The following is a 111,649-nucleotide window of genomic DNA, read 5'->3' on the forward strand; positions in this document are numbered from 1 at the left end:
TGGACGTCCGGGTTGCGGACCAGGGTGCGGAACAGCGGCAGCGTGGTGTCGATGCCGTCGATCACGAACTCGTCCAGCGCCCGGCGCAGGCGCATCAGGCACTCGTTGCGGGTGCGCCCGTGCACGATCAGCTTGCCGATCAGCGAGTCGTAATGCGGCGGGATCCGGTAGCCTTGGAACGCCGCGGAATCGACCCGGACCCCGAGGCCGCCGGGGGTGTGATAATGGGTGATCTGGCCCGGGGACGGCCGGAAGGTCTCCGGGTGCTCGGCGTTGATCCGGCACTCGATGGCGTGACCCTCGACCTTGATGTCGGATTGCGACACCGAGAGCGGGCCGCCCGAGGCGACCTGGATCTGCTCGATCACCAAATCGATCCCGGTGATCATCTCGGTGACCGGATGCTCGACCTGGATGCGGGTGTTCATCTCGATGAAGTAGAACCGGCCGTCCTCGTACAGGAACTCGACCGTGCCGGCGCCGAGATAGCCCAGCTCCTTCATCGCGTTGGCGCAGATGCCGCCGATCTCGGCGCGCATCGACTCGTTGAGCGCGGGCGAACCGCCTTCCTCCCAGACCTTCTGGTGGCGGCGCTGCAGCGAGCAATCGCGCTCGGCCAGATGGACCGCGCCGCCCCGGCCGTCGCCCAGAACCTGCACCTCGATGTGCCGGGGCTTCTCCAGGTACTTTTCCAGGTAGACCGCGTCGTCGCCGAACGCCGCCTTGGCCTCGGAGCGGGCCATGCCGAGCGCCTGCTCCAGTTCGGCCTCCGAGCGGGCGACCTTCATGCCGCGCCCGCCGCCGCCGGCCGCCGCCTTGACCAGGACGGGGTAGCCGATCCCGGCCGCGATCCGCTTGGCCTCGTCGGCATCCTCGACGCCGCCCTCGGAACCCGGCACGCACGGGATGCCGAGCTTCACGGCGGTGCGCTTGGCCTCGATCTTGTCGCCCATGGTGCGGATGTGCTGCGCCTTGGGGCCGATGAAGCCGATCTGGTGGTGTGCCAGCACCTCGGCGAACCGGGCGTTCTCGGACAGGAAGCCGTAGCCCGGATGCACCGCGTCCGCCCCGGTGATCTCGCAAGCCGCGATGATCGACGGGATGTTGAGGTAGCTGTCCCGGGCGGCGGGCGGCCCGATGCAGACGCTCTCGTCGGCCAGCCGGACGTGCATGGCGTCCGCGTCGGCGGTGGAATGGACCGCCACGGTGGCGATCCCGAGTTCCTTCGCCGCCCGCAGGATGCGCAGGGCGATCTCGCCGCGGTTCGCGATCAGGATCTTGTCGAACATCGAACCCTTAGAGCGTCCAGGCGATCCGACGGGACCGCGCAGGATGATCTATCCTCTTGTTGCGCGCCGTTTTCCAGGCCTGACGTGACGGTCGACGTGGCGGAAGACGCCCGACATCGCCTGCACGGGACTCATCGCCGCCTGCTCGTAGCACGCGACCCGAACGGCGAAGCGAACGGGCCGCCCCGCGCGTCGATCAGGCGATGACCAGCAGGGCCTCGCCGAACTCGACCGGCTGGCCATCCTCGACGAAGATCGCCGTCACCGTGCCGGCGCGGGGCGCCACGATCTCGTTGAAAGTCTTCATCGCCTCGATGAGGAGCAGCTTGTCGCCGACCTCGACCTTCGAGCCGATATCGATGAACGCCTTGGCCTCAGGCGAAGGACGCAGGTAGGCGGTCCCGACCATCGGCGACGGCACCGAGCCGGGATGCGTCCGGGCCGGCTCGGCCGGGGCGAGGGCCCCCGTCGGCGGCGCCACGGGCGGCGCGGCGGCCGCGACAGGCGCGGGCGCCGCCACCTGGACGGTGACGGGCTCAAGCCGCCGCACGACGCGGATCCGCAGGTCACCCTTCTCGACCTCGATCTCGGACAGGCCGGTCTCGGTGACGAGGTTGGCGAGTTCGCGGACGAGCTCGGAATCGATGGGATCGTTCTTGGGCATCCGGCCTTCTTCGTATCGCGCCGCGGCGGTCGGTTCATCCGGCATGCGCGCTGGCACTCGATCACAGCCTCATGGCTGGCGGCTCTTAGACGAAGGCGGCCTGGCGCGACAAGGCCGCGCAGTCCGCCATCCGCCGGTGGGAAGCTCCGGCCTGACGCCTCAGCAGGAGGCGTGGCCGCACTGGCGGACATCCGCGATGGTCTTGCGGATGGGGTCGACCCCGACGGCGCCCGGAATCACCTCGTCGCCGATGATGAAGGCCGGCGTGCCCGACAGGCCCAGCCGGTCGCCCAGGCCGCGATTCTCGCTCAACGCGGCCTTCACCTCGGGGGAGGCCATGTCCTTCTGCAGCTTGACCGTGTCGGCGCCCAGATCCTTGGCGACCTGGATCGCCCGGGCGCCGTTCACCCGGCCCTTGGTCTCGAGCAGCTTCTGGTGGAATTCGAACAGCTTGTCGCCCTTGAGCTGCTGGCGCACCGCGACCGCGACCTGGCTCGCTTCGAGGGATTCCGGGCCGAGCACCGGGAAGTCCTTGATCACCACCCGCAGCTTCGGGTCCGTCTTGATCAGGGTCTGCACGTCGATCAGCGCCTTGCGGCAATAACCGCAATTGTAGTCGAAGAACTCGACGAGCGTGACGTCGCCGGTGGGATTGCCGGCAACGACGTCGTGCGGGCCGTTGATGAGCGCCTCGCGGGCCTCCTTGAGGGCCGCACTCTGGGCGAGGCGCTGCGTCTCCGCCTGCTGCTTCTCGGCCTCGGCCAGCGCCTCCTGCAGCACCTCCGGGTGCTTGATCAGGTAGTCCTTGACGATCGCCTCGATGCCGGCGCGCTGCGCGTCCGTGAACGAGGCGGATGCCGGAGCGGTGGATTGCGTGGCGTCCTGCGCCGAAGCCGGGACGGCGGCGAGGCCGAGCGCCAGGGCCAGCGCGGGCAGGGAGCGGTTGAAGAGCATGGATCCTCGCTTGCGCGGCAAGCCGGCCCGCGCGTGGCGCGAGCGGTAGAGGGTGGGTTAGGCGTTTTCGCGGCGCCGGGTCAAATCACGATCCCGGCCGGGAGATCCCGCCCGCTGCGCGTCATCCGGTTCGTCATGCCCAAGCTGTTCCGCGCCTTCTGGCTGCGCCCGCACCTGCTCTGCGCGATCCTGGTGGCGGTCGCCACCGCCCTGCTGGTGCCGGGCCTCGATCCGGGGATGCGGTTGCTCGTCGGCTGGTGCGCCGGCGTGATCGTCCATGCCGGCCTGGTCATACGGCGGGCCACCGGCCAGACCCATGACGCCATGCGGCGTGAGGCCGCCCGGCTCGACGACAGCGCCGGGGTGATCACCGTCTTCGCCCTGCTGGCGGCAGCCGCGAGCCTCGGCTCGGTGGCGGTGTTGGTGGTCGGCGGCCGCATCGCCGGACCCGGCGAGCGCTACGCCCTGGCGCTCGCCGGGACGAGCCTGCTCTGCACCTGGGTCTTCGTGCAGATGATCTTCACGGTCCACTACGCGCACGTCTATTACGGCACAGGGGACGAAGCCGGCGCCGAGCGCGGCGGGCTGGACTTCCACGGCGAGACCGAGCCGGACTTCTGGGATTTCCTGTACTTCACCGTGACCATCGGGGCTGCGGCTGCGACCTCCGACACCAATCTCACCAGCAAGAGGATGCGCCGGATCGCGACCGCGCAAACGGTCGGCGCCTACCTGTTCAACACCGGCATCCTGGCGCTGGTGGTCAACATGGCTGCGGGCTTCGCGCCGCACTGACACCGGTTGAGGGCAGGGCCGTCAGGGGGTAACCCCGAGCACCGCACCGCCTCCGCCCTCGCGCCCCGTCAGGAAAGCATGATCCCGATCTCCCGGCGGGCCGCCGCCGTCCAGCCGTTCCTCGCCATGGACGTCATGGCCGCGGCCGCCGCCAAGGCCCGGCGCGGCGACGACGTGGTGCGCATGGAGGTGGGCCAGCCCTCCGCGCCGGCGCCGCGGGCGGTGATCGCGGCGGCGCAGGCGGCGCTCGCCACCGGCCGCGTGCCCTACACCGAGGCGCTCGGCCTGCCGGCCCTGCGCGAGCGGATCGCCCGGGACTATGCCGAGCGCCACGGCGTCGCGGTGAGCCCGGAGCGGGTGGTGATCACCACCGGCTCGTCGGCCGGATTCGTACTCGCCTTCATGAGCCTGTTCGATGCCGGCTCCCGGGTGGCGGTACCGCAGCCCGGCTACCCGGCCTATCGCAGCATCCTAGCCGCCCTCGACCTCGTGCCGGCCCCGATGGTGCTGCGCGCCGAGGACCGGTTCGCCCCCACGGCCGCGCTCCTGCGCGAGACCCATGCCCGCGCGTCGCTGGCCGGCGCCCTAGTGATGAGCCCGGCCAACCCCTCCGGCACGGTGATCACGCAAGACGCGTTGCGCGACCTCTGCGCGGCCACTCGCGAGCTGGGCCTGCCGCTGATCTCCGACGAGATCTATCACGGCCTCAGCTACGGCGTGCCGACCGTCACCGCCCTGCAATTCGATTCCGACGCGGTGGTGATCAACTCGTTCTCGAAATACCACTGCATGACCGGCTGGCGGGTCGGCTGGATGGTGGTGCCGGAGGTCCTGGTCCGCCCGATCGAGCGGCTGGCGCAAAACCTCTACATCTCGGCGCCTTACCTCTCGCAGGTCGGCGCGCTCGCCGCGCTGGACGCCGCAGACGAACTCGACGCGGTGCGCGACGGCTACGCCCGCAACCGGGCGATCCTCCTCGACGCGCTGCCCGGCTTCGGCCTCGGGCGCGTGCACCCGGCCGACGGCGCCTTCTACCTCTACGCGGACGTGGCGAATCTCACGAACGAAGCCACCGGTTTCTGCCGGCGCATGCTCGACGAAGCCAACGTCGCGGCGACCCCAGGGCTCGATTTCGATCCGGATCTCGGCCACCACCACGTCCGGTTTTCGTTCGCCGGCTCCGAGGCGGAATGCCGGGAGGCGGTGGCGCGGTTAAGGACCTGGCTGCGCTGACCCCCTAGGCGGCCTCCACCGGCACCAGGGCGCGGACCGCCTCGGCCAGATCCGAAAAATGCTCGATCACCCGGTCGGGCCCGAGTTCGGTCACCGGCACGTCGGTGTAGCCGAAGGTCACCGCCACCACCGGGATGCCGGCGGCCTTGGCGGTGTCGATGTCGGTGCGCGAATCGCCGACCATTACGGCCCGGGCCGGGTCGCCCCCGGCGCGTTCGATCGTGCCGGTGAGGTGGCTCGGATCGGGCTTGTAGGCCGGGAAGGTGTCGCGCCCGCAGATCGCCGCGAAGCGGTGACCGATCCCGAGCAGGCGCAGCAGCTCCACCGACTGGCCCTCGAACTTGTTGGTGCAGACCGCCAGCCGGAACCCCGCCGCCTCCAGCGTGTCCAGCGCCTCCACCACGCCGGGATAAAGGTGCGACGTGTCGGCTAGGTGTTTTCCGTAATGGGCGATGAAGGCCTCGAACAGCCGCTCGTGGTCTTCCGCCGTGAGCGCGCGGCCCTCCGCTTCGAAGCCCCGCCGGATCAGCGCCTTGGCGCCGGCTCCGATCAGGCCGCGGGCCTGGGACAGGGGCAGCTCGGCCAGGCCTTCGCGCTTCATCAGCACGTTGAGCGTGCCGATCAGGTCACCCGCGGTCTCGGCCAGGGTCCCGTCCAGGTCGAACACGGCGATCGGCGGACGAGCGGTCGATTCGGGCGGCATCGGGTCGAACTCCAGCTGGGATACGGCCTCGCTAAAGCCGGCCGGCGTCGGCGGCAAGGCGACGCGGCGCCCCACACTCGCCCGAAAGCCCAGCGAAAGGCGGAGCGCGTCAGCTCCCGGATCCCGCGATGAAACCGTCCCTGCCCCTGCTTGCCACCTGCCTTGCACTCGCCAGCGTGCCGGCCGCCGCGACCTCGTTCGAATTCGTGCCCGCGCCGCAGACCGACCTGAACCGGATGTACCGAGTCGACAAGGTCACCGGCGAGGTGACCTCCTGCCAGTACGGGCTGCAGGAATCGGCCGGCGGCATCGGCCAAACCGTGTGCTTCGGCCCCGGGGAGGGCGCCGGCGCACAGGCGCCCTCGGAATACGGCTTGGTCGCCAGCCGCCACACCCGCGAGGCCGGCGTGTTCCGGGTCAATTACCGGACCGGCGAGATGAGCATCTGCTTCGTGCTGGTGAAGAAGGAGCAGGTGGTCTGCACCCAGCAGGCCAAGCCCGGCGCCGAGGGCGCATCGGACGCACCGCTGACCGGGCCCGCACCCGGCCGGGCCGGGGCCAGCGCCACGCCCGCACAGGGCGGCCGCTTTTGAAGCCAGCAGCTCCGCGGAGCCGTTCCGGTCCGCCCTGCGGCATGCTAGGGGCCGCGCGACCGACCCAGGAAGCCCGGCTGCTCCGCATGCGCGACATCTCGTTCCACCCCGCCGACCGGGCGCCCCCGCGGTGAGCGGACCGGACCTGCGCCGGGCGGCGGCGGCGCGCGCCCTCGACCTGGTCGAGCCCGGCATGCGGCTGGGCCTCGGCACCGGCTCGACCGCGGCGGCCTTCGTGGCCCTGCTCGGCGAACGCGTCCGCGACGGGCTCGACATCGTCGGCGTGCCGACCTCGGAGGCGACGCGGGTGCAGGCCGAGGGCCTCGGCATCCGCCTCGCGACGCTCGACGAGCAGCCCGAGCTCGACTTGACCATCGACGGCGCCGACGAGGTGGACGACCAGCTGCGCCTGATCAAGGGCGGCGGCGCCGCGCTGCTGCGGGAGAAGATCGTCGCCTGCGCCAGCCGCCGCATGGTGGTGATCGCCGACGCGGCCAAGCACGTCGCCCGGCTCGGCGCCTTCCCGCTGCCGATCGAGGTGAACCTGTTCGGCCTCACCGCCACGCACGGCGCGGTCGAGGCGGCTATCGCCCGGGTCGGCTGTACCGGCCCGGTGCGGCTACGCCGCGATCCGGCCGGCAAGCCGCTCCTCACCGATGGCGGCCATTACATCCTCGACGCCCATCTCGGCGCCATCCCGGATCCAGACGCCCTCGGGGCCGCCCTCTGGTCGGTGCCGGGCGTCGTCGAGCACGGCCTGTTCCTCGGCATCGCCGACGCCGCGATCCTGGCGGCGGACCGCGACGGCCAGGCCGAGGTCACCATTCTCGGCAGCTTGGTCTGAAGCGCCAAACCCTTTCGCAGGAACATTCAGCATGTCCCGACGCCTCAAAGCCGCGCTCGGCCTCGCGCTCGCCGCGGCCACGATTCTCCCGCATGCGGCTTCGGCCCAGGCGAACAAGCCGGCCCCGGCCAAGCCGGCGGCGCAGCCGAACACGCCGGCCGCCGCGACGCCGACCTACACGGCGAGCCACCTCGCCCTCGCCCGCGAGGTGATGCTCAGCTCCGGCATCGCCCGCTCGTTCGATTCGGTCCTGCCGGCCTTCGCAGACCAGATCCGGAAGCAGACGGTGACGCGGCCCGAACTCGCCAAGGATCTCGACGAGGTCCTGACCGCCCTCCAGCCCGAGATGGAGCTGCAGAAGCAGCGCATGATCGACATCGCCGCCCGCACCTACGCGGCGAAATTCCCGGAGCCCGAGCTGAAGGAGATCGCGACCTTCTTCCGCTCGCCGGCCGGCAAGCACTACGTCGAGGCCCAGCCGCAGCTCCTCGACGAGATGGTGCAGGAAATGCAGGACTGGACGCAGGAAGTGTCCGAGTACGTCATGGTCCGGGTGCGGGCCGAGATGGGCAAGCGCGGCCACCAGATGCAGTGAGAGGGGCGCGGGTGGTCGTGAGGTCGTTTTCGGCTCCGACTGCCCCACCCATGCCATCATCCCGAGTCGACGGAGCGAAGCGGAGCCCTCGTGGGAGCCCTCCAGGGATCCCGTAGCCGACTCGAGGGCTCCCACGAGGCTCGCTGAGCTGACACCTCGAATCACGTAAGCCGGGACGCGCCCCCTCTCCTGTGCGGGAAGAGGTCGGGATGAGGGATCGGGGTTTTCCGGAGAGGGCGCATCCCTCACCCGGTCCCTCTCCCGTACGGGAGAGGGGACCAGCGTCACGACCGGAGATGTGTGATCGTCTCCGCCGCAGGATGGGGATGCTTTGGACATCCGATGCCGTTGAATCCCAGGCCGGCGATCACGCTCGGTCAGACACGTTCCGCGCGGACGACCGACCGCCTCTACGCGGCGGGGGCGGCCCTGCTCGCCGTCCTGCCGCTGGCGATGGTGCTCGCCAACCGGTCGAGCCCGGCCGTCCTCGGCCTCGCAGCGTTAGCTTTCTTCGCCGGGCGCTGGGTCGAAGATCCTCGCGCGCTGCGAGCCTGCCTCCTCATCCCTCTCAGCAAGCCGCTCGGCGTCGCGGCGCTCGCCTTCCTGGGATGGTGCCTCGTCTCCTTCGCCTGGGCGCCGTTCCCGGGCTCGTCGCTGAAGGTGCTCGGCGAATTCTTGCCGACCCTGGCCGCCGCCTACCTGATCACCTGCCTCGCCCCCGGGCGGATCCCGGCCTTCGCGCCCCGCCTCGGTGCGGCCGCGATTGTGCTGGCAGGCCTCGTCATCGCGGTCGACCTCGCTTCGGACCTCGCCCTCGAACGGGCGCTCGGACGCCGGGTCGCCGCCTTCGTGCACAATCGCCCGGCGCTGACGCTGGACCTCCTTGCCGGCCCCGTCGCTCTGGTGCTGTGGCGCGCCCGCTCCCGGAGCCTCGCCGTGGCCGGCCTCGTCTTCGCGGCTTTCGGCGTGCTGCGCTCGATCAGCGGCGCCGCTCAGCTGGGACTTCTCGCCGGGGCCGGGCTGTTCGGCCTGGCCCGGCTGCTGCCGATGCGGGTCGGGATCGCGCTTGCCGGCCTCGGGCTCGGCCTTGCCGTCGCACTCGCCCCCGTGGAGGGCGACCTGCTCGCCCGGGTCATGCCGGAGGCCGCGCATGAGCGCCTGGTGCAATCCTCCTCCCGGGCCCGAGTCGCCATCGCCCGCAGCTTCGGCGCGGCCGTGGCGGCCGATCCGTGGCGCGGGGCGGGATTCGGCACCAGCGCGCGCTTCGCAGAGGCTCCCGTGGCCGGGGCGGTCGCGCCCGAGATGCGGGTCCTCCTCGGAGTCGGCCACCCGCATAACAGCTTCCTGCAGGTCTGGGCCGAACTGGGATTGCCCGGTGCGCTCCTGGCCGCGCTAGTCCTGATGCTGATGCTCGGCCGCATCGCCGGGATGCGGCAGCCCGACCGCGCCGCGGCACTGGGTCTCGTCGCCTGCGCGGCTGCCATCGCGTTCGTCGAGCACAATGGCTGGGCGGCGTGGTGGACGGCCGGGCTCGGCGCTGCCATCACGTGGATGCGCGAAGCCACTTGGATGCGTGAGGCGGCGACGTCCCGCACGGATACGAGACGCGAGATGGACGGCCCCGCATGAGCGCTTTCGACGTCGACCTCTTCGTCATCGGCGCCGGCTCCGGGGGCGTCCGGGCCGCCCGGATCGCGGCCGGCTACGGCGCCAAGGTCATGCTGGCCGAGGAGTACCGGGTTGGCGGCACCTGCGTGATCCGCGGCTGCGTGCCCAAGAAGCTGATGGTCTATGCCGGCCGCTTCGCCGACGAGTTCGAGGATGCCGCGGGCTTCGGCTGGACGGTCGAGCGCCCGCGCTTCGACTGGAGCGTCCTCAAGCGGCGCCGCGACGCAGAGGTGACCCGGCTCGAAGGGATCTACGACACCAACCTGCTGCGCGCCGGCGTCGAGATCGTGCCCGAGCGCGCGGTGATCGAGGACCCGCACACGATCCGCCTGATCGGTTCGGACAGGACGGTGCGGGCCGAGAGGATCCTGGTCGCGGTCGGCGCCCATCCGGTGAAGGAGCCGGCGGTGCCGGGGATCGAGCTGGCAATCACCTCGAATGAGGTGTTCGAGCTGGAAGACTTGCCCGAGCGCATCCTCGTGATCGGCGGCGGCTACATCGCGGTGGAGTTCGCCGGCGTCTTCGCAGCGCTCGGCAGCCGAACGACCCTGCTCCACCGGGGCGACCGGCTGCTGCGCGGCTTCGACGACGAGGTCCGCGACGCCCTCGCCGAGGCCTATCGCCAGCGCATGGACCTGCGGCTCGGCCGTACGCTGATCCGGATCGACCGGCGCGATGCCGGCCTGTGCGCGCAGCTCGACGACGGCACCGAGATCCTGGTCGATCAGGTGCTGGTGGCCACCGGCCGGCGCCCGAACGTCGCCGGGCTCGGCCTGGAGAAGGTCGGGATCGAGACCGACGCCGCCGGCGCGATCCCGGTGGATGCCTATTCACAGACTGCAATCCCGTCGATCTACGCGGTGGGCGACGTCACCAACCGCGCCAACCTGACCCCCGTGGCGATCCGGGAGGGCCATGCCTTCGCTGACACGGTCTACGGCGGCAAGCCGTCCTGCGTCGATCACCGGCTGATCCCGACCGCGGTGTTCTCGACCCCCGAGATCGGCATCGTCGGCCATACCGAGGCCGCCGCCCGGGAGATCTACGGCAAGATCGACGTCTACAAGGCGCGCTTCCGGCCCATGAAGGCGACGCTCTCGGGCCGCGAGGAGCGGATCCTCATGAAGGTGCTGGTCGATTGCGCCAGCGACCGGGTGGTGGGCGTCCACATCTTCGGCCACGATGCCGGCGAGGTGATCCAGGCCATCGGCATCGCCGTCACCATGGGCGCCACCAAGGCCGATTTCGACCGCACCATCGCGGTCCATCCCACCGCCGCCGAGGAGCTCGTCACCATGCGGGTGCCGGAGGTGACCAAGCATCCGGTCGGCGTCGGGTAAGTTCCCCGCGTCGCGGGGTCTCGACGCGGTGCGCGGCCGAGCCATATCAGGGTCATGGGCAAGCAGGACGCAGGCAAGGGCAATCGCGAGGACGACGCGCACGCGCGCCGTCAGGCGATCATCGACGGCCTCCTGGCCGACGCCCTTCGGCCGGCCTTCAGCTATCGGGTACCGAGCCACGACGCGCTGCCCGCCGATATCCGCCGGGCGATCGACCGGCTGCTCGCCAAGGCCGAGACTCAGCGCAGCCGCTGCCTGACCTACGACGACCTCGAGGAGGCGCTTCCGCCGCGGGACGTCTCCGCGGAGGATCTGGAGGCGATCTTCTGGATCCTGGCCGAGCACGGGATCGAGGTCGAGGACGGCGAAGCCTGATCGAGCGCGGGCCGTAGGCAGTCGCCTTGATGCATCCGCGAACGTGGCGGTTGCCTTTTCGACACTCATTGACGCCGCAGGCTAAACCACCCCGTCATTCCGTGGCGCCGCAGGCGAGCCCGGAATCTCGAACCGCCGACGGCGCAAGATCTTGCTCCACCTCTGTTTCTCGCTCCCGGGCTCTGCTGTGCGGCCCCGGGATGACGGAGCGAAATCTTTGGGCTCGGAGAAACCCCAATCCCGTCGGGGCTCGGATTTTCTGATTGGATCGCGGGACGCCCGAACCACCCGCTGCAAGCGCATCACCCGATCGCCCGCGCCCCAACTCTGCTTCAGGCTCCTGCCAGCCCTCAGGAATCCGCCCCTCGCATGCGTTCGGGAACCCCTCTATAAGCCGCGCTTCGCGCGTCATGCGCGATCGCACGAAGGACGTGCGCGGAGAGAGGTCATGGCCGAGCGTTGGACACCGAAGAACTGGCGGAACCTGCCGATCCAGCAGGTCCCCGCCTATCCGGATTCGGCGGCGCTGCAGGCGGTCGAGACCCAGATCGCGAGCTTTCCCCCGCTGGTTTTCGCCGGTGAGGCGCGCAAGCTAAAGACGGCGCTCGGGCGCGTCGCGGCGGGCGAGGCCTTCCTTCTCCAGGGCGGCGACTGCGCCGAGAGCTTCGACGAGCATTCGGCCGACAACATCCGCGACTTCTTCCGGGTGTTCCTGCAGATGGCGATGGTGCTGACCTTCGCGGGCGGCTCGCCCGTGGTGAAGGTCGGGCGCATCGCCGGGCAGTTCGCCAAGCCGCGCTCCTCGCCCACCGAGACCCTCGATGGCGTGAGCCTGCCGAGCTACCGGGGCGACATCGTCAACGGCATCGGCTTCACGGAGGAGGCCCGCACGCCGGATCCGCGCCGTCAGGTCGAGGCCTACCGGCAATCGGCCGCGACCCTGAACCTGCTGCGCGCCTTCGCCACCGGCGGCTACGCCAACCTGGAGAACGCGCATCGCTGGATGCTGGGCTTCGTGAAGGATTCGCCGCAATCCTCGCGCTACCAGGATGTCGCCGGTCGCATGACCGACGCGCTCGATTTCATGCGGGCGATCGGCATCAATCCGGAGACCCATCCGGAGGTGCGGACCACCGACTTCTACACCAGCCACGAGGCCCTGCTGCTCGGCTACGAGGAGGCGCTGACCCGCATCGACTCGACCACGGGCGATTGGTACGCGACCTCCGGGCACATGCTGTGGATCGGCGACCGCACCCGGCAGCCGGACCATGCCCATGTCGAATATGCCCGCGGGATCAAGAACCCGATCGGCCTGAAATGCGGTCCGTCCATGCAGGCGGACGGCCTGATCCGGCTGGTCGATCAGCTCAACCCGGAGAACGAGCCCGGCCGGCTCAGCCTGATCTGCCGGTTCGGCGCCGACAAGGTCGGCGACCACCTGCCGGCCCTGATCCGGGCGGTCGAGCGGGAAGGGCGGACGGTGGTCTGGATCTGCGACCCGATGCACGGCAACACCGTCGCGGCGGGCCGCTACAAGACCCGGCCTTTCGACCGGGTGATGCAGGAGATCGAGGGCTTCTTCGGCGTCCACCGGGCCGAGGGCACGTTCGCGGGCGGCATCCATCTGGAGATGACCGGCAAGGACGTGACCGAATGCACCGGCGGCGCCCGGGCGCTCACCGCCGACGACCTGCAGGATCGCTACCACACCTACTGCGACCCGCGCCTCAACGCCGAGCAGGCGCTGGAGGTGGCGTTCCGCACGGCCGAGCTGGTCAAGGCAGAGCGCAGCCACATCGAGCGCCCGCGCCTCGACGCGGCCGAGTAAGGCGCTTGCCTATCCCTCCCCCCCGCGGCGGGGGAGGGATGCTTTCAGGCGATCGCCCGGGCGGCACCGTTCCAACGCTGGATGACCTCGCCCACCTGGGAGACCGGAACCGGGCGGCTGATCAGGTAGCCCTGGATCTCGTCGCAGCCCTCTGCGCGCAGATGCGCGAGCTGCGCTTCGGTCTCCACGCCCTCGGCGGTGGTGGTCATGCCGAGGCTGGAGCCCAGCCCGATCACCGCCCGGACGATGAAGTCGGTCCCGTCCTTCACGCACAGGTCGCGCACGAAGGACTGGTCGATCTTGATCTTGTCGAACGGGAAGCTGCGCAGGTAGCTCAGCGACGAGTAGCCGGTGCCGAAATCGTCCATCGAGACCCGAACACCGAGCGCCTTCAGGCTGTGCAGGATCGCGGTGGTCGCGCCGGGATTGGCGACCAGCACCGATTCGGTGATCTCCAGCTCCAGGCGGCGGCCGGGCAGGCCGGTCCGGCGCAGGGCCTCGCGCACTGCGGTGACGAGGCTCGCCGAGGTGAACTGCACCGCCGAAACGTTGACCGCCACCTTGAGCCCATCCGGCCAGCGGGCGGCCTCCTCGCAGGCCCGGCGCAGGACCCATTCGCCGAGCGGGACGATCAGGCCCAGTTCCTCGGCGATCGGGATGAATTCGGCGGGCGAGACGAAGCCGCGGGTCGGGTGATCCCAGCGCAGCAGCGCCTCGAAACCGCAGATCCGGTCCGTGTCGAGGCTGTAGATCGGCTGGTAATAGACCTCGAACGCCTCGCGGATCAGCGCGTCGCGCAGGTCGCGCTCCAGCAGCCGCCGGGCCTGGAGGCGGGCATCCATCTCGGGCTCGAAGAACCGGAACGAGCCCCGGGCCTCGGTCTTCCCGCGGTCTAGGGCGACCTCGGCATTCTTCAGGAGCTTCTCGCAGCTGGCCCCGTCGCTCGGTGCCAGGGTGATGCCGATGGTCAGCCCGACGCTAATCTCGTGGTTGCTCAAGATGTAGGGCGCGCTCAGCACCTCGATGATCCGGCGGGCCAGGATCGCGGCCTCCTCCGGGCGATCGACGCCGCGCTGGACGACGATGAACTCGTCCGCACCGAGCCGGGCGACGCAGTCGATCTCGCGCACGCAGGCGGTGAGCCGCTCGCCGACCGCCGCAAGCAGCTCGTCGCCGACCCCATGCCCGAGCGTCTCGTTGACCGGGCGGAAGTCGTCGAGGTCGATCGCGAAGACGGCGAAGCCCGAATCGCGCCCGGCCTGCGCCACCGCCATCTCGATCTGCTGGCCGAGCGCTTCACGATTCGGCAGGCCCGTCACCGTGTCGTGGTGCGCCAGGAAGGCGATGCGGGCCTCGGCGCGGCGGCGCTCCGTGACGTCCTCGTAGGTCGCCACGAATCCGCCATCGGCAGTCTCGCGGCGGTCGATCGAGACGGTGCGGCCGTTGGCGAGTTCTTGGAATTGCGTGTGCCAGGTGCCGCCGCGATGCGCTTCGTGCTCCTGGTGGAGGAGGGCAGCGAGGTCGCTGCCGGGATGGTTGCCGGCCACGAGGCTCGCCCGCATCACGTCCTGCGCCGACATCCCCGGAACGATCGTCCCGGCGGCCAGGCCGTAGATCTCGCTGTAGCGCCGGTTCACCACCATCAGGCGATGCTGTGCGTCGTAGAGGCAGAGGCCCTGGGACATGTTGTCCAGCGCCGCGTCGAGCCGCAGGTTGGTCTCGGTCAGCCGGTCCTCCTGCTCCTTGAGCAGGCTGATATCGCTGCACACGGCCACGAAGCCGCCCGACTGGGTGGCGCTCCGGCTCACCCGCAGCCAGCGCCCGTCCGCCAGCCGGATGTCGCCGTCGCGGGCGAGCGCCCGGAAGCACTCGTCGAGGGATTGCGAGCCGGTACCGGAACCGTCCTCGGAATCCGACGGACAGATGCCGGCCAGGATCGCGGCCTCGAGCCCGTCGAAGAAGCGCAGCGCCTGGGCGTTGGCGAGCGCGATGCACCCCACGGCGTCGACCACCACCACGCCTTCGCGGGAGGTCTGCAGCGCGTCCGTCACCAGGGCCTCGGCGACCCGTCGCTGGCTGACCTCACGCTGCATCATCGCCTGGATGTTGTCGCGCATCACCGCCATCGAGCGGAGCAGGCTGCCGAGCTCGTCCCGGCCGCCGGCCGGGATCCGGTCGTCGAGGCGTCCGCTGGCGATCCGCTCGGCGGCCGCCGAGGCATCGGCGAGGGGGCCGGTGATCCGGCGGTTGAGCAGCCAAGCGATCAGCGCGCAGGCGAACACCGCAAGCCCCGCCGCGATGGCGTTGACGTGGATCTCCCGGGCCACCAGCGTCCGGGCGGCCTGCCGGAAGGTGAAGCCGTCGCCCGCCGTATAGTTGACCAACAGGTCGATCTGGTTGTCGACCGCGCTGGCATACTGGTCCAGCGCGTCCCAGCGCTCGGGGCGGGCGGTGGCCGGGTCGAGGCCGCGGCGCATCTCCTCCCAGGCAGCCACCGCTGCCTGGACGGCGCCCGCGGTGCGCACCGACCGGTCCGATTGCGAGCGCTCGACGGCGATGGTCAAGTCTTCGGCGAGCGTGGTCGAGAGATCGGCAATCTCGGCATCGAGCTTGGCCGCCTGGGCGGAGTCGCGGACATGAGTCCGGCGCGCGAAGGCGCTGCGCATCTTTGCGAAATCCGCCGCGGTCGCCCGGGCGTAATTGATCGACATCAGCGACTCGTCATAAGTGCGATTGACGAGCGCCCCGACATGCGAGATCGCCACCACGGCATAGAGCCCGAGCGCCCCCGACAGCAGGCTCATGCCCAGGAACGCGACGAAGATCCGACCGCGGATCGTCGCCGAAAGGCCGGTGATGCCGCGCACAAAGCGCATCAGACCCGAAGGCGGCCGCTCATCCGTCGCTCTCTCGGGGTCTCGCATCGCACCGCGCCGTGTGACAGGTGCCATGAACCGTAATTGCCACATGTTAAGAGCCGATTAGCCGGGGCCATTATCGGTTCGTCTTATGGATAATCGTTTTGACCCGTTCCTGGTCTCGCAAACAGCCCAACTCCGCGGAACGTGAGGGTTTTCGAAAATGATTTCTCAATAAAGTCTCAGGTAGATTGCCTCGATCAGCCCGAGGAATGCCATGGCCCCCGCTGCGCCGAGTATGCCCGTCCCGCTCCGCTGGAAATCGGCCATGCCGGCGGCCATCGCTCTGGCCCTCGGCCTGGTCTGCGGCCTGATCCTGGTGGGCGACCTGGAAGCCTCCGGATTGCTGGTGTCCCAGAAGGGCCGCGCGTTCCAGCCGGGGAATATCGCCCTCAGCCGGGGCGAGACGGTGATGTTCGTCAACGACGACAGCGATTTGCTGCACCACGTCTTCGTGGAATCCGACACGTTCAGCTTCGATTCCGGGGATCAGGAACCAGGCAGCCGCACGCCGGTCACCTTCACCGAGCGCGGCACCTTTCAGGTGCTCTGCGGCATCCACCCGAAGATGAAGCTCGTGGTGCGGGTGAACTGATACCGGTTCGACGGGTCGGGCAGGCCATCGACCTCCGATCCCACGCCGTCATTGCGCGCGCAGCGACGAGGCGAGCGAAAAAGTTCTTCACCCCACGCATCCCGGGGTGCTGCGAGGCAGCCCAAGGATGAAAAAGGTTGGTCGGTGGAGAGGGCGCCGAGAGACCTCTCCTGCGGCCTCAACCGATCACCGCTCCGCGGCTCGGATCGGCTTGGTCTGCGGTGCCGGCTTCACGCGCTCGATCGTCTGGCCGTCGCGCAGCTCCGGGGGCGGGCTGAAGATGATGTGGCTGTCGGCCGCCAGACCGGATTCGAGTTCGAGAATCCGCCCGAGATCGCGCCGCACCTTGATCGTCCGCCAGGTCACCCGGTCGTCCTCGCCGACTTCCGCGACCTGGAAGCCGTTGCGGTTGAAGACGGTCGCCTCGGCCGGAACCGAGACGCTCTCCTCGGTGCGCGGGATCTTCAGCGTCACGGTGGCGTAGAGCCCGGCCCGAAGCGCCCGGTCGGGGTTGGGCACGTCCACCTGCGTGGTCAGGGTCCGCGAGGCGGCGTTCAACGCCACCGAGCTGCGCTCGACGAAGCCGCCGAACCGGCGACCCGGGATCTGCGGGACGCTGATCTCGGCTTGGACGCCCGGCTTGACGCCCACGGCATCGTTCTGCGGCACGTTCACGGTGATGCGCAGGACGCTGTCCTGGTCCATGCTGAGGAGCGGCGTGCCGCCGTTGTCGGCTCTGACCAGATCGCCCACATCGACGTTGCGGGTCGTGACCACGCCGTCGAACGGCGCGACAACCCGCTCGAACGCCGTGAGCGCCTTCAGGCGGTCGACCACGGCTTCCTGCGACGTGATGTTGGCGGTGGCGACCTTCACGCCCGCCTCGGCGGCCGCCAGGGTCGCGGCCTGCGAGAGCACGCCTGCCTGCGACGTGTCGGCGTTCTGGCGCGAGGCCCAGCCCTGGACGGCCAGGGTCGAGGTGCGGTTGTTGGTGAGATTGGCGAGGTTGACGTTGGCCCGGGCCTGCTCGACCTGCGCCTGAGCCTGTAGCAGCTGCGCCTTCAGCTGGCCGACTTGAGCCTCGGCCTGCGAGAGCTGCTGGTCGAGGTCCGGCGCCGCGATGCGCAGGAGCAGGTCGCCGGCCTTGACCCGGGAGCCGATATCCACCCGCCGTTCGGCGATGTAGCCGGTGGCACGGGCGGCGATCGCGGCGGTCGTGAAGGCCTGTGTCTCGCCCGGCAGCATCAGGTCGAGGGGGCCGTTCGCCCGCTCCGCCACGACGGTGCGCACCTGGGGCACCAGGGTCTTGATCCGCTCCAGGGTCGCGGTCGCCTCGACGTCCCGCTGCCAGTGGTTGTAGGCGCCGTAACCCAGCAATCCGAGAGCGGTGAGACCCACGAGGACGAACGGGCCCTTGCCGGGCGGCGGCGGGATGTCCTTGGTGCCCGTCTGCACCGCGTCTTGAGCCTTCATCGTTCGGCTCTCCGCCGCGAATACCGCCTACTCTTGTCACGGTAGCGGCCGAAGACCGCGACGAATAGAGCGAGGCTTCGCCGCATCTCGACTATCGCGCGACCGGCCCTTCCAGGCGCAGGCGCCGGCTGAGCCGCTTGTGCAGGTGGACCATCAGGGCGATGCCGAACAGCGGCGTCAGCAGGTTGAGGATCGGCACCACCATCAGGGCCGACATCAGGCAGCCGGCGCCGAGCGTCCGGACCGCGTAGGCCTTGCGCATCTCGGCGGCCTCCGGGAGCGGCCGGAACCGGGCCGCCGCCATCTCGAAATATTCCCGCGCCAGCAGGTAGGCGTTGGCGCCGAAGAACGCCACGATCCCGATGACCGGCACGAAGAAGATCACCAGGGCCGCCAGGTTGACCAGCAGCGTCACACCCGCGAAGCGCACCGCATAGAAGAGCGCGGTGCCGAGCGGCATCGGGCGGCCCGGGGGATCGTTCGGGAAGTCCGTGCGCTCGACGATCGCGGCGGCATCGTCGAGGAAGAACCCGGCCACCAGGATCGATATCGCCGGCATGAGGTAGGCCAGAACCACGAACAGGCCGAACCCCGCGAGGTAGTAGGCGAGGTTGTCGAGGATCGGGTACTGGGCGGAGATGTGGTGGCTCGCCTGGAACGCCTGGACGAGGCGGGTCAGGCCGAACCAGAGCAGGACCAGGAGCCCGAGTGTCAGGCTCAGGGATTTCCACAGGATCGCCCGCAGGGGCGGGGAGAAGGTCTGGCGCAAAGCCGCCGCGGCGGACTCGACGATCATCGGGCGGGGTTTCCGGCTTGAGCGCTTGCCGCCGATGAGACACCGGTTCGGCGCGAAGGAGCGCGAGACCTCGGGGACGCGGCGCCGGAAGCGGCGCGGCAGCGTTGTGAAGCGGTGTGGCGACCGGCGCAAGGCCAGGCACGGCCGCACCGGAGCGAGCGGACAGGAGCGCGCGTGCAGGATTCCAGGGTGAAGGCCTCGACTTCATCGCATGCTGAGGTCCGCTCCGCGGACCCGCCGCGGGCACCGGATTACCGGCCGCGCCTGGCGCCGCCGCCCGCGGATCCGGAAGTGCTGGTGATCGGTGCCGGCGCCGCCGGCATCGGGGCCGCGCGGACCCTGGTGGAGCGGGGCGTGCGTGTCGCCGTTCTGGAGGCCCGCGACCGGATCGGCGGCCGGGCCTTCACGGTTTCGATTCGCGGCCACGCCCTCGACCTCGGGGCCCACTGGCTCCATGCCGGGCCGATCAACCCGCTGGTCGCGTTGGGCCGGACGCGCGGAGAGCGCCTGAAGCTGGCTCCCCAGGAGAGCCACGTCTGGGTCGACCGCCGCCGGGGTCGCCCCGACGAGATCCGGGCCAACGCCAGGGCCTTCGACCGGGCCGACCAGGCCATGACCCGCGGCGCGGCGCAGCCGGGGCCAGACCGTCCGGCCGAGACCGCGCTTCCACCGGGGCTCGGCCCCTGGGGCACCCGCGTCGCGCAGGTCCACGGGCTGGTCTCGGGCCGGGCGCTCGATGAGGTCTCGCTGCACGATTTCCCGAGCCTCGAATACAGCGAGAACTTTTTTCTGGCCGGGGGCTACGGCAGCTACCTCGCACGGCTCACCAACGACCTGCCGATCGCGCTCGCGAGCCCCGTCACGCGCATCGACTGGTCAGACCGGCAGGTGCGCGTGGAGACGGGCGATGGAACCACGTACCGGGCCCGGGCTGTGATCGTGACGGTGCCGGTCATGGTGTTGCGCGACGGCCCGGCCTTCTCGCCGCCGCTGCCGAACGCGGTCCGGGCGGCGATCGACGGCTTCTCGACCGGGATCTACGAGCACGCGGTCCTGCACTGGCCGTCGAGCCCGTTCCGGGGCCGGGACCGGTTGGCGGCGATCCACGGCACGCGACCGTCGCCGGCCGGCCTGCTCACCCGGATCGACGACACGCCGTTCCATTACTACGAACTCGACGTGCATGAGGCGGAGGCGCTCGATGCGGCCGGCTCGGGCCCCGACGGGGTGCGCCGCCATGTCCGGGCGGTGCTCGCCGAGCAGTTCGGCCGGGCGCGGCTGCGCGACCTGACCATCCCGGCGGTGAGCGCATGGCGGCACGATCCCTGGTCCCGCGGCTCCTGGGCGGTGGTGCCCCCCGGCCACGCGCCGGCCCGGGCGTTCCTGCGCGCGCCCCTCGCCGACACCGTCTGGTTCGCCGGCGAGGCGCTGTCGCGGCTGCAATGGGGCACCGTGGGCGGCGCCTACGAGGAGGGCACCCGCGCCGCCGCGGCTGCCGCCGAGCGTATCCGCGCGGGCACAGGCTGAGGCGCGCGCGCACCGCCCGCGGCCGCGCGGCTTGCCGGAGCCCAGCGGGACGGGCATCCCGCTCAAGCTCGGGACATGGCGGAGGCGCGCGTGGATTGGATAGAGGCGATCGGCTACCTCGGTACCGCGCTGACCATCTCGGCCTCGGCGATGAGCACCATGATCCCGCTGCGGATCATCTCGCTCTGCGCCAGCTGCGCGGTGATCACCTACGGGATCCTGATCGGCAGCATGCCGGTGGTGCTCACCGAGGCGATCCAGATCCCGTTCAACGCCTACCGCCTCTGGCAGATGATGCGGCTGGTGCGCGACGTCGAGACCGCGGCCGACGGCAACCTCTCCCTCGAATGGCTGCGCCCGTTCGGGTCGCAGCGCCCATTCGGAATCGGCGAGGTGGTGTTCCGCAAGGGCGAGGAGGCCGGCGAGATGTACTACGTCGAGAGCGGCGCCTTCCGGATCCCGGAGGTCGGGATCGAAGTGCGCAAGGGCGGCATCGTCGGCGAGCTCGGGCTGCTCGCGCCCGGCAACACCCGCACCGCCTCGCTGGTCTGCATCGAGGCCGGCAACGCGCTCTGCGTGTCGTATTCCGACGTGAAGCAGCTCTATTACCAGAACCCGGAATTCGGATTCTACTTCCTCAAGCTCACCAGCGAGCGGCTGTTCCAGAGCGTGCAGAGCAAGACCTCACCGCAGTCCTTGGCGGCGGAAAGTGATTTGCTATGATCCACAGCTGGAATCGCTTCGACCGAAAACACCGCACCTTGTCTTTCCGGGGCTCGCCGAAGGCGAGAACCCGGAACCCATAACCGCCGAGGATGCCGAAACTAGGCGCTGTCGGCTTCGGTTTGGAAATGAAACCGATCAGGCAGATCTGCCGTGGCGTATCACGTCTACCTGCTCGCCAGCCGAAAGCACGGCACCCTTTACGTCGGCGTCACCAACAATCTCGCCCGCCGCGTCCACGAGCATCAGACCGCGGCAAGTCCTGGCTTCACGTCAACCTACGGCGTGACGCGGCTGGTCTGGTATGAATCCTACACTTACATCTTGGAGGCGATCGACCGGGAGAAGGCGCTCAAGAAATGGCGCCGTGACTGGAAGATCCGGTTGATCGAGGATTTTAACCCGGACTGGTCGGACCTCTACCCGACTTTGAGCGGCTGGACCGCATCATAGGCAGACGCGCTCGTCCGGCCGCGTTGGCGGCTATGGGTTCCGGGTTCCGCTGCGCGGCCCCGGAAAGACAAAGGCGGTGTTTCCGAATGTACGCTCAGAGCATGCTCGGCAGGATGCGGTCCGGCGGCCGGTGGCCGTCCATGAAGGTCTTGATGTTGATGATGACCTTCTCGCCCATGTCGGTGCGGCTCTCGTAGGTCGCCGAGCCCATATGCGGCAGCAGCACGACCTTGCCCTGGCGGGCGAGCTTCACCAGGCGCGGGCTCACCGCCGGCTCCTGCTCGAACACGTCGAGGCCGGCCGCCGAGACGTCGCCGGCCTCGATCAGCCGGGCGAGCGCGTTCTCGTCGATCACCTCGCCGCGGGCGGTGTTCACGACGATCGCCTCGGGCTTCAGCAGCTTGAGCCGCCGGGCCGAGAGCAGGTGATAGGTCGCCGGGGTGTGCGGGCAGTTCACCGACACGATGTCGACCCGGGCGAGCATCTGGTCGAGGGATTCCCAGTAGGTCGCGTCGAGCGCGCTCTCGATCGCGGCCGGGACCCGGCGGCGGTTGTGGTAGTGGACTTGCAGGCCGAAGGCGCGGGCGCGCTTGGCCAGCGCCTGGCCGATCCGGCCCATGCCGACGATGCCGAGCCGCTTGCCGGTGATGCGCCGCCCGAGCATCCAGGTCGGCGACCACCCCGTGGTCCAGTCGTCGTCCGGGATGATCCGCGCGCCCTCGGTCACCCGGCGGGCCACCGCGAGGATCAGCGCCATCGTCATGTCGGCGGTGTCCTCGGTCAGGACGCCCGGCGTGTTGGTGACCGTGATGCCGCGCTCCAGGGCGGCGGCCACGTCGATGTGATCGACGCCGTTGCCGAAATTGGCGATCAACCGCAGGTTGGGGCCGGCCTGGGCCAGCAACCCGGCATCGATCTCGTCGGTGACGGTCGGCACCAGCACGTCGGCCTCGCCCAGCGCCGCCGCGAGGGCGTCGGCCGGCATCGCGGCATCGTCGTGACTGAGGCGAACGTCGAACAACTCGCGCATCCGCGTCTCGACGGCATCCGGCAGGCGCCGCGTCACGACCACCAGCGGCTTGCGCTTCGACACGTCTCTCTCCCCGTCAGCCTCGCGGCCGTGTTGGCGATCCCCGCCCGGCGGCCCCGTTCCGGACAATCCGTGGCAAGCGTCCGTTAACCGAACTCGGCCAGACAGGTCGGGTGCGAGGCACCGGTCCCGGAGCCTGTTCCGACCCATCGGCCTCTCTACCAGAGGTGGGCTGGAACACAATCGGATGCCGGCGGGATCCGCGCATCGGCGGGCCGTCCCGTCGATATCCTGCGCCCGTCGGGACGCGTCCCGAACGGGACTTGCCGGTTCGAGAGATCTTGCCGGTTCGTAGGATGAATCATCAACCGACCGCGCGGATCGGCCCGAGGCGGTTCCGTACGGCACCACGACCCGGGAAAGGGAGAAGACCATGCGCGCGTCACGCCTGAGCTTCGCCGTCGCGGCGCTCCTGCTGGCCGGCCTCGCCCCGTCCGCCGCGGCCCCGCCGGTCGCAACGCCCGAGACCGGCCTCGGCCCCGTGACCAAGCTGCCGCTGCCGCGCTATGCCAGCCTGAAGACCGATCGCGTCAACCTGCGCGAGGGTCCCTCCAAGGATCACCGCACCCTGTGGGTGTTCCAGCGGGCCGGCCTGCCGGTGGAGATCGTCGGCGAGTTCGAGACCTGGCGGCGGATCCGCGATTCGGAGGGGACGGAGGGCTGGGTCCTGCACTCGCTGCTCTCTGGGCGCCGGACCGCCATCGTCAATGCCGGGCCCGACAAGGGCGCCGAGAAGGCCGCGATCTCGCTACGCGCTAAAGCGGACGAGGGCGCGGCGGACGAGGCGCGGCTCCAGACCGGCGTGATCGGCAACGTGAAGACTTGCAGCAGCGGCTGGTGCCGAATGATTGTGACCCTGCCGAACCGCCGGGACGTGGACGGCTACATCCGCCAGAACCGCCTCTGGGGCGTGTATCCGAACGAAGTGGTGGAGTAGGTTTTTCGGTTTTTCGGTTTTTCGGGAGGGGCGCCCGGCAACGCCGTTCGGCTTGATCCGCCGAGCCCATCTGCGCCGCGCCTCCCACCCACCTCTTCATCTGAAGTGGCGGCGCGCAGCGTCGCCCTCGAAGGAGCCCTCCAGAACCCGCGCACGGCCTGGAGTCCTCCTTCGAGGCCTCCGCTACGCTCCGTCGCCTCAGGATGAGGGAGAGGGGGTGGAATGTCGGTGCGTGATACGGTCTGCTGCGGCTCGGTTGAGGACCGGCCGGCGATCGCCTTCGCGAAGCGCGGCTTAGGCCTCGTCCCGTGCCCGCGCTGAGATGCTCATACCCAGCTCATGCAGCCCGTGACGCGCCGCTTCTCCCGTGCGGGCGAGGGTTGGGGTGAGGGGACAGGTCTCTCCGGAAAGTTCGCATCCCTCTACCTGTCCCTATCTCGAACGGGAGAGGGGACCCGCGACTCTTCCGGCCAGAACCGAACCGCAACAAAAAAGCCGCCCGAAACCGGGCGGCTCGACGTCAGGGCAAGCGGCTGAAGCCGCCCCGAAAGAACTCAGCTCTGGCGGCGGGAAGCCGGGCGGCTGCGACGCAGGCGGACGATCACCTCGACCCCGGCGATCTCCATGCCTTCGGGGGCCTCGGGGAGGGAATCGACCGTGATGCCGCAATCCGGCATGTCGATCACCTGATTCTCGTCCTCGAGATAGAAGTGGTGGTGCTCGCTCGGGTTCGTGTCGAAATAGGCCTTCGAACCGTCGAGTGCGAGTTGGCGGAGGAGACCGGCCTCGGTGAACTGATGCAGCGTGTTGTAGACGGTGGCCAGCGAGACCGGCACCTTGGCGCGCATGGCTTCGTCGTACAGCATTTCGGCGGTCAGGTGCCGGTCGCCGCGGCCGAACAGGAGCCAGCCCAGGGACAGACGCTGACGGGTCGGCCGCAGGCCGGCCCTGCGCAGACGGTCGCGCAGATCGGACAGCGGACAGCCGCGACGCGGCATGCCGTTGGCTTCCAGCTGGGGGGCGGGGACCCGGCCGTTGAGGATCGCCTGTAGGGGCAGCAGTTCGGACATTTCGGGACTGAACGCTCGACGAGGACCCTGAAGGAATGGGATTCGTCATACTATACGGAAGTGGACATGCGGTCGCAACCCGAGCCGGCTCACACACCCACCGAAGGCGTTGACGGCTTTGAAGGTGCTGCGCCCCGTGCTAACCCGCGCGCCGAACGACCGGGCGCCTGTCGCGTATCGTGTGTCCGCCCGCCAAGACAATCCAGAGGAAACAGCGACCTTCATGCCGCAAGACGCCGAGACGCCAGACCAGGCCGCGAGCCGCAAGTCGCACTATTCCTATGAGGATCTACTGGCCTGCGGGCGCGGCGAACTCTTCGGCGCCGGGAATGCGCAGCTGCCGCTGCCGCCGATGCTGATGTTCGACCGGATCACCAGTATCGGCCAGGAGGGCGGCGCCCACGGCAAGGGCCACGTCACCGCCGAACTCGACATCCGCCCCGACCTCTGGTTCTTCCCCTGCCACTTCCAGGGCGACCCGGTCATGCCGGGCTGCCTGGGGCTCGACGCCCTATGGCAGATGCTCGGCTTCCATCTGGGCTGGCTCGGCTCCCCCGGCCGCGGCCGGGCGCTCGGCGTCGGCGAGGTGAAGCTCGCCGGTCAGGTGCTGCCGTCGATGAAGAAGGTCGTCTACAACGTGGACGTCAAGCGGGTCCGCCAGGGCAAGCTGGTGCTGGGCATCGGCGACGGCTGGCTCGAGGCCGACGGTGCGCGGGTCTACCAGGTCCAGGACATGCGGGTCGGCCTGTTCCAGAGCTGATCGAGCCGCGGTCCGGGGGCGTCTTTCGCATCGCGGCGGCAACGCCCGGCGCCCTCGGCAGTTGAGATTATGTCCGCGTCACCTTAGCTGACCGGGACGCGGCCCGGGCGACCGATGCCGCGACGGAGGAATCGTCACGACCATGCGCCGCGTCGTCATCACCGGGATGGGCATCGTCTCATCCATCGGCAACACCACGCAGGAGGTGCTCACCTCCTTGCGCGAGGCACGCTCGGGCATCGCGCGCGACGCGAGCTACGCCGAGCACAATTTCCGCAGCCAGGTTTCCGGCAAGCCCAGCCTCGATCCCGAGGGCGTGGTCGACCGGCGCGCCATGCGATTCCACGGCGGCGGCTCCGCCTGGAACCATGTCGCGATGGATCAGGCGATCCGCGACGCCGGCCTGGAGCAGGCCGAGATCTCGCACGAGCGCACCGGCATCATCATGGGCTCCGGCGGTCCCTCGACCCGGATCATCGTCGATGCCGCCGCGATCACCCGCGACAAGGGCCCGAAGCGGATCGGTCCGTTCGCGGTCCCGAAGGCGATGTCCTCGACCGCCTCGGCGACACTGGCGACCTGGTTCAAGATTCGCGGCGTGAACTATTCGATCTCATCGGCCTGCGCGACGTCCAACCACTGCATCGGCAACGCCGCCGAGATCATCCAGGGTGGCCGGCAGGACATCATCTTCGCCGGCGGCTGCGAGGACCTCGACTGGACGCTGTCGTCCCTGTTCGACGCCATGGGCGCCATGTCGTCGAAGTACAACGACACCCCGGCCCGGGCTTCGCGCGCCTACGACGCCAACCGGGACGGCTTCGTCATCGCCGGGGGCGCGGGGGTGCTGGTTCTCGAGGAACTCGAGCACGCCAAGGCCCGCGGCGCGCGGATCTACGGCGAAGTCGCCGGCTACGGCGCCACCTCGGATGGGCACGACATGGTCGCCCCCTCGGGAGAGGGCGCGGTGCGCTGCATGCGTCAGGCGATGGAAGGCCTGAAGGGTGCCCGGATCGACTACATCAACCCGCACGCGACCTCGACGCCGGTCGGCGACGACAAGGAAATCGAGGCGATCCGGGAGGTGTTCGGCCACGGGGAGGATTGCCCGCCGATCTCGGCGACCAAGTCGCTGACCGGCCACTCGCTCGGCGCCACCGGCGTGCAGGAGGCGATCTACAGCCTGCTGATGATGGAGAACGGCTTCATCTGCGAGAGCGCCCATATCGACACGATCGATCCGGCCTTCGCCGACATGCCGATCCTGCGCCAGCGCCGGGACGAGGCCAAGCTGGGCCACGTCCTGACTAATTCGTTCGGCTTCGGCGGCACCAACGCCACGCTGGTGCTGAAGCACGTGGACGCTTGACTGTCTCTTTTCGGAACCACCGCGACGGGGGCGGCGTTGACCGTCCGTTGAATGGGGTGGTGACGATGGGTACGTTCCTGATCGGAGCACTGAGCGGCCTGATGATCGCAGGCTTCGCGGCGATCTACGCCAAGCAGGCGCTCATCGAGGAAGCCCGCTCTCATACGGACGGGTATTTCTAGGCCGTCTTTCCACCCCACGATGAACGCCCCGCCCGCCGGCGGGGCTTTTTTTTGCCCGATGCGGAGGTCGGTGCGGTTTGGATCGCGCGGCAAGCCGCGTTAAGGCACCTTCGTCGCGATCCGGACAATCGCATCGCGACCCGTCGCCGGTCCTCGGCGGCGGCGTGCTCGTACGGAATGTGAGTCGGCATGACAGGTTTGATGGCGGGCAAGCGCGGCCTGATCATGGGCGTCGCCAACGATCACTCGATCGCCTGGGGCATCGCCCGGACCCTCCACGCCCACGGCGCCCGCCTGGCCTTCACGTATCAAGGCGAGGCACTGGGCCGGCGCGTCGCGCCGCTGGCGGCGCGGCTCGATTCCGATATCGTCATGCCCTGTGACGTGGAAGACCTTGCCTCGGTGGATTCCACCTTCGCGGCCCTCGACGAGCGCTTCGACGGCGAACTCGATTTCGTCGTCCACGCCATCGGCTTCTCCGACAAGGCGCAGCTCAAGGGCCGCTACGTCGACGTCACCACCCGCGAGAACTTCGCCCGGACCCTGACGATCTCGTGCTTCTCGTTCACCGAGATCGCTCAGCGCGCGGCCAAGCGCATGAAGACCGGCGGCTCTCTGCTGACCCTCACCTACGGTGGCTCGACCCGGGTGATGCCGAACTACAACGTGATGGGCGTGGCCAAGGCCGCGCTGGAGGCCTCGGTACGCTACCTGGCGAGCGATCTCGGCCCGGACGGGATCCGGGTCAACGCGCTCTCGGCCGGCCCGATGCGGACGCTGGCCGGTGCCGGCATCGCCGACGCCCGCCTGATGTTCAACCACCAGGCAGCCCATGCTCCGCTGCGCCGCACCGTCAGCCTCGACGATGTGGGCGGCTCCGCCCTCTACCTGCTGTCGCCGCTCTCGGGCGGCGTCACCGGCGAGGTCCATTTCGTGGATGCCGGCTTCAACATCATTTCGATGCCGCGCCCCGACGTGCTCCAGGCCCAGGACGCGGCCGGCGTCGTCGGCGACGCCTGAACCGAGAGCCGGCTACTCCTCGGGGACCCGCCCAGGCGGCACCGGTCCACGGCCGCGCGAACGCTCGCCCCGGACCGATTGACGTTGTCGCTCGATCCGGACCTCGTCGGGGCTCGGAGGCGCCGACGGGTAATTCGAAGCGAACGGGTTCGGCGGCGCAGACCGCGAAGAACCGCCGAAGAGGGAGTCGAAAAAGCCCTCCTCGGCGTGGACATTCGTCGAAGCAACGAGGAGGCCGAGGGCCAGGATCGGTCGAAGCGTCGTCATCATGGGCCGCCCATAGCTCGACTTTCCGGCGGATCGGAGGCCGGTCGGGAACCCGGCGGCGCGCGATGTGTTCGCGCTCAACGAATCCAAGCGCGTACAGGAGTCGAGATGTCCGAGGTTACCTATCGCATCGTCGAGCACGATGGCGGCTTCGCCTACAAGGTCGGCGACGTGTTCTCCGAGACCTTTCCGAGCCGCGAGGAGGCGCTTCAGGCAGCCCAGGCCGCCGCCGCCGAGCAGCAGGTTCCCGGTTCCACAGAGGGCATCCGCTACCAGGACAAGGCCGGCAGCTGGCACGACGAGACCGCGCAGGGGAGCGACCGCCCCCGCGCCAAGGTCGTCGACTAGGCCGATCCGGCGGATCGACGGGCAGTACCATGGCGCGCGCGAGGGCCATGACGCGGGGGGCGGGGCATAAGGCCCCGCCGAAGCCGGAGGCGTCTCCGAAGGGGGCGAGACCCAAAGGCGCGCGCCGCACCACCCCGTCGCCCGAGACGCTGGCTGCCCTCGGGCCGGATCGTCTCATCGGTCTCATCCTGGGCGAGACCGCGCGCAACCCCACCTTCAAGAAGCTGGTCACCGCGGCGCTCGCCGCCCTGCAGGGGCCGGATGCCGTCGCCGCGATGATCGACCGGCGTCTGACCGCACTGGAATCTGCGCAGGGCTACATCGACTGGCAGAAGCGCAGGGCCTTCGCGGCCGATCTCAACACCACCGTGACCGTCATCGTCGACGAGCTGCGCCCCCTCGATGCCGGCGCCGCCCTGGAACGGCTCCGACGGTTCCTGGACGGCGCCGACGCCGTGCTGAACCGGGTCGACGACAGCACCGGTGCCGTGCAGGGCGTCTACGAGCGAGCCAGCGACGCCTTCGTGGAGACAGCAGCCAACCTGCCGCCAGCCGCGGCCGCGCAACTCGCTACCAGCCTCGTCGGCCCATTCACGACCGACCCGTTCGGTCCCCTGGGTACTCTGCTCCGCGAGATGACCCCGACCCTCGACGAGGACGCCCTTTCGGAAATCGATGCTGCCCTCGCGGAGGCAGCTTCCGGGATGGCGAAGGGCGGCGAAGCGCGGAACGAGGCTGCATACCGCCGAATCGCCGCCCGCGGCCAGATCCTGCGCCTGCGCCAGGTGATCGCCGACCGGCGCAACGACACCGATGCCTTCATTGCCATCGAGACGGAGATCGCTTCGGGTGGTGAGGACCGCGTGTCGATCGCGCGGCGGCTGCTCTCTGCCGGCCGCCTCGAGGAGGCCCTGGACTGGATCCGGCGCAAGCGGGAGAAGGGTCCGCGCATCGTGACGCGGGCCGACCTGATCGCCGGCTACGATCCGCGTGGTCCGGAGCGCGAGCGGCAGGCGCTGGAGATCGACATCCTCGACGCGCTGGGCCGGAGCGATGCGGCGCAAGACCTGCGCTGGGCTCTCTTCGAGCGCGACCTCGATGTCCCGATGCTGCGCGCCTACCTGGCCAAGCTCCCGGATTTCGAGGACGAGGAAGCGCTCCTGAAAGCGTTGGATCACGCGGAAGCCTTCGCCAATCCGCACAGGGCCCTCGCCTTCATGGTAACTTGGCCGGATCTCGCCCGGGCCGCCGCGCTGGTCGAGAGGAACCGAAAGGTCTGGCAGGGCGAGCACTACTCCGTGCTGGCCCCGGCCGCGGACGCGTTGGTCCAGGATCATCCGCTGGCGGCCACGATTCTGTATCGGCGGCTGCTCGACGGCATCCTCGAGGCCGGCCGGAGCGCCGCGTACACGCACGGTGCCCGCTACCTATTGGAACTCGACGGCCTCGCCGAGCGCCTCGATGCGGGTTCAATCAGCCCGGCACCGGCCGCCTACCGGGACGCGCTGCGACGTGATCACGGCCGCAAGCACGCCTTCTGGGGTTTGCTCAGGGATTGAGCGGCTCCGGTTGACCAACGCGAGCGTCGCGATAGCCCGACAACGCAGGATCTTCAGTCGTTTCGCCATCATGCCGAGAACGGGATGGCAGCCCGCTATGGCGCGTCCGACACTTCGATGGCATCGACCCGGTCGGGATAGAACGCCACGTGGCCCGCGATCTCCGCCACCGCCGGAAACGGCGCGTCATAGCTCCACACCGCCTCGGGTCGCCGCGTGCCGTCGACCACGAGGTCGAAGTAGCGGGCATCGCCCTTGCAGGGGCAGTGGCTGGTGCGTGAAGTGGGCACGAAATGGTCCGCCCGGATGTCGGCCCGGGGGATGTAAAACACCGCTTCGTAGCTGGATTCCTTCAGGCGCAGGGCCTGACGCGTGTCGGCGACGGGTACGCTCGCCACGAGAACGCGCACCCGGCGCGCCTCCGCCGTGATCGTGATCGGATGGTCGGCGCTCGGGCTTTTCATGGCGTTCTTCCGGGTTCAGGCTTCAGTTCGACGGTACCGAGGGCGTCGGCCAGGCGTGATTTGGCGGTGCCGGGCCGAAGCGGCTTCTGCTGGCTCTCGTGCGGCACCCAGCCCGACAGCCACAGCACCTCGAAGGTCGCCCGCACGCGCCCGTCCGGGTCGGAGAAGCGCTCGGCGTAGGCCTCCGCGGTGCGCACCAGGGTCGTCCGGCGCAGGGGCGTGCGCCGGCGCTCGGTGAGCACGTTGGTCATGCCCATCGCCCGCAAATCCCGCATCAACCCGAACGCGTCGGCATAGCGCACCGTCAGGGTGTCGGTGTCGGCCACCGGCAGGGCGAAACCCGCCCGCTGCATGAGGGCCCCGGCCTCGCGAACCGCCGCGAACGGCGCCACCCGCGGGCTGATCCCGCCCTCGATCTCGCTCTCGGCCTGGGCGAAGCTCTGGCGCAGCTCGGTGAGGGTGGCGCCGCCCAGCAGGCACCCGAGGAACAGGCCGTCGGGCCGCAGCGCCCGGCGCAGCTGGATCAGCGTGCCGGGCAGGTCGTTGACGGCCTGAAGCGCCAGCAGCGAGACCGCGAGGTCGAGGCTTCCGGCCGCCAGGGGCAGCAATTCCGGATCGCCGACGATCATCAGGTTCTTCCCGCCCGGTGCGGGCAGGGCTGCCAAGCGGAGATGCGCGGCCTCAGGGTAGCGCGCGGCAAGTGTCGGCGCGGCACCGCCCCCCGGCGTCGCGAGGTCCAGTACCGTCGCGAAATTGCGCAGCACCGCCCCGAGGCGATCGTCCATGTCCTCGACGACGCGGTCGAGCAGGAAGCCGGCATAGCCGTTCCGCTCGGCTCGAGCGAGGCGCGTGCGGGCGAGGGCGGTGTCGAACAGGGCGGCAGGGGAATCCATGGCGAACCAGATGGCGCTTTCGAACCCATCCTGCCAGCATCCTCGAAGACGCCTGTGAAGCCGGTCGATCGCCGTCACACACAGAGCCGTGAGGCGGGCTAACGTGGTGGAACGACTCGGCGGGGTCGCCGTTCCTGCTGCGACTGGCCGCAAGGCCGAGATTCGTTATGGAGTGCAGGTCATGAAGCGCATCCTCGTCGGAGCCGCAATGGCGCTGGCCACCCTCACCGCCGCGGGCGGCGCCGAGGCGAAGGGCTGCATCAAGGGCGCGATCGTCGGCGGCATCGCCGGCCACTATGCCGGCCATCACGGCCTGATGGGTGCCGCCGCCGGCTGCGCCATCGGTCGCCATCGGGCGAACGCCAAGGCCCGGGAGATGGACCAGCAGGTCGATCAGCGGGGCGCGCGTCCCGTCTCGGCCCGCTAGCACCCGTTTGCGACCCGAATGACGGCTCTCAAGGCCGTCGCATCGGCCCTGCGCGGCTTGCCGCGCGGGGTCGTTTCGCTGATCTACCCGCCGACCTGCGCCGGCTGCGGCGCCGCCACGGCCGATCCCGGAGCCCTGTGTCCGGCCTGCTGGACCGGCCTGCGGCTGATCGAGGAGCCTCTCTGTCCGCGCTTCGGCACGCCGTTCGCGGTGGATCTCGGCGTTGGGCCTCTGCTTTCCCCCCGCGCCATCGCGGAACCGCCGGTCTTCGGACGTGCGCGCGCCGTCGCGCTCTACGACGATGTCGCCCGCCGCCTCGTCCACCGGCTGAAATACGAGGATCGCCTCGACCTGTCCGGCGTGATGGGCCGGATGATGTCTGCGAGCGGCCGGGCCCTGATCGCCGAGGCGGATTGCGTCGTCCCGGTGCCGCTGCACCGTTGGCGGCTCTGGCGTCGCCGCTTCAATCAGGCCGCCCTTCTGGGCCGGGTGATCGCCCGGGGCGCCGGCCTTCCGTTCGAGCCGTCCGCACTCGTCCGCGTGCGGGCGACCCGCTCGCAGGTCGGCCTGAGCCGGCCGGCCCGCGCCGAGAACCTCAGCGGTGCCTTCCGGGTGGACGCCGCCCAGGCGCACCGGATCCGCGGCCGGAAGATCCTGTTGATCGACGACGTCATGACGACCGGGGCGACCTGCAATGCCGCGTCCCGTGCGCTGCTGCGCGGCGGGGCGGCATCCGTGGACGTGCTGACCTTCGCGCTGGTCGGCGACACGGCCGGCTGAGGCCGTTCAGGCGGTGGCTCGCTCGCGGTGCGGGAAGCTCACCGCCAGGGTGAAGTCGAACGCCTCCGCGATGGTCTCGTGCCAGAGCGAGAACGGCGTCGGCCGGGCGAGATGAAGCGCGCCCTCGGTCTCGGTCCCGGCGCGCTGCAGCGCTGCGCCCTGCTTGGCCGCCAGCCGCAGCATCGGCCCGTTCCCGGACAGGCAGCGGACGTGCAGGTCGGCCACGCCGCGATGGCGGGCGGCGCGGGCGATCCGGGCGAACAGGGACGCGCCGATGCCCTGGCGGCGGAAGGCGCGCTCCACCGCGAAGGCGGCTTCCGCCCGCGGGCCGAGACCGTAGGGGGAGGCCCCGATGGCCATCGGCCGCAGCTCGGCCAAGCCGCGCAGCTCTCCCTCCACGAAGGCGCCATACATCACGCCGTCGGCGGTAAGCGCCTGCGCGGCATAGGCCCGCACGCCGGCTTTGCTGACATTGCCCATGAAGCGATTCGCGCGCGCCTCCGGATCGAGGCGCAGGAAGTAGTCGAGGACCGCATCGCGGTCGGCCGGCCATAGGCGCCGGACCGTGTGGGCCGACACGGCGAGGTGTCGAACGGCCATGGTGGGTCTCCGGTCTGTGCGCGTTGTCGCGCAAGTTGGTCCGGACGTTCCTCCCGAAGGACGAGGCTGATCTCGCATCCCCAAGCTCGTTGTGCAATGCAGCAAAATGACTGAGCCCGTTGGCGGGAGACCTGCCATGCGCCGGCTTTCTGGAACGGGTCGGCACGCCGTGTTCCAGGTTGCCTCGGTCCGCGGGCTTGATTCGCGTCGAGCTTGCACGGCACAGGGTTGCGGCCCCGGCGGGAACGGTCGACCGGGGGCGGGGGTGCCGGTCCGGCGCCGTATCGCGTTTCAGGGGACCGGCGGCGTGAGCGAGCAATCCGGGAAGCAACACGCGCCATCCGCGGAGGCGCGAGCCAGCGCCGTGTCGCCCGGCCCGGTCCATGAGCGCTACGAGGCCCTGGTCGCCACCGGCGCCATCGAACGGGATCCCGCCCAGGCACAGCTGGTGCGCGCCCTCGACCGGCTGATCCAGGATCTCGGACGCCGCAAGCGTGCGAACAAGACCAGCGCGCTGGGATGGCTGTTCCGGCGCAAGGACGAGGCGCCGGCTCCCAAGGGTCTCTACATCTGGGGCTCGGTCGGCCGCGGCAAGACCATGCTGATGGACCTGTTCCACGAGGCCGCGCCGGGACCCAAGCGGCGGGTCCACTTCCACGGGTTCCTCGCCGACGCACACGCGCGCATCCACGCTTACCGCCAGGCGCTGAAGGCCGGCACCGTGAAGGGCGACGACCCGATCGGCCCCGTCGCCGACCAGCTCGCCGACGAGGCGACCCTGCTGTGCTTCGACGAGTTCACGGTGACCGACATCGCCGACGCCATGATCCTCGGGCGCCTGTTCGGCCACCTGTTCCGCCGCGGCGTCATCGTGGTGGCGACCTCCAACGTCGAGCCCGACCGGCTCTACGAGGGCGGCCTCAACCGGGCTCTGTTCCTGCCCTTCATAGCGACGCTGAAAGAGCAGGTGGACGTGGTGCGGCTCGATTCGCGGACCGATTTCCGCCTTGAGAAGCTCGGCGGCACGGCCGTCTATCACGTGCCGGCGGATGCGGCCGCCCGGGCGGCCCTGGACGCCGCGTTCAAGGGGCTCACCGGCAAGGCGCGGGGCCGCACCGCGACGATCCAGGTCCAGGGCCGCGACGTCGCGATCCCCGAGGAGGCCAACGGCGTCGCGCGCTTCGGCTTCGACGACCTCTGCCGGCAGCCGCTCGGCGCCTCCGACTACATGGCCCTGGCGCGGACCTTCCACACGGTGATCCTCGACGGGATCCCGGTGCTCGGAGAGGCTGAGCGCAACGAGGCCAAGCGCTTCATCACCCTAGTGGACACCCTCTACGACCGGCACGTGAAGCTCGTCGCCTCGGCGGCGGCCGAGCCGCAGGACCTCTACGCGGCGGAGTCCGGGCGCGAGGCGTTCGAGTTCGATCGGACCGTCTCCCGCCTGATCGAGATGCGCTCGCGGGAATACCTCGCCCTGCCGCACGGACGGGCCGATTCCGAGGCCTCGGGTGCCAGCACCGGGCTGGTGGAGACGTGAGCCGCCCCGGAGTCGGCTCGATCTTCCGCCTGCGGCGGCCGAACTGGCGCGGTGCCGGTCCGCTCGGACCGCTTCTCGGCTCGCCGGCCGCCTTCGTCCTGCTGGTCGTCGCGCTCGCGGCGGGCACAGCCAACTACATTGCCGGAGAGGCCGACCGGGCCGCGACCGCGCGGGCCAACGCCACGATCACCGGGGTCGAGCGGCTGCTCTCCGAGGTCAAGGACCTCGAGACCGGCGAGCGCGGTTTCGTGCTGGTGGGCAGCGAGGATTACCTGACGCCCTACACCGTCGCGCTCGGCAAGCTCGAGACCGAGCTCGCCGCCCTCGGGGCGACTGCGCAGGAGCCGGTCCGCAGCGGCGGCCCGTCGCTCGCCGGGCTGGTGGCGCAGAAGCGCGACTTCGCCACCCGGGTGGTCGCGGCACGCCGGGACCGGGGCTTCGACGCGGCCACCGACCTCGTCCGCACCGGCGAGGGCAAGCAGCTGATGGACGCGATCCGCGCGGAGGCGACGGCCCGCCAGGCGATCACGGCCCAGCACCTCGGCGAGGTACAGGCCCGGGAGCGCTGGCGCGGGCTGATCCTGTTCCTGCTGTCGGGGGCTGCCGCGCTCGGCGCGATCGTGCTGCTGGCCCGCCTCGCCCTGGTGCGGCGGCAGGAATCGCTGCGCATGTCGCGCCTGCTCGACGGCGTGCTGGCCAACGCCCCCGTGGGCCTCGGCTTCCTCGACCGCGACCTGAAGATCCGCCACATGAACCGGGCGCTCGCCACCATGAGCGAGCGCGGCTTCGGGGCCGATCTCGGGGCCCCGATCTGGGCGATTCTGCCGACGCTGCAGGAGGCGCTGGCGCCCAAGCTCGCGGCGGCGCTCAACGAAGGCCTGGTCTCGCCCAACGTGCCGGTGGCGATCCCGACGCCCTCGGCGCCCGGGGGCGTCCGCCAGTTCTCCATGAGCTTCTACCCCCTGCGCGGCGAAGCGACGGGGCCGGACAGCGGGCAGGACGTCGAGGGGGTGGGCCTGGTCGTGGTCGACGACACGATCCGCCACCTCGCGGAGATGCGGACGAAGCGCAGCGAAGAGCGCTTCCGCTCGCTGATCGAGGCCAGCGCGGCGATCGTCTGGACCGCCAACCCGGAGGGCAGCCTGCACCGGCGACAGATCGCCTGGAGCCGCTTCACCGGCCAGGACGAAGCAGCCTACGCCGGCCTCGGCTTCCTCGACGTGATCCATCCGGACGACCGTGCCCACACCCAGGCCGACTGGGCCCGCGCGGTGACGACCCTGCAGCCCTACGCCACCGAACACCGGATGCGTGCCCGCTCCGGCGCGTACCGGCACATGAGCGTGCGCGCCGTGCCGATCCTCGAAGCGGACGGCACGCTGCGGGAATGGGTCGGCACCCACACCGACATCACCGAGCGCAAGGAAGCGGAGGCCGCCATCGAGGCGGCGCGGGCCGCGGCCGAAGCCGCCAACGAGGCCAAGAGCCAGTTCCTGGCCAACATGAGCCACGAGCTGCGCACGCCGCTCTCGGCGGTGATCGGCTATTCCGAGATGGTCCAGGAGGAGTTGGAGGATCTGGGCGAGGCGGCCCTGATCGCCGACATGAAAAAGATCGAGTCCAACGCCCGGCACCTGCTCGGCCTGATCAACGACGTGCTCGACATCTCCAAGATCGAGGCCGACCGGGTGGAGATCTACGCTGAGGATTTCGACGTCGCCGAGGTGGTCCGCGACGTCGCCGCCACCGTCGAGGGGCTGATCGCCAAGAAGGGCAACACCCTCGCGCTGGACCTCGCAGCGGATGTCGGCACGGCCCACACCGACGTGACCAAGCTGCGCCAGTGCCTGATCAACCTCCTGAGCAACGCCGCGAAGTTCACCGAGAACGGCCGGATCACGCTTGGGGTCACCCGCACCGCGGAGGCTCTGCGCTTCACGGTCGCCGATACCGGCATCGGCATGAGCGCGGAGCAGGTCGGGCGCCTGTTCGAGCGCTTCACCCAGGCCGACGCCTCGACCACCCGCCGCTTCGGCGGTACCGGCCTCGGCCTATCGATCACCCGGGCCTTCTCGGAAATGCTCGGTGGCGCCATCGTGGTGGAAAGCCGGGAAGGGGAGGGCACCGTCTTCACGCTCACCCTGCCGGCGCAGTTCCAGGGCCCGGAGGCCGAGCACGCGAACGCGGCCGGCGCGGGCGTCGGCGACCGCCGGACGATCCTGGTGGTGGACGACGATGCCGCGACCCGCGACCTGCTCGCCCGTTTCCTGGAGCGGGAAGGGTTTTCCGTGGCGGTGGCGGAGGACGGGCGCCGGGGCCTCGAACGCGCCCGCGCCCTGCGCCCCCGGGCGGTGCTGCTCGACGTGACCATGCCGCAGATGGACGGCTGGGCGGTGTTGCGGGCCCTGCGGGCGGATCCCGAGATCGGCGCGACGCCGATCGTGATGGTCACGGTTCTGGACGAGCAGAACCTCGCCTTCTCCCTCGGCGCGACCGACTATCTGCAAAAGCCGATCGACTGGGGCAGCCTGCGCCAGGTCATCGACCGCTTCCGGCCGGTGACCGTCGATGGCCCGATCCTGGTGGTCGAGGACGAGGCGGACGTGCGCGCCCACCTCTGCGCCTATCTCGGCCGCGAGGGCTTTCCCGTGGTCGAGGCGGAGAACGGGCTGCGCGCGTTGGAGACGCTGGAGACGGAGCGTCCCTGCCTGGTGCTGCTCGACCTGATGATGCCGGAGATGGACGGCTTCGGCTTCCTGCGGGCCATGCGCGCCCGGGCGGACTGGCGCGACATCCCCGTGGTGGTGCTCACCGCCAAGGACATCACCGCCGAGGACCGCCGCCGCCTCGCCGGCCAGGCCGACCGGGTTCTGGCGAAGGGGACCACCGGCCTGAGCGAACTCGCCCGCGAATTGCGGGCGCTGATGCCGGGGCATGCCGAGGTGGATTGAATCGCTTCTCGTCCCGCTCGGGACGATACCGCGGTTGGGTTTTCAGCCGATCCTGGCGATCAGAAGCTCCGGAACGCCATCACCAACGCCCCGATCGCGATGCCCCACAGGGCGAGCGTCGACCAGAGCGCGCGTCGGCGCTCGGTGCGGGCGAAGCGCTCCAAGCGTTGCGCGTCCCCGGTCCCGCTCTCGTCGAGGCGGATCAGCACGCGCTTGAGCCGCGTCGCGAGGTCGGGGATGTCGCCGACCACACCGGAGAGCACCCGCAGGGCCTCGAAGCCGCTCTGGGCGCGCCCGAGCGGGCCCGCATTCGTGGTGATCCAGCTGCGCACCACCGGCTCGGCGGTGGTCCACATGTCGAGGCGCGGATCCAGCGAGCGGGCCACGCCCTCGACCACCACCATGGTCTTCTGGAGCATCACCAGCTCGGTTCGAGTGCTCATGTCGAACAGGGCGGTGATGTCGAACAGCAGCGTCAGCACCTTGGACATCGAGATCTCGTCGGCCCGGCGCTGGTGGATCGGCTCGCCGATCGCCCGGATCGCCTGCGCGAAATCCTCCACCGAATGGTGCGCCGGCACGTAGCCGGCCTCGAAATGCACCTTCGCCACCCGGCGGTAGTCGCGCAGGATGAAGCCGAGCAGGATCTCAGCGAGGAACCGGCGCTCGTTCAGGCCGAGCCGGCCCATGATGCCGAAATCCACCGCCACCAGCCGGCCCTCGGCGTCCACCAGCAGGTTCCCCTGGTGCATGTCGGCGTGGAAGAATCCGTCACGGATCGCCTGCCGCAAAAAGCTCTGGATCACCGTGCGCCCGATCGCCTGCGGATCGTGGCCGGCCGCGACGAGTTCGGCCGCGCTGTGCAAGCGCACACCCTCGATCCACTCGGCCGACAAAACCTCCCGGGCGGTCAGCTCCCATTCGGGTTTCGGCACCCGGAAATCGAGGTCGTCCCGGGTGTTCTCGGCGATCTCCGAGGCGGCGGCCGCCTCCAGCCGGAAATCCATCTCCATCATCACGGAGCGGGCGAGGATCTCCACCACCTCGCGCGGGCGCAGCCGCTCGGCCTGCGGGGAGAGGGCGTGCACCACCCGGGCCATGAAGCGCATCACTTCGAGGTCGCGCATGAAGCGCTCGCGCACGCCCGGGCGCATCACCTTCACGGCGAGCGCCCGCTGCGTGCCGTCGGCATCCTGCACGACGGCCTTGTGGACCTGTGCGATCGAGGCGGCGGCGATCGGCTCGCTGAACGACACGAACAGCGCGTGCACCGGCTTGCCCAGTGCCATCTCGACCACCTTCAGGGCGGTCGCCTGCGGGAACGGCGGCACCCGGTCCTGCAACCGCTCCAGGTCGAAGGCCGCCCGCATGCCGACGATGTCGGGCCGGGTCGCCAGGAACTGGCCGAACTTCACGTAGGAGGGGCCGAGCCGTGTCAGCGCGGACGACAGTCCGGCGGCGCCGTCATCCAGACCCCGGCGCTCCAGGGACCGTCCGAGCTTCAGCGCGAAGCGCAGATGCGCGGGCAGCTCCGACGGATCGACCAGGGCGAGCGCGCCCTCGCGCGCCAGGACGAAGCCGACCCGGGCGCCGCGGAACAGGTTGATCGCGGCGCCGATCATGGACGCACCATCGTATCATCCAGGCCCCGCCGAACGCTCGCAAGATGAGACACCGACATGCCCTCGGCGGGCCTCTCCGCCTCCTTGCGGCTACGGCCTACCCTGGTTTCGATCGCAGCCGCGGGCATATCGTGCGTGCAGAAGGCGCTGGTCCCCTCTCCCGTGCGGGAGAGGGACAGGGTGAGGGATGCGACTTTTCCGGAGAACCCTGGTCCCTCACCCCAACCCTCTCCCGCACGGGAGAGGGGGTGCATCGCGGCCTGCAACAACCCTGGTGCCTCAAACCTGTGTCGCCCGTAGCCCTTGCAGGCAGGAGCCGGAGGTGGTGCCGGATGCGGCGCGGCGGTCCCGTCTGAACCACCCCCAGCCCCTCCCCATGAGGGGGAGGGGAAAGCGTTGTGGGCCAAGATCAGGAGACCTTCCAGCCGGAATGGATCGCCACGATCCCACCCGAGAGCGGCCGGTCCGTGACGTGACGGAAACCGGCACGCTCGATCATGCCGCTGAAGGCACCCCGGCTCGGGAACTTCCGGATCGATTCGACCAGGTACCGGTAGGATTCGGCGTCCCCGGCCACCCGGGCGCCGATCCGCGGGATCACGTGGAAGGAATAGGCGTCGTAGATCCTGTCGAGCAGCGGGATGTCGACGGCGGAGAATTCGAGGCACAGGAACCGGCCGCCGGGCTTCAACACGCGGCGCGCCTCGGCGAGGGCCGTCTCGATCCGCGGCACGTTCCGGATGCCGAACGCGATCGTGTAAGCGTCGAAGGCGGCGTCCGGCAGCGGCAGGGTCTCTGCGTTGCCGGTGACGAAGGCGATCCGGTCGCCCGCGCCCTCGACCTTCTCCCGGGCCCGCTCGGCGCCGACGCGGAGCATCGATTCGTTGATGTCGAGCACCGTGACCCGCGTCTTCGGGCCGCCCGCGGCGAGCACCCGGAACGCCACGTCACCGGTGCCGCCGGCGACGTCGAGATGCGCGAAGGGCCTGCCCTGCGGCGGCCGCAGCATCGAGACGAGCTGCGCCTTCCAGGCCCGGTGCAGGCCCGCCGACATCAGGTCGTTCATGACGTCGTAGCGGCGGGCGACCGAGTGGAAGACGCTGTCGACGCGCCCCTGCTTCTCGTCGAGCGACACGCGCTCGAAACCGAAATCCGCGCCTTCGCGCTCCGTCGCCCCGTCCCCGGCCTTCATGACGCTCCCGTTCCTCACGTCCGCGCGTCATAGCGAAGGCCGCGCCCATCCGCCATGCGTCCTATCACGCGGACGGTGCCGGATCCTCAGCCGACGCGGGCACGCAGGGCGTCCGCCACGGCGTTCGCCATGGCGCGGGTGCCCATCGGATTGGTGCCCTCGCCGGCGATGTCGGCAGTGCGGGCGCCCCCGGCCAGCGCGTCCATGACGGCGCCGTCCAGCGCGTCCGCGGCCTCGCCGAGGCCGAACGAGTAGCGCAGGCACATGGTCAGGGAGCCGATCATGGCGATCGGGTTCGCCTTGTCCTGGCCGGCGATGTCCGGGGCCGAACCGTGGCACGGCTCGTAGAGCGCCCGGCGCACGCCGCTGTCGTCCACCGCGCCCAGCGACGCCGAGGGCAGCATGCCGAGGGAACCGGTGAGCATCGCGGCGAGGTCGGACAGCACGTCGCCGAACAGGTTGTCGGTCACCAGCACGTCGAACTGCTTCGGCCGGCGCACCAGCTGCATGGCGCAGTTATCGGCCAGGATGTGTTCCAGCTCGATCTCGGCGTAGTGCTCGGCATGGACCTTGGTGACGACCTCCTTCCAGAGGACGCCGGACTTCATGACGTTGTGCTTCTCGGCCGAGGCCACCCGGCCGGAACGCTTGCTCGCCAGGTCGAAGGCGACCTTGGCGATCCGCTCGATCTCGCCCGTCGTGTAGACCTGGGTGTCGACCGCCCGCTTCGAGCCGTCCTCCAGGATGGTGATCTCCTTGGGCTCCCCGAAATAGACGCCGCCGGTCAGCTCGCGGACGATCATGATGTCGAGGCCCTCGACCAGCTCGCGCTTGAGCGCCGAGGCGTCGGCGAGCGCCGGATAGCAGATCGCCGGCCGCAGGTTGGCGAACAGCTCCAGATCCTTGCGCAGCCGCAGCAGGCCGGCCTCGGGACGGTTCTCGTAGGCCACGCCCGCCCATTTCGGGCCGCCGACCGCGCCGAGCAGGATCGCGTCCGCCGCCCTAGCGCGCGCCAGGGTCTCGTCCGAGAGCGGGCTGCCGTGGGCATCGAGGGCGCAGCCGCCGACGAGGTCGGTCTCGGTCTCGAACGCGGCGAGCCCGGTCTCCTTCAGGGCTCCGAGCACGACCTCCATGCCGGCCGCGACCTCCGGGCCGATCCCGTCGCCGGGCAGGAGCAGGAGCTTGTAGCTGGCCATGGCGGTCTCGCGGGTTCTCTCTCGACGTGCCGGCGGGCTTTATCGAGGGCGGACCGCGCTTGGCAAGGCGGCGGGCGAGGGCGGCCCTTGTGTTTCCGGCACGCGGGGGCTACCTCTGCGGCCCTTCGCGCGGATGCCGCTTCACGCCGTCCGCAATTCACCCGGGAGAGACGAGCCTTGGCCAGAGCCGGCTCAGCGTCCGAGACCGCCCACGCCGCTTCGCCGGCGTTGCGGTCGCGCGCGCATCGTGCCCGGCTTCGTCTTCCGCTTCTGCTTACCCGCCCCTGAGGGCCGTCCGGGCGCGCGCGCCTGGGCCTTCAGGGGATTTTTTGAATTCGCGAACCTCGCCCCTTTTGGGCTCCCCGCCGCCCCGAGCCTTCCGCCGGGCGGCCCGCGACAGGGTAAAGCCATGACCACCACTAGCAGCACCACCGCCCGCGAACGCATCGTCATCTTCGACACCACCCTGCGCGACGGCGAGCAGTGCCCCGGCGCAACCATGACCCACGACGAGAAGCTCGCGGTCGCCGAACTCCTCGACACGATGGGCGTCGACATCATCGAGGCGGGCTTCCCGATCGCCTCGATCGGCGACTTCGAGGCCGTCTCGGAGATCGCCCGGCGGACCAAACGCGCCACCATCGCGGGCCTCGCCCGCGCGATCCCCGCCGACATCGCCCGGGCCGGCGAGGCGGTGCGGCACGCCAAGCGCGGACGGATCCACACCTTCGTGTCGACCTCGCCGATCCATCTCGCGCACCAGATGCGCAAGACCCAGGACGAGGTGCTGGAGATCATCCTCAAGACCGTCGCCCAAGCCCGCGACCTCGTCGAGGACGTGGAATGGTCGGCCATGGACGCGACTCGCACGCCGATCGACTACCTGTGCCGCTGCGTCGAGGCCGCGATCAAGGCCGGCGCCACCACGATCAACCTGCCCGACACGGTGGGTTACGCCACGCCGTCCGAGTATCGCGACATGTTCGCGTCCGTGCGCGAGCGGGTGCCCAACGCCGACCAGGCGGTTTTTTCCGTCCACTGCCACAATGATCTGGGTCTCGCGATCGCCAACTCGCTGGCCGGCATCGAGGGCGGCGCCCGGCAGGTCGAGTGCACGATCAACGGCATCGGCGAGCGCGCCGGCAACGCCGCGCTCGAGGAGATCGTGATGGCGCTGCGCACCCGCGCCGACGTGCTGCCCTACGAGACCGGCATCGAATCGACCATGCTGACCCGCGCTTCCAAGCTGGTGAGCCACGCCACCAACTTCCCGGTGCAGTTCAACAAGGCGATCGTCGGCCGCAACGCCTTCGCGCACGAGAGCGGCATCCACCAGGACGGCATGCTCAAGAACGCCGAGACCTACGAGATCATGACGCCCGCCTCGGTGGGCCTGACCAAGACCTCCCTGGTGATGGGCAAGCACTCGGGCCGGGCGGCGTTTCGCTCCAAGCTCGACGACCTCGGCCTGCACCTGTCCGACAACCAGTTCCAGGACGCGTTCGAGCGGTTCAAGGCGTTGGCCGACCGCAAGAAGCACGTCTACGACGAGGATATCGAGGCCCTGGTCGACGAGAACCTGGCCACTGCCCATGACCGGATCCGCCTGGTCTCGCTCTCGGTCATCGCCGGCACGCGGGGCCCGCAGCGCGCCACCCTGCGCATCGCCGACGAGGACGGCACACGGATCGAGGAGGCCGACGGCAACGGGCCGGTTGACGCGGTGTTCAACGCGATCACCGCCCTGGTGCCGCACAAGGCCGAGCTGGAACTGTACCAGGTGCAGGCGGTCTCCGGCGGCACCGACGCGCAGGCCGAGGTCTCGGTGCGGCTGCGCGACGGCGACCGCAGCGTCACCGCCCGCGGCGCCGACCCGGACACACTGGTGGCGTCCGCGAAGGCGTATCTCTCGGCCCTGAACAAGCTCGCGGCCCACGCCGTGCGGGTTCATGCACAGCACGCGGCAGCGGAATAGCAAAAAACCCGCGTCCGGGGGTGGACAGCCCCCGGATGCGTTGGTATCAGCCCGCCACCCCGGACGGACTTGGTGGCCACCGGGGCGGGTCGCAGACGCGATCGGGCGCATAGCTCAGTTGGTAGAGCAGCTGACTCTTAATCAGCGGGTCCTAGGTTCGAACCCTAGTGCGCCCACCAAGTAAATCAGAGACTTAGATGCGGAAATGCCCTGTCCGGGCTTTCACGCCTACTGCAGACGTAACATCTGACGTAACGCTGCGCGTCATCGCTGGCCCTCCAAAGGACACCTCGAAGAACCGCGCAATTGCGAGGTTTGGCCGCCGGTTTGATTCTGCCCGCAGCTTTTTGCGTGATTGGACCGACGTTCTGGCCGTCTGGCGATGGTCGTGAGTGGGCTTAGGAGCCGATCTCGGGCTTCCCTCAGGCCACCACCGGGCAGGCTTCCATCCAGAGGGAGCGGTTGAGGTTTTAGGCGAGGTTGGCGAGCCCGATCTCGGTCCGGCCGCGGGCCAGACCGATGGTACACACGAACAAGCCGAAGCGGAGCTTCTGGCCGGCGAACACCGTGTCGACGGCCGAGCGGACCTTGAACTCGTGGCCGGGCTGCCGTCGGAAGTGAATCTTCGAGCGCCGGCCATGCTTGGTCAGATGGGCTTCGTTGGTATTCGAGCGGTAGGCGGTGTCGGCCCAGACGTCGCTCGCCGTGTTGGCTGGATCGAGGAAGTTCGCCAGTTGTGCCCCCTCATGTGCGGCCGCGCTGGTGACGGTGAAGCGGCGGACGAACCCGTGCTTGCGGTCGATCGAAGCGTGCGTCTCGTACCCGAACATCGGGATGACGATCTCGACCTTGCCCTTCGTGCCGTCTGCCTTTGCGGGCCGCGCCTTGGCCCGCTTCAGCATCCAGCGGGCATCATAGTCCTTCTGCGCGAACTTTTTGAGGTTGGCCGACCACGTCTCCGGGATCCGGCCCTCTTTCAGATCCGCCTTCTCCGCATCGGTGTCGCGCTGGCGCGGCACCGCGATGATCGAGGCGTCGATGATTTGGCCTTACATCGCCAGATAGCCCTTGCCCTTCAGCCAGCCATCGAAGGCTGCAAACAGCTCCTCGATCGCGCCGGCCCGGGTCAGGTGTTCCCGGAACAGCCACACAGTCTCGGTGTCGTCCACGGCATCCTCAAAGCCCAAACGGAGGAAGCGCATGAACGAGAGCCGATCCCAGATCTGAAACTCGGTGGCGTCGTCCGACAGCGTGTAGAGCGTCTGAAGGACCAGGATCTTAATATGAGGACCGAGTCGTAGGGTAGGCGGCCACCCTTCGATCCATCGGACCGCTTCAGGGTGGTCGTCAGCTTCGGCCGGAACGCCTCGAAGTCGATCAGAGCCGCGAGCTTCACAAGCGGGTCGCCGTTCTCCGACAGACGCTGATAGCGCTCATCCGAGCCTCCCCAACGCCGACACCATCACGGAGTCACGACACCGCCCCACGCGGAAGGGGGTGTTTCGAGGTGTCTGAGTGCTTGGCGCGGCGCGGATGGCGCTCGACCGAGATCACAGCAGTTGCAGTTGCGGCCCGAAGCCGCCGATGCGCCCGAGCAACACCCTACAAGTTGTACTCAATTCTTTGAGGCTGCCCGCTTTACGTTGGTGGCAGACTCCCGTCATGGTGCCTGCTCAGGGACGGGCTGCAGCAGAACGGCCGTTGTGAATCGATACGGGATAAGGCCATGCCTAATCAGCACCTGCTAGGTATTCGCGGGCATGCTTAGCGCTCGATCCAATGACCACGTCAAATCTTCGTCACCACTTCGCTTCATCGACCTCTTTGCAGGGCTGGGCGGCTTCCACCAGGCGTTATCATCGCTTGGGCTCGAGTGTGTTTTCGCCTGCGAGGCCAACGCCGAATTAGCAAACTTATACCAAACGAACTTTGGCCTTCTGCCCCACGGCGATATTCGCAACGTCGAGCCCGAACGCGTGCCCCCTCACGACGTACTGTGTGCTGGTTTCCCCTGTCAGAACTTTTCAAAGGCTGGAGTGCAGCGAGGGCTTAGCTGCCCGCAGTATGGCGACCTGGTTGGCTATATCCTGGCGATTCTAAGTCATCACAAGCCACGTCTCCTCATTATGGAGAACGTGCCGAACCTCATGCGCCACCGCGGCGGGGCGACTTGGCGCCAGATCCGTGACCAGTTGGTCGAAGCGGGCTACGACATTTCTGAGGAGCGCTTGTCGCCAGAGATGTTCGGCGTTCCGCAAACTCGGGAGCGGTGCTTTATCGTAGGCCGACTGAGGTCGCTCGGAGCATTTGCGTGGCCATCAGGCAGCGCCCCCGCGGATCTCTCCGTACACTCAGTGCTGGACACCAATCCGCCTGAGGCGCGCTACCTCGAGCGACGATTCGTCGAATACCTGGCAACTTGGGACGATTTGATATCCTCCCTCTCTGCGTCTGAGCAGCTGCCGAGTTGGCCGATGTGGGCGATGGAATGGGGCGCGACGTACCCTTACGCCGATTCAACGCCCTACTCGCAGGGCTTCCGCGGCCTCACGAAGTACAATGGCGCGCTTGGGCGTAGCATGTCCTGGATGCTCGCAGATCAGGTCTCGGCTGCGTTGCCGTCCTACGCCCGCGAGGAAGCGGACCGTTTTCCATCCTGGAAAATCGAGTTCATACGGAAGAATCGCGAGTTCTACGCGCGGAACAAGCGGCTGATTGATGGCTGGCTCCCTCGAATTGCGAACTTCGCACCAAGCTTCCAGAAGTTCGAGTGGAACTGCAGGGACGAGGAGCGCACCGTCTGGAATAAGCTCATTCAGTTCCGGGCATCAGGTATTCGGGTGAAGTCTCCGCGCCGCGCGCCATCCCTTGTGGCGATGACAACAAGCCAGGTCCCGGTGGTGGCGTGGGAGAGGCGCTACATGACCGAGCGCGAGTGCAGTCGGCTGCAGAGCATGGGCGGCCTCAAGCATTTCCCGACCACAAAATCTGCAGCCTTCAAGGCACTTGGAAATGCTGTGAACGTCGAGGTGGTGCGCGCCATCGCGCAGGCACTGGTCGATGCAGATGCTCAGCCAGAGCCTGGCGAGCATGTTACCCTGGCGGCTTGAGCTTAGGCATCCTGTGGCAGAGCAAGGCGGACGGCTCCAGAAGGTGAGCATTCGACCCGGCGCCGCGGTGCTGTCGGTGCTGCGCCACCTGAACTACAAGCCTTGGTTCGCTTTGGCTGAGTTCGTAGATAACGCCGTTCAGAGTTACCTGGCGAATCGTGAGGCGCTTCAGGCTGTCCATGGGCCGGGATACCGCTTGCGCGTCTCGATCGATGTCGACACGGCGCTACCCGGGAAGATCACCATCAGGGACAACGCCGCGGGCATCGCCGACGCCGATTTTCCGCGCGCGTTCCGGCCAGCGGTGGTGCCGACCGACGCCACCGGGCTGAGCGAGTTCGGCATGGGGATGAAGAGCGCGGCCTGCTGGTTTGCCCCGCGCTGGCAGGTACGCACGAAGGCGCTCAATGAGCCCGTCGAGCGCCGCGTCAGCTTCGACGTCTCCCGTATCGTGCGGGATGAGCTTGAGGAACTGGATATCGAGGAGAGCGCCTCGCCGGCGCGGGCCCACTTCACCGAAGTCGTGCTCTTCGACCCTTTCCACATGCCGACCGGCCGCACCATCGGCAAGATCAAGGACCATCTAACGGACATCTACAGGGTGTTCGTCCGGGATGGGGTCCTAGACCTACGCTTCGGGCCGGACTCCCTCGTCTACCAGGAGCCGCCGATTCTGGAGGCGCCGTATGAGCGCGATCCGAGCAAGACGCCAAGGAGATGGTGGAAGGAGATCGACCTGGATTTCGGGAGCGGACTGTCCGCTACCGGATTCGCCGCGCTCCGTGACCCAGGGAATCATACCCGTTCTGGCTTCGCGCTCTTTCGTAGGGGGCGCCTAATCGAGGGCAGTGGCGAGGAAGGCTACCGCCCGCCAGCCATCTTCCAGGCTCCTGGCTCTTTTCGGCACCTGCGCCTTTTCGGAGAGCTTCACCTCGAGGGCTTTGAGGTGAGCCATACCAAGGACGGGTTTCGCTGGGACGACAACGAGGAGCCATTCCTCGAGTTGCTGAAAGAAAACATCGACAGCGAGGATCTCCCACTTCTGAAGCAGGCCGACCAGTACCGGTCGCTCGCAGCGAAACGCGATCGCCAGGCGGCGGCTGCACAAGCGTTGTCGCGTGTGACTGACGCGATGGAGCGATCAATATCACAGATCCTGCCTGCGGTAGCTGATGCCGCTCCGGTCGAGACACCAAGCACACCGCTCGTGCACCGTGAGATGCTGGCTGAGCGTGAGCTAAGCTTCCAGTTCCGGGGCCAACGATGGGTGGTCTGGATCGAACTCGCCGATGATCCCGCCGAGAGTGAGTGGCTCACCTTAAGCGATCGACCTGGCGAAGACGGCCAGGCCTCCGTCGTCCAAATCCGCATTTCCATGGCGCACCCTTTCATGGTCGCCTTTGCTCAGACGCGACCAGACGAAATCGAGGCGCTCATCCGCGTTGGCGCATCACTCGCTTTGGCTGAGAAGCTGGCGCGTCGGTCTGGCGTGAGGATGGCCGGGAGCATCCGGCGCAACATGAATGAGATCCTTCGGGAGGCCCTGTCACAGCCATGACCTCGCAAGCTTCACAAACACCGGCGGTTGCCACCCCAATCGCGCCATCGGTTCCCGGCATTCTCTGGACCCCTACGGAAGGCGAGGAGGCTAGGGGTATCCTGGCCCGTAGCACGACGCTGGATGCAGCAGGGCGCCAGAGCCTGCTCGAGGCCTCGGCCCAGATCCTCGGATCGGGTGTCGAGCCGGGCGGGGCAGCCGGCTCTCGGACGGGCCTTGTGGTCGGCCTGGTCCAGAGCGGCAAGACAATGTCCTTCACCACGGTGATGGCGCTCGCCCGCGACAATGACTTCCCGATCGTCATCCTCATCGCGGGCAACAAGGACAACTTGCTCACCCAGTCGCATACCCGTCTCGCGCGCGACCTGGATACCGAGCGGGATTCGTGGCCGCGCGCCTGGAAAATCCGCAAGAATATCCGAGGTGTTGACCAAGAAAGCGAGCAGCTGCTCCGCCAGACCTTGGCAGGCTGGCAGACCTCATCCAACGACGATGAGCGCGCCACCCTGATCCTTACGGTCCTGAAGCAGAAGGACCGACTGGCCGCCCTCACAGAACTGCTGAAGAAGTTCGATCTATCGCGAACGCACGTTCTGATCGTCGACGATGAGGCAGACCAGGCGAGCCTGAACACGAAGGTCCGGAAAGGCTTGGAGAGCACGACCTACACGCGCTTGCGGGAGCTGCGCGAGGCCGTGCCCTGCCACACTTACTTGCAATATACAGCAACGCCGCAGGCGCCGCTCCTGATCAACATTGCCGATACGCTCTCCCCGGATTTCGTTCGCGTCCTTGAGCCCGGTGGTGACTATGTTGGAGGCGCGGAGTTTTTCGATTCTGGCAGCCCCTATGTCCTCGATATACCTGTAATTGATCTGCCCGTTCAAGGCGTCATGCCAGCAGACCCGCCTGAGAGCATGCTGGAGGCGATGCGCGTCTTCTTCGTCGGCCTGGCGCTCGGCAAGAAGCGCAGGTCGATGCTGATCCACCCCTCACGAATCCGAAACGATCACCGCGAGGTGACGCAGTGGGCCAGCGCAGCGATCCAGGAGTGGGCAACCACCTTAGAATTGGCTCCATCAGATCCCGATCGCCAGGAGCTGATCGCGGATTTCCAGGTTGCCTACGACGAGCTAGCCACGACCGCTCAGCTTCCTCCCTTCCAGGAAGTTGAGGAGACGCTCCTGCGCTCGCTCAAGCACACGACGGTCATCGAGTTCAACACGAACGGCAGGCCCAAGACACCGGAGATCGACTGGAAGGACGCGCTGGGCTGGATCCTGGTTGGTGGCCAGGCCGTAGATCGCGGCTTCACGGTCGACGCGCTGACGGTCACGTACATGCCGAGGAGCATCGGCGGAGGCAACGCCGACACGCTGCAGCAGCGCGCCCGGTTCTTCGGATACAAACGTCCCTTCCTCGGGATCTGCCGCATCTACCTCGACGCGCAGGCGAGAACCGCCTTCGAGAGCTACGTGGAGCATGAGAATATCATGCGCAACGAGCTTGCGAGGCTTTCACAAACCGGCACCGGGCTGCAATCATGGCGGCGGCGCTTCGTCCTCGATCCGGCACTCAAGCCTTGCCGGACTTCCGTGATCGCCGACGACTTCGTCCGGATGCGCAGGTCGGGTGGCTGGCAGCAGCAGCGGGGCGCTGTGATCACCCGGGCCGCTCGACAGCACAATGCCCAGCTTCTCGCCCGGCTGGCCGGCCGTCTGAGCTTTGCGCCTGACACGACCTACACCTCGAGCCAGGCAGCGCAGCAGCACTTAGTAGCACGGGCGCCGCTGCAAATGGTCGTTGATACGTTGACCGAGTACCAGTTCGAGGATCCGCGCGATACAGCTGGGTTTACCGGCTTGCTGCTCGTCGCTGTCGAGGCTCTCCGCAGAAATCCCAACCTCGAGGCCGCGGTGTACCAAATGAGGCCCGGAGTCCAGGACATCTTCCGTACTGTCGATGAGGAAGGCAACCTCGCAGAGGGCTTCCTCCAGGGCCACACGGCGCGGCAGGGAGGCGGGATGGCCTACCCGGGCGATACGTTTTTCGCAGCCACCAACCAGGTGAGCCTCCAGATCCATCATTATGACCTTCACTTCGAGAGAGCGACGGTCGCCCAGGCGGCCCCATTGATTGCTACATACGTCCCAGCCGCTATCGCACGCGCTTGGCTGGTCCAGATCCAGCAGGGCCAGGCTGCGTCCGCGTGACTGAGAGGTTTAGCCAGCTTCTCGGCAGGCTTGCCGCGCCTGCCGGCGGAGGCTTTCATGTTCTTCAGCTACCTGATCCGGCCGGGTACTATGCCGGCCGAGACTGCGAGGGCGGCGCTACGCTCCTGATCCGCGCGACGGGCGCAGGCCGAACAGTTCCGCTTGTGCTCGCGGGACTTGCGGCAAGCTTCGATGTTCCTTGCAGGATTCAGGAACCGGGCGGTGCCGAGCGCGTCGAGCGCCTCACGAGCGTGACCTGCCGATCAAGCGAGCCTGCGATCGAGGCGTACTTCGCGGGTGTCGTGGAGATCATGATCCCCATGCTGGGACCGCTCCCATCCGCGGACGCGGTGTCGGACGCTCTCAGCCATCTAGCGGACCTGTTCCAAAAGCTACGGAGCCCGCCGCGACGGTCCGTGATCGGCCTCGTGGGCGAGTTAATGGTGATTCGTGCGGCGCGCGATCCTGTCGGTGCGGTATGGGCCTGGCGCGCGGATCCCGACGAGAGGTTCGACTTTGCGGCTGGAAGCTTGCGGCTCGAGGCGAAGGCCTCCGGTATGCGTGCGCGCCTTCACTCACTATCGCTCGAACAGGCGAATCCGGCTCCTGGTTCGGTTGGCTACCTCGCGTCCGTACTAGTCGAGCAGATGGCTGGAGGGACGTCGCTGTCCGACCTCATCGACGCAATCTCCGCGCGCCTGACGATGCCGCGTGCAACGATGAGGCTCCAGACCATTGTCGCGGACACGCTCGGCCAGGACCTCGCAGTCGCAATGAACTGGAGCTTCGATCTGACGCTCGCTTCGACGTCGCTTCTTTACTACGACATGAGGGAGGTCCCGGCTCTTCGAGGTAATCCGCCTCCTGGCGTAAGCGGCGTAAGATTCACCAGCGATCTCACCGCCACCCAGCCGCTTGCTGCTATCGACTACGAGACGCTCGAGCCAAATGCCCGTATAATGCTGCCTGCACTGAGAAGCATCCAGGATGCATAGGAAAAATATTAAGATTGAAGGGTGTATTTCAGCAGCCTACGAAACTGTATTTAGTACAATTGCCAGCAGCATCAGCTTTCATGACCAGAATCTTTCCGTCGATACATTTTGAATACGCGCACACACTATCCTCCGGCACACCCGCTCCCCATTGAAAGTGAAGCGTCTCTAAATGTTGTGAAAAAAGTTTTTTCGCCTCCTCTTCGGTTATTGGCTGCGAGTTAGAAAAATGTTTGTCAACGCTCATGATAATTACCTTTGCTGTGATGCTATAGCATTGGCCACTGACTGGCCGATAAGAGATGCTATGTGGACATCTTCCGCCTGCTGATACAATATTGGCGGCCTAGATCTTGTTCCAGGAATAGCAGGTCCTAGCGTTATATTGAGGTAATGGGTTTTTGTTCGGGCAGCACTAAACATCGGACTTCCCGTAGCTGCGACCTCTAAGAATGTCCATGTCGGATTTAAGGATCCTCCGAAAGAGGAAACAAATGTAACTTCATAATTAAAAGTATTAAACGGGGATGCAGAACCTATCGGGTACGTTGCCCCCGGTACGCGAGCAATAAAGACCTTATTTCTTATGAACTCGGCAATTCGCAGATTGCTGTTGATTTGAAAACCATTACTGCCCGGGCATTCTGCCACAAAGCTTTCGTTCTTTATCAAAGACTGGAAATCGTAAGTAAATCCTATTGACTCTGCACGAGTCGCATTCGCCGACAGTGTTCCGCCTAAACCCACAGCGAAAGATTGACCTCGCGTAACATTTCCGCCAAACGGGAATATCTTTGTGGCATTAGGAAGAATATTTGTTAAAGCAATATTTGGCGAAACTGCCGATTTTTCGTCCGAAGTTATCTTTAATGTGACCTTCGCTCCATAGTTCCTGAGCCAATCGATCCTATGACCTTTATATAGATCATCATTGAGGGCAACTTCAAGTCCCTGCCTCAATTCACACTTTACATGCTGGACGATAATATTCTCGAATAATCGCTGATTCCCATATTGTTGTAATGGCTCTTCCATCGTTGGCGTGTCTATGCCAAAACATCCACCCAAGGAAGCGCCGACGAAAACAGTCAAGATGATTCGTTTCATGCGGGACCTCCTTATATATCCTGTCATTCTCGCCTAAATATGCAATCTTATAACCACATCAAATCGCCAGCAGCTGATCTCTTTTTTATCGAGTTACATTTTTACCTCATCAAGTATAAGTAGGGCGGTTTTTGCTATTATTACTCTGGCTGAATTCAATTTACTTAGTATGCTCATAATATTTTTTGGGATTAAATAGATGAATCGAAAGCGTTATATTTTTGTTACTTAGGAAGAAATTCGATAATACTGTCGATTGACGTGTCCGCCACGAGTCGGCAGGGTCACAGGACCGGGTCACAGCCGGACGGTTTGGAGCATAGAAGACTTAATTAAATCAATGGCTTATTAGGGGGTAGGCGAGTCCTCTCCTAGGCACTATCAGCAGGCTAAGCCGCTGATCCGCAAAAAACAGGCATAGGCAGGGGAGGGCTGGCATCTAGGCGAACCCGACCAAAGGCACGGGCGAGAGCCGCGCACTATGCGTTGGTCTCAACCGCAAGTAAGGCTTCGTCATAGGATGGGACGGCCACCGCTTCCATTAGGCCGAGCACAGCCAAATAATTCGATGTACTCATGTTACGCATGCGTTACGTGGGCGGCCGAGCTTTGAGCGGTTCATTCCGATAAGTTCCCGCGAGACTTTCGTTAAATCAAAGCCCAGCAGGTTATTACAAATCACCTGCTGCGACTCTAGCGCGTAATGAGGCCAAGGGCGGCATTTGTGGTGTTGCCAGCCAGTCGCGTTGCTCGCGCCGCCCGCCCGCGAGGCTCCTACCGCTCTGAGAGCTGATGTTGCGACGTCGCCCGAAACCGGACATTCGGCTACGCGCCCATACCGGCCATCCGAGCTGTCTGAGCCGCTGCTCCAAAGCAGACAATCGCCGTTACAGCTGTAAGGTCGACCTCTGCACTTGAAAGGGGCGGCTTACGTGACGAGGGGCTGCATTACAGTGAAACGTCAGGCGTAGCGAGATGGCGGGCGTTGCGTCTGAGGACCTGGGGCGGCTGGCCGAACGCTCGCAGGAACGCGCGTCGCATCCGCTCCCGGTCGGCGAAGCCGGTCTCCTGGGCCACCGTGTCGAGAGAATGTCTGCCGTCCTCCAGCATCGTCCGGGCGGCGTCCAAGCGGAGGTTCTCGACAGCCTTCGCGGGTGACTGGCCGGTCTCGTCGCGGAAGATCCGGCTGAATTGGCGCGGGCTGAGGCGCGCAGCCTCCGCCAGCTCCTCGACACTGAGTTCGTTCCTAAGATTGCTCCTAGCATAAGCTAAGACTTTCTGGACCCGGTCGGACCGTGGCTGAAGCTCCAGTAACGCAGAGAACTGCGACTGGCCACCCGTCCTGCGGTGGTAGACAACGAGCTTCCGGGCGATGCCCTTCGACATCTCGGGCCCGAGGTCGTCCTCGACCAACGCCAGCGTGAGGTCGATGCCAGCTGTCATACCCGCCGAGGTCCAGACATTGCCGTCCGAAACGAAGATGCGGTCGTCGTCGACCTTGATCGACGGGTGGAGCCGCTGCAGCTCGCGGGCGTGGGCCCAGTGGGTCGCAGCCTTCCGACCGTCGAGCAGGCCCGCCTCGGCCAGCAGAAACGCACCCGTGCAGGTCGCGGCGATTCGGCGGGCGGTGGCCGCCGTCTCGCGCAACAGCTCGATCAGGCCGGGGGCCGAGGGATCGACCTTGATCGAGCCCACCACGATGACCGTGTCGAAATGCTGGCCCGAGAAGGGCTCCGTCTCGATGACCATCCCGATGGAGGTCCTGATCGGCCGGCCTTCCTCTGACACGAAAACGACATCGTAGAAATCGTGGCCGAGTTCCAGGTTGGCGAACTCGAAGGCTGTCAGCGGGGCCAAGTTCATCACCTGGAAGCCGGGGAACAAGACGACACCAATGGAAGGCATGGCGGATCCCTGCGTCTAATGTCCGAAAAAGGTGGATCTTTGACATATGGGATATGCCGACGGGCGTCTAGGTTTCAGCGCAACGGGCGTGGGCAACACCCCGCGCAGACACGTCGCTCTGGGACCCGACCGCCATGATTGTGCAACCCGCCACCAGCCTGGGCCACGAAGCACAGGACTACACCCGCCGTTGGCTCCCGTCCGGCGAGATCGCCGCCACGACCCTGCCGGACGGGACCCGCATCCGGTACGTCAAGGTCGGCAGGGGGCCGGACCTCATCCTCACCCACACGGTGAGGACCCAACTCGACCTGTTCCAGCGCGTGATCCCGCTGCTGTCGCCGCACTTCACGGTGTACGCACTCGACCTGCCGGGTTTCGGTTGGTCGGACCTGAGACCGGACGCCCCGAAGGACGAGCCCACCCTGCGGGCGGCTCTGAGGGCGTTCATCGCCACCCTCGGCATCGAGCGCCCGACCCTCGCAGGCGAGTCCATCGGGGCTACGCTGTCGCTCTCGCTCGCCGCGGAACTCGGTGATGAAGTCGAGCGGGTCTTCGCGTTCAACACCTACGACTACCTGCCGGGACTGGAACGGTCGAACCTCCTGGCCTCGATTATCATCAAGAGCGTGCGGGCGCCGGTCGTCGGTCCGATCTTCGCAGCGCTGGAGAACCGGGCCATCACCGGCGGCATTATGAGCGGAGGCTTTCACGACCCGCGCAGCCTGCCATCCGACCTCTTGGACGAGTACGCCCGGGTCGGGGGTCGAACTGGCTACAGTAAGGCCGCGCGGACGTTGCTCAAGGCACTCCCGAGCTTCGTCGCCGCCCGCGCCCGGTATCGTTCGGTCACCGCGCCGGTCACACTCGTTTGGGGCGACAGGGATTGGGCTAGGCCCCGGGACCGCGCGGGCGTCGAGGCCGCCATCTCCTCGCCGGAGGTCATCACCCTCGACCGGACGGGGCACTTCAGCGCGCTGGAACGCCCCAAGGCCTGGGCTGACATCATCCTCGCGCGGACGGCGAAGACGAAGGTCTCGGCCGTCCGCTGACCGCCTGCTGTCTTCGCCGTCCGGATCCCGCACTCTGCGGTCGGGACGGGGCGAGATCCGCTGTCATGGCCTACGCCCCATTCGCCGCGAGAAACGTGGAATTGATACCATGTCCGAACAGATGACCTCGACCCACGTCACGGTTGAGCACGTGACGCTCCGCTGTCTGAAGTCTTTCGAGGCGGTGCGCTCCTCCCTGGAAGCTTCGGTGCCTCCGCTCGATCACGCCTATGCCAAGCTCCTGCTCAACGGGAAGGTGGATGAGGCGCGCGACCTCCTGGAACGACAGGCGCCACTCTCGATCTTCGGTGCCCGAGACCATGGCGGCCTGCTCCTCACGGCCGGACTGACCCGCAGCGCCATCCAGTACGACATCGGCAATCCGCTGACGGCCGTGCGGATGACCCGGCACGCTCTTTCAGCCGCCTTGTATGCGCCGATCCGGGTGCTGCTGCGTGAGGATGCTAATGGCAATGTCGCGTTCGAATACGATCGCCCGGCCAGCACCTTCGGTCAATTCGGAAAGCCGGAGGTCGATGAAGTCGCCCGTAACTTGGACGATCAGCTCCGAGCCGTTCTCGCGATGGCTGCGGGCTGAAGAATAGCGATTCTCCTGGGCGGTCCTCTTCGACGATTCCAGTGACGGAAGAAGGACGACGCCCAACTCTGCGAAGCGTCGACGGATTTAGCGCGACTATCGTGGCAGTATTCCTACACCCTTTTTATTCAGAAGATGAGCTCATGAAAAAATCACCGCTCCTTGCCACTGCAATCGCCCTGATGTTTTCTGGAATAGCATCGGCCGATCAGACCGTAACAGACGCGCGGGATCTGTTCGCCAAATTCGTGACTGCGCAGAATGCCCATGCCGTGGATGACGTGAAATCCATGCTCTGGGCTTCGCCGGAGACACTTTTCTTCTCGCGCGGCGCAGACATCCGGGGAGCCGACGCTGTGGTTGAGCGCTTCAAAAGCTACTATCAAGGCACTTGGCGCTTGAACCCGGACATGAGCAAATTCCACGCAACGGTACTTTCAACCGATGTGGTCCAGATCCTTGTTCCTATTGTCTTCACGCGTGGGCTTCCCGGACATGAGCCGCAGAGCGACACTTTTCTGATCTGTCAGACACTCAAGAAAACTCAGGACGGGTGGCGTATCGCTTCGATCTTGCCGATAGCTAACAATACACTGAGATAGCGGCTCATCGCCGTAATCCGCTGCGCCATAACCCACTAAATCAGGCGTCGATAGCGCCTTCGGCGACCAGAGACCGGCGCCGTGTGAACTTTCAGAGTCTGCGAATATTCGCGCGCAGGCACAGCAATGTCCTGCAAAGATTCCAGAGACGCCATCTTTCCAGGTCTATAATCCGAGATTTCGCGAATTCCTATCAACAATGGGAGTTATTATGCAGACGCGTCTCCTTCCGATCGCCGCGGCCCTGATGTCCGGGGTGATATCGACCACCGCACATTCAGCCGGGCTTCCAAGCTACGCGGCTCACAATATCGTGCTCGTCCACGGCGCGTTCGTCGACCAATCGAGTTGGAAGCCTGTGGCCGACATTCTCACCAAGAAAGGCTACACTGTAACGCTCGTCGAAAATCCGTTGACGTCGCTTGCGGCCGACGTCGAGGACACCAGGCGTGCGCTGGCAAAGCAGGACGGAAAAACTGTTCTGGTCGGACATTCCTGGGGCGGCGTAGTCATCACCCAGGCCGGCAACGATCCCAAGGTGTCGGCGCTCGTCTATGTCTCGGCATTCGCGCCAGACGTCGGGCAATCTTTGGCGGCACTCGCCAAGAGCGGTCCGGTGACTGAAGGTGCTGCGGCAATTCATCCGGATGTGAAAGGAAATTTGTACATTGATCCCAAAGTATTCCCGTCGGCGGTCGCGGCTGACCTGCCCCCACAGATCGCCCGTGCCCTGGCTGACCATCAGCTGCCACTGAACCACACCGCGTTCGAGGCACCTGTCGATGTGGCCGCCTGGCGCCACAAGCCGACGTTTTACGTAGTTAGCGCCAAAGACAAGGTTATCGCACCGGAGGTGCAGAAGTTCTTCGCTGCCGAGATGAAGGCCCAAACGACAGAAGTGGCCGGCAGCCACGCTTCACTGGTTGTTCACGCGCCGGAAGTCGCTGCGGCCATCGAAAGGGCCACGCTCGTCAAGTGACAGAACCGCTCCCGACTCACCGAGGCGGGAGCGGGCCCATCATGGACCAGAGGACGACCTCGGCGGTGAGCTAGCTCACCCAATTAGGATAGCGAACCACATATCGCTGACGCAAGCACCCGAGCGCGGAGCCTGTCCCATTCGTGGTCGCCTCCGGATCCGCTGGAAGATCGAGTAGGAGGCCGGCCAGCAGGTGCTGTACCTCGACAGGACTGAGCACGGCATTTCGCTGATCGAGACGCCGTCCCGGAAAGGCTGTGAATCGAGCCTGCGCCAGCGACATTTTGTGCTGCATCGCGAGGTGGACAAAGGCCTCGACTATGGGCTCGCCGGATCGCGCTGAATGATGCGTGCGCCGCCTCCCAAGAGGTGAATCCTGCCGGTGCATGAGGGCTGATCCCGACCGTGCCCAGCAGTTGTTCAGGCTTCGCCGAGACCAGCGAGCATGAGAATGACCGGAGTGGCGCGGAGGCGGGATGCGCCGAATGCTCGGGTCCGTCGAGGGTCGGTGACGACGGGTCCGCTAAGCGCTCCGCCACGTTGCCAAGATGACGGGCGACTTTCGCCCGATCCAAGCCGGCCGCTTTGCGCCCATCCCGGTCATTCAAGGAGCCTCGGGCGCTCACCAATAGCGGACATTCAGCGCGACGGCTGTTTCGCCGGGCAATTCGCATAAGGGCGGCTTATGGCACGAAACGCCGGTCCAATCGGTCCTTCAACTGGATGAAACACTGGTCCGCAAGAGCACTGGGGATACAGCGCGGCTTCCCCGCGGTCGCGCTCGCGCCTATCTTAGGATCATCCCCTGCTGTCGCGGTCGGGAATGCGCAAGGCCGGGCGAGCCGTAATGATATGGCCGCCCGGCCGGTGTGGTCCGTCCTTCAGTGGAAACGACCTTCCCGGTCGGTCGAGGTCATGTTCCGCGCCAGCAGGCTGCCGGCCACCATCAGCGCCTGCCTCAGCACCGGCAGCATTTCCTTGGCGTGGTCCTGCTCAATGAGCCCGTGCGCCATCAGGAGATGGTCTGCGACGAGTTCGAGGGTCGAGCCCGGTGGCGTCGTCGGGCTCATGGGTGGCGGGACAAAGCGGTTGAGCGTGCCGTAGGCTGTCAGCCGTTCCAAGCCGCTGACGGCGATCTCTGTCAGTGAGCCGAGATAGCCGAGGAAGGTGTGGTCTGGCGGCCCGTAGGACGGGACGGCCCCGATCATCACCCAGGCGAAGCTGCCATCGGCAAGGCGTAGGCGCAGGCTGTACTCGCTCTGTTGATCGCGAGCGTTGCGCAAGAAGGCGACGGCGCTCTCGTGATCTTCCGGATGCACGCACTGAAACCACCCGTGCCCAACGGCCTCGTCGGCGGCTTGCCCGGTGAAGGCGGTCCACTCGGGACTGACATAGCTCAGGCCGCCTTCCGCCTTCGTGACGAAGATCATCCGCAGTGCTCCTTAAATTCCATTCGGTATCAGCTTCAGGGGTGAGCACGTACTACCGGCGGCGAAGGCGTATCTGAATGGTGTGGAACCACTTTTTCGTAGGCCCGGTTTCGAGATTGTCATGGCCAAATCCGACGACCCCAAGCGGGCGATCCTGCACAACATAGCGGATGTGCTCGGCGTGCCCGTCGAACAGTTCTACGGCGGTGACCCGGCTCTGAAGGCGAGCGCGGGTGAAGACGATTGCTTGCGCTTGTGGCGCAAGATCAGATCGGACAAAGGCCGGGCACAGGCCCTGAAAGCTCTCCAAGCAATTGCGGACGAAGAGGCGAACTAGCGATCCGCATCCTGCTGCCCGCTGGTGGACGCCCCCGGCACGCTGCAGTAGCTCTCCGGCATGGCCAGCAACCCGACCGTGTCCGACCTCCTGAAATCGAAAGAGGTCACCGATGCGCAAGTGAGCGCTGCGGTCGACGCGGTGCTCGCCAATGCCAAGATCGGCCCGTTCGAGCTGGCTTCCGGCTGGGTCTTGGACGTCACCGCGGCCGTTAAGGCAGATCGACACGCAACGGCCACCCTGAAGGAGCCGACAGCCCGACCTGGCAGCAAGCGAGCTGCGGTCAAATCTGCGATCCTACTCGCGCACCCGGTGAAGGGCTGAGCTTTGAAAGACGAACTTGACCCAAATCACGAGATCGTCGTCGAGCGTCTGATGTTGGGCCTGCGGGGCTTCGCGCGTGGGCTTGGCCTTGATGAGAAAGTCGTCCGGCACATCGTGAACCGCTTCATCATCGATATGCCGCTAACTCCGGATGATGAGCGTATGGCGGAGGCCCGAGACTGGATGCTGATCGCGTCCGCGTAGGCGAACGGACGAAGGCTCCACCCCGGGGACTATCCTCAGGCCCTCTTGGCACGCTGTGCTGCTTCCCGGACATATGCGAGGCACGATTGCCTGAGCTCAGGATCCGAAATTATTGAGAACAGGTTCAGAAGTTCTACCGCCTGCACACCTACGGGGGCGCCGCTTAAGTCCAGCGTATAGCTGGCTTGATCATCAAATATATCGCTGGAGACGCCAAGGGTCTGAGCTACTCGCTGCAGTGTGAACTGAGTGCGATCGTCGTCCATTTTTGATACCAGCGATCTTCAAATACTAATTCTACAGATTGCCATTTTGATAACAGAATTTTCCAAATCCGTAAATGATAGGGGAAGAAAACTAGCAATTGCAACATTCAATCGTGCAATCAGCCCGCCTCAGATCCAAGTTTGTAACTGTGCGAAACTTTTGCACCGGAGCATTCGTAAGAAGCTCAGACATAGTGGGAGGGGGCAGTTGAATGGTATCTTTTACCGCAACGGTTCCAGCTTTGCAGGCAGCAGGGCTGATCGGTATCTGGAATACGGACGTCGCCGCAGGTCGCTCTGTCCTTGATGAAGGCGCAGCTGCCGTGCTGGCTGGCAATGCCAGCCTCGCCGGCGAGCCGCTGCCCCTCGAAGCCGCCCTCGGACGCACACATCCGGACGATCGGGACTGGTTGTTCGCACAGATCCGCCAGGCTCGCCGGACCGGCGGTCCGTTCTCGGCTGAGTTCCGGATCCTAACCGAGTCGGGCGAGGTGCGCTGGATCCTCAACCGAGGCACCCTTTCGCACAACGAGAGCGGCGTGATGCAAGGCCTTGGTGTCTACATCGAGACTACGGACAGTCACCGCGGCTCCGCCATTTCGGCTGCCTTACTCACCCCCGATATCGAGGATCCGCTGCTTGTGGCTGCCGATCGCTGCATTGAAGCGCATACGGCGCTTAAGCAGGGTGCTCATGCCGATCTCGGCAGCCTGTCGCAGGTGCTGCTGACAGGTATCGGTCACGCCATCGCCCGGCGTCGGCAGAGCTGAGGTGCTGAGGGTCAGTCGTGGGATGGCCCTGGCCCCCGTCTCACGGTAACTCGGCCCATGCCCACCGAGATCCGTATCCCTCATCGCGGGCTTCAGCTTCAAGGCCTTCGCGCCTGCGCCTTGTACCCGCAGGGCATGCGGCACGGGGTGCATCCGAGCGTCATGCCGGTGCTTCAGGATCTTGGTCCGGTCGAGGAGATGCCGGTACGAGGGCCGTCCGGACGGAAGCTGTGGTTCCTGACGCAGGCCGGGCGCGAGCTGCTGACCGAGATCGGGATGAGCGAGCCGCGGGAGTCTTAGCGGTCGAGGCTGTGGCTCGACCCGATCGCCGACGGTCTACTCCGAACATTCCGCTGGGCGCGGACGAACCGGAACCTGCCGCAGTGATTGCCACAGCGAAATGGGTGTCATCATCGTCATCGCCACCTCTGCTGGTGGCCTCGGTCCGCTCATGCAGATCATCGCTGCGCTGCCACCCACCTGCCGCGCCTCCGTGTTCGTCGTCCAGCACATCGGGGCGAACGAGAGCATCCTCCCCGACATCCTCGCTCGGCGCGGCCATCTCCCGGCAGCCTTCGCGCAGCACGGCGAGGTGATCGAGCACGGCCGGATCTACGTGGCGCCGCCTGACCACCATATGCGGCTGCGCGCTGGCGCGATCTGGCTGGATCAAGGCTCAAAGGTCCACTTCGCCCGTCCGGCCGCCGACCCCTTGTTCATCTCGGCCGCCGAAATCTACGGCACGCGCGTCATCGGGATCGTGCTCAGCGTCGCTAACAGCGATGGGGCCGCGGGCATTCTAGCGATCATGGCGCGCGGTGGCCTGGGCTTGGTGCAGAACCTGGACGAGGCCAAGTTCCCCGAGATGCCCCTAGCGGCGCTGAAGCTCGATCACCCTGAAGCTCCCCTTACTGCCAAGGGCCTCGCAGAGCGGGTCGCTGCGCATTGCGCTAGCTTCTGAGCCAAGTCGGTCTGCTTACTTGCCGCCGCCCCTTCCCGCGAACTCCCAGATCGGCGGCCCCCATACCTTGCCCGGGGTATTCTGGTAGCCGGAGGTCCGCTCGAACAGGATCCGATCCGGCTCGACCGCCAGCGCCTTCTTGCCGGCGATCATCAGCCCCCGCAGTACTCGACCCGCGGCGTGCCGTGCTCGGGGTGGACGCCGAAGGGCTGCGACGCCGTCCAGCCTCGTCCGTGGGCGCCGGCGACGAAGCGGATGCAGAAATCGAGCGCCGACTCCCGAATCGTCGCCCACTGCGTCGGCGTGAGATGGCGGCATGGCGAGGCACGCTCGGAGATGTTCTCGATAGCCCCGTGCCACATCGCAACGGGGTTCGGGATCAGGGTGGGGGCGAGACCGGCTGACATCCGGCCGAGCTACGCCAGGTGCTGCCGGCATGCCATGCGGCTAGAAGCGGGTTTGCCTGATTTGGGTTGACAAACGGCTCGACCCCACCCCGATCTGCTCACCGGGCGAAGGAGCATCCCATCTCACCAGCGGTCGAGCCGATGCGCAACGTGGCTCAAGCCCTTGGTGGAAAAGGGCTCAGTCGCTGATCTTGTCGTTCCCCTCCCGCCTGGGGGCTGAGAACTCTTCCAGGTGGTTCGCGGCATCGGCATACAACTCGAAGCGCCGAAGCAGAACGGCCCGCTTGGCTTCCTTCTTCGTGTCGTTCAGCTTCTCTTTTGCCCTGTCGGCCTTATCTCGAAACTTCTTAGCCAGATTATCAAATTTTTCGTCGATTTTACCCGTGACCTCGTTGGCCTCCTGCTTCAGGATTTCTGAATAATCCTTTTTCTCGGGCTTATTATCTGGCTGCTTCATGCTCTTTTTCCTCATTCACAACTGCTCGTGATGAGGGGCGTATACCGAAGCTTGGATACCGTGTCGCCTGCCGTACAATTTGGGCCGTCCTGACACGGCCAAGGTCATCTCATCGTCGTGGCACGGGCATAGAGGACGCCCCCTCTTAACTGTGCAACCCGATGGGGACCCGTGGTCGATTGGTCTGACTACCTCGACGAGAACCGCCCGGTGACCGCCGATCAAAGCTGGATGCGGATGTACATTGCCGCGGGGCTGATCGGCATGGGGACACTCGGCGTGATCGGCGGGATGCTCCACATCCTTCCGGCCTGATGATCAGCGTGACGCAATCTGGAAGGCACCACTTCCCAGTCCGTATCCGGGGTCGGCAGAGCAAACGCGTTCCAGTCGGATCGAGCGTGTCAGGCCGCCAGCCGGTCCGGTCTCGCCCAGGTGGCCAACCGCGAGTTGCGGTAACGCTGATCGGCAGTCACCTCTTGTCCGACCCAAGGCGGCAGCACGACGAACTGGTCCTCGTGCGCCATCTCAATCTCGGCCAGGATCAGCCCATCGTGGGCACCGCCGAACACGTCCAGGTCCCAGACCGCACCAGCGTGCTCGATCCGGTAACGGGTCTTCTGGATGCGGGCGTGCATCGGCACGTCGGCGAGCAGCGCCTCGCCCATCGACAACGGCACCTCGGTCTCGATCTCTTCCCGGCTGGCACCGCTCTTCGGCCCCTTCCACGTCAGGAACGCTCGGTCGCCCGCGCGGCGGACCCGGAGGGTGTTGTTGGCGTCGGTGTAGAGGTAGCCCTGGACGAGGAGCGTGCCGGATTGGCAGAGGGGCAGAACGGCAGGCGTGCAGAGAAACTTGCGCTCGATTTCGAGTGGCATGCGGTGCAGGGGCTCGTGCCGTTGCGGTCGCGTCCTTTAACTCATGTAAAGGTAGACTCGAAACAGGGCAGATGGCTCCCCCCATGGCGTCCTGTGCATGGCTTGGGGAATTGCCGATTGTGCTCGTCGGCAAGTTGCCCGCTCGGCCATCCCTGAACGAGAGGGGCTGCCGGTTTAGCCGACCGTCACTTGGGCTGGCTTGCGTCGGTGTCGGAACAGGCCACGCAGCGCCCGGAATGGCAGTAGCATCAGCTTGGCCACGCCGTGGGCGGCCATGACGACGACGACGGCCAACAGGGCCAGCAGAGTGTTCCGCATGCGGGGTACTCCTGGCGGCGTGATACTCGGCGGACCGCCCCCGCCATTGTCTTCAGGAGGCGCGCCGATCGCGGCGGGACTGTGTTGCAGATACCTGTGTCCCAGGCGCATTCCTCAGTGACGCGCGAGCCTGAGGCTCGTACGCCGGATTGATGTCGCATTCGCCGAAGCGCCATGCCTATCTCGTAGCCGTGTCGCAGGAGTGCGAAGCGGTCTGTGTGTATGCGGTGTTGGCTGGGACATCGGAAGAGGCGTTGGAAGCTGTGGCTTTAGACGCTCCGCCCGCATCGAAGCCGGAGGTCGTCGGAAGCCTGTCGCGCGCCTTGGTGAAGCGCATCCGGCCCTACGGAGCTACGATTGGTGTGATGGAGTCCGACCTGATCACCGCCGATGAAGCGGCAAAGCTGCTGCGGGCCGGTCAGTGATGAAGGGGCTGGGTCTGACGTTGGTGCGCATCAAACTGTTGATGGCCGCTGTGGCCCTCGTAGTCGCAAGCATCATCGCCGTGGCCCGAGGGATCGGGCGTCTGCCGTGAACAAGTCGGGGGCCGTGATACGGATCAAGCTCGTCCCGGCAGCGCTGACGGGCTCACGCTCACCGATCAGTGATCAGGTCGGAGAGCCTACGATCCGAAACCTTTCCGCAGATGGCTCCGTATCAGCCATCATTGCCCCCAGCGAAGGGGGAACGGAAGGAACTATGATGTTCAACACCAGCACAGGCCGCCGCGCGGCCCGGACGTTCGCCCTGACCCTCGCCCTCGGCCTGGGTGCGACCGGTGCAGCCTACGCCAAGAACCCGATGGTCGGCGGTGCGCCGATGTACGCCAGCAAGACCATCGTCGAGAACGCGGTCAACTCCAAAGACCACACCACACTGGTCGCGGCCGTGAAAGCTGCGGGCCTCGTCGAGACGCTGAGCGGTCCCGGCCCGTTCACCGTGTTCGCACCCACGAACGCTGCCTTCGCTAAGCTACCGGCGGGCACCGTCGAGAACCTCGTCCAGCCGCAGAACAAGGCGACGCTGACCAAGATCCTGACCTACCACGTGGTTTCGGGCGTCTACACCGCCAAGGATCTGATGGCGCTGGCCAAGAAGGGCAGTGGACAGAACCAACTCACCACGGTCGAGGGCGAGCCGCTCGCCGTGGCTGTGCAGGGCAAGAAGGTCCTGATCACCGACGTGAAGGGCGGCACCGCCGTGGTGACCATCCCGAACGTGATGCAGTCGAACGGCGTGATCCACGTCGTCAACGCCGTTCTGATGCCCTGATCGCGACGGCGGCGCGGCATTTGTCGCGCCGTCCCCTTGGCCACTCAGGTCGCTTCCCGCAGGCTGTCACTCGGAGCGCTCAGGCCGCGCTTTCAACAGCCCCGCGTGTAAATTCCAGCGTGGCACCACCGGGGGGATCGCGTCGAGTAAGGGTGCCAACCACCGCTCCCAGACCCGTATCCGGTCGGCCATTCGCGCATCGGTTGTAGCTTGATGCGCCACGTCTGCACGGTCCCAAGCGTCGAGGCTGCCGAGCACGTATTCGGCGGCGCGAAGGTCAGGATCAACGCTGGCTTCTATACTGAAATCGCTTCCGTCTCCGATCACCGCACCTCCTCCATCAGGTATGCAGAGATCCCCGGTCTCCCATCAAATTTGATCGCCCCTGAGATCTGCCATCCGGATCCGGCCTACGATCCAGGCAGCGCCCCTGGTCGCGTAGGGATAAGCCGATCGCTCGGAGAAGAGGCCGTCAGAGGACGACACGATCCAGCGGTAGCAGCCCCGGTACACAGGGCAGGGCATCACCGCGAGCCTGTAGGTGCGCGACAAGGCATCAGCCTCGTAATCGGGCGGAACGACAGGGGGTGAGAGGGCTCCACCGGAGCCCTCCCGATGCTGGCAGTGATCGCCTCACATGCGATGCATCATCCGCTTGCGCATCATGCGGCGGTGCATCATCCGCTTATGCATCATGCGCTTCTTCATCATCATGCGGTCGCCGTGCATCATCCGGACCTGCGTGACATCCGACTGGCCGGGCTGAAGACTGCTTACCGGAACTGGAGCCGCCGACACGGCGCCGACACTGAGGGTGAAGCTGCCGAGCAGGGTTGCCGCAGCGAGAGCGAAGGTCGTCTTCCTCATCATGTTCTCCTGAGTTCGGCGGGCGCGTCGGCACAGAGCCAGGAAGGCTGGGGAACCGCACGCCCCGGCACGACGCCAAGGCACGACGTCAGAGTTCCCTACGATCCTGATCGCAGGGGAGTTTCAGCTATCGAACCGATAAAGCGACGAATTTTCACTGTACGATCAGATACAGAGCGGCCAGACTCAACAGCTTAAGGATGAGACCACGACGAGCTCATCCACAAGCTTGACCGATTGAGATTTTCAATCTTGGTTGAAGCTGAAACTATTCGCGGCTCCTTTCGTATGCCCCGGGAATGCGGCCGATCATAGCGGCCTGTGGTGGAGCAAGCGTTGGAGCTATCTGTGATCCGTATTCCCGTGGCGATCCTCGTGGCTATCGTGTCAGCAACCCTCCTCTGTCCGGCTGATGCCGCCGTGAGGAAGATGCGGATACCAAACCAGTACGACGGCTCGTGGACGATCATTGCCGCGACAGCTCAGGGGCCATGCTCAGCAAGCACGAGCTATCAGGTGCAAATCAGGGGCAGCGACGCGTCGATCCCCGGCGACGAGATCGACATCGCTGGCGGCGTATCTGCCGGAGGCGCGGTGAAGGCGACGATCACCAAGGGGGCGAACAAAGTGCCGATTGCTGGGAGCCTCAGCACGAGGGGCAGCGGAAGCGGTACGTGGCGCACTTCCGGTGGACTGATCGAGTGTAGCGGCAGTTGGAGCGCCAAGCGAGCCGGATAGAGCCGATCACGCCAGGAGGCTTTCGATAAGCTTTTGGTTCATACGGCTGAGCGCGATGGTTCGCTCGATCTCGCTCAGAACGTGCTCGGCGTAGATCCGTGCGGGCGAGCCTTGAGCAAAAGCCGACAGGACGCTTATCTGCTGCTCGCGCCGCCCTTCAGCCTCGGTGACCTGCCGCCCGGCCTGGAAGATCGGGTCGTGCAAGAGCTCATTCGAGCGAGAGAGCATGGCAGTCACGAACGTATCCATAGCTCTGCCCCGCCGCCCATCGTTTCGGGGCTGGCGGGGCTCGATGCCGTTCCTCACGGCGATGGGGCCAGGTACGCGACACGGCTCAAGCTGCACAGTGATCAGGGACGGTTATCTGAGATAGAATGGCCGCGCCTGAGGAGATCCCGGATCGGGAAAGGCAGTCGGCAGTGCCAGTCCGGAATGGCAATCGGTCCACGCGTGACTGGACGGACTGAGGTGTCAGGCCGCGGACCTCGCGCGGCGCTCAAGGATGTCACCGGCCCGTAGCTGCTCCGCCGTAGGCGCCCAACAGGTCGCCCAAACCTCGAACGTGCAATGTCGGACGCCATAGGCTTCTCGACAAAGGGTCGCGATCTGGCCCCTTGAAAGCCGGCCACGGGCCATGAGGCCGCCGGCAACTGCCTGGATCGCAGCGGATCCTTACGGCGAGCGGATGAGCGCTCGCGTCCCAACCGCCCTCCTGGAAGACATCCGCGATGATGTGGATCGGCTGGCGCAGTGGCCCGCAGCCGCCCTGCCTGTCGGCGCCAAGGTCGTCGACCAGATCGCCTTCGCATCTGCCGCGCTGGAGGATCTGAAGGGCGCTTTACAACCTGGCGGGGACGGTCGGCGACATAGCCTATGCCATGGCCTGGACGGGGGCAGCGCACGCCAACGAGTGGTCGAGGCAGAGCCACCCCGGAGAACACTACAACGCCGCCGGCAAGCTGATTCGGTTACTCGGCGAGGCCCTAACCGACGTGGCGGATGTGACCCGCAAAAAGGGTTAGCGGCGCCAGCCCGAGACGCCCAGCGAACGCGAGACCCGCCTGACGATCCTGTCGCGTCCCGTCGTCCGGAACGGCGACCCCGACGAGACCGAGGCCTTTGCCCGGGCTCTCGTCGCCCACGTTGAGGCCGAGCGGGCGGGGCACCGACCGGCGCTCCTCTCCCTTCCGTAGCCGTGCGTGCCGCCCCGGCCGGTGCCTGCCGGGCTTCCCCGTCACCGCGACCCGAGATCTGACATCATGGGCGACGTGCTCACCTTCACTCTGCGTTCGAAACCGGCTGTTCCGGAGGCGTCAAAGCCGCTGACCGGACCGGAGATCTGCGTCACCTTGGAGGCGGCTGCACAGGTCGCACTCGACGCGGCGGAGCAGCTACATCGCCGTGCTCGACCGCATGGACAGCGACACGGGCCTCGAGGATGGCGCCGACGATGAGCCGGGCCTGGCGGCGCCTCAGAACACCACCGGCTCGCAGATCGTATGGATGCGCGGCAGCGCCCGGAATGGTGAGACTGAAACAGCTGAAATTTTGTTGTCAGAATGTGGGATTAAAAGAGATCCTGATCCGTTTGTCCTACCCGGAAACGGACATGGCAATGTTATTGCCGCCCGTGGCTCGGTATCACCCAATCTAGTTGGCGGGAGAAAATAAGTTGGATCACGTTCGACGGAGGGTGTGACCGGACGGATACATGATTTTGTGGCAATCTCGTCTAGTCTGCGACACGATTTAGTCTGGGATCGGGACATCGCAGTTATGAGAACGCTACTCGCCTCGCTGGCCGCATTCACCGCCCTGACCGGCGCCGCTGCCGCCGCTGACCTTCCGCGCCGCGCCGCCCCGCCGCCGATCTTTACCCCTGTGCCGGTGTTCACTTGGACCGGAGCCTACTTCGGTATCAACGCTGGCTACGCCTATACCGAGTCGGATACGATCCGGACCGTGGGCATCGGCACCCTACAGAACAATGTGAACAACCTGCTCCGCAGCCCGGCCGTCCGCCTGTCGCAGGATGGTTTCTCCGCCGGTGGCCAGGTCGGCTACAATTATCAATTCACCCCGGGGTCGGGCATCGTCGTTGGTGTCGAGGCCGACGCTCAATACATGGATCTGCAGCGCACCGGTGTGCAGTCGATCTTTCGTCCGGCCTTCAACCCGAACGTCCTGACCAACACCTACCGGACGGACTTGAGCTTCCTGGGCACCGTGCGGGGGCGCGTCGGCTACGCCTTCGACCGCGTCTTCGTGTACGGCACCGGCGGCTTTGCCTACGGTGACGTGACCCAGCGTGTCGGCTTCCAGACTGCGGCGCCGCTGACCTATTTTGGCAGCCGCTCGCGGATGGATACCGGCTATGCCTACGGCGGCGGCATCGAGTACGCCCTGCCCACCGACTCGTTCCTGAACTTCTTCCGGTCGAATGCCGTGACGATCAAGGCCGAGTACCTGCGTTACGATCTCGGCAGCCACAATTTGCTCGTCGGCTCCGTCGGCGGCCCAGGCGTCGGCTACATCTCCCGCTTTCGGACCGAGGGTGGCATCGCTCGCGCCGGCCTGAACTTCAAGTTCGGTTCCTACTAGGATCGGTGGTGCCGCTCCCGGCAGCTGTGCCGGGGGACGCGGCGGTGGGGCGAGGAGTGTTGGTCCTCTTCCTCGCTCCCCCGTCGCAGAAGAGTAGCCGTCCGGTTGACCTTCACATCTCCAGCCCTGTCAAACTGGCCGCTAGATCGGCCACACCCTGAGAGCACCCGCTCCTGGGGTGTTTGTCGTTCTGGCGGCTGCCTCGTTCGGGATCAGTGCATGCCGACCAATCGTTCGGGAGCCTGCCCCCGAGGGAGATAGCCGAACGAACATCTACTCTGGCGGATCCGCGGCAACGTCATCGCGGCGCACAGTTCGCTCATTGTCGACCCTCTGGAGCGTACCTGACGCAGACTGCGTCATGTCTCGAAGCGGACGCCCGCGCGCTCCCGTGCATCATCCTCAGCTGCAGGGATCCCCATCAGGACGCGCGAGGGATGGGTATGCACGATCCGAACGTTTTTCGGCGCCCAGGTGCACCCTAGGCAAACAGCATAGATCCAGCGATCCCATAAATTTGTGTTTTTATTGTCGATCGATTTCTGTTTTTCCCTCGCCTTAGCTATGAGTTGCCTAGTTTATCCTGCCTTGGCGTCGCTGTTTATATTGTTACTGGTTCCAGCTGCATCCCTACGGGGCTGTGTATGTTGAGCGAAAACCGGTGACGAAAAACTGCTGAGTAGAAAAGAAATTAATATCAAAGTGCGCATTAGATGCTCCAAGAGCCTCGTTGGCACCCCCCCCTGTTGCGGCCTTGACGAAGCCGAGCTTCGATAGGTTTCAAAAACAGCAAAAATAGTTTGAAGAAATAAAACTCCGATGATGGTGCATCGCCACAGGAGTGAAATCAGGCGAGCTGAAACCTGATGATATGCCCTACTCCCGCACAGGCTTCGGCTCTGGCTGAGCCGTCCGTGTGAGGGTCTGGATCACCCGCGGCGCCAAGGACGCGATGAGCCGCGAGATGCTGGTGGGGCTCGACGCCGCGGGCATCGGCATCGCCGCGGCAACCTACGACATCGTCGGCCTGCCGCCCGTCGAGCTCGCCGGACGGCGGCGCATGGGGCGTGCCGCCTCCTCCTCAGAGGCCGCCGAGTGACGAGCCTGAGACCGCAGGCGTCTTCGAGGCTCCTCGGGCGATCCGATCCCAGCTAAGGCCTCCGTCGTCTGCGTGTCAGCAGGTTGGCCGGAGAGGCAACCGTTCTACCGAACCCGCCGCCGCCAAGATGGAGGTGGTTGGCCGCCTGAAGTACCATCCCGGCTGAGACCTGCGCGGTCGTCGTACGATGGGATCCTCCGGTGGATCCCTTGGCGCGGATCACCGACGCGGGTGGACATGGGCGTCGGTCACGCGAGAAGACATGCCCCATCGGTTCGACGGTCAGCGGACGCCGGTGAGCCACCATCCAAGGGAAACGCCATGACAGACGCCGTGGCGTCGGGGCCCACCGCTCCTGACGCGTCCGACTTTCGCAACCTCGCCGACACCCTGCCTCAGATGGCGTGGATCGCGGACGCGAGCGGCGACATCTTCTGGTACAATCAGCGCTGGTACGACTACACGGGTACGACCATCGACTCCATGAAGGGCTGGGGTTGGAAGGCCGTCCACCACCCCGATCACGTCGACCGGGTCGTCGAGCGGATCTCGCACGCCTTCAAGGCCGGCGAGCCTTGGAACGACACCTTCCCCCTCCGCAGCGCCACCGGCGAATACCGCTGGTTCCTTTCGCTCGCCAACCCGTTTCGCGATGCCGAGGGACGCGTCATCCGCTGGTACGGGACGAACACCGACATCACCGACCGCAAACGGATGGAGGCACGGCTGGCAAGCAAGGCCGGCGACCTGCGCCGCACGAACGAGGAACTGGAGCAGTTCGCCTATGTCGCCTCGCACGACCTCAAGGCGCCCTTGCGTGGCATCGAGAACCTCGTCGGCTGGATCGAAGAGGACCTCGAAGGTGCCCTAACAGGCGACGTCCAAACCAACATGGAGCTCCTGAAGAGCCGAGTCCGGCGCCTGGAGAGCCTGCTGGACGACCTGCTTGCCTATTCCAGGGCCGGACGAGCCGACGTGGCCTTCACGCAGGTCGACACCAAGGCCCTCGTCGACGAGCTCGCCGTGCTGGTGAGCCCACCCGACGGGTTCGAGATCGTCGCCGCCGACGAACTACCGACGGTGAACGCGGCGAAGGCGCCGCTGACCCAGGCGCTCCAGAACCTCATCGGCAACGCGATCAAGCATCACGACCATCCGGGGGACGGTCGCGTCCGCGTCGATGCGCAGCCGATGGGCGATATGGTAGAGTTCGTAGTCACGGACGACGGTGCCGGCATCCCGGAGCAGTTCCGCGAGCGCGTGTTCGGCATGTTCCAGACCCTAAGGCCCCGCGACGAGGTCGAGGGCAGCGGCATGGGTCTGGCCATCGTCAGGAAACTTGTCGAGCGCCAGGGTGGCAAGGTCTGGCTGACCGAAGGCCGGGAGGGACGCGGCCTCTCGGTGCATTTCACGTGGCCGAAGGACGGCGCGAAGGGGGGGACGGATGGGTTCGACGGTTAACCTGCTGCTGGTCGACGACGACGAGGTTGACGTACAAGGGCTGAAGCGCGCCTTCAAGAAGAGCAAGATCGGCAACCCGATTACCGTCGCCCGCGACGGCATCGAGGCGCTGGAGTACCTGCGTGGCCAGAACGGCAAGGAGAGGCTGCCGAAGCCCCACCTCATCCTGCTCGACCTCAACATGCCGCGCATGAACGGCATCGAGTTCCTGGAGGAGATCCGGGCCGACGAGGACCTGCGCACCGCCGTGGTGTTCATGATCACCACCTCGAAGGCCGACGAGGATCGGATGCGGGCCTACGGCCACAACGTGGCCGGCTACATCGTCAAGCGCGATCCGGCCAACACCTTCATGGAGGCGGTCTCCATGCTGGAGCACTTCTGGAAGGTGGTCGAGTTCCCGCAATAGAGCTCGGCAGAAACGTGGAATCCCCCACCCGCATCCTGCTGATCGACGACGACGCCGTCGACCGGACGTCCGTGCGCCGCGCCCTGAAGAAGTCGGGGCTGAAGCACGACCTGACCGAGGCGCCCGACGGCACGACCGGCCTGCGCTTGGCGCGGGAGGGTGCGTTCGACTGCATCCTGCTCGACTATCGCCTGCCGGACGTCGACACCTTCGACCTGCTCGCCTCCCTCCTCGCCCTTCCGGGCGAGGGTCACGCCGTGCTGATGCTGACCGGCGAGGCGGACGAGGACCTGGCGTTCCGGCTGATGCGGGCTGGCGCCCTCGACTACCTCGCCAAGGCGGAGGCGACGCCGTCGAGCCTGGCTCGGGCGATCCGCTACGCTGAGGCGCGCCGCGGCTTCCAGGCGAAGCTCGACGAGGCTCGGCGCGAGGCCGAAGCGAAGTCGCTGGAGCTGGACACCCTCAACCGCCAGAAGACGCTGCTCTTCTCGATCATCGCCCACGATCTGCGCAACCCGTTCCAGTCCTTGCTCGGTCTGTCGGAGGTCCTGGGCAAGGCGGTGGCGAAGCGGGACCACCCCTCCATCGAGCGCCGGGCCAAGGGCATCAATCAAGCCGCGACCCAGGCCTACGCGCTTCTGGAGAGCCTGTTCTCCTGGGCGAGCCTGCAGATGGACACGATGGCGGTCACCATCACCGACGTCGCCCTTGGCACGGTGGCGGCGGAGGTCATGCAGGGCGCCGCCGAGGCGGCCGCCGATAAGGGCCTGACGCTGACCATCGCGTGCCAGGGGACCACAGTGCGCGCGCAGCGCGACATGCTGGCCACGGTCCTGCGCAACCTGGTCAGTAACGCGGTCAAGTTCACGCTGCCGGGGGGCACCATCACGGTCGCCGGCCAGCGGACCGGGAGCGGCATCGAGATCACGGTCTCCGATACCGGCGTCGGCATGCCCGCCGGCAAGGTGGCAGACCTGTTCAGGCTTGACCGGCGCAGCACGACGAACGGCACGGCGGGCGAGCGCGGTAGCGGATTGGGGCTCCTACTCTGCCGCGACCTCGTGGAGCGTCAGGGCGGCGAGTTGACCGTCGAAAGTTTACCAGACCAAGGCACCACTTTCCGCTTCACCCTTCCGGAAGCGGTCGGCGCCTCATGTCCCTGACGACCCGCATCCTTCTTCTCGTCATGCTCGCCCTCGCACCGGCGCTGGCGATCCAGGGCTACAACGAGCACGCCCTGCGCACCTCGCGCGACGAGACCGTGCGCGCCGATACGATGGCGACGGCCCGGACCGTCGCCGAGGACCTTTCGCAGGTCGCGGAGTCGGCCCGCCAAGCCCTCAACTTCCTGGCTCAGGACCCGGCGGTCCGTGCGATGGAGCCCTCGGGCTGCACCGAGTACTTACGCCGGGCCGTGCGCAACAATCCGCAATTCGCGGTGTTCGCGCTGACGCGGTCGGACGGGACCGTCGTGTGCAACAGCCTCGGCTCCGCACCCGGCTCCTACGCCGTGCCCGACCGGGTCTACCAGCGCCGTGCGGTCGCCGAGGGTACGTTCGTGATGGGGACCTACGCCCGCGGCAACGCCTCCCGCAGGGACTCGCTTCACTTCGCCCAAGCGCTACCAGACGCGGAGGGGCGCACGGTCGGCGTGCTCGCCGTCGCCGTCGATCTCGGGTGGCTCGACGGTTACCTCAGGCGTAACCTGAGACTGCCCAGCACTTCCGTGACGGTAGCGGACCAGGACGGCATCATCCTGGTTCGCTATCCCGACGGGAATGGTTGGGTCGGAAGACCAGTGCCGCCGGATCGGCAGCGCATCGTGATGAGCCGTGGCGAGGGTGTCCGCGTCGACTTCGGCATCGACGGTCGCGAACGCATCCTCGCCAACGCCAAGCCCGGCGGCGCGGCGTCGTCCGCCTGGGTGACCGTCGGTCGCGACCGAAAGGTCGCCTTCGCGGACGTGGACGCCGCCACCCGCAGGGGCGTGGTGCTGATCGTCCTGGGTGCCGTGCTTGCCCTGGCCGCCGCGCTCCTGGCGGGACGCGTCTTCATTCGACGACCCTTCGACCGCCTGCTCCGAACGGCATCGAAATGGCAGGCCGGAGACCTCGCGGCCCGGACCGGGTTGGACGGCGCCGACGAGTTCGGTCGCCTCGGAAGCAAGCTCGACGCGATGGCCGGGAGCCTTCAACGCAACGAGGCGGACCTGCGCGACGAGGTCCGCAATAGCCGCGCGATGCAGGAACGGCAGGTGACGATGCTGCATGAGTTGAATCACCGTGTGAAGAACACTCTTGCCACGGTCCAGGCCCTGGCACGGCAATCAACGCGTGGCGGCGAGGCCCCGGGGGAGAGGCTGGAGGCACGCATCCTCGCACTCTCCAAGACCCACGACCTCCTGACGCGGGACGACTGGTCGGGCGCCCCCCTCCGGGCGGTGCTAGAGAACGAGCTGGGTCCCTATAGGTATGGCGACGCGACCTTCGTGGTGGATGGTCCCGACGTGGACCTTCCGCCGCGCCATGTGCTGTCCCTCGGGATGACGCTGCACGAGCTGGCTACCAACGCCGCCAAGCACGGCGCGCTGTCCGTTCCTGGAGGCGAGGTTCGGATCACATGGTCGGTCATTGCCGATGCCGGCAACAGCCGTCGGCTCCTCTTGGAGTGGCGGGAGACCGGCGGCCCGCCCACCGTTCCGCCGACGCGTCGGGGCTTCGGCACGCGGCTGATCGCAGTCAGCGTCGAGCGCGAACTAGATGGGGAGATCGACCTCGATTTCGCCGAGACGGGCCTCCGCGTCGCCTTGGATGTCCCGTTGACTGCGCTTGGGGCCGCACACTTGAGCCCGCTTGCCACCACGCATTGAGGGACGAGCAGTCAGCGCCATCGAAAGGATTGGACTTTGGCCGGAGGCGAAAGATGCCCGTCGGACGCCATGCCCCGGCATACGTCGAGATCACCTTGGCTAATGCCGCGGGTCGCCCAAACGACGCTCGATCCGTCCGCGCAGGCAGGGACGATAGCTAAGATTTGTTTGGTGTGAACGCTTCTTGTCGAACGCGGCGCCCCTCAGCGACACGCATCGTCAGACCCTGCGCATCGAGGTATTCCAGGATCGGCATCGTGATGTTCCGGCCGATCCCGGTTGCTTCGCGAAACTGCCCTACGGTGAGAAGCGCTTCAGGGTGTGCGCTGGCCACCGCCCGGGCGTGATCCACCAATTCGATCAGGACGCTGGGCAGAATGTAGTAATGCTTCGAGATGCGCTGCAGCCAGCCGATGCGGCCGAGCCGATCGAGAAGTCCACGCAAGGTGTCCGGGTCACTGCCCACGCGTTGTGCGAGTTCGGCCAGGCGCGGCTGATCGAGTCCGGCCGCCTCCAGGATCGTGCGTATCTCATCGTGAAGCAGCGCATCTTCGGGACTCAGGCGGACGACGTGCCCGGGGCGATGATGGTGGTTGCCGCGACGCGCGACCGTACCGTCGCGAACCAGTGCATCGAGGATGGGGGGCAAGACCCTGCGATGTCGAGTGGGAATGCCTGCCGCGACTTCCTCCTGGGATAGACCCGGATTGTCGGGCTCGATCCGATGCGTGTCGTCGAGCAACGCGAGGACGGCACTGCGGATGCCGTTCATGCGCGTCCTTGAAAAACCGAGCGGACCGCGGGGCGTCTCCACCACCATGACGCCGAGGGTGTCTGCAAGGGCGTCCATGGCCGCCGCGGAAACGTTGCGTGAACGCGCGAAGTGACCGAGATCCACCTCGACCGGGCTGGCTTCGAGCAGGCCGTCGAGCGCGTGCCCATCGTCGGCTCGGTCGAGGGCGCGGACCATCGCCTGCCGCTCCTCCCACCAGGCTCCGCGTCGCGGTCCGTCGATGTCGACGATGGTGCCTCCGCCCAAGGTGCGCGAGGCGGAGATGTCGCGCAGGATGAAGCGGTCGCCGTGAAGCGCCCCAAGTCCCGCATCGAGGGCGATCTGCGCTCTGGCCGAGCCTCCAGGCTCGACGACGACGCCCTCCGGGAGGAGAATCCGTCCGGTGACCAAGCCTGCGCCGTGGTGCACCTGGACGGGCGTTCGATGGCGGAGGGCCCGCTTTTCGCTGGGCAGCAGGCGCAGCGTCACGTCGAGACGTAGGGTCGGTCCATGCAGCGCTGGTGCGAGGATCCAGTCCCCGCGATGGATATCCCCCTTCGACAGGCGCGGGCCGACGATATTCAGGGCGCAGCGCTGCCCGGCGCCGGCCTCATCGGTCACGAGGTCCTCGGCGCGGATGCCCCGCACCCGCACCTCCTGTCCGCCCGGGGAGGCCAGCAGGCGGTCGCCAACGCGCACGGTGCCGGCATGCACGGCCCCGGTGACCACGATGCCGACCCCCGAGATAGTGAAGGAGCGGTCGACCGCCAGACGGAAGCCTCGTTGCGTCGGTCGGACCACAGCGGGCGTGGCCGCAGCGGCGTCCAGCAAGGCCGCAAGTTCGGGGATGCCAGCTCCGGACAAAGACGAACAGGCGACGATGGGCGCATCGGCGAGGCCGGTCCCAGTCAGCGCCGCGCGGATTTCCGGGCGAACCGCCACGAGTCGTGCCGGGTCCACCGTGTCGCTCTTGGTGACCGCCACGACCCCATGTCCGAGGCCGAGCAGGTCGAGGATGGCGATGTGCTCACGGGTCTGGGGCATCACGCCATCGTCAGCCGCCACGGCAAGGAGGGCGAACGCGACGCCGGTCGCCCCTGCCACCATCGTACGCACCAGACGCTCATGGCCGGGCACGTCCACGAACCCGAGGGTGCGGTCGCCGCGACGGGCATAGGCGAACCCGAGATCCAAGGTGATCCCGCGGGCCTTCTCTTCCGGCAGCCGGTCGGCGTCGACGCCGGTGAGCGTCTTCACCAGCGTCGTCTTGCCGTGGTCGATATGACCCGCCGTCACGACGATCATGGCTTGGCGACTTCGTGCTGGAGCCCAGTGTGGCCGGCGCGGAACAGTCCGCGCCGGCCGGAAGTGACTTCAACCCTTGATGCGGGTTTCGGCCAGTTCGGACATGCAGGTGTCGTAGGGGGTGAACTCCACCCGGTTCGACACCGCGAACAGCGTGTAGGGCGCGTACAGGAACAGGGCTTTGGCCTCGTCCTGCAGGTAGCGCTCCACCTCGCGAACCACCCCTTCCGTTTCGGTCTCCGGCGTATGCAGGAGCTTCTCGTAGAGGGCGTCGAACTTCGGATCCTCCGGACCCTGGCGCAGGGTCGCGTCACGTCCGAAGAACTCCCGGTGCACGCACGCCGCCGGATATTGCGGCGTCCAGTCGAAGTACCATTCGAGCTTGACGTCGAACTCCGCCGGCGTTTCGTCCTTGGCGCTGACGAAGCGGCAGCCCAGGCCAACTTTTCCCAGGCACCGGCCGATGGCGTCCACCACGCCCTTCCAGGCGGGTGAGGCGACGAAGACCAGTTCTTGTCCCCCGAGCCTCAGACCATCGAGCGTGCGTCTGGCACCCTCGGGGTCGTGCGGCATCGGCTTCATGTCCGGGTCCGCGCCGTAGCGGCCTGGCTGGATGAAGGCTGGGATCACCGTGCCGTAGCCATACGCCCCGTGCTCCAGCACGAAGGCTTGGTCGATGGCGAGGTTGATCGCCCGGCGGGCCTCCGGGTTGCGCCAAGGCGAGTCCGGACGGTTCTCGTTGAAGACACCCGTGAGGATCGCCTTCGCCTTCTTCGTCTGGATTCTCCCGTGCGCACTGTCCGGGAAGGACTTCGCCTCGTCCGGCGTCAGGTCGAACACTACGTCGACCTGGCCGTCACCGACCGCGACCGACTTGATGCCCTCGTCCTTGCCGATGACGTTGTCGTAGACGATCCGGACCGTCGGCCTGCGGGCCGGGTTCCAGTACGTCGGGTTGGGCTCCATGACCACGCGGTCGGAGCGGCTATCGATGAGCGAGACGCCCTCGGTGAGCACAAACGGGCCAGTCCCCCACGGACCAGGCGCGTCGATGACTCACCAATGGCCTTCTGCCGACCCCGTCTTTGGGTCAACGAAGCCCCACTCGTTCCAGAACCGCGTCGAGGGCAGGTGCATACCGCGCAGCTTCATTAGCGCCGCGGAGTCGCCGCCGGGGAAGCGCATCCGCACGGTGCGGTCGTCGACCGCCTCGCAAGTCACATCCCGGGCGAAGTTGAGGAAGGCACCCGGCGGGTGCGGGTTGGTCCATTCCTGGACCTTGTCGAACCCGAGCTTGAACATCGCGGCGTTGAAGGGCTCGCCGTCCTGGTAGACCGCGTCCCGCATCTTGAGTTCGAGGGTTTCGCCATCGAGCCAGCGCCAGCTCTCGGCGAGGCTCGGCTGGCCGATGCCGTCGTGGTCGACACGGTTGGCTTCCTCCATCGTGTTCCAGGTGATGGAAAGCCAGTTCACCGGCGACGGGTCGACCACCGTCACCGTGTTATGGGGTCCCCAGGGCTGGCCGCCCCCCGGATCCCCGGTCGCTTGCGCGTCCATGTATCCTCCTCGTGTTCGACCCGCATGGCGTGCGGGCATCGTCCGGCTCATCGCGAGCCGACAGGATGGAAGGCGCCTGCGGTTGCGCATGGCCCTCGATTTATTCGCCTGGGCCGCCGGCCAGGCCGCCGTCGAACCCTCGCGTTTCAGTTCGGCCCCGCGGAGAGCCTCGTCCGCACGTCTGCGTGCGGGGTATCCTCAGCCCGGCTCGTCGCCCTGGGCCATGCCCGCTGTGGCGACGCGGTCGGCGAGATCCTTCAAGTTCTGGCGCAGGTCGGCGAGTTCGCGGTCGCCGAGGCCGGTGCGACAGACCACGGCCTGCTGCGCCGTCGCAACTTGGTCCTCCAGCAACCGGCCCGCCTCCGTCAGGGCGACGAGGACGATGCGCCGGTCTGCCGCGCGGGTCCGGATGACGAAGCCCGCGGCCTCCAGCCGGTCGACCAGGGGCGTGATCGCGCTGGACGTGAGTTGCAGCCGGGCGGCCAAGTCGTTCACCGCCGTCACGCCGTCCTGCCAGAGCGCCAACATGACGAGGTACTGCGGGTAGGTCAGCCCTACCTCGCCCAGCAACGGCCGGTAGGCGCGCACGATCGAATTCGTCGCAGCATAGAGGGCGAAGCAAAGCTGGTCGTCCAGCCGCAGGCCAGTTTGCTTCGTCGATGTCGACACAGACCGTCGCTCCGTTCAGACCTTAATCATTCACGCGTGAATGATGTTGTCAACGGGCCGTATCTTGCGTAGGGGAAAGCGCGGCTAACAGGCTTGCCTTTTCCTGGTCACAGGGGGGCCGCATACGAGAGAAGTCGACGAAAAGCCGACCGGCGCCTATCCACCCAACCCAGTCGTAGGTCCTCGTCCATCAAGCTGCCTCGGAGCAGACCTTCCGAGCTTCTGCAACGGGTCGGTTCGAGCATGTCTGCTTTTACGGTGCGCCTGCTCCGAAGCAGGCCGGCAGCTTTCTGCCATAACCGGACCGCCGTTTAATGCTCGTCTCAGCCGCTCTAGCGCTCCCGTGCCTTGGTGTGCCAAGCGTCCGCCTGCTGGACACGCTCGCGGGGGCCACCTCCGAAGGCGAAATGTTCCAATCTCTACGGTTCCAGCGGTTCCTTCCGTCGGCGGTGGATCAGTTCACCTCGCCATCGACGCTGAAAACGGCCCGATAGGTCTGACGGAGTTCGTTCTTCTGGACCTTGCCAAGGGCGTTGCGCGGAAGCCTGGGCATCGACACCACGACCTTGGGCAGCTTGTAGCGGGCGAGCTTCTGACCAAGCTGCGCCACGATGACGTCAGGTGCCGGAGCAGTCCGGCCGTCCTGCGGCTCAATCACCGCCACGACACCCTCACCAAAATCCGGGTGCGGCACGCCGATCACTGCACTGTCTTGAATCGCCTCAATCTGGTTGAGGGCCGCTTCGACCTCCTGCGGATAGACGTTGTAGCCCCCAGAGATGATCATGTCCTTGGCGCGCCCGACGATCGCGATCCGTCCATCGGGCGCAATCGTGGCGAGATCACCGGTCCTGAAAAATCCATCCGCGGTCATGGCCGCCTCGGATGCCTCCTGCATGTTCCAATAGCATCGGAAGACGTTGGGTCCCCGCAGGACGAGTTCACCGACGGTCTCGGCGGGCAGCGTGTGTTCATCCTTGTCGCGCACCTCAATATCGACGCCGGGGAGTGCGTAGCCGACCGTCCCCGGGGTGCGGAGTCCGTCGAGCGGGTTCGAGGCGACGATCGTCGTCTCCGTCAGGCCGTAGCGCTCAAGGATCGTGTGCCCAGTCCGCGCCCGGAATGCGTCATGTACCATCGCCGACAACGGCGCCGATCCACAGGTGAACAGGCGCATTCCGGCACATAGCCCGGCGTCTAGCCGCGGGTCTGCGAGGAGCCGCGTGTAGAAGGTCGGAACGCCCATGAAGACCGTAGCCTGCGGCATCTCCCGGATCACGGCGTCTGGGGTGAACCGGTTCAGGAACAGCGTGGTCGCCCCCACCCGCAGGGCCGTGTTGATGGCGATGAAAAGCCCATGGGCATGAAAAATCGGCAGGGCATGAAGCAAGACATCGTCGACGCGCATACCCCAGAGCGAGACGAGCGAATCGGCAGAGAAGAGCAAGTTCGCGTGGCTGAGCACGGCCCCCTTCGGCCGCCCCGTGGTCCCGGAGGTGTAGAGGATGGCCGCGACGTCATCGCCCCGAAGCTGCACGGCATCCGCCAGGGGTGGCATGGACCGCGCGGCCTTGAGGCCGCTGCCGGCGCCCCGAGCGTCGAGGGTGAAGGTCCTACATCCTTCGGGCAGGCCCGCCGCCCCCAGCGCCGCGATCCGCTCGCCTTCGCCGACGAAGAGGTTCGGACCCGCGTCACCCAGGATTTGGCGTACCTCGGCCTCGGTGTACGCGGAGTTGAGCGGAACGTAGACCGCTCCGGCCTTGAGACAGGCCAGATAGAGACACACAGCCTCGGGCGACTTCTCAACTTGGACCGCCACCCGGTCGCCCAAACTCACGCCCACGTGCCTGAGGAACGATGCGAATCGGCTGGCGAGCTCCTCGACGTCGCCGCGTGTCCACCGAGTCCCGTCCTCGCCCTGGAACAGCAGGACATCTGGGTGCTGAGAGGCGGGAAACAAAAAATCGTAGAGGTTGTCTGACATTGATCGATCAACCCGAGACGGGCGTTGCGCCCGCTTGCGGCTGGCCATCCCGGCCCGCGATGAGTTGGAAGACCGCGCTGAAATCCTTCTCGGCATAGCCGCCCGCGGCGGCCATCTGGTAGAGCGCCACCGCCGCACCCGCGAGGGGCGTCGCGGCGTGGACACTGCCCGCGGCCTGTTGTGCCAGGCGCATGTCCTTCAGCATCATCGGGAGGGCGAAACCCGGCGCGTATCCATGGTTGGCGGGCGAGGTCGGGACCGGCCCGGGTACGGGGCAGTACTTCTCAAGGGCCCAGCAATTGCCGGAGGATTTGACGATCACGTCGTATAGGGTCTGGTGGTCGAGGCCTAGTTTCTCCCCCAGTGCGATGGTCTCCGAGAGGGCGACCATGGTCATCCCCGCCAACATGTTGTTGCAGATCTTGAGTGCCTGCCCCGAGCCTGCCTCGCCGACATGGAAGAAGTTTGCACCCATCGGATCGAGGAGGGGCCGAGCGCGAGCGTAGGCCTCCGCGCTGCCGCCGACCATGAACGTCAGCCGGCCGCCCGCGGCTGCCGGAACCGCCCCCGAAACAGGCGCGTCCACCATGGCGAACCCGGCTGCTGTGGCGGCACCGCTGACCGCCCGGGCACTCTCGATATCGATGGTCGAGCTGTCGATCAAAAGGGCGTCGCGAGGCGCTGAGGCCAGAATGCCGCCCTCCGCTTCGTAGACGGCGCGGACGTGCTTGCCCGTCGGCAGCATCGTGATGACACATTCGGCGTCGGCCACCGCCTCGCCGAGCACCGCGGCGGCCCGGCCCCCCTGTGCCGCAAAGCTTGCGCGAGCGGCTGCCGTTAGATCGTAACCAGCGACCCGGTGACCGGCCTCGATGAGGCGGCGGCTCATGGGTATGCCCATGTTTCCCAAGCCAATGAAAGCGATATTCGTCATGCCGGCGCTCCTAACCCATGCAGTCTTACTTCTTGACTAGTGGACACTTGCTCTCCGCCAGAGGCAATGTGGCCTCGGCGGCGGGAATTGTTCTGAGAACACGATAGTAATCCCAGGGCCCCTTCGACTCCTGGGGCGTTTTTACCTGGATCAGGTACATGTCGTGCTCCATTCGCCCGTCGACCCGCACCTTTCCATTCGTCACGAAGAAATCATTGACCGGCATCGCACGCATGGCCTCGGCGACGACCTTGCCGTCGTCGGTGCCGGCCGCCTGCATCGCCTTGAGGTAATGCAGGACTGACGAGTAGACGCCGGCCTGGATCATGTCGGGCATACGACCCGTCACTGCCATGTAGCGCTTCCCGAAGGCGCGACTGGGGTCGTTGCGATCCCAATAGTACGCCGTCGTCGCGACGAGCCCCTGAGCAGCCTTCAAGCCCAGCGCGTGCACATCGCTGATCATGGTAGCGAGACCGAGGATTCTCTGTCCGCCTTGAGCGATGCCGAACTCGCCAGCTTGCTTCACTGCGTTCGTCGTGTCGACGCCGCCATTGGCCAATCCTATGATCTGTGCCTTGGATCCTTGTGCTTGCAAGAGGTAAGAGGAAAAATCCTGCGTACCCGTCGGATGACGCACTTGGCCGATCACTGTCGCATTGTTCTCGGTGATCGTCTTCGTAAGATCGGCCGCCATCTGGTGCCCGAAGGCGTAGTCGGCGGCGATCAGGAACCAGGTTTTTCCGCCTTCTTGAATCACGGCTCGCGATGTTCCGACAGCCTGCGAATAGGTATCCCACGGCCAGTGGAAGCCGGTGGGCGAGCAATCCTCGTTGGTCAGGCGGTTGGTTCCAGGGCCGGAGGCGAGGGTGATCCGTCCGCGCTCTCTGGCCATATTCTGGACCGCTATAGCGATCGCCGAGTTCGTCAGGTCCGCGATCGCCAGGACATTGTCTTGGTCGAACCATTTACGGGCGATGCCTGCCCCGACATCAGTCTTGTTTTGATGATCCGCCGACAGGACCTCAATCGGACGGCCGAGCACAGTGCCGCCGAAGTCAGCGACTGCCATCCTGGCGGCCTCAACCGAGCCTATGCCCCCGAACTCGCTGTAGAGCCCGGATTGATCGTTGAGCACTCCTATGCGCACTGGAGTGTCCGCCGCCTGTGGGCTCGTGGCTCCGAGTAGCGTCACAGCGACGGCTGCAAGCGCGGCGCTTAGCGTCTTTGACATCTTGACCTCCCTGAAGGCGGGCTTAGGCTCGCTCTGCCGTTGGTTCGGGTGCTTCGTCTGCACGGGACGCTGGCGTGCCGCTTCGTGCAGGGCTCGGCGGATTGCCGAATCAATCGTCAGCGAAAAGTGGCGGGCGTTTCTCCTTCCACGCCAGCAGACCCTCCTGCGCGTTGCGCGTGGTGAAGGCCGCGACGAAGCGGTCGTGGATCTCGCCCGGATCGGCGCTGCCCCGGGCAATGGCGTTGAGAGACGCCTTCAGGCCGCGCAAGGCATCCGGCGCCCGCGCGGCGACCGAGGCCGCGAGCGTGTCGGCCCGCTCGTCGAGCAGATCGGGGGCTAAGAGTTCGCTGAGGAAGCCGATGGCGAGCATCGTCTCCGCATCGATCGTTTCGCCGGTCAGGATCAGCCGCTTGGCCGCCGAGAGGCCAAGCCGCTCCACGTAGCGACGCAGGCCGCCGTAGCCGTACTGGATACCAAGGCGGGCCGGCGGCATCATCATGTGGGATTTGTGCACGCCGATCCGCAGGTCGCAGGCCAGGGCGAAATCCGTGGCACCGCCGTAGACGCTGCCGTTGAGCGCGCAGATCGTCGGCATCCGCAGGCACTCGAGCTGATCGCAAAGGCGGTTAAAGGCGAAGGCCTGCTCGAACGAGCCCGCGCTGCCGATGGACCCGATGTTGAATCCGGCGCTGAAGCTCGGCCCGCTCGCCTTCACCACGAGCACGCGGACGGCGCGGTCTCGGTCGAGCTGGTTGAGCATCGCAGCAAGGGCATCCACGTCGGCCGGCTCGAAGCGATTGTGCTGACGCGGACGGTTCAGGTGGATGCGCGCGACGCCGTCCCTGGTCGTGAGGGTCGGCAGCCCATCGGGAGCGTCGACTGACATCGCGAGACACCCTTAAATAGGCCGAGCCGCATCTTTTTCCGACCAAAAAATATATTAGTCAATCGAAAAAAAATATGTCAATTTAGTCGACGTCAACCCGCCACTCATATTGGAGGGGGCTCTTGGCCACTAGATAAAGGCCTGGGAGCTGGTGGATTGAGGACGACGGTGGCGGTGCAGAAGCTCAATCGGACGGGCGAAATCGCGAGCTGGATACGGAGCGAGATCGATTCCGGAGCGCTGGCTCCTGGCATGAGGCTCGAGGAGCGCCAGCTCTCTGAAATGTTCCAGGTTTCGAAGACGCCTGTGCGCGAGGCGTTGATCCAACTCGCCTCGCGCGGCCTCGTCGATCTCAGACAGCGGCGCGGCGCCACTGTGGCGATTATGAGCGCCGAACAGGTCGTCGCCATGTTCGAGGTCATGACCGAGCTCGAGTGCATGGCCGCAAGGCTCGCGGCTACCCGGATGCCTCTGGAGCAACGGCAACAGCTCATGACAATCCATGCGCGTAGCGAGACTTTTCTGGACCATCAGCAGGATTACGATGTCATCAATACCGAACTGCATGAACTAATCTATCGCGGCGCATGCAACGCTTACTTGGAAGGCAGCATAAAAGACGCCCGGGCGAGATTGCGGGTTTACCGCCGCTACCCGTTCCAGAAGCCTGGGCGGATTAAGCAATCCTACCGCGATCACGACGCGATCGTGACCGCCATCGTGAACGGTAACACCGAGGCCGCGAGCCTCTCGATGCACGACCATCTTACCACCGGCGGGCGCGTCTTCGCGGACTTGGTTGCCCAGATGCGCAGCGCGAACGGATCTACCTGACGCCACGGTTCCACCACCCACCGAGCAACCCTCAGACGAGACGCCTATGATCTCGTCGAGACCATCACGGGAGACAACGATGCGGGAGAGCGCCGATACCGCGGGGCAGGAGGGCCTCCGCCGCCAGCCGATGCTGATCGGAGGCGAGTGGGTCTGGGCCGCCTCGGGCGAGACTATCACCGTCGAGAACCCATCGCGCCGCGTGCCGATCGCCGAGGTCCCGCGGGGCGGTGCGGCCGATGTCGACAAGGCCGTCGAGGCGGCCCTAGCGGCCTTTGCGTCTTGGCGAAAGCTCCCGCCCCGCGAACGCGGCCGCCTGATGATGCGGATCGCAGACGACATGGAGGCTCGGCACGAGGAGCTCGCCCGCGCCATCGCCGAGGAGACCGGCAACGCCCTGCGCACCCAGGCCCGTCCCGAGGTCCGCACCGCCATCGAGATGTTCCGCTACTTCGGCGGCGTCGCGAGCGAGACGAAGGGCGAGACGCTTCCCCTAGCGCACGACGTGCTAAGCTACACCCAGCGCGAACCGCTAGGTGTCGTGGCTGCGGTAATCCCCTGGAACGCGCCCTTCGTGCTGGCGAGCGTGAAGATCGCGCCGGGCCTCTGTAGCGGCAACACCATCGTGATGAAGACCGCCGAGGATGCACCGCTGGCGGTCCTGATGCTGGCGGAGATCTGCCAGGCGCACCTGCCGCCCGGCGTCCTGAACATGCTCGCCGGCACGGGGCCAGAATGCGGGTCGCCGCTGCTTCACCATCCCCACGTGGCCAAACTGTCGTTCACGGGCTCGACCGGGGTCGGCAAGCTCGTGATGGAGGCGGCGGCCAAGCGCATACTGCCGGTTTCGCTGGAACTCGGCGGCAAAAGCCCGTCGATCGTGTACCCGGACGCCGACGAGGATTGGGTCGTCGAGGGAATCGTCGCCGCGATGCGCTTCACGCGCCAGAGCCAGTCCTGCACTGCCGGGTCACGCCTGTTCCTCCACCGCTCCATCTACGACGGCTTTTTGGAGAAACTCGTCGCCAAGGCCGCTCAGCTAAAGATTGGGGATGCGCTGGACGAGGCGAGCGACGTAGGCGCCATCATCAACGAGCGCCAGTTCCGGAAAATCTGCGGCTATGTCGAAGACGGCCAGCGCCAAGCTGGCTCGCGCCTCGTTATGGGTGGCCTACCCGACACGGACGGTCCCTTGAGTCGGGGCTATTTCATGCGGCCGACGGCCTTTGCCCAGGCTGACAACGATTGGCGCCTCGCCCGGGAGGAGATCTTCGGGCCCGTCCTCGTCGCGATCCCCTGGGACGACGAGGACGAGGTCATCCGCATGGCCAACGACAGTCACTACGGGCTCGCCGCCTATATTTGGACGCACGACCTCGGACGCGCGCTGCGCGCCGCCCGCGACGTCGAGGCCGGTTGGGTGCAGATCAACCAGGGCGGTGGCCAGCTTCCTGGTCACTCTTACGGCGGCTACAAGCAAAGCGGGCTTGGCCGTGAATTCTCGTTGTCGGGGATGCTCGACAGCTTCACGCAGACGAAGAACATCACCGTCAACCTGACGCGATAGCTCCGAGGGAGAACGCGATGTTCATCGTCAACCTGATTTACGAGAAGACCTTGGCCGAGATTGAGGCCGCGACACAGGTGCACCGGGATTATATTGAAACTTTCTACCAGAAAGGCATCTTCCTCGCTTCCGGCCCCAAGGTCCCACGCGACGGCGGCGTTATCATTGTCAATGGCAAGGTCTCAAGACCGGAACTAGAGCAGATATTGGATGGCGACCCGTTCCGGCAAAAGCAGCTTGTTCGCTTTGAGATCACTGAATTTACGCCGGTGAAGCACAGCCCAGCGCTTATAGGCCTGATCTGAGTGTAACTTTTAACAATACTTCGCCTGCGTAGGCCGGACACGGAGATCATACCTTGCATGTCGTCTTGGCGGATAACTATGCAGTGGCGACGGTCGACCATCCGATTGAGAAGGACGTAGAAACCTTCAACACGGCCGAGGAAGCCATAGCAGTGGCGCGGGATTGAATCGAGCGGAGCCTTAAGGGTTTGGCCGCAGCGCGCTATGGCGAAGCTGCGAATCTGCTAAATCGGTTGCGCTGCTTGGGCCATGCCGCCTTCGTCATTGGCGACGATGCCCAAGGCACATTCGACCGATCAGCCTTTGCAGAAGTGATTTCTAATGCACACTGTTTACTGTAAAATCAATATTAACGGGCGGTACTTGACTTAGTTTCTTGTTGGTCGCGTAGATTGATACTGCATGGGATGACGCATTTGTGTTCGGAATATTTGCGCGAGAGAGCCATCGTCCGCTTTTGCGGCAGATCCCTCTCGAAGCGGACGAGCTGCATTCGGCCAGACTACGCCATGCCCGATCGACAACGGGGGCAAAACCGGACATTCAGTTTAGCGCCCACCACCCCATTCAGCCGTGCCTGTCAGCATCTCGCAAGCGGACACGCTGTTTACGGGTGGTTCTGGGTTGAATAGCGCTACAAGATAACCTTCGCTGCTTGCGCGAAGCAACCGTGGGTCTTTCAGCGAAATCTGCCTAAGACCCACGGCACCGGCTACAGATCCACGAACAAGCGTTTAACGGTCACCCAGCGATGCTGGGATTATCCGGATCAGCGCCGCGCCTGCCAGCATGCAGGCAGACACTGCGTAGAGCCCAATTGCTGGGTTACCAGTGAGCACGTTCAGGCCCCCCACCATGTAGGGGGAGACAAACCCGGCCAGATTACCGATGCAGTTGATCGTGGCGATGCCGGCCGCCGCCGAAGTGCCCGCGAGGAAGGCGCAGGGCACGCCCCAGAATAGCGACAGAGCCGAGAGCATCCCCGCCGTGCCGACGCATAGCCAGACCACCGCAGCGACTGGGTTCTGTCCGACATAGCCGGCCAGCGCCAACCCAACGGCACCAACTGCCAGCATAACCGCGAAGTGGGCCCGGCGTCGGCGTGTGCGGTCAGCGCTGATGCCGGTGAGGATGATAGTCGGCACTGCGACGAGGTAGGGGATCGCCGAGAGCCAACCGATTGTCACGACGTCTTTGATGCCAGAATTTTTTACAATTGAAGGCAGCCAAAAGCTGATCCCATAGAGGCCAATGATGGTCATGAAGTAGACGCCGCTGAGCTTCCAAATCCGCGCATCTCGCAGAAAAGCTCTGGAGGATGCATGCACGACCTTGTCGCCGTCCTCCCGGTGAATTTCAGCGCTTACTTCCGCCTTTTCGGCCTCAGTAAGCCAAGGCGCCTGCTCGGGCTTGTCAACCATCAGGAACAACACTGCAATGCCAGCGAGCAGAGAGGGGGCCGCTTCCAGCAGGAACAGCCACTGCCACGCCTTCATCACGTCCGAGCCATCGAAATGCTGCAAGATCAGACCTGACACAGGTCCGCCGATGACGCCCGCCAGTGGGATCGCGATGTAATAGAAGCCTAGCGCGAAGCCTCGCTTTTTTGCCGGAAACCAGTAAGTTAAATAGAGCATGATGCCGGGTGAAAAGCCTGCTTCGGCAAGGCCCAGAAAGAACCGCGCCACGTAGAATTGCAACGGCGTCGCCACGAGCAGCGTCAGGGCCGAAATGATCGCCCAGGTGATCATGATCCGGGCGATCCAGACCCGGGCCCCGAGCTTGTGGAGCGCCAAATTGCTCGGGACTTCGAACAAAAAATATCCGATGAAGAAAATTCCGGCACCGAAACCGTAAACGGCATCGCTGAAGCCAAGGTCGGACATCATCTGAAGCTTGGCGAACCCGACATTCACCCGGTCAAGATATGCGCATAGGTAGCAGACGACGATGAAGGGCATGATCCGCCACGTAATTTTGCGGTAGACATTCGTCTCCGCCACGCGCGCATTCAGGCCGAGGCTGGCTGCGTGATCCATCGTTTCCTCCGATCGGCCCATTTGCGGGCTCTGTCGCGGTGAACCAGCTCCGCCTCGCAGGCGGGGCCAGCGCTTGATAAGAAGATGACCGGCACCCGATTGCCTCGGCGTGACGCAGGCTCGTTCAGGCGACCTTCTGTGCTGCCTCGGCGAGACCCAGCTCTTGCCTGAACAGGGTCTCCATCTCGCGCCGAACGCGAATCGCCTCTTGGTTCGCGTCGTACGCGACGTCGCTCCAGCGCACGGCCCGCCCGACGGGGACGTCGTTCTTCAGGACCATGTTGTGGGCGAGCCCGATCGGCAGTGCATCCTGCGCCAGGGCATCGGATGTCGGCATCAGCTTGCCGTAGACCGTGAAGCCGCCCTCGCCGTCGAGGCGCTCACCGGCCTTCAGGGCGCGCTTGGCAGTGGCCGCCACGTCGCCGCGCCACTCGCCGGTAGCGCCTGTGGCCTCGCCGCGGACCGCGATGGAGGCCACCGAGATCCCCAATTCTAGGCCGATCAGGTGGTAGGGCTTGTAGGTAGCAGCAAAGCGGCCGCTGTCGTCGGTCTTGAGGCCGTACTGGGAGAAGCATTCCTGCACGTAGCGGCTCGGCGCCTCGAACACCGCGTAAACGCCCCAGCGCAGGTCGCGGAACACCGGCCGGCCGTCCCGCTCCAACGACGACACCACCTCGACGGTGCCGCGATCAGCCAAGATGCCACCGTCGGCTACGGGACGCAGCACGCTCGGCAGATCGTCGACGCCGCAGGACGGGAAGGCGAGACCGTCGCGCGGGGGCGTCAGCCCACAGGCATTGGCCACCGCGGCCATCTCCAGGGCGGATTTGGTGCCGTCCAGGAAGGAGTTGAACATCTGCGCGTTGAAGTCGCCGCCCGCGACCTGCTCGGCGCTGAAGCCGTAATGCCCCCAGACCGTTTCAGGTGTGGAGGCGTGGTAGGCCGGCAGATATTTAGTGCCCTTGCCGGCGCAGATCACCTCTAACCCAATGGTGCGTGCCCAGTCGACGAGTTCCGCGATGAGCGCCGGCTGGTCGCCGGAGGCCATGGAATAGATCACCCCGGCCTCGGCGGCGCGGCGGGCGAGCAGCGGTCCGGCCAGCACGTCGGCCTCGACGTTGACCATGACGATATGCTTGCGGTGTTTGCAAGCCTGGAGGGCGTGGTGGATGCCAGCGGCTGGGCTGCCGGTCGCGTCGATCACGATGTCCACGAACGGGCTCGCAATCATCGCGTCAGCGTCGTCCGTGATGAAGGTGGTGCCGGCCTTCGCCGCCTCCTCCATTCCGCGCGCCTTGGCACGAGCGTCATCCCAGCCGACTCGCTGCAACGACTGGCGCGCCCGGTCCGGCGACAGATCGGCTATGGCGATCAGGTGTATCCCAGGCGTGCGAGGCGCCTGTGACAGGTACATGGAACCGAACTTTCCGGCGCCGATCAGGCCGACCCGGACGGGCCGACCCTCGCTCGCGCGAAGCTGGAGCTTGGAAAACATGGACATGTGGCGATCTCCCTGGGCGGTCTGTTTTTCGGCCCGGATCTAAAGCCCGGCCCTCTCCGCCGCGTTTGCACTTTGTCGCGAGATAGGAATTATCATTCGATTCTGCGCACGCCCATGCGAAGGATTGCAAAGGCGGCTTGCACAAATCCCCATGCCTAGGACCGGCGGCGCCCCATGGCCGATTTCGACTGGAATGACCTCCGCGCCTTCCTGGCCATCGCCCGAGTGGGACGGTTGACGATTGCGGCCCAGCGCATGGGCATCGACCACTCCACCTTGAGCCGCCGCTTGTCTGCTCTGGAAGGGGCTCTCGGCACACGCCTGTTCGACCGTCGCCCGTTCGGCTTCACCCTGACCAATGACGGCGAGCGCCTGCTTGCGGATGCGGAGCGGATGGAGAGCGTGGCGATCACGCTGCGCGCGCACCTAGACGCGGATGCGCATCAGGTCAGTGGCACCGTGCGGCTCGGAACGCCCGAGGCGTTCGGGACCTACTTCCTGGCCCCACGCCTCGCCGAGTTCTGCACGGCCCAGCCGACGCTCGAAGTCGAGTTGGTGGCCAACCCGCGCAGCTTCAGCTTGTCGAAGCGGGAGGCCGACCTCGCCATCGGCATGACCCGACCGGAGACCGGTCGGCTCTTCGCCCGTAAGCTCGTGGACTACGCCCTTGGTGTGTACGCAGCGCGCGGCTACGTGGAGTCCGCGGACGCGATCCTGTCGGTGGACGACCTGCCCGGCCATCGCTGGATCGGCTACGTCGAGGATCTGCTCTGGACAAGCGAACTCAACTACCTCCCGCAGGTCTCGCCGGCGATCCACCCGCAGGCGCGGATTTCGAACATCATCACCCAGCTGGAGGCGGTGCGTGGCGGTGGCGGCCTCGCTATTCTGCCGTACTTCCTGGCCCGCACCTGCCCGGACCTCGTACCCGTTCTGCCCGAGGTTGTACGCATTGTCAGGGCCTACTGGCTCATCGCCCACGAGGACACCCGCGACCTGCCGCGGGTCCGACTAGTCTCTGACTTCCTGACCAGGCAGGCCGAGACGGCCGGCGAAGCCTTCTGGCTGACGCCGCCGTGACACCTGATCCGCCCAGGCATCAGGCCGCGGTCCAGCCCGGCCCGACTTTCCTCTTCCACGTCCAGGAACCAGCGGAGGAAAGCCTGGATCGTTTCCAGCGCTCCGTCCCACTCGCAATAGCCGATGAAGTGAAGGTCCCGGTGCATTCTTTCGATCCGGCCGTCACCCAAGCGCACAAGGTGCCCAGCGCCAGGCTCGTCTCGGGCGAACCGCAGGTTTTCCAGCGCGGTCCCGAACCCTTGGAATGGGGCTTAACTCACGCAGCTAGCCGGTCGAAGGCCGCGCCTACCGCGCCCGTCGAGATCGGCAAGCCGGGTAAAGCAATAAATTATGGCTTTGCATTTATCGAATTTTTTATTCGATTCGTGCTTTAATGTAAAAATAGTTGACGTTTCCGCTTCCGTCAGGAAACGCTGTTACCTCCCTTAATCCCGCAAGTCCCAACCAGCGCATCGCGTATTGAGTTGACGAGGCTGGAGCACTATCGGTGGGAAGCCCTAGCTGACCTAAACTCGACGGCAGGTAGGCAGCGTTCTTGGGGGTGACGGTGAACCAATCGGCAGCACCATTAATGAACATAATCTCAACCGCTTCGGCTTTGTAGACGCATTTGCGGCCGTATTTGCTCGGCTCACACCTCGATGCTTGGCCGAGCTGCTGAGCCGTTTCCGCTTCGTTAGCTCCGACGAGCGCCGGCACGGAGATGGTTTCAGCAGTCCCCATCTTTTCACGTGCCTCGGCATAGAGTGGCGCTAGGGCGCCGAACCCGAACACCAGCAGTCCCGAAACGAACTTCCTGAAGGCCATCCGCATCATCCCCATCCGCAAGCGATCGGAATGCACATGAACTACGGTTCATCCGTTTCGTAAAGATGGAGAATTAGTGTTCGTGGTCAAGCTGCGCGGGAGGCTCCACGTCTCACGGTATGAGCGAGGCTCTCAAGCGGGCGATTGGACAGCGTGTTCGAGATGCGAGGCAGGAAGCTGGCCTTACCCAGGAGGATTTCGCAGCTCGCATCCACCGCACGCCCGAGAGCATATCCAAGCTCGAACGTGGCGTTACTCTGCCTGACATCACGACACTTCTGGAGATCGCGTCAGCGACAGGAAAGGCGCTCTCGACTTTCCTGGACTTACCTGAAGCGAGGCCTACGCGATCACCCACGCGACAGCGGCTCGAAGCTAAAATGGCTAGATTTCTGGCAAAGCTTCCCGACGGTCAGCTTCGCGTAGCAGTCGACTTAATTGAAGTTCTTGCACGGCGAGCAGATTCCGACTGAAGGAAATCGTTTTCATGCGGTTACCAGCGCCCAAGCTTGTGAGGTTGTGGCTCAATCGCCTGCGATCTCGAGGCTGATCGCGGACGGCGTGTTGCCGGCGGAGCGCTTCGCAGCCTGATGCCGGAGTGCACCGGCTCCGCCGGCGGCCAATACGTGATCTGAGCATTCTTATTCTAACGGCTTATACCTCTGCCACAAGTGTTCAAGAGCAGGTCTGTGGCTGCGGATCAGGGATGGACGTAGCGACGTTGGAAGCGGTCGCTCTAAGGCCTGCTCGATACCAGGCAACTCGGTTGGCGGTGACTGCATAAACATGGCAAAATATCCTCGAAATCGCGATCACGGTCGTTCCTGATCACAATCCGCCTCAAACATTGAAGACTAGCGCCAAGTTGATCGGCAATCAAACCTGCTAAGACCTTGAGCTTTATAACGTAAGAGAGGGCGCACAGGAGGGCTGCTGCGGCAGCGGAGCACGAATTGTAGCGATCCCCGGCTCAGCGCTTTGTTGGCCGTCTGAGCCGCGCTTTCGCGGTTTATTGCTATCGGCGATCCTCATCGAGTTGCAGCGTTTCAAGCCGCGTCCCGCTTCGCCTGACAATCCGCGCCGGAGCGCGTAATGGTCGTAAGCGCTCGGAAAAGCCGATCGTTAAACCACTGGAGCGATCGACGGGGTCTGCATTCAGTTTCAGGGCAGCACGTCGGCCAGCCGTTTGCTCGCTCCGGCGATCGAGTGAGGTGAATAACACCTCCATCGGCGGCCGGGCGTCTCAATAGGGCACTCGTTGCGCACGCAGATCCACAGCCGCCCGATCTTCGCCTTGCCAGCGTCGGCCGCCAACAACGGGGCCGGCGTGTCGTCGCTGTTCAAGGCATCGGAGCCGGCGATCACTTCATGTCGCAGCAAGTCGACCAACGGCATCACCGTCGCAGCCGACGCGCCCGGCCAGCCCCGGGGCGTCGAAGGCGGCGACGGCACGCCGTTGTGGGCATAGATAGCGGCTTGGCGTGATAGCGGCAGATGGTCGTCATGGACGTCGAACTTGGCGACCGCGATGGGGGAAAGCAATCTCGGTCCGGCACGCTCGCGGGCAATGGCTGGGCAGGCGACAGGGCAAGAACGTGTAAGCGAACCGCTGTCCATGAGCACGATCCTCATGTACCGTGAAGGAGAGATGAGGGCTTGGAGGCTGCCTCTCGATCTGGCTCGACGCGATGTACACAGAGCCGACGTGCGTGCCGCCCGGATGATGAGCACGGAGAGCGAACCCGCTTGCCGCCTGTCCTCAAGGTAGACATCCCACATTATCAAAAAGGCGATGTCTAGCAGGCGGCATTCTCGACCGTCGCGTGAAGTTTTGCACGTCGCAATCTATCAAAGTTTCCCTAAGCGATCTTGAAAGTTACCGCCCGACCCCACCGAAGTTGCGTATCAATCGATGGGTGTGGTGGGTGTGGTGGTTCGTGCTTTTTCAAGCGTTACGCGCGCGAAGCGCATGCGTGCACATACGTTGCAAAAAGTCGGACCCACCACACCCACCACAGGGAGAGACAGTCAGAAGCTCAGAAGGGTGCGAACACCTCTTCTCTCAACCTTAAGCCCTGGAAATAGTTGCCCTTACGGTCCGCCCCCTTGGTGAGGCCGAGACGCTCTGCTCGAGCTGTGAGACGCTCCGAGAACGCTTTCTGACTCAAGACGAACTCCCGAGCTCGTGTAGCCCAGCTGACAAAGCTATCGTACGACTCCGAAGAAGGCGTTCGGGTTGATGGATCAGTCTCGCAGCACTCCTCAAACCATCTCAGCACCGTGTCCTCATCATTGAAGTAGGATGATGTCGAGTTGAGCACCGCCTCAGGCGGGTTTAGGCCATCGCGCTGCCATTGCAGGCACCCTTCAATCATCCAGGCCAAGATTCCCGGCCATTCGGACTTCAGCTTTGCTTCAAGCTCTTTGTCCCGCTCTTCAGACGGGATCGTGACTGTGAACGGGATGATTTGAAAGCGCCGGCTGGTCGCCTCATCGACGGACCGTAGCCGCGGCCTATGATTGCCTGAAATGAACAGCTTGAATTGCGGAGTGTACTCGAAGAAGTCTTGCCGCATGAAGCGCGCTTCGATTTTGTCGCCGCCCGTGAGAGCCTTGATACGCGCCTCGGCCCAGGGTCGTCCCTCTTCCGTTTCGCTGGCACTCACAAGCCTAGCGCCTTGAAGGCCCGCGAGTTCGGTCGGATGCCGGTCAAATTTGGAGAGTGTGAAAGTCTCCATTGACGCAGTCCGCTGATATTCATTCATGATTCCCAGAACGGTGTTGATTGTGACCGATTTCCCGTTTGCCCCGGTGCCGTAGGCAAAGAACAATGCGTGCTCGCGGGTGATGCCGGTTAGTCCATATCCGAAGACGCGCTGGAGGTAGGCAATCAGCTCCTCGTCTTCGTCCGTGATCCGGCGTAGGTGGTCGCACCATAACGGACAAACGCCGCCAGGAGAGACTGCCGTAATCTTAGTTATATAATCCAAGCGGGAGTGGGCCCGCAGGCTGCCGGTCTTGAGATCGGCGACACCTTCGGGTGTATTAAGCAACCATGGATCAGCGTCCCACTGCTCCGTAGTGGCCGCAAGGCGGCGATCTGCTTGCGCCAGGCGCTGGACGGCGCTGACCGTTTTCGCGCTCTTTATGGCGTCCGAGAGCTTCGAGCTTTTCGCTTTGGCCGCCTCTTCACGACAGACATCGCGAGCAAGATCGAAAGCCCACAAAGTCTCCTCGCGCATCCAGCGCTTCCCATCATAATCGAGCCACCTTCCCCAATTGGCAACGTATCTCAGCCTGCACTCGTGCAAGTCTGCAAATCGCAACGCCAGCGCGTCCTCCGATATGCCGAGATCCGCTTCCGAGACGTACCCCAGCCATTCTACGGCCGCGGTAGCGACCTTATCTCCGAATACCTCCTTGAGCTTTGGTAGGCCGCAGGTACGGCCTCCTCGTTCGTATTCTGTTGCAGCATCTTGCGCAGCTCGGCGCCGATCAGGAATTTCGTCGTCGCCGGCGACCGTGGCAATTTGTTCGACAGCATCAGCAGCCCAGGTCGCTCCGCAACGAGCTAGAAACCCGCCCAGAACCAGAGCCGCCTGATGCCGAGAGCCCTCTCCTGGCCAACTGCGCGCGAACAGCGATAGCGCCGCCAGCGCTGCGACACGTTGCTTTAATATCGCACCGTCGACGCTTCGAGGTTCACCGTCATTTGCCCAGTCGATCGTTTCGCCCGAGGGATGGACCGAACCCGGGAAAACCGTCTGTGCAGCGGCGGCACCTCCGATCCGCAACTCAACCAGCGTGTCTCCTGTTTCAGGATCGTTGAAAGCAATCCTCGCTTTACCTTCGGTCTCGCACAGCGAAGTCCGGTAGAGCCAGTGCGATCGCGGCTTAGTTCGCCGCCCGAAACAAGCGTCAGTGATGGGGAGCAAATTTCCGGCCAGCGCATTCGCCTCCACACAGTCTAGGTCGACGTCGGTAAGCCCTCCCGAAAGGGGGCCGAGGATGACCCCAATGTTTTGGTCTGGGTATTGGAAAAATCGAGCTGCATTCTGCTCCGATATGTGTAAGTCCTTCCAGTTTGGCAGGACGGGTCCTTTCGTCTTAAACGGTACTGGTATCGGCATCCAACCTCGTCGGATGTAATCAACGGCGATGCTCAAAGTTGTCATAGCGGCCTGCCAGTGAGTGGGGGCACTCGCTCAATCGCTAGAGACCAGCCAATCAGAGGCCTGTTAGGCACGCCGTCCGGCCGCAACGGAGTGATCCTCGATTGTTGAAGAATAAACAACCTAGCATCGTCCTTTGTCGCAAAACGGATCGCTTCTTTAACGTCACTTGTCAGACGAACATGACCCGTCGGGTATAATGAGCCGGCGGCATGCGCATCCGGGTCATAAAAAGCAATGTACTGCTCGGTCAACCACTCCCATAAAACAATTTCTCCGCCGACAGGATTATAGCAAGAGTTATGCTTAGCCTCGAAGCCGGATCGAGAAGTTATTGAGTCTAATTCAGGGCAAATGCATCGCGGATTACGTATTTGATTGCACATGTTTCAGGCCGCCTTTTTGAAAGCGAGAGAACGTTCCCACTGGGCGAGCTCTTCCAAACTCCAGAACGGCCGGCGAGAGATATAGATCGGCTTTGGAAACCCGCTTTTGTCTTTGAGGCGACGGTGTATCCACATGTCTGAGCAGTCGTCATAACGCCGCTTGACCGCCGATTTTGTGAGAAATCGGTCCTCAGCTACCTGGGATGTATAATTACTTGGCATCGTGCCGCTCCGTTATAACGCTCCGGAGCAGTTCGATTAGACCCGCCAAACGCGCAAAAGCACCCGAAAACTTATGCCCTATTTGCGCGCTTCGACGGCCCAGGTGCCGATTGCTCATGCTTGTGCCGCTTTGCGCCCTCGAAAAAGCTGCGGCAGTGATGGTCCATGCCAGCGTCATCGCCAGCGAATTTCGCCGCTAGTTTGTACAAAGCGCCATTCTTTGTTGTGCCCGTCGGGACAGAGTCGAAAGCGGAAAGGAGGCTGTACGCAGATCTAACCGCCCGACTCTTGTCAGCAGCGCTCCGCCGTTCGCCATAAGGTTTCCTTGCGAACTCCTCAGCTCTATCGATCAGATCTTTCAATGACACGGAAATTTGATTAGTCTCAAAATCTGGAAGTAATTGCGTTTCGTTTCGCGCTTTCTTCAAAGATTTTACAATCTTTACTGCCGCAACGTGATTGTCTTTATTCCACTTCGAAGGCTCAACGCGAGCGAGTTTGAATTCAGCCAACTCATAAATTACTTCACGACAGCATCGTCGCCATTGATCTCTTTTAGGATTTATGATTTTGATCGCATGCCGGATAACGTTTTTCTTCTCGTTCCTCAATTTCGTGAGCTCAGCCCTCAGCTTGAGATTTATATCACGCTGGAGCCGTAGCCGTGTACCCTCTTCCTGCGCTCTGCGTTCATTTTCAGAAGCACCTTGACGCTCTACTTTGGTCCAAAAGCGATGTTTAGATGAAGACTCATTGTCGTACTGCATTAACTCCTGCTCGCGCCAAAATCGCTCCTCTTGCGTGGAAGCAAATTCCGCGTCGGGGGCTGCACTCGTCAGTTCAGGAAGCGATTTAGATTTCTTCATGCGCTACCCTTGCATTCAACGTTAGATTATTTAACAGGTTATCAGTCCAAATTTTCAGAGCTTCAGTTTTCTCCGCCTTATATTCATGACGCTGATACACTCCGACGATGCCGCCAAACGATCCGCTTACATGGTTAAGCACCTTCTCGATTGTGGGCAGTCCAATCCCGAGGCCTGCCATTCTAGAGGCCGCTGTACGGCGAAGATCGTGCAGCCGCCATAAGGGTATCGAGGCATCCTGGCGGCCCTTCTCGCAGCGGGCTAGCTCAAGCATCCGTTGATCAAGCCGACGCTTCGCTTCGGAGTAACCCGAAACCGGGGTCGCTCCCGTCGTGGAGAACACAAACTGGCAACCTTCAATGCGTGGCATGCTGCGGATCAGTGCAAGTGCCGGTTCGGGTAAAACCAGCGCGTGCTCGCGGCCGTTCTTCACGCGCGATGCCGGGATCGTCCATAGGTTACCGTCTAGCTCGCTCCACTGCATGGCCCCCACCTCCTCTCGCCGCTGCCCAGTCAGGCAGAGAAGCTTGAAGAGCGGTGCGAAAGGTGGCCCAAGGGTTTCGCAGGCGAGCCAGAACCAACGCAGCTCATCGCCCGTGAAAACGCGATCACGCGCTGGAGTAGGTGACGGGGCTTCCACGCCACTGCAGGGACTGCTTACAATCAGATCCCGTGCAAGGGCCCAGTTGAAGAAGCGGCGCAGGGCCGCGAACGTGTTCTGCTTCGTGGACGGCTTGTCGCTTAAAGCGTCGAGGACGACGATCACATCCCGGCGGCGGATATCCTCGATGCGCCGCCCGGACCACCGATCGACGATCCCGCCCTTGATAGGTTTGAGGCGATCCTCTTCGAATCGCAGCCCAAGGAGCCTGGCTGTTTCCTTCCAAGTCCGGTTCTCAGGCCGTTGGTCGCGTTCTATGAATAGGCACGCGACCTCCGCGCAAAGGGTTGAGGCATCACTTTTGGCGTGACGCTTCTCGCCGGCCGGATCACGTCCTTCGGCGATAGCACGTATTGCTACCCTCGCAGCCTCGCGTGCGTCACCGAGTGAGAAGGCGGGCCACCGCCCCAATGTCATATTTCGGGTGCGACAAATATGTCGATAGCGAAGTGCGAATGAGCGAGTTCCAGAAGGCTGCACGACGAGATACAGGCCCGGAAGCCCACCATCGGGGATCTCACGTACGCGTGCTGCGGGCTTGACCTGATCGATGAAGCGCGCGGTCAAAGGCCTTGCCATGCTATGCAGCTCCGCGTAACTGATACGTAACAAAACGAGGACGTTAGAAGGCGTCCGATCGCGTTATAACGCTAGCTAACTTTTGCGCTTAAGGGCAAGCAATGATTGCGAAAATCCCAGCTAAGCGTTACGCAGCGTTAGCTTTCGTAAGGCGGCAGCTGGTCACTCTTAATCAGCGGGTCCTAGGTTCGAACCCTAGTGCGCCCACCAAGACTTCCCAGGACGCTCCTCACAATCTGTTTCGTCGGATCGTCGCCGCACAGGCGCCGATGGGGCGTATCGGCTTGGCATCGTTGCGCCGCTCCCCATTCACAACGAAATCAATTCTTTGGCGACAGCGCTGAAGACAATTCGTTCTACCTATGCAATTTCGGGTTTAGAACTATCTCCGCCTGAAGATGGTCTGGCTTTCGCATATCGCGGGCTGAACTCGGAGATTTGTCGGTTGGTTCGTTTCGCCTCGATTGTCGCCGCGGCGGGGGCAGCTGCCCTGGCGTGGTGCGGGCCCGCTTCGGCGGCACCGGAGATCACCCTCGCGGCGATCGCGACGGGCCGGCTCTACATCGTCGGGACGACGGAGCGTCCGCACATGCCGGTGGTGCTGGAGGACAAGTTCCGCACTGAGTCGGATGAGAAGGGCCGGTTCCAGTACGAACTCGTCTATCATCCGAGTCGGTGCATCGTGTCCGCGATGATCGACGGCAAGAGTGTGGAGGCCGTCGTGAGCAATTGCGGCCAGACCTGCACGGCGGCGCCGCAGACCCCGGCTGTCGGCCCCGCCTCAGTCACCCCGCCGCAGCCGCAGCGAGCGGTGCCGCACAATCGGGCCACCGTCGCGCAGCCGTCGAGCCCCGCCGCCCCCGCGGCCGAGACGCCGGATACCGCGCTGAGGAACGTTCCGATTGCCCGGCCGCCGCGGCCGCCGCAACGACCCGCGGTGCAAACGCCCCCGCAGGTTCGGACCGTCCAACCGGCCAAGCCGGCGCGCAAGCCCCGGCCGGCGCCGCGGCAGGCCCCCGACGAAGCCGGCCCTCCGATCGCGGATTGATCGATCGCGCCGCCACGCTCGAAACCTGAACCGGCCAAGCCGGGACGCCTCGAGGCAAGGACGACGACGGACCTGATCGCTCCCGCCTCTATCGATGACATGGCGCAGGTGACAGACAGCCCCGTCGCGCCGGGGGCCTCCGATGCGCGACAATGCGGACGAGGCGCTCCCATCGGCGCCAGCGCTGCCGCCGGCGTTGCAGGCCCCGTGCAGCGACCCGATCCCGGCCATCCCAGGATCGATACCGACTGATATTCCGGAGTAGAGCCACACAGCATCGCCGCGTGGGTTCGCCGAGGGCCACAGCGCGCGGATAACGGCCTTCTTCTGCGCGACGTTTTAACTCATACAAAACAGCCACTACAAAAGGTGACGATTATTCCGCCCAATGCCAGTGATCGAAATTTTATCTCCAATACAAAAATCTCGCACGAATCTTAAAAGATTGAATACAGTAACTATCTGATTTTTAGACCAATTAATTCGGACCTACCATTTTTAGGTGCGCTGATCGATAATGCGGCAATCCTGGATCGAGATTGCCGAGACGACTTGCGATTCGATGAAAATCATCTTTTCAGCTATCAGTGATCGATCCAATACGAATTTCAATCTCTGGAGGGATTTCGCCACGAGCCGCCTGATGCCAGCCGAACTGCTTCGGGTGGACGATGGTCCCTTCCACGGCTTGTTCGAAGGGACCGATCTCGGGTCGCTGCTGATCACCCGCTCGACGTTCAGCGCCGTGCGGGTCGAATCGACCCCGGCCACGCTCCGGCGAAACCACAAGCGGGACACGCTTGCCGTGACGGTCAAGCTGTCCGGAACGTCGGTGTGCGAGCAGTTCGGGCGCCAGGCCGTGGTGCAGCCCGGTGAGATCGCGGTCCTGGATCGGGCGAGCCCGTCCGTCCGACAGACGTCCGGACCGTCCCGATCCTTGCTCCTGGAAATCCCCCGAGAGCGCTTGGAGAGCCTGCTCGGGGACGCCCGCCACTTCTCGGCCCTGACCATCGGACGGGACCTCGGCAGCGCTCGGCTGGTGACGACGTTCCTAGACACGTTGCTGCATGTCGAGACCGCGCTCACGGCCGACGTCGCCCAGCGGATGTCGGCCATCGCCGTGGACCTGATCGCGGCCAGTATCGCCGAGCGCCTGGCCAAGGAGGTTCCCCGGCCTTTGCACGGCACCGTCGTGGTCCAGCGGGCCAAGTCCCATGTCGAGGCCAATCTCGGCGACCTGACCCTAGACCCGCCCCAGCTCGCGGCGGCCGTCGGCGTGTCGCTGCGCCGCCTTCAGGAACTGTTCCATGAGCACGGGCAACACATCTCCGATTGGATCTGGCAGCGCCGGCTGGAGACCGCGGCCAAGCGCCTGGCCGACCCGGGCTGCCGACACCTGTCCCTCGGCACCCTGGCCTATGGCTGCGGCTTCGCCAGCCAGGCGCATTTCTCCCGGCGGTTCAAGGACAAATACGGGATGGCGCCGAGCGAGTTCCGGCATCTTGCCGATCGTGCCATCGCGAAACCCTGAAGATACCCGCGCGGGTATCCGATTCTGATCTCCCGGCGGGCCAGCACGGCCAACTTCGTCCATCCCGCGTTGGGCTTCGTCCGTGATTACGGGACCAGAGCAATCAGCGGTTGTTAATATCTGTTGGTTAAGCATTCGCGGCTGCAGCCTGCGCAAATTTGCTATTCCGCTGCATTCCGAGGGTGCCGTGACGCTGCAATCTGTCTCCATCCGCACGAAATTGATCGTGGCGTTCACCATCCTGACCGTCTTCGTGGTTGGCCTGGGTATACTCGGGCTCGTCAGCACGCAGAAGCTGCGCGATCAGACCGTCGCCATCGAGACCAACTGGCTGCCGAGCATCAGGACGCTGAGCGAGATCAATACGCTGACGGCGCGGAGCAGCGGGCTTCTCCTGCGCCACACCCAGGCGACCGATCCGGCCCTGCTGGCCACCATCGAGAAGGACATCGGCAACTTCGACAAGTCCGTGGACGACAAGACCAAGTTCTATCGCACCTTGATCAGCTCACCCGAAGAGCAGGCATTGGACGCGACGCTGAGCCGTGCGTCGGAAACCTTCCGGGCTGTCCGGGACGAGGTGCTGGCCCTATCGCGCCGGGGCGACAAGGCGCAGGCCTACGCGCTCTACGAGACGAACGGGCTCGCGCCCCGTCGTGCCGTCTCCACCACCCTCGAGAAGCTGATCGCCCTCAACAACGAAGGCGCCAGCGCCGCCGAGGCACAGGGGCTCGTGGTGTTCGAGGAGACCCGTACGGTGACCCTGATCGCGATCGGGCTCGCCCTGGTTCTCTCGGTCCTGTCGGGGGCGGTGATCGTCCTGGGTGTCACGCGCGGCATCCGGTCCGTGGTGCAGCCGATGCAAGCCCTGATCGCCGGCGACCTGTCGGCGACGATCCCGCACCAGGGCGACCGCACCGAGATCGGCACGATCGCGGACGCCGTGCAGGTGTTCAAGGACGGGCTGATCCAGATGAAGGCTCTGGAGGCCGAGACGGCCGAGGCCCGGCTCACAGCCGAGGCGCAGCGCAAGACCGGCATGCGCCAGATGGCCGAGACGTTCGAGCAGGCGGTCGGCGGCATCATCGGCCTCGTCTCGGCCTCCGCCACCGAGCTTCAGGCAACCGCGGGGGCGATGTCGGCCATGGCCGGCCAGACCTCGGCGCAGTCCGGCGCGGTGGCCGCCGCGGCCGAGGAGGCCGCCAGCAACGTCAACACCGTGGCGGCCGCCGCCGAGGAGCTGGGCTCGTCGGTCCAGGAGATCGGCCGCCAGGTCGACGGCTCGGCCAGCCTGGCGCAGCGCGCCGTCAGCGAGGCGGATCAGACCGCCGTGCTGGTGCAGGAGCTCAGCACGGCGGCGGCCCGGGTGGGCGACGTGGTCGGCTTGATCTCGTCGATCGCCGGCCAGACAAACCTGCTGGCCTTGAACGCCACCATCGAGGCGGCCCGCGCCGGCGCCGCCGGACGCGGCTTCGCCGTCGTCGCCTCCGAGGTGAAGGCGCTGGCCGAGCAGACCGCCAAGGCCACCGAGGAGATCTCGGGCCAGATCGCCCGGATCCAGGCCTCCACCGGCCAAGCCGTCACGGCGATCGGCTCGATCGCGGCGCGGATCCAGGAGATCAGCGGCGTGACCACCTCGATCGCCGCCGCCGTGGAGCAGCAGGGCGCGGCGACCCAGGAGATCGTCCGCAACGTCAGCCAGGCCGCCATGGGGACCGGGGCGGTGACCAGCAACATCACCGGCGTCGCCAGCGCCGCGGAAGAGACCGGATCGGCGGCGAGCGAGGTGCTGGGCGCGGCATCGGAACTCTCGCGGCAGTCCGAACACCTCGCCGCCGAGGTCGGCCGCTTCCTCGCCACCGTGCGGGCGGCCTGAACGGCGGCCCGCCAGGATCGCCGGCCCGATGCGCGCAGTCCAAACCGGTGCGCGCGTCGGCCCAGGCGACGTTTCGCGTTCCGAGCAACCATCGGTTGACCACGCCGACACCCCGCCGCTCGCCCAGGAGGGAGCCAGAACCAGATTGCGGACTTCGCCCGGCGGCTGCGCGTATCCCGCACTGTTCAAGGTCTTGGCCTTCCTGGCCGCGCTGGGATCGGTCGCCTGCGGTTTGCTGATCGTCCGGGACCTGCTCCAGTTGTTGACGCTGCAGCAGAGCCCGACCGAAGCACGCGTGGCAACGTTGCTGGCGGTTCTCGCCGTCGGCTCGAGCCTGGGCGCCGCCGCAAGCCTGCTTCAACGAAATCGTTGAGCCGAATGCGGACAAAACCCATCGCGACCCAGGTGTGCCGGAGCACGCCCGCCCGGAAAGCTTAGGCATACATCAGGGTCACACCGCGAACACAGTCGCGGACCTGATGGAGACTTCCAATGCCCCTCGCAACCCGCCTCACCATTGCCGCCGCCGCGACGATCGCCACCTTCGCGGTCCTGGCCGGCTCCTACGTCCAGGCCTTGAGCCTCGCCCTGCCGGCTCACTTCGTCTGATGCGATCGGACCCGGCGACGGAACGCCCGGCAACCCGGCGCTCCGTCGCCCCAGACGGCCTAAATCTCCTGCGCGGGGAGGCAAGCGATGCACGCCATCCTGACATCCATGCTCGACGGCGCGACCTGGGTCGCCGACAGGCTCAATACGCTTCTCGACGACGCCGTCATCGGCTTCGGAGCTGCAGCCCCGTTCGTAGTCCGAAGCGAGGACGACGCCGGCGGTGAGGCCCCGGCTCCTGCGACCAAGCTCTCCCCAAACGCCCCGTGACGGATTGATCGGCGGCGAGGGGCCCAGCGACGCCGAGCCCGCTGTCCGCACCGGCGCCGGCGTGGTTGACCGAACCGCCTGAGTCGGCCTCAGGTGGCATTGAACGGACCCGTGCGTCCGCGCACCGTCAGGGCCCCTGATCTGTGTCGTTTTCTAAAATGGTCGGCCGGCATCACTATTGCCGAGTCTGAGCAGCATCGCCATTTCTTGTCTCATTCGCGGACAAGTGGCGAAAAGCAGTCCAGGATTGAGCCAATGGCCGCTGCCACAGTAGAGAAGCCGCTGGACGTCGGCGGCCCGATCAGCCGGAGAGCCGCAGCGCTCGCCAACGTAAAATGGTTTCGGGCTCTGGCATCTCGCGTGCTGCGCGAAGGGGGGCCTCAGGCGACATTGCGCGCCGCCAACGCCAGGGCGGCGGCCCGCATCATCCTGCGCCAGGCCAAGCGGGACGCACTCGTCAACCGGATGGCCCGTGAGGCTCTGCAGGCGGATCGGGTCTCGCACTAGATCGGGCGCCTGTTCGACTGCGCCGTGCCGACGTATCCCTCGAAGCCTCTGCTGCGATGAACCGCCGAGGTCATTCGGAAGAACCGGGGCCGCCGGCCAGCCCATGCCGCCGGCAGCCCCGTCGAACGCTCAGCGCTTGAATTTGCCGTCGTACTTGAACTCCGGCGCGGACTTCAGCTGCTCCTTGGTCGCGCCGATGATCGCCTTCCACTTCTTGGCGTCGGCATCGTAGCCCAGGGCCACGGAAGCCGGCGACACGGCGACGTAACGCTCGCCCATGCCGAGGAAGCCACCGACCGAGACGATGTAGCCGACGACCTTCTCGTTGTGGATCGCGATGTCCTTGATCTCGCCGACGGTGTTGTTCTCGGCGTCGGTGATGTTGAGGCCGATCAGGTTGTAGCTCAGCACAGCGTCCTGCGGCACGCTCTCGAACTTGGGGGCCACCGTCGGGGGCGTGGTGTTCGCGGCGAGGGCGGGTCCGGCGAGGACAGCGGCGGCGAGGGAAGCGAGGACGAGGCGGCGCATCGAGATCTCCAGCGGCCCGGGATGGGCGCGGGGAAAGGGCCGACCTGCACGCATCGTTCCGCGTGATCGCAGAAATGTTAATCCCCGGAACATGGAACCGACCGGCCGGATCGTTAGGCCACCGCGCGTGTCCTGCCGCGCGGCCGGTACAGTTCGGCTCGTCCGGCCCGAACCGTCCCTATCTGAGCACGCGCAGCAGGCGCATGTCCCGGCGGATCAAGGCCGAGGGGACAGGCGTGGCACGATCCGGGCAAGCATCGACGGCATTGACCGACCCAGGCGCCGGGCGGGACCTCGCCTCGGCAAAGCCGGGGGCGTGGATCGACGGGCTGGTCGGCGTGGCGATCTTCAGCGGCTCCCTGGTGGCGACCCGGCTTGCGCTCACCGGCATGGACGCGCTGTTCCTCAGCGCCGCACGGGCGGCCCTGGCCGGGCTCGCGGGGGCCGCCGCGTTGCTCATCCTGCGGGAGGCCTGGCCCCGCAGGAGCGACCTCGGGGCGCTCGCCATCGTGGCGGCGGGCGTGGTGGTCGGGTTCCCCCTCCTGACCGCGCTCGCCCTGCGCACCGTCAACGCGGCGCACCGGACGGTCTTCGTAGGGCTGCTGCCGCTCGCCACCGCCGTGTTCGGCGCCCTGCGGTCGGGCGAGCGCCCCTCCGCGGCGTTCTGGATCCTGTCGATCCTGGGCGCCCTCGTGACGGTGGGCTTCGCGGCGCGCGGGCTCGACGGGCCGCCGGGGCCCGGGGACGCCTTCATGCTGGCGGCGATCCTGGTCTGCGGCCTCGGCTATGCGGAGGGCGGTAAGCTCGCGCGGCGGCTCGGCGGCTGGCAGGTGATCGCGTGGGCCACCGTCCTGTCGCTGCCGCTCTCCCTGCCGCTGGCGCTGGCCTTGCGCCCGGCCGATCCCGGCGCGATCCCGCTGCCGGCCTGGGTCGGCCTCGGCTACGTCGCCCTGTTCAGCATGCTGATCGGGTTCGTGTTCTGGTATCGGGCGCTGGCCCGGGGCGGCATCGCGGCGATCGGGCAGCTCCAACTCCTGCAGCCGTTCATGGGGCTGGGCATCGCCGCACTGGTGCTGGGCGAGCGGATCGAGCCCGCGATGATCGGGGCGGCGCTCGCGGTCGCGGCCTGCGTGGCTTTGGCGCGGCGGATGGCCTGAACCGAACGCTCAGCCGGCCTTCGCCACCACCTCGATGTCCCGGTCCATCCCGCTCTCGACCTTGAACTCGCGGGTGTAGACCTGCCCGTCATGCCGGGCGATCAGCACGTAGTCGCCCTCGGCCAGGGTTACCTGCGGAAACGCGCCGATCGCCTCGCGGATCGTGTCGCCGCCGGGGGTGAGGACCGAGAAGGCGGTGCCGGCATAGGCCTCCGCCCCGTAGGCGGCGACCAACTTGAGGGTGACGGTGGCGGCGCGGTGGTTGAGCGTCGCCTCGGTGACTTTGCCGTTCTCGACTCGCAGGTCGGCGCGCTGGATCGCGTTGGATTCTCCGTAGGTCGAGACCACGTGATACGTGCCTTCCGGCAGCCGCAGGATCTCCCCGGCCTTGATGCCGGAGCGCACGAGCCGGCCTTCGGAATTAGTGCCCACCGGCACGAACACCGAGAACACCACCTGGGCGGGCGGGATCTTCTGGTCGCCGACGGCGCCGGCGAGCTTCAGCGCGCCGGCCGCGACCCGGAGGGTGTCGGTGGCCGGCTGTCCGCCCATCACGATGCGCTTCGAGGCACTGGCGAAGCCGTAGGTAACGGTCGCCACGTAGGCGCCCGGGGGCAGGGTGAAGTTCGGCTCGGCCTCGGTGGAGCGGCCGACGATCGAGGGCCGGGTGCCGTCGCCGCGATCCTCGTAGATCCGCCAGGCCAGGCCCTTGCGCAGCGGCACCCCCGCTCCGGACAACAGCGCCGACAGGGACAGCTGCGCCTCCGGCTCGGCCGGCGGCATGTTGGGCGGCAAGGTCGGGCTGGTGATCGACGGGGAGGGCAGGGGGTCGCCGAGGCGGTTCTGGAACACGCCCTGCTGCGCGCGCGCAGCAGCGGGCATGAGGGCGGGCGAGAGAATTGCCAACGCCATCGCGGCAAGCCTCGTGCGCATCAGTCGAATCCTCATCAAGTCCCAGTCCGGTTCCGCCTGTGCCTCCGGACCATGGCGGCGGCAAGGCCGCACGGTCTTCCCCCGGGTGCCCGTGCGTGCCACATCCGGGTCCCGATTCATCCGCGGGACAGGACGCATGACTGCCACCCTCGACCTCCTGACGACGCGCCGTTCGGTCCCGCCGCTGCTGCTGGACGGCCCGGGGCCGGACCGCGCGCAGCTCGAGACCATCCTGACCGTGGCGTCCCGGGTGCCCGACCACGGCAAGCTGGCGCCCTGGCGGTTCATCGTGATCGCCGACGCGGCGCGGGAGCGGGTCGGAGACATCATCGCGACCACGTTCGCGGCGGACAACCCCGATGCGAGGCCGGAGCGGCTCGCCCAGGAGCGCGGCCGCCTGATGCACGCGCCGCTGACCGTCGCGGTCGTCTCCCGCACGGGCCCGCACGTGAAGATCCCCGAATGGGAGCAGCTGCTCTCGGTCGGTGCCGCCACCATGAACCTCGTGGTCGCGGCCAACGCCTCGGGCTTCGCCACGTCGTGGCTGACGGAATGGTACGCCTACGATCGCCGGGTGCTGGACGCTCTGGGCCTGGCGCCATCCGAGAAGCTCGCCGGCTTCGTGCATATCGGCCGGGCCCGCGAGGTGCCGTCCGACCGTCCGCGGCCGAGTCTTTCGGAGATCGTGACCTATCTCTGAGTGCGTCCCGACTCAGAAGGCGCATCCGTGCATTACGATCTCGACGTCCCGCGCGAGGCCCGCGCGCTCCCGCACAACCCCCTCAAGGCGATCGTGGCGCCACGCCCGATCGGCTGGATCAGTGCCATGAGCCGCGAAGGCAAGCTCAACCTCGCGCCCTACTCGTTCTTCAACGCGGTCGCCGACGACATGGTGGCGTTCTCGTCCTCGGGCCGGAAGGACGCCATGACCTTCGCCGAGGAGGGTGCGGAGTTCGTGTGCAGCCTGGCGACCTGGGACCTGCGCGACGGGATGAACGATTCCTCGGCGCCCCTGCCGCGAGGCGAAAGCGAATTCGCCTTCGCCAACCTGGAGACCGCCCCCTCGCAGAAGGTGCGCCCGCCCCGGGTGGCGGCCTCGCCTGCCGCCCTCGAATGCCGCTGGCTCCAGACCGTCCCGCTGGTGCCGCTCGGCGGCGGCGAGGCCGAGAATTTCCTGGTGATCGGCCAGGTCGTGTCGATCTACGTCGACGAGCGGTTCGTATCGGACGGCATGGTCGACACCGCCGCGATGCATCCGATCATGCGCGGCGGATATTTCGACTACTTCCACGCCACCGCGGAAACCCGGTTCCAGATGCGCCGGCCCAAGGGTGCGGCGGAGTTCACCGGATCCTGAAAGCTCGATTGAAGCGGGCGCAGCGGAGCGTTGGACGTTTCGCACAGCCCCTGTCCCGGGCGCATGCAGCGCCAGCGGAATGCGGCCCGGGACCCAGCACGAGACAACGCGAAGCGACTATGTCCCTCCAGGAGCGTGCCGCTACGCGGCGCTTTCCCTGCTGGGTCCCGGATCGCATTCCACTATCGTTCCAGGCGTCGAGGAGATGGGGCGTGGCTCTCCGCTAAAGATGGAGAATCGCGCCCGACAGGGCGCACCGTCGATTGAGGAGTTGTTTACCATAGGCGGCGCAGGTTCACGGTGTCCTCAGACCCCGTGCGCGCCCGGATGTTCCTGTTCACCACGCCATCCAGCCCATCGGAAAGCAGCCCGCCCGCGCAGGGACGGGCGGCCGCGGGCTCGGCCGCCTCCGGGCCGGTCGTCCAGGCGATCCGCGACGGCGCGATGGCGAGCGGCGTCGGGTTCGACTACCTGCTCGCGACGGCCCGGCGGGAATCCGCCCTCGATCCGGCGGCCAAGGCCGGGACCTCCTCGGCCACCGGCCTGTTCCAGTTCATCGAGCAGACCTGGCTCGGGGTGATGAAGAATGCCGGGCCGAAACTCGGCCTCCAGGCGCAGGCGGACGCCATAACCCGGCAATCCGACGGCACCTACGCGGTCCCGGATGCCGAGCAGCGCCAGGCGATCCTCGACCTGCGGCGCGATCCGAAGATCTCCGCGACGCTCGCCGGCGCCCTGACCCAGCAGAATTCCGACGCCCTCGCGTCGGCGCTCGGGCGCGACCCGACTGCGGGTGACCTCTACGCCGCGCACGTCCTCGGCGCGAAAGGCGCAGCCGCCCTGATCTCCACCGCCCGCGCCTTCCCGGCCCGGGCCGCGGCCCTCGACCTGCCGGAGGCGGCCGCAGCCAACCGATCCCTGTTCTACGACCGGACGGGCCGGCCGCGCAGCGCCGCCGAGCTCTACGCCAGCCTCGCGGCCGCCGCTCAGGGTGCCGCACAAGGCGCCGCACAGGGCGCTACCGCCACAGACCTGACCGTGTTGCGCCAGGACGGCGCCCCGGCCACGCAGGCGGCCACGGCCTATGCCAGCACCGCCACGGCGTTCGGCGGCACCTCCGACCTGCGCAGCCTGTTCCAGACCGACCAGCGCGGCACGGCCTCGGACGCAGCGGCGCGCCTCTGGCAGGCCCGCAACGCCGCGCCGCCGACCCAGCACCCCGCGCCGACCTATTTCCCGCGCTCCGGCGCGGAGACGCCGCTCGTCGCGGCCGCCGCCGAGCCCGCGATTACCGGCGCCCTCGCCGAACCGGCGCCGACGCCGGCGGGCCTCGCCCTCGTCAACCCGCCACTGCCGCCCCGCCGCCCGGCCGATCTCGCCGCCGCGGGATCCACCACCGGCATCAGGAACAGCCTGTTCGCCCCCCGGAGCGGCCCATGATCATTCGCGAGTTCCTCGCCTGGACCCAGAATGCCTCGGCCGGCCGCAGGGCCGAGGCGACCACCGCGCTGGCGCGGGCCTTCCTGTACGGCGACCTCTCCGCCGACGAGGCCTGGGAGGCCAAGACCGCACTGCTGTCGCTGCTGGACGACCCGTCACCCCTGGTCCGCCGGGCGCTCGCCGAGACCTGCGCGGCCTCGGCCCGCACGCCGCGGCCGCTGGTGGTCGCCCTGTCCTGCGACGTGCCCGAGGTGGCGCGCCTCGTCCTGGCGCGCTCGCCGGTGCTCACCGACGCGGACTTGGTCGATGCCGCCGCGCTGGGCGACGAGACCACCCGCGCGGTGATCGCGGCCCGGCATCACCTGTCCCCGCCGGTGTCGGGGGCGCTCGCCGAGATCGGCGAACTGGAGACCCTGGTGGTGCTCGCCGGAAATCCCACGGCGAAGATCACCGCGGGCCGGATGCTGCGCATGATCGAGCGCCACGGCGCCGAAGCCCGCCTGCGCGAGGCCCTGCTGCGCCGGTCCGATCTGCCGCCGGAGGTGCGCTACACGATCGGCCTCGCGGTGGCCCAGGCGCTGTCCCAGTTCGTGATCGCGCGCGGCTGGATCGGCACCGAGCGCTGCGACCGGATG

General features: G+C 66.0%; 108 protein-coding genes, 1 tRNA gene and 2 pseudogenes (2 of these 111 only partly in view). 68 read left to right on the top strand and 43 right to left on the bottom strand.

The window, feature by feature from the left end; all coding sequences use genetic code 11:
• The 3 genes from accC to MFF40_RS10840 all read right to left on the bottom strand — a co-directional run.
• Positions 1-1,289: the 5' portion of an acetyl-CoA carboxylase biotin carboxylase subunit gene (accC, locus tag MFF40_RS10830; protein ID WP_147855417.1), read on the bottom strand. The gene continues 64 nt to the left of window position 1, outside the view; the window shows 1,289 of its 1,353 coding nt (coding positions 1-1,289); it begins with the start codon at positions 1,287-1,289; its stop codon lies beyond the left edge, outside the window.
• Between the two features lie 196 nt (positions 1,290-1,485).
• The gene (accB, locus tag MFF40_RS10835) at positions 1,486-1,953 is read right to left on the bottom strand and encodes an acetyl-CoA carboxylase biotin carboxyl carrier protein (RefSeq protein WP_147896700.1); all 468 of its coding nucleotides are present in this window, start codon (positions 1,951-1,953) and stop codon (positions 1,486-1,488) included.
• A gap of 159 nt (positions 1,954-2,112) precedes the next feature.
• Positions 2,113-2,907, bottom strand: a complete 795-nt coding sequence (locus MFF40_RS10840) for a DsbA family protein (RefSeq protein WP_147896699.1) — start codon at positions 2,905-2,907, stop codon at positions 2,113-2,115.
• 135 nt (positions 2,908-3,042) lie between these two features.
• Here MFF40_RS10840 and MFF40_RS10850 point away from each other — a divergent pair, with 135 nt between their 5' ends.
• Together MFF40_RS10850 and MFF40_RS10855 are read left to right on the top strand one after the other, a co-directional pair.
• Complete coding sequence (locus tag MFF40_RS10850; RefSeq protein WP_147857419.1) at positions 3,043-3,702, top strand: DUF1345 domain-containing protein; 660 nt, start codon at positions 3,043-3,045, stop codon at positions 3,700-3,702.
• Positions 3,703-3,780: 78 nt separating this feature from the next.
• Entirely contained in the window at positions 3,781-4,935 is a 1,155-nt protein-coding gene (locus MFF40_RS10855; RefSeq protein WP_147896698.1) for a pyridoxal phosphate-dependent aminotransferase, read from the top strand.
• 4 nt (positions 4,936-4,939) lie between these two features.
• Here MFF40_RS10855 and gph read toward each other — a convergent pair whose 3' ends face one another.
• Positions 4,940-5,638, bottom strand: a complete 699-nt coding sequence (gph, locus tag MFF40_RS10860) for a phosphoglycolate phosphatase (RefSeq protein ID WP_147896697.1) — start codon at positions 5,636-5,638, stop codon at positions 4,940-4,942.
• Between the two features lie 128 nt (positions 5,639-5,766).
• Here gph and MFF40_RS10865 point away from each other — a divergent pair, with 128 nt between their 5' ends.
• The 7 genes from MFF40_RS10865 (at position 5,767) to MFF40_RS10895 (ending at position 12,884) form a co-directional block, all read left to right on the top strand.
• Positions 5,767-6,231: a hypothetical protein gene (locus MFF40_RS10865; RefSeq protein ID WP_147896696.1), complete on the top strand. Its 465-nt coding sequence runs from the start codon at positions 5,767-5,769 to the stop codon at positions 6,229-6,231.
• A gap of 130 nt (positions 6,232-6,361) precedes the next feature.
• The gene (gene rpiA / locus MFF40_RS10870; RefSeq protein WP_147896695.1) at positions 6,362-7,075 is read left to right on the top strand and encodes a ribose-5-phosphate isomerase RpiA; all 714 of its coding nucleotides are present in this window, start codon (positions 6,362-6,364) and stop codon (positions 7,073-7,075) included.
• A gap of 31 nt (positions 7,076-7,106) precedes the next feature.
• Positions 7,107-7,670: a DUF2059 domain-containing protein gene (locus MFF40_RS10875; protein WP_147854258.1), complete on the top strand. Its 564-nt coding sequence runs from the start codon at positions 7,107-7,109 to the stop codon at positions 7,668-7,670.
• 342 nt (positions 7,671-8,012) lie between these two features.
• The gene (locus tag MFF40_RS10880) at positions 8,013-9,299 is read left to right on the top strand and encodes an O-antigen ligase family protein (protein WP_238260380.1); all 1,287 of its coding nucleotides are present in this window, start codon (positions 8,013-8,015) and stop codon (positions 9,297-9,299) included.
• On the top strand, positions 9,296-10,678 hold the full coding sequence (gene gor / locus MFF40_RS10885) for a glutathione-disulfide reductase (protein ID WP_147854255.1): 1,383 nt from the start codon (positions 9,296-9,298) through the stop codon (positions 10,676-10,678). Before MFF40_RS10880 ends, gor begins: the two co-directional genes overlap by 4 nt.
• 54 nt (positions 10,679-10,732) lie before the next feature.
• A complete protein-coding gene (locus MFF40_RS10890) occupies positions 10,733-11,053 on the top strand; it encodes an RNA polymerase sigma factor region1.1 domain-containing protein (protein WP_147854254.1) in 321 nt (106 codons plus the stop codon).
• A gap of 448 nt (positions 11,054-11,501) precedes the next feature.
• Positions 11,502-12,884, top strand: a complete 1,383-nt coding sequence (locus tag MFF40_RS10895) for a class II 3-deoxy-7-phosphoheptulonate synthase (protein ID WP_238260381.1) — start codon at positions 11,502-11,504, stop codon at positions 12,882-12,884.
• Positions 12,885-12,928: 44 nt separating this feature from the next.
• On the opposite strand, the gene MFF40_RS10900 is transcribed toward MFF40_RS10895, so the two are convergent.
• Positions 12,929-15,808: an EAL domain-containing protein gene (locus MFF40_RS10900; protein ID WP_147897328.1), complete on the bottom strand. Its 2,880-nt coding sequence runs from the start codon at positions 15,806-15,808 to the stop codon at positions 12,929-12,931.
• Positions 15,809-16,070: 262 nt separating this feature from the next.
• Here MFF40_RS10900 and MFF40_RS10905 point away from each other — a divergent pair, with 262 nt between their 5' ends.
• Complete coding sequence (locus MFF40_RS10905; RefSeq protein ID WP_238260382.1) at positions 16,071-16,397, top strand: plastocyanin/azurin family copper-binding protein; 327 nt, start codon at positions 16,071-16,073, stop codon at positions 16,395-16,397.
• 186 nt (positions 16,398-16,583) lie between these two features.
• Here MFF40_RS10905 and MFF40_RS10910 read toward each other — a convergent pair whose 3' ends face one another.
• Positions 16,584-17,870 carry an efflux RND transporter periplasmic adaptor subunit gene (locus MFF40_RS10910; RefSeq protein WP_147897327.1) on the bottom strand — a complete coding sequence of 429 codons (1,287 nt, stop codon included), beginning with the start codon at positions 17,868-17,870 and terminating at the stop codon, positions 16,584-16,586.
• A gap of 91 nt (positions 17,871-17,961) precedes the next feature.
• Positions 17,962-18,666: a sulfate transporter family protein gene (locus MFF40_RS10915; protein WP_147897326.1), complete on the bottom strand. Its 705-nt coding sequence runs from the start codon at positions 18,664-18,666 to the stop codon at positions 17,962-17,964.
• A 189-nt stretch (positions 18,667-18,855) separates the two neighbouring features.
• Between MFF40_RS10915 and MFF40_RS10920 the strand changes: the two genes are divergently transcribed.
• The 3 genes from MFF40_RS10920 to MFF40_RS10930 all read left to right on the top strand — a co-directional run bounded on the left by MFF40_RS10920 (position 18,856) and on the right by MFF40_RS10930 (position 21,369).
• On the top strand, positions 18,856-20,193 hold the full coding sequence (locus MFF40_RS10920) for a flavin monoamine oxidase family protein (protein ID WP_378997519.1): 1,338 nt from the start codon (positions 18,856-18,858) through the stop codon (positions 20,191-20,193).
• A gap of 90 nt (positions 20,194-20,283) precedes the next feature.
• A complete protein-coding gene (locus MFF40_RS10925; RefSeq protein WP_147897325.1) occupies positions 20,284-20,916 on the top strand; it encodes a cyclic nucleotide-binding domain-containing protein in 633 nt (210 codons plus the stop codon).
• Between the two features lie 153 nt (positions 20,917-21,069).
• Entirely contained in the window at positions 21,070-21,369 is a 300-nt protein-coding gene (locus MFF40_RS10930; RefSeq protein WP_147897324.1) for a GIY-YIG nuclease family protein, read from the top strand.
• A 94-nt stretch (positions 21,370-21,463) separates the two neighbouring features.
• Here the strand turns inward: MFF40_RS10930 and MFF40_RS10935 are convergent, their stop codons facing one another.
• Positions 21,464-22,462, bottom strand: a complete 999-nt coding sequence (locus MFF40_RS10935) for a 2-hydroxyacid dehydrogenase (protein ID WP_147897323.1) — start codon at positions 22,460-22,462, stop codon at positions 21,464-21,466.
• A gap of 370 nt (positions 22,463-22,832) precedes the next feature.
• Here MFF40_RS10935 and MFF40_RS10940 point away from each other — a divergent pair, with 370 nt between their 5' ends.
• Positions 22,833-23,396, top strand: a complete 564-nt coding sequence (locus tag MFF40_RS10940) for an SH3 domain-containing protein (RefSeq protein ID WP_147897322.1) — start codon at positions 22,833-22,835, stop codon at positions 23,394-23,396.
• A 554-nt stretch (positions 23,397-23,950) separates the two neighbouring features.
• Here MFF40_RS10940 and irr read toward each other — a convergent pair.
• On the bottom strand, positions 23,951-24,466 hold the full coding sequence (gene irr, locus MFF40_RS10945) for a Fur family transcriptional regulator Irr (protein WP_147854769.1): 516 nt from the start codon (positions 24,464-24,466) through the stop codon (positions 23,951-23,953).
• Positions 24,467-24,689: 223 nt separating this feature from the next.
• Here irr and fabA point away from each other — a divergent pair, with 223 nt between their 5' ends.
• From fabA to MFF40_RS10970, 5 genes are all read left to right on the top strand, one after another.
• Entirely contained in the window at positions 24,690-25,226 is a 537-nt protein-coding gene (gene fabA, locus MFF40_RS10950; RefSeq protein ID WP_147854770.1) for a 3-hydroxyacyl-[acyl-carrier-protein] dehydratase FabA, read from the top strand.
• 142 nt (positions 25,227-25,368) lie between these two features.
• Positions 25,369-26,595, top strand: coding sequence for a beta-ketoacyl-ACP synthase I (gene fabB, locus MFF40_RS10955; protein ID WP_147897321.1), 1,227 nt, complete (start codon positions 25,369-25,371; stop codon positions 26,593-26,595).
• Between the two features lie 371 nt (positions 26,596-26,966).
• Positions 26,967-27,797, top strand: coding sequence for an enoyl-ACP reductase FabI (gene fabI, locus MFF40_RS10960; RefSeq protein ID WP_147854772.1), 831 nt, complete (start codon positions 26,967-26,969; stop codon positions 27,795-27,797).
• A gap of 375 nt (positions 27,798-28,172) precedes the next feature.
• Positions 28,173-28,412: a DUF2188 domain-containing protein gene (locus tag MFF40_RS10965; protein ID WP_147854774.1), complete on the top strand. Its 240-nt coding sequence runs from the start codon at positions 28,173-28,175 to the stop codon at positions 28,410-28,412.
• Positions 28,413-28,441: 29 nt separating this feature from the next.
• A complete protein-coding gene (locus MFF40_RS10970) occupies positions 28,442-29,971 on the top strand; it encodes a DUF6880 family protein (protein ID WP_238260383.1) in 1,530 nt (509 codons plus the stop codon).
• A 95-nt stretch (positions 29,972-30,066) separates the two neighbouring features.
• On the opposite strand, the gene MFF40_RS10975 is transcribed toward MFF40_RS10970, so the two are convergent.
• Both MFF40_RS10975 and MFF40_RS10980 read right to left on the bottom strand, forming a co-directional pair.
• A complete protein-coding gene (locus MFF40_RS10975; protein ID WP_238260384.1) occupies positions 30,067-30,435 on the bottom strand; it encodes a DUF427 domain-containing protein in 369 nt (122 codons plus the stop codon).
• Positions 30,432-31,328 carry a methyltransferase domain-containing protein gene (locus MFF40_RS10980; RefSeq protein WP_147897318.1) on the bottom strand — a complete coding sequence of 299 codons (897 nt, stop codon included), beginning with the start codon at positions 31,326-31,328 and terminating at the stop codon, positions 30,432-30,434. The genes MFF40_RS10975 and MFF40_RS10980 overlap by 4 nt, the downstream gene beginning before the upstream one ends.
• A gap of 181 nt (positions 31,329-31,509) precedes the next feature.
• On the opposite strand from MFF40_RS10980, the gene MFF40_RS10985 reads away from it, so the two are divergent.
• Positions 31,510-31,755: a hypothetical protein gene (locus MFF40_RS10985; RefSeq protein ID WP_147854778.1), complete on the top strand. Its 246-nt coding sequence runs from the start codon at positions 31,510-31,512 to the stop codon at positions 31,753-31,755.
• Positions 31,756-31,773: 18 nt separating this feature from the next.
• A complete protein-coding gene (locus MFF40_RS10990; RefSeq protein ID WP_147897317.1) occupies positions 31,774-32,535 on the top strand; it encodes a ComF family protein in 762 nt (253 codons plus the stop codon).
• Positions 32,536-32,541: 6 nt separating this feature from the next.
• Here the strand turns inward: MFF40_RS10990 and MFF40_RS10995 are convergent, their stop codons facing one another.
• Complete coding sequence (locus tag MFF40_RS10995; RefSeq protein ID WP_147897316.1) at positions 32,542-33,135, bottom strand: GNAT family N-acetyltransferase; 594 nt, start codon at positions 33,133-33,135, stop codon at positions 32,542-32,544.
• Positions 33,136-33,442: 307 nt separating this feature from the next.
• Between MFF40_RS10995 and zapE the strand changes: the two genes are divergently transcribed.
• The gene (gene zapE / locus MFF40_RS11000; protein WP_238260385.1) at positions 33,443-34,675 is read left to right on the top strand and encodes a cell division protein ZapE; all 1,233 of its coding nucleotides are present in this window, start codon (positions 33,443-33,445) and stop codon (positions 34,673-34,675) included.
• Positions 34,672-37,626 (top strand): response regulator, encoded by a 2,955-nt coding sequence (locus MFF40_RS11005; RefSeq protein ID WP_238260386.1) that lies wholly within the window; start codon positions 34,672-34,674, stop codon positions 37,624-37,626. Before zapE ends, MFF40_RS11005 begins: the two co-directional genes overlap by 4 nt.
• A gap of 59 nt (positions 37,627-37,685) precedes the next feature.
• Here MFF40_RS11005 and ubiB read toward each other — a convergent pair whose 3' ends face one another.
• The 3 genes from ubiB to leuB all read right to left on the bottom strand — a co-directional run bounded on the left by ubiB (position 37,686) and on the right by leuB (position 41,636).
• Positions 37,686-39,248, bottom strand: coding sequence for a 2-polyprenylphenol 6-hydroxylase (gene ubiB, locus MFF40_RS11010; RefSeq protein WP_147897314.1), 1,563 nt, complete (start codon positions 39,246-39,248; stop codon positions 37,686-37,688).
• Between the two features lie 409 nt (positions 39,249-39,657).
• A complete protein-coding gene (gene ubiE, locus MFF40_RS11015) occupies positions 39,658-40,440 on the bottom strand; it encodes a bifunctional demethylmenaquinone methyltransferase/2-methoxy-6-polyprenyl-1,4-benzoquinol methylase UbiE (RefSeq protein ID WP_147853575.1) in 783 nt (260 codons plus the stop codon).
• An 86-nt stretch (positions 40,441-40,526) separates the two neighbouring features.
• Entirely contained in the window at positions 40,527-41,636 is a 1,110-nt protein-coding gene (gene leuB, locus MFF40_RS11020; protein WP_238260387.1) for a 3-isopropylmalate dehydrogenase, read from the bottom strand.
• Between the two features lie 409 nt (positions 41,637-42,045).
• Here leuB and MFF40_RS11025 point away from each other — a divergent pair, with 409 nt between their 5' ends.
• Positions 42,046-43,611, top strand: a complete 1,566-nt coding sequence (locus MFF40_RS11025; RefSeq protein ID WP_238260388.1) for a 2-isopropylmalate synthase — start codon at positions 42,046-42,048, stop codon at positions 43,609-43,611.
• Between the two features lie 103 nt (positions 43,612-43,714).
• Positions 43,715-43,790: transfer RNA gene (locus tag MFF40_RS11030), tRNA-Lys, on the top strand.
• Between the two features lie 291 nt (positions 43,791-44,081).
• Here the strand turns inward: MFF40_RS11030 and MFF40_RS11035 are convergent.
• Positions 44,082-45,031: pseudogene (locus MFF40_RS11035) on the bottom strand (IS5 family transposase).
• 340 nt (positions 45,032-45,371) lie between these two features.
• On the opposite strand from MFF40_RS11035, the gene MFF40_RS11040 reads away from it, so the two are divergent.
• Genes MFF40_RS11040 through MFF40_RS11055 form a run of 4 tightly spaced genes read left to right on the top strand, consistent with a single transcriptional unit; the run spans position 45,372 to position 51,487 of the window.
• Positions 45,372-46,721 (top strand): DNA cytosine methyltransferase, encoded by a 1,350-nt coding sequence (locus tag MFF40_RS11040; protein WP_238260389.1) that lies wholly within the window; start codon positions 45,372-45,374, stop codon positions 46,719-46,721.
• Positions 46,672-48,279, top strand: coding sequence for an ATP-binding protein (locus MFF40_RS11045; RefSeq protein WP_238260390.1), 1,608 nt, complete (start codon positions 46,672-46,674; stop codon positions 48,277-48,279). Before MFF40_RS11040 ends, MFF40_RS11045 begins: the two co-directional genes overlap by 50 nt.
• Positions 48,276-50,492, top strand: a complete 2,217-nt coding sequence (locus MFF40_RS11050) for a Z1 domain-containing protein (protein ID WP_238260391.1) — start codon at positions 48,276-48,278, stop codon at positions 50,490-50,492. The genes MFF40_RS11045 and MFF40_RS11050 overlap by 4 nt, the downstream gene beginning before the upstream one ends.
• Positions 50,489-51,487: a PD-(D/E)XK motif protein gene (locus MFF40_RS11055; RefSeq protein ID WP_238260393.1), complete on the top strand. Its 999-nt coding sequence runs from the start codon at positions 50,489-50,491 to the stop codon at positions 51,485-51,487. The genes MFF40_RS11050 and MFF40_RS11055 overlap by 4 nt, the downstream gene beginning before the upstream one ends.
• A gap of 252 nt (positions 51,488-51,739) precedes the next feature.
• Here the strand turns inward: MFF40_RS11055 and MFF40_RS11060 are convergent, their stop codons facing one another.
• Together MFF40_RS11060 and MFF40_RS11065 are read right to left on the bottom strand one after the other, a co-directional pair.
• On the bottom strand, positions 51,740-52,594 hold the full coding sequence (locus MFF40_RS11060; RefSeq protein WP_238260395.1) for a hypothetical protein: 855 nt from the start codon (positions 52,592-52,594) through the stop codon (positions 51,740-51,742).
• Positions 52,595-53,542: 948 nt separating this feature from the next.
• Positions 53,543-54,499 carry a GlxA family transcriptional regulator gene (locus tag MFF40_RS11065; RefSeq protein ID WP_238260397.1) on the bottom strand — a complete coding sequence of 319 codons (957 nt, stop codon included), beginning with the start codon at positions 54,497-54,499 and terminating at the stop codon, positions 53,543-53,545.
• 134 nt (positions 54,500-54,633) lie between these two features.
• Between MFF40_RS11065 and MFF40_RS11070 the strand changes: the two genes are divergently transcribed.
• The 5 genes from MFF40_RS11070 to MFF40_RS11090 all read left to right on the top strand — a co-directional run bounded on the left by MFF40_RS11070 (position 54,634) and on the right by MFF40_RS11090 (position 58,073).
• Positions 54,634-55,551, top strand: coding sequence for an alpha/beta fold hydrolase (locus tag MFF40_RS11070; protein ID WP_238260398.1), 918 nt, complete (start codon positions 54,634-54,636; stop codon positions 55,549-55,551).
• A gap of 109 nt (positions 55,552-55,660) precedes the next feature.
• Positions 55,661-56,149 carry a DUF302 domain-containing protein gene (locus MFF40_RS11075; protein ID WP_238260399.1) on the top strand — a complete coding sequence of 163 codons (489 nt, stop codon included), beginning with the start codon at positions 55,661-55,663 and terminating at the stop codon, positions 56,147-56,149.
• 143 nt (positions 56,150-56,292) lie between these two features.
• Positions 56,293-56,751 carry a YybH family protein gene (locus MFF40_RS11080; RefSeq protein ID WP_238260400.1) on the top strand — a complete coding sequence of 153 codons (459 nt, stop codon included), beginning with the start codon at positions 56,293-56,295 and terminating at the stop codon, positions 56,749-56,751.
• 211 nt (positions 56,752-56,962) lie between these two features.
• Positions 56,963-57,730, top strand: a complete 768-nt coding sequence (locus MFF40_RS11085) for an alpha/beta fold hydrolase (RefSeq protein ID WP_238260401.1) — start codon at positions 56,963-56,965, stop codon at positions 57,728-57,730.
• A gap of 193 nt (positions 57,731-57,923) precedes the next feature.
• Positions 57,924-58,073 (top strand): hypothetical protein, encoded by a 150-nt coding sequence (locus MFF40_RS11090; RefSeq protein WP_238260402.1) that lies wholly within the window; start codon positions 57,924-57,926, stop codon positions 58,071-58,073.
• 538 nt (positions 58,074-58,611) lie between these two features.
• On the opposite strand, the gene MFF40_RS11095 is transcribed toward MFF40_RS11090, so the two are convergent.
• The gene (locus tag MFF40_RS11095) at positions 58,612-59,160 is read right to left on the bottom strand and encodes a PAS domain-containing protein (RefSeq protein ID WP_238260403.1); all 549 of its coding nucleotides are present in this window, start codon (positions 59,158-59,160) and stop codon (positions 58,612-58,614) included.
• Positions 59,161-59,281: 121 nt separating this feature from the next.
• Here MFF40_RS11095 and MFF40_RS11100 point away from each other — a divergent pair, with 121 nt between their 5' ends.
• The 6 genes from MFF40_RS11100 to MFF40_RS11125 all read left to right on the top strand — a co-directional run bounded on the left by MFF40_RS11100 (position 59,282) and on the right by MFF40_RS11125 (position 62,022).
• Positions 59,282-59,497, top strand: a complete 216-nt coding sequence (locus MFF40_RS11100; protein WP_238260404.1) for a hypothetical protein — start codon at positions 59,282-59,284, stop codon at positions 59,495-59,497.
• A gap of 60 nt (positions 59,498-59,557) precedes the next feature.
• On the top strand, positions 59,558-59,821 hold the full coding sequence (locus MFF40_RS11105; protein WP_238260405.1) for a hypothetical protein: 264 nt from the start codon (positions 59,558-59,560) through the stop codon (positions 59,819-59,821).
• 3 nt (positions 59,822-59,824) lie between these two features.
• The gene (locus tag MFF40_RS11110; RefSeq protein ID WP_238260406.1) at positions 59,825-60,025 is read left to right on the top strand and encodes a hypothetical protein; all 201 of its coding nucleotides are present in this window, start codon (positions 59,825-59,827) and stop codon (positions 60,023-60,025) included.
• Between the two features lie 478 nt (positions 60,026-60,503).
• The gene (locus MFF40_RS11115; protein WP_238260407.1) at positions 60,504-61,061 is read left to right on the top strand and encodes a PAS domain-containing protein; all 558 of its coding nucleotides are present in this window, start codon (positions 60,504-60,506) and stop codon (positions 61,059-61,061) included.
• A gap of 57 nt (positions 61,062-61,118) precedes the next feature.
• Positions 61,119-61,361, top strand: a complete 243-nt coding sequence (locus tag MFF40_RS11120; RefSeq protein WP_238260408.1) for a hypothetical protein — start codon at positions 61,119-61,121, stop codon at positions 61,359-61,361.
• A 100-nt stretch (positions 61,362-61,461) separates the two neighbouring features.
• Entirely contained in the window at positions 61,462-62,022 is a 561-nt protein-coding gene (locus MFF40_RS11125) for a chemotaxis protein CheB (protein ID WP_238260409.1), read from the top strand.
• A gap of 15 nt (positions 62,023-62,037) precedes the next feature.
• Here MFF40_RS11125 and MFF40_RS11130 read toward each other — a convergent pair whose 3' ends face one another.
• From MFF40_RS11130 to MFF40_RS11140, 3 genes are all read right to left on the bottom strand, one after another.
• Positions 62,038-62,175 carry a hypothetical protein gene (locus MFF40_RS11130; RefSeq protein WP_238260410.1) on the bottom strand — a complete coding sequence of 46 codons (138 nt, stop codon included), beginning with the start codon at positions 62,173-62,175 and terminating at the stop codon, positions 62,038-62,040.
• Positions 62,175-62,429 (bottom strand): hypothetical protein, encoded by a 255-nt coding sequence (locus MFF40_RS11135; RefSeq protein WP_238260411.1) that lies wholly within the window; start codon positions 62,427-62,429, stop codon positions 62,175-62,177. The genes MFF40_RS11130 and MFF40_RS11135 overlap by 1 nt, the downstream gene beginning before the upstream one ends.
• A 178-nt stretch (positions 62,430-62,607) precedes the next feature.
• Positions 62,608-62,886, bottom strand: a complete 279-nt coding sequence (locus tag MFF40_RS11140; protein ID WP_238260412.1) for a hypothetical protein — start codon at positions 62,884-62,886, stop codon at positions 62,608-62,610.
• 171 nt (positions 62,887-63,057) lie between these two features.
• On the opposite strand from MFF40_RS11140, the gene MFF40_RS11145 reads away from it, so the two are divergent.
• A complete protein-coding gene (locus tag MFF40_RS11145; RefSeq protein WP_238260413.1) occupies positions 63,058-63,201 on the top strand; it encodes a hypothetical protein in 144 nt (47 codons plus the stop codon).
• 89 nt (positions 63,202-63,290) lie between these two features.
• Here MFF40_RS11145 and MFF40_RS11150 read toward each other — a convergent pair whose 3' ends face one another.
• Positions 63,291-63,764, bottom strand: a complete 474-nt coding sequence (locus tag MFF40_RS11150; RefSeq protein ID WP_238260414.1) for a CYTH domain-containing protein — start codon at positions 63,762-63,764, stop codon at positions 63,291-63,293.
• Positions 63,765-63,938: 174 nt separating this feature from the next.
• Positions 63,939-64,082, bottom strand: coding sequence for a hypothetical protein (locus MFF40_RS11155; RefSeq protein ID WP_187278441.1), 144 nt, complete (start codon positions 64,080-64,082; stop codon positions 63,939-63,941).
• A gap of 152 nt (positions 64,083-64,234) precedes the next feature.
• Here MFF40_RS11155 and MFF40_RS11160 point away from each other — a divergent pair, with 152 nt between their 5' ends.
• Positions 64,235-64,507, top strand: coding sequence for a hypothetical protein (locus tag MFF40_RS11160; protein WP_238260415.1), 273 nt, complete (start codon positions 64,235-64,237; stop codon positions 64,505-64,507).
• A 277-nt stretch (positions 64,508-64,784) separates the two neighbouring features.
• Positions 64,785-65,354, top strand: a complete 570-nt coding sequence (locus MFF40_RS11165; RefSeq protein WP_147939612.1) for a fasciclin domain-containing protein — start codon at positions 64,785-64,787, stop codon at positions 65,352-65,354.
• 66 nt (positions 65,355-65,420) lie between these two features.
• On the opposite strand, the gene MFF40_RS11170 is transcribed toward MFF40_RS11165, so the two are convergent.
• Both MFF40_RS11170 and MFF40_RS11175 read right to left on the bottom strand, forming a co-directional pair.
• A complete protein-coding gene (locus tag MFF40_RS11170; protein WP_238260417.1) occupies positions 65,421-65,681 on the bottom strand; it encodes a hypothetical protein in 261 nt (86 codons plus the stop codon).
• Positions 65,682-65,987: 306 nt separating this feature from the next.
• Positions 65,988-66,221, bottom strand: a complete 234-nt coding sequence (locus MFF40_RS11175; protein ID WP_238260419.1) for a hypothetical protein — start codon at positions 66,219-66,221, stop codon at positions 65,988-65,990.
• A gap of 348 nt (positions 66,222-66,569) precedes the next feature.
• Between MFF40_RS11175 and MFF40_RS11180 the strand changes: the two genes are divergently transcribed.
• Positions 66,570-66,959 carry a heme utilization protein gene (locus MFF40_RS11180; RefSeq protein ID WP_238260421.1) on the top strand — a complete coding sequence of 130 codons (390 nt, stop codon included), beginning with the start codon at positions 66,570-66,572 and terminating at the stop codon, positions 66,957-66,959.
• A gap of 6 nt (positions 66,960-66,965) precedes the next feature.
• Here the strand turns inward: MFF40_RS11180 and MFF40_RS11185 are convergent, their stop codons facing one another.
• Positions 66,966-67,208 (bottom strand): hypothetical protein, encoded by a 243-nt coding sequence (locus MFF40_RS11185; protein ID WP_238260423.1) that lies wholly within the window; start codon positions 67,206-67,208, stop codon positions 66,966-66,968.
• A gap of 1,152 nt (positions 67,209-68,360) precedes the next feature.
• Between MFF40_RS11185 and MFF40_RS11190 the strand changes: the two genes are divergently transcribed.
• From MFF40_RS11190 to MFF40_RS11220, 7 genes are all read left to right on the top strand, one after another.
• Entirely contained in the window at positions 68,361-68,630 is a 270-nt protein-coding gene (locus MFF40_RS11190) for a hypothetical protein (protein ID WP_238260424.1), read from the top strand.
• 105 nt (positions 68,631-68,735) lie between these two features.
• Positions 68,736-69,560, top strand: coding sequence for an outer membrane protein (locus tag MFF40_RS11195; RefSeq protein ID WP_238260425.1), 825 nt, complete (start codon positions 68,736-68,738; stop codon positions 69,558-69,560).
• Between the two features lie 916 nt (positions 69,561-70,476).
• Positions 70,477-70,659, top strand: coding sequence for a hypothetical protein (locus tag MFF40_RS11200; protein ID WP_238260426.1), 183 nt, complete (start codon positions 70,477-70,479; stop codon positions 70,657-70,659).
• Positions 70,660-70,980: 321 nt separating this feature from the next.
• Positions 70,981-72,120, top strand: coding sequence for a PAS domain-containing sensor histidine kinase (locus MFF40_RS11205; RefSeq protein WP_238260427.1), 1,140 nt, complete (start codon positions 70,981-70,983; stop codon positions 72,118-72,120).
• On the top strand, positions 72,104-72,529 hold the full coding sequence (locus tag MFF40_RS11210; RefSeq protein WP_238260428.1) for a response regulator: 426 nt from the start codon (positions 72,104-72,106) through the stop codon (positions 72,527-72,529). Before MFF40_RS11205 ends, MFF40_RS11210 begins: the two co-directional genes overlap by 17 nt.
• A gap of 14 nt (positions 72,530-72,543) precedes the next feature.
• Positions 72,544-73,692 (top strand): hybrid sensor histidine kinase/response regulator, encoded by a 1,149-nt coding sequence (locus MFF40_RS11215; protein ID WP_238260430.1) that lies wholly within the window; start codon positions 72,544-72,546, stop codon positions 73,690-73,692.
• Entirely contained in the window at positions 73,683-75,398 is a 1,716-nt protein-coding gene (locus MFF40_RS11220; protein ID WP_238260433.1) for a sensor histidine kinase, read from the top strand. Before MFF40_RS11215 ends, MFF40_RS11220 begins: the two co-directional genes overlap by 10 nt.
• 157 nt (positions 75,399-75,555) lie before the next feature.
• On the opposite strand, the gene selB is transcribed toward MFF40_RS11220, so the two are convergent.
• The 7 genes and pseudogenes from selB to MFF40_RS11255 form a co-directional block, all read right to left on the bottom strand.
• Positions 75,556-77,475: a selenocysteine-specific translation elongation factor gene (gene selB, locus MFF40_RS11225; RefSeq protein ID WP_238260435.1), complete on the bottom strand. Its 1,920-nt coding sequence runs from the start codon at positions 77,473-77,475 to the stop codon at positions 75,556-75,558.
• Positions 77,476-77,544: 69 nt separating this feature from the next.
• Positions 77,545-79,122, bottom strand: a pseudogene (locus MFF40_RS11230) (ABC transporter substrate-binding protein).
• 108 nt (positions 79,123-79,230) lie between these two features.
• Complete coding sequence (locus MFF40_RS11235) at positions 79,231-79,701, bottom strand: MarR family winged helix-turn-helix transcriptional regulator (protein ID WP_238260437.1); 471 nt, start codon at positions 79,699-79,701, stop codon at positions 79,231-79,233.
• Between the two features lie 454 nt (positions 79,702-80,155).
• Positions 80,156-81,685 (bottom strand): AMP-binding protein, encoded by a 1,530-nt coding sequence (locus MFF40_RS11240; RefSeq protein ID WP_238260439.1) that lies wholly within the window; start codon positions 81,683-81,685, stop codon positions 80,156-80,158.
• A gap of 7 nt (positions 81,686-81,692) precedes the next feature.
• Positions 81,693-82,619 carry a 3-hydroxyisobutyrate dehydrogenase gene (gene mmsB, locus MFF40_RS11245; RefSeq protein WP_238260440.1) on the bottom strand — a complete coding sequence of 309 codons (927 nt, stop codon included), beginning with the start codon at positions 82,617-82,619 and terminating at the stop codon, positions 81,693-81,695.
• Positions 82,620-82,644: 25 nt separating this feature from the next.
• Positions 82,645-83,853 carry an ABC transporter substrate-binding protein gene (locus tag MFF40_RS11250; RefSeq protein ID WP_238260441.1) on the bottom strand — a complete coding sequence of 403 codons (1,209 nt, stop codon included), beginning with the start codon at positions 83,851-83,853 and terminating at the stop codon, positions 82,645-82,647.
• Positions 83,854-83,962: 109 nt separating this feature from the next.
• A complete protein-coding gene (locus MFF40_RS11255; protein WP_238260442.1) occupies positions 83,963-84,739 on the bottom strand; it encodes an enoyl-CoA hydratase/isomerase family protein in 777 nt (258 codons plus the stop codon).
• Positions 84,740-84,907: 168 nt separating this feature from the next.
• On the opposite strand from MFF40_RS11255, the gene MFF40_RS11260 reads away from it, so the two are divergent.
• The 3 genes from MFF40_RS11260 (at position 84,908) to MFF40_RS11270 (ending at position 87,445) form a co-directional block, all read left to right on the top strand.
• On the top strand, positions 84,908-85,573 hold the full coding sequence (locus MFF40_RS11260) for a GntR family transcriptional regulator (protein ID WP_238260443.1): 666 nt from the start codon (positions 84,908-84,910) through the stop codon (positions 85,571-85,573).
• A 79-nt stretch (positions 85,574-85,652) separates the two neighbouring features.
• The gene (locus MFF40_RS11265) at positions 85,653-87,140 is read left to right on the top strand and encodes an aldehyde dehydrogenase family protein (protein WP_438804099.1); all 1,488 of its coding nucleotides are present in this window, start codon (positions 85,653-85,655) and stop codon (positions 87,138-87,140) included.
• 17 nt (positions 87,141-87,157) lie between these two features.
• On the top strand, positions 87,158-87,445 hold the full coding sequence (locus tag MFF40_RS11270) for a YciI family protein (RefSeq protein WP_238260445.1): 288 nt from the start codon (positions 87,158-87,160) through the stop codon (positions 87,443-87,445).
• Positions 87,446-88,179: 734 nt separating this feature from the next.
• On the opposite strand, the gene MFF40_RS11275 is transcribed toward MFF40_RS11270, so the two are convergent.
• Both MFF40_RS11275 and MFF40_RS11280 read right to left on the bottom strand, forming a co-directional pair.
• On the bottom strand, positions 88,180-89,484 hold the full coding sequence (locus MFF40_RS11275; RefSeq protein WP_238260446.1) for an MFS transporter: 1,305 nt from the start codon (positions 89,482-89,484) through the stop codon (positions 88,180-88,182).
• Between the two features lie 124 nt (positions 89,485-89,608).
• Positions 89,609-90,985 carry an NAD(P)H-dependent oxidoreductase gene (locus MFF40_RS11280; protein WP_238260448.1) on the bottom strand — a complete coding sequence of 459 codons (1,377 nt, stop codon included), beginning with the start codon at positions 90,983-90,985 and terminating at the stop codon, positions 89,609-89,611.
• Positions 90,986-91,159: 174 nt separating this feature from the next.
• Here MFF40_RS11280 and MFF40_RS11285 point away from each other — a divergent pair, with 174 nt between their 5' ends.
• Together MFF40_RS11285 and MFF40_RS11290 are read left to right on the top strand one after the other, a co-directional pair.
• Entirely contained in the window at positions 91,160-92,065 is a 906-nt protein-coding gene (locus MFF40_RS11285) for a LysR family transcriptional regulator (protein WP_238260450.1), read from the top strand.
• Entirely contained in the window at positions 92,062-92,439 is a 378-nt protein-coding gene (locus MFF40_RS11290; RefSeq protein WP_238260452.1) for a hypothetical protein, read from the top strand. The genes MFF40_RS11285 and MFF40_RS11290 overlap by 4 nt, the downstream gene beginning before the upstream one ends.
• Here the strand turns inward: MFF40_RS11290 and MFF40_RS11295 are convergent.
• Positions 92,420-92,872: a hypothetical protein gene (locus MFF40_RS11295; protein ID WP_238260454.1), complete on the bottom strand. Its 453-nt coding sequence runs from the start codon at positions 92,870-92,872 to the stop codon at positions 92,420-92,422. The two genes, MFF40_RS11290 and MFF40_RS11295, sit on opposite strands and share 20 nt — an antisense overlap.
• A 119-nt stretch (positions 92,873-92,991) precedes the next feature.
• On the opposite strand from MFF40_RS11295, the gene MFF40_RS28960 reads away from it, so the two are divergent.
• Complete coding sequence (locus MFF40_RS28960; RefSeq protein ID WP_368858851.1) at positions 92,992-93,345, top strand: helix-turn-helix domain-containing protein; 354 nt, start codon at positions 92,992-92,994, stop codon at positions 93,343-93,345.
• Positions 93,346-94,033: 688 nt separating this feature from the next.
• Here MFF40_RS28960 and MFF40_RS11300 read toward each other — a convergent pair.
• From MFF40_RS11300 to MFF40_RS11315, 4 genes are all read right to left on the bottom strand, one after another.
• Entirely contained in the window at positions 94,034-94,489 is a 456-nt protein-coding gene (locus MFF40_RS11300) for an IS66 family transposase (protein ID WP_238260456.1), read from the bottom strand.
• A gap of 419 nt (positions 94,490-94,908) precedes the next feature.
• Entirely contained in the window at positions 94,909-97,047 is a 2,139-nt protein-coding gene (locus MFF40_RS11305; RefSeq protein ID WP_283206099.1) for a phage/plasmid primase, P4 family, read from the bottom strand.
• Between the two features lie 676 nt (positions 97,048-97,723).
• The gene (locus MFF40_RS11310; RefSeq protein WP_238260460.1) at positions 97,724-98,518 is read right to left on the bottom strand and encodes a hypothetical protein; all 795 of its coding nucleotides are present in this window, start codon (positions 98,516-98,518) and stop codon (positions 97,724-97,726) included.
• Positions 98,505-99,758, bottom strand: coding sequence for a tyrosine-type recombinase/integrase (locus tag MFF40_RS11315; protein WP_238260462.1), 1,254 nt, complete (start codon positions 99,756-99,758; stop codon positions 98,505-98,507). The genes MFF40_RS11310 and MFF40_RS11315 overlap by 14 nt, the downstream gene beginning before the upstream one ends.
• Before the next feature lie 328 nt (positions 99,759-100,086).
• Between MFF40_RS11315 and MFF40_RS11320 the strand changes: the two genes are divergently transcribed.
• From MFF40_RS11320 to MFF40_RS11345, 6 genes are all read left to right on the top strand, one after another.
• On the top strand, positions 100,087-100,806 hold the full coding sequence (locus tag MFF40_RS11320; RefSeq protein ID WP_238260464.1) for a hypothetical protein: 720 nt from the start codon (positions 100,087-100,089) through the stop codon (positions 100,804-100,806).
• Positions 100,807-101,368: 562 nt separating this feature from the next.
• A complete protein-coding gene (locus MFF40_RS11325) occupies positions 101,369-102,337 on the top strand; it encodes a helix-turn-helix domain-containing protein (RefSeq protein ID WP_147897309.1) in 969 nt (322 codons plus the stop codon).
• A 187-nt stretch (positions 102,338-102,524) separates the two neighbouring features.
• Positions 102,525-104,213, top strand: coding sequence for a methyl-accepting chemotaxis protein (locus MFF40_RS11330; RefSeq protein ID WP_147897308.1), 1,689 nt, complete (start codon positions 102,525-102,527; stop codon positions 104,211-104,213).
• 28 nt (positions 104,214-104,241) lie between these two features.
• Positions 104,242-104,586: a hypothetical protein gene (locus tag MFF40_RS11335; RefSeq protein ID WP_147897307.1), complete on the top strand. Its 345-nt coding sequence runs from the start codon at positions 104,242-104,244 to the stop codon at positions 104,584-104,586.
• Positions 104,587-104,909: 323 nt separating this feature from the next.
• Positions 104,910-105,092, top strand: coding sequence for a hypothetical protein (locus tag MFF40_RS11340; RefSeq protein WP_238260468.1), 183 nt, complete (start codon positions 104,910-104,912; stop codon positions 105,090-105,092).
• 255 nt (positions 105,093-105,347) lie between these two features.
• Positions 105,348-105,599 (top strand): hypothetical protein, encoded by a 252-nt coding sequence (locus MFF40_RS11345; protein ID WP_147852753.1) that lies wholly within the window; start codon positions 105,348-105,350, stop codon positions 105,597-105,599.
• A 129-nt stretch (positions 105,600-105,728) separates the two neighbouring features.
• Here the strand turns inward: MFF40_RS11345 and MFF40_RS11350 are convergent, their stop codons facing one another.
• Entirely contained in the window at positions 105,729-106,127 is a 399-nt protein-coding gene (locus tag MFF40_RS11350) for a PRC-barrel domain-containing protein (RefSeq protein ID WP_147852752.1), read from the bottom strand.
• Positions 106,128-106,393: 266 nt separating this feature from the next.
• On the opposite strand from MFF40_RS11350, the gene MFF40_RS11355 reads away from it, so the two are divergent.
• Entirely contained in the window at positions 106,394-107,284 is an 891-nt protein-coding gene (locus MFF40_RS11355; protein WP_147897305.1) for a DMT family transporter, read from the top strand.
• Between the two features lie 9 nt (positions 107,285-107,293).
• Here MFF40_RS11355 and MFF40_RS11360 read toward each other — a convergent pair whose 3' ends face one another.
• Complete coding sequence (locus MFF40_RS11360) at positions 107,294-108,217, bottom strand: RgsD C-terminal domain-containing protein (protein WP_147897304.1); 924 nt, start codon at positions 108,215-108,217, stop codon at positions 107,294-107,296.
• Positions 108,218-108,353: 136 nt separating this feature from the next.
• On the opposite strand from MFF40_RS11360, the gene MFF40_RS11365 reads away from it, so the two are divergent.
• From MFF40_RS11365 to MFF40_RS11380, 4 genes are all read left to right on the top strand, one after another.
• Positions 108,354-108,917, top strand: coding sequence for a nitroreductase family protein (locus tag MFF40_RS11365; RefSeq protein WP_147897303.1), 564 nt, complete (start codon positions 108,354-108,356; stop codon positions 108,915-108,917).
• Positions 108,918-108,944: 27 nt separating this feature from the next.
• Positions 108,945-109,574 carry a flavin reductase family protein gene (locus MFF40_RS11370; protein WP_147852749.1) on the top strand — a complete coding sequence of 210 codons (630 nt, stop codon included), beginning with the start codon at positions 108,945-108,947 and terminating at the stop codon, positions 109,572-109,574.
• 327 nt (positions 109,575-109,901) lie between these two features.
• Positions 109,902-111,014 (top strand): lytic transglycosylase domain-containing protein, encoded by a 1,113-nt coding sequence (locus MFF40_RS11375; RefSeq protein ID WP_147897330.1) that lies wholly within the window; start codon positions 109,902-109,904, stop codon positions 111,012-111,014.
• Positions 111,011-111,649, top strand: the 5' portion of a protein-coding gene (locus tag MFF40_RS11380; RefSeq protein ID WP_238260470.1) for a DUF2336 domain-containing protein. The gene runs 918 nt beyond the window's last position; only the first 639 of its 1,557 coding nucleotides appear in the window; it begins with the start codon at positions 111,011-111,013; its stop codon lies beyond the right edge, outside the window. The genes MFF40_RS11375 and MFF40_RS11380 overlap by 4 nt, the downstream gene beginning before the upstream one ends.

It is taken from the genome of Methylobacterium mesophilicum (genome assembly GCF_022179445.1).
GTDB lineage: Bacteria > Pseudomonadota > Alphaproteobacteria > Rhizobiales > Beijerinckiaceae > Methylobacterium > Methylobacterium mesophilicum.

Bases quoted from the DNA above. Each gene is read 5' to 3' on its own strand.
- accB (WP_147896700.1), bottom strand. From the start codon at position 1,953: ATGCCCAAGAACGATCCCATCGATTCCGAGCTCGTCCGCGAACTCGCC.
- MFF40_RS10840 (WP_147896699.1), bottom strand. From the start codon at position 2,907: ATGCTCTTCAACCGCTCCCTGCCCGCGCTGGCCCTGGCGCTCGGCCTC.
- MFF40_RS10850 (WP_147857419.1), top strand. From the start codon at position 3,043: ATGCCCAAGCTGTTCCGCGCCTTCTGGCTGCGCCCGCACCTGCTCTGC.
- MFF40_RS10855 (WP_147896698.1), top strand. From the start codon at position 3,781: ATGATCCCGATCTCCCGGCGGGCCGCCGCCGTCCAGCCGTTCCTCGCC.
- gph (WP_147896697.1), bottom strand. From the start codon at position 5,638: ATGCCGCCCGAATCGACCGCTCGTCCGCCGATCGCCGTGTTCGACCTG.
- MFF40_RS10865 (WP_147896696.1), top strand. From the start codon at position 5,767: ATGAAACCGTCCCTGCCCCTGCTTGCCACCTGCCTTGCACTCGCCAGC.
- MFF40_RS10875 (WP_147854258.1), top strand. From the start codon at position 7,107: ATGTCCCGACGCCTCAAAGCCGCGCTCGGCCTCGCGCTCGCCGCGGCC.
- MFF40_RS10880 (WP_238260380.1), top strand. From the start codon at position 8,013: ATGCCGTTGAATCCCAGGCCGGCGATCACGCTCGGTCAGACACGTTCC.
- gor (WP_147854255.1), top strand. From the start codon at position 9,296: ATGAGCGCTTTCGACGTCGACCTCTTCGTCATCGGCGCCGGCTCCGGG.
- MFF40_RS10890 (WP_147854254.1), top strand. From the start codon at position 10,733: ATGGGCAAGCAGGACGCAGGCAAGGGCAATCGCGAGGACGACGCGCAC.
- MFF40_RS10895 (WP_238260381.1), top strand. From the start codon at position 11,502: ATGGCCGAGCGTTGGACACCGAAGAACTGGCGGAACCTGCCGATCCAG.
- MFF40_RS10900 (WP_147897328.1), bottom strand. From the start codon at position 15,808: ATGCGAGACCCCGAGAGAGCGACGGATGAGCGGCCGCCTTCGGGTCTG.
- MFF40_RS10905 (WP_238260382.1), top strand. From the start codon at position 16,071: ATGCCGGCGGCCATCGCTCTGGCCCTCGGCCTGGTCTGCGGCCTGATC.
- MFF40_RS10910 (WP_147897327.1), bottom strand. From the start codon at position 17,870: ATGAAGGCTCAAGACGCGGTGCAGACGGGCACCAAGGACATCCCGCCG.
- MFF40_RS10915 (WP_147897326.1), bottom strand. From the start codon at position 18,666: ATGATCGTCGAGTCCGCCGCGGCGGCTTTGCGCCAGACCTTCTCCCCG.
- MFF40_RS10940 (WP_147897322.1), top strand. From the start codon at position 22,833: ATGCGCGCGTCACGCCTGAGCTTCGCCGTCGCGGCGCTCCTGCTGGCC.
- irr (WP_147854769.1), bottom strand. From the start codon at position 24,466: ATGTCCGAACTGCTGCCCCTACAGGCGATCCTCAACGGCCGGGTCCCC.
- fabA (WP_147854770.1), top strand. From the start codon at position 24,690: ATGCCGCAAGACGCCGAGACGCCAGACCAGGCCGCGAGCCGCAAGTCG.
- fabB (WP_147897321.1), top strand. From the start codon at position 25,369: ATGCGCCGCGTCGTCATCACCGGGATGGGCATCGTCTCATCCATCGGC.
- fabI (WP_147854772.1), top strand. From the start codon at position 26,967: ATGACAGGTTTGATGGCGGGCAAGCGCGGCCTGATCATGGGCGTCGCC.
- MFF40_RS10965 (WP_147854774.1), top strand. From the start codon at position 28,173: ATGTCCGAGGTTACCTATCGCATCGTCGAGCACGATGGCGGCTTCGCC.
- MFF40_RS10970 (WP_238260383.1), top strand. From the start codon at position 28,442: ATGGCGCGCGCGAGGGCCATGACGCGGGGGGCGGGGCATAAGGCCCCG.
- MFF40_RS10975 (WP_238260384.1), bottom strand. From the start codon at position 30,435: ATGAAAAGCCCGAGCGCCGACCATCCGATCACGATCACGGCGGAGGCG.
- MFF40_RS10980 (WP_147897318.1), bottom strand. From the start codon at position 31,328: ATGGATTCCCCTGCCGCCCTGTTCGACACCGCCCTCGCCCGCACGCGC.
- MFF40_RS10985 (WP_147854778.1), top strand. From the start codon at position 31,510: ATGAAGCGCATCCTCGTCGGAGCCGCAATGGCGCTGGCCACCCTCACC.
- MFF40_RS10990 (WP_147897317.1), top strand. From the start codon at position 31,774: ATGACGGCTCTCAAGGCCGTCGCATCGGCCCTGCGCGGCTTGCCGCGC.
- MFF40_RS10995 (WP_147897316.1), bottom strand. From the start codon at position 33,135: ATGGCCGTTCGACACCTCGCCGTGTCGGCCCACACGGTCCGGCGCCTA.
- ubiB (WP_147897314.1), bottom strand. From the start codon at position 39,248: ATGATCGGCGCCGCGATCAACCTGTTCCGCGGCGCCCGGGTCGGCTTC.
- ubiE (WP_147853575.1), bottom strand. From the start codon at position 40,440: ATGAAGGCCGGGGACGGGGCGACGGAGCGCGAAGGCGCGGATTTCGGT.
- leuB (WP_238260387.1), bottom strand. From the start codon at position 41,636: ATGGCCAGCTACAAGCTCCTGCTCCTGCCCGGCGACGGGATCGGCCCG.
- MFF40_RS11025 (WP_238260388.1), top strand. From the start codon at position 42,046: ATGACCACCACTAGCAGCACCACCGCCCGCGAACGCATCGTCATCTTC.
- MFF40_RS11040 (WP_238260389.1), top strand. From the start codon at position 45,372: ATGCTTAGCGCTCGATCCAATGACCACGTCAAATCTTCGTCACCACTT.
- MFF40_RS11045 (WP_238260390.1), top strand. From the start codon at position 46,672: ATGCAGATGCTCAGCCAGAGCCTGGCGAGCATGTTACCCTGGCGGCTT.
- MFF40_RS11050 (WP_238260391.1), top strand. From the start codon at position 48,276: ATGACCTCGCAAGCTTCACAAACACCGGCGGTTGCCACCCCAATCGCG.
- MFF40_RS11060 (WP_238260395.1), bottom strand. From the start codon at position 52,594: ATGAAACGAATCATCTTGACTGTTTTCGTCGGCGCTTCCTTGGGTGGA.
- MFF40_RS11065 (WP_238260397.1), bottom strand. From the start codon at position 54,499: ATGCCTTCCATTGGTGTCGTCTTGTTCCCCGGCTTCCAGGTGATGAAC.
- MFF40_RS11070 (WP_238260398.1), top strand. From the start codon at position 54,634: ATGATTGTGCAACCCGCCACCAGCCTGGGCCACGAAGCACAGGACTAC.
- MFF40_RS11075 (WP_238260399.1), top strand. From the start codon at position 55,661: ATGTCCGAACAGATGACCTCGACCCACGTCACGGTTGAGCACGTGACG.
- MFF40_RS11080 (WP_238260400.1), top strand. From the start codon at position 56,293: ATGAAAAAATCACCGCTCCTTGCCACTGCAATCGCCCTGATGTTTTCT.
- MFF40_RS11085 (WP_238260401.1), top strand. From the start codon at position 56,963: ATGCAGACGCGTCTCCTTCCGATCGCCGCGGCCCTGATGTCCGGGGTG.
- MFF40_RS11095 (WP_238260403.1), bottom strand. From the start codon at position 59,160: ATGATCTTCGTCACGAAGGCGGAAGGCGGCCTGAGCTATGTCAGTCCC.
- MFF40_RS11100 (WP_238260404.1), top strand. From the start codon at position 59,282: ATGGCCAAATCCGACGACCCCAAGCGGGCGATCCTGCACAACATAGCG.
- MFF40_RS11105 (WP_238260405.1), top strand. From the start codon at position 59,558: ATGGCCAGCAACCCGACCGTGTCCGACCTCCTGAAATCGAAAGAGGTC.
- MFF40_RS11115 (WP_238260407.1), top strand. From the start codon at position 60,504: ATGGTATCTTTTACCGCAACGGTTCCAGCTTTGCAGGCAGCAGGGCTG.
- MFF40_RS11120 (WP_238260408.1), top strand. From the start codon at position 61,119: ATGCCCACCGAGATCCGTATCCCTCATCGCGGGCTTCAGCTTCAAGGC.
- MFF40_RS11125 (WP_238260409.1), top strand. From the start codon at position 61,462: ATGGGTGTCATCATCGTCATCGCCACCTCTGCTGGTGGCCTCGGTCCG.
- MFF40_RS11130 (WP_238260410.1), bottom strand. From the start codon at position 62,175: ATGATCGCCGGCAAGAAGGCGCTGGCGGTCGAGCCGGATCGGATCCTG.
- MFF40_RS11135 (WP_238260411.1), bottom strand. From the start codon at position 62,429: ATGTCAGCCGGTCTCGCCCCCACCCTGATCCCGAACCCCGTTGCGATG.
- MFF40_RS11140 (WP_238260412.1), bottom strand. From the start codon at position 62,886: ATGAAGCAGCCAGATAATAAGCCCGAGAAAAAGGATTATTCAGAAATC.
- MFF40_RS11150 (WP_238260414.1), bottom strand. From the start codon at position 63,764: ATGCCACTCGAAATCGAGCGCAAGTTTCTCTGCACGCCTGCCGTTCTG.
- MFF40_RS11155 (WP_187278441.1), bottom strand. From the start codon at position 64,082: ATGCGGAACACTCTGCTGGCCCTGTTGGCCGTCGTCGTCGTCATGGCC.
- MFF40_RS11160 (WP_238260415.1), top strand. From the start codon at position 64,235: ATGTCGCATTCGCCGAAGCGCCATGCCTATCTCGTAGCCGTGTCGCAG.
- MFF40_RS11165 (WP_147939612.1), top strand. From the start codon at position 64,785: ATGTTCAACACCAGCACAGGCCGCCGCGCGGCCCGGACGTTCGCCCTG.
- MFF40_RS11175 (WP_238260419.1), bottom strand. From the start codon at position 66,221: ATGAGGAAGACGACCTTCGCTCTCGCTGCGGCAACCCTGCTCGGCAGC.
- MFF40_RS11185 (WP_238260423.1), bottom strand. From the start codon at position 67,208: ATGGATACGTTCGTGACTGCCATGCTCTCTCGCTCGAATGAGCTCTTG.
- MFF40_RS11195 (WP_238260425.1), top strand. From the start codon at position 68,736: ATGAGAACGCTACTCGCCTCGCTGGCCGCATTCACCGCCCTGACCGGC.
- MFF40_RS11205 (WP_238260427.1), top strand. From the start codon at position 70,981: ATGACAGACGCCGTGGCGTCGGGGCCCACCGCTCCTGACGCGTCCGAC.
- MFF40_RS11210 (WP_238260428.1), top strand. From the start codon at position 72,104: ATGGGTTCGACGGTTAACCTGCTGCTGGTCGACGACGACGAGGTTGAC.
- MFF40_RS11220 (WP_238260433.1), top strand. From the start codon at position 73,683: ATGTCCCTGACGACCCGCATCCTTCTTCTCGTCATGCTCGCCCTCGCA.
- selB (WP_238260435.1), bottom strand. From the start codon at position 77,475: ATGATCGTCGTGACGGCGGGTCATATCGACCACGGCAAGACGACGCTG.
- MFF40_RS11240 (WP_238260439.1), bottom strand. From the start codon at position 81,685: ATGTCAGACAACCTCTACGATTTTTTGTTTCCCGCCTCTCAGCACCCA.
- mmsB (WP_238260440.1), bottom strand. From the start codon at position 82,619: ATGACGAATATCGCTTTCATTGGCTTGGGAAACATGGGCATACCCATG.
- MFF40_RS11250 (WP_238260441.1), bottom strand. From the start codon at position 83,853: ATGTCAAAGACGCTAAGCGCCGCGCTTGCAGCCGTCGCTGTGACGCTA.
- MFF40_RS11255 (WP_238260442.1), bottom strand. From the start codon at position 84,739: ATGTCAGTCGACGCTCCCGATGGGCTGCCGACCCTCACGACCAGGGAC.
- MFF40_RS11265 (WP_438804099.1), top strand. From the start codon at position 85,653: ATGCGGGAGAGCGCCGATACCGCGGGGCAGGAGGGCCTCCGCCGCCAG.
- MFF40_RS11270 (WP_238260445.1), top strand. From the start codon at position 87,158: ATGTTCATCGTCAACCTGATTTACGAGAAGACCTTGGCCGAGATTGAG.
- MFF40_RS11275 (WP_238260446.1), bottom strand. From the start codon at position 89,484: ATGGATCACGCAGCCAGCCTCGGCCTGAATGCGCGCGTGGCGGAGACG.
- MFF40_RS11280 (WP_238260448.1), bottom strand. From the start codon at position 90,985: ATGTCCATGTTTTCCAAGCTCCAGCTTCGCGCGAGCGAGGGTCGGCCC.
- MFF40_RS11285 (WP_238260450.1), top strand. From the start codon at position 91,160: ATGGCCGATTTCGACTGGAATGACCTCCGCGCCTTCCTGGCCATCGCC.
- MFF40_RS11295 (WP_238260454.1), bottom strand. From the start codon at position 92,872: ATGGCCTTCAGGAAGTTCGTTTCGGGACTGCTGGTGTTCGGGTTCGGC.
- MFF40_RS28960 (WP_368858851.1), top strand. From the start codon at position 92,992: ATGAGCGAGGCTCTCAAGCGGGCGATTGGACAGCGTGTTCGAGATGCG.
- MFF40_RS11300 (WP_238260456.1), bottom strand. From the start codon at position 94,489: ATGGACAGCGGTTCGCTTACACGTTCTTGCCCTGTCGCCTGCCCAGCC.
- MFF40_RS11305 (WP_283206099.1), bottom strand. From the start codon at position 97,047: ATGACAACTTTGAGCATCGCCGTTGATTACATCCGACGAGGTTGGATG.
- MFF40_RS11310 (WP_238260460.1), bottom strand. From the start codon at position 98,518: ATGAAGAAATCTAAATCGCTTCCTGAACTGACGAGTGCAGCCCCCGAC.
- MFF40_RS11315 (WP_238260462.1), bottom strand. From the start codon at position 99,758: ATGGCAAGGCCTTTGACCGCGCGCTTCATCGATCAGGTCAAGCCCGCA.
- MFF40_RS11325 (WP_147897309.1), top strand. From the start codon at position 101,369: ATGAAAATCATCTTTTCAGCTATCAGTGATCGATCCAATACGAATTTC.
- MFF40_RS11335 (WP_147897307.1), top strand. From the start codon at position 104,242: ATGCGCGCAGTCCAAACCGGTGCGCGCGTCGGCCCAGGCGACGTTTCG.
- MFF40_RS11340 (WP_238260468.1), top strand. From the start codon at position 104,910: ATGCACGCCATCCTGACATCCATGCTCGACGGCGCGACCTGGGTCGCC.
- MFF40_RS11345 (WP_147852753.1), top strand. From the start codon at position 105,348: ATGGCCGCTGCCACAGTAGAGAAGCCGCTGGACGTCGGCGGCCCGATC.
- MFF40_RS11350 (WP_147852752.1), bottom strand. From the start codon at position 106,127: ATGCGCCGCCTCGTCCTCGCTTCCCTCGCCGCCGCTGTCCTCGCCGGA.
- MFF40_RS11360 (WP_147897304.1), bottom strand. From the start codon at position 108,217: ATGCGCACGAGGCTTGCCGCGATGGCGTTGGCAATTCTCTCGCCCGCC.
- MFF40_RS11365 (WP_147897303.1), top strand. From the start codon at position 108,354: ATGACTGCCACCCTCGACCTCCTGACGACGCGCCGTTCGGTCCCGCCG.
- MFF40_RS11375 (WP_147897330.1), top strand. From the start codon at position 109,902: ATGTTCCTGTTCACCACGCCATCCAGCCCATCGGAAAGCAGCCCGCCC.